General features: G+C 41.1%; 86 protein-coding genes, 5 tRNA genes, 1 other RNA gene and 1 riboswitch. Of the genes, 45 read left to right on the top strand and 47 right to left on the bottom strand.

The features are described from left to right. Positions 1 to 221: 221 nt before the first annotated feature. The gene (locus FTU79_RS01695; protein WP_180048766.1) at positions 222 to 710 is read left to right on the top strand and encodes a hypothetical protein; all 489 of its coding nucleotides are present in this window, start codon (positions 222 to 224) and stop codon (positions 708 to 710) included. On the opposite strand, the gene FTU79_RS01690 is transcribed toward FTU79_RS01695, so the two are convergent. Genes FTU79_RS01690 through FTU79_RS01680 form a run of 3 tightly spaced genes read right to left on the bottom strand, consistent with a single transcriptional unit; the run spans position 692 to position 3,036 of the window. Further along, entirely contained in the window at positions 692 to 1,255 is a 564-nt protein-coding gene (locus tag FTU79_RS01690) for a TetR/AcrR family transcriptional regulator (protein WP_180007549.1), read from the bottom strand. The genes FTU79_RS01695 and FTU79_RS01690 overlap by 19 nt on opposite strands. Before the next feature lie 50 nt (positions 1,256 to 1,305). Beyond that, a complete protein-coding gene (locus FTU79_RS01685) occupies positions 1,306 to 2,196 on the bottom strand; it encodes an alpha/beta fold hydrolase (RefSeq protein ID WP_180007550.1) in 891 nt (296 codons plus the stop codon). A 54-nt stretch (positions 2,197 to 2,250) separates the two neighbouring features. Beyond that, positions 2,251 to 3,036: a crotonase/enoyl-CoA hydratase family protein gene (locus tag FTU79_RS01680; protein ID WP_180007551.1), complete on the bottom strand. Its 786-nt coding sequence runs from the start codon at positions 3,034 to 3,036 to the stop codon at positions 2,251 to 2,253. 222 nt (positions 3,037 to 3,258) lie between these two features. Between FTU79_RS01680 and pnuC the strand changes: the two genes are divergently transcribed. From pnuC to FTU79_RS01660, 4 genes are all read left to right on the top strand, one after another. Then, positions 3,259 to 3,843, top strand: a complete 585-nt coding sequence (pnuC, locus tag FTU79_RS01675) for a nicotinamide riboside transporter PnuC (RefSeq protein WP_180005315.1) — start codon at positions 3,259 to 3,261, stop codon at positions 3,841 to 3,843. A gap of 77 nt (positions 3,844 to 3,920) precedes the next feature. Further along, on the top strand, positions 3,921 to 4,220 hold the full coding sequence (locus FTU79_RS01670) for a hypothetical protein (protein ID WP_180048765.1): 300 nt from the start codon (positions 3,921 to 3,923) through the stop codon (positions 4,218 to 4,220). Between the two features lie 95 nt (positions 4,221 to 4,315). Further along, positions 4,316 to 4,609 carry a hypothetical protein gene (locus tag FTU79_RS01665; RefSeq protein ID WP_180048764.1) on the top strand — a complete coding sequence of 98 codons (294 nt, stop codon included), beginning with the start codon at positions 4,316 to 4,318 and terminating at the stop codon, positions 4,607 to 4,609. A 166-nt stretch (positions 4,610 to 4,775) separates the two neighbouring features. Further along, positions 4,776 to 5,273, top strand: a complete 498-nt coding sequence (locus tag FTU79_RS01660) for a DUF2505 family protein (protein WP_180048763.1) — start codon at positions 4,776 to 4,778, stop codon at positions 5,271 to 5,273. Between the two features lie 53 nt (positions 5,274 to 5,326). On the opposite strand, the gene FTU79_RS01655 is transcribed toward FTU79_RS01660, so the two are convergent. Then, on the bottom strand, positions 5,327 to 6,607 hold the full coding sequence (locus FTU79_RS01655) for an MFS transporter (protein WP_180025817.1): 1,281 nt from the start codon (positions 6,605 to 6,607) through the stop codon (positions 5,327 to 5,329). A gap of 741 nt (positions 6,608 to 7,348) precedes the next feature. On the opposite strand from FTU79_RS01655, the gene def reads away from it, so the two are divergent. The 8 genes from def (at position 7,349) to FTU79_RS01615 (ending at position 13,475) form a co-directional block, all read left to right on the top strand. Continuing rightward, entirely contained in the window at positions 7,349 to 7,831 is a 483-nt protein-coding gene (def, locus tag FTU79_RS01650; RefSeq protein ID WP_180025816.1) for a peptide deformylase, read from the top strand. 190 nt (positions 7,832 to 8,021) lie between these two features. Next, positions 8,022 to 9,233 carry a GGDEF domain-containing protein gene (locus tag FTU79_RS01645; protein ID WP_180048762.1) on the top strand — a complete coding sequence of 404 codons (1,212 nt, stop codon included), beginning with the start codon at positions 8,022 to 8,024 and terminating at the stop codon, positions 9,231 to 9,233. A gap of 18 nt (positions 9,234 to 9,251) precedes the next feature. Beyond that, positions 9,252 to 9,404, top strand: coding sequence for a hypothetical protein (locus FTU79_RS01640; RefSeq protein WP_180007557.1), 153 nt, complete (start codon positions 9,252 to 9,254; stop codon positions 9,402 to 9,404). Next, positions 9,394 to 9,630 carry a hypothetical protein gene (locus FTU79_RS01635; protein WP_180007558.1) on the top strand — a complete coding sequence of 79 codons (237 nt, stop codon included), beginning with the start codon at positions 9,394 to 9,396 and terminating at the stop codon, positions 9,628 to 9,630. The genes FTU79_RS01640 and FTU79_RS01635 overlap by 11 nt, the downstream gene beginning before the upstream one ends. A 90-nt stretch (positions 9,631 to 9,720) precedes the next feature. After that, on the top strand, positions 9,721 to 10,761 hold the full coding sequence (locus tag FTU79_RS01630) for a molecular chaperone DnaJ (RefSeq protein WP_180007559.1): 1,041 nt from the start codon (positions 9,721 to 9,723) through the stop codon (positions 10,759 to 10,761). Positions 10,762 to 10,931: 170 nt separating this feature from the next. After that, positions 10,932 to 11,300, top strand: a complete 369-nt coding sequence (locus FTU79_RS01625; RefSeq protein ID WP_180007560.1) for an endonuclease domain-containing protein — start codon at positions 10,932 to 10,934, stop codon at positions 11,298 to 11,300. A 283-nt stretch (positions 11,301 to 11,583) separates the two neighbouring features. Next, positions 11,584 to 12,585, top strand: a complete 1,002-nt coding sequence (locus tag FTU79_RS01620; RefSeq protein WP_180007561.1) for a hypothetical protein — start codon at positions 11,584 to 11,586, stop codon at positions 12,583 to 12,585. 5 nt (positions 12,586 to 12,590) lie between these two features. Next, the gene (locus tag FTU79_RS01615; RefSeq protein WP_180007562.1) at positions 12,591 to 13,475 is read left to right on the top strand and encodes an S-4TM family putative pore-forming effector; all 885 of its coding nucleotides are present in this window, start codon (positions 12,591 to 12,593) and stop codon (positions 13,473 to 13,475) included. Between the two features lie 45 nt (positions 13,476 to 13,520). Here the strand turns inward: FTU79_RS01615 and FTU79_RS01610 are convergent, their stop codons facing one another. Then, entirely contained in the window at positions 13,521 to 16,415 is a 2,895-nt protein-coding gene (locus tag FTU79_RS01610) for a valine--tRNA ligase (protein WP_180048761.1), read from the bottom strand. A gap of 184 nt (positions 16,416 to 16,599) precedes the next feature. On the opposite strand from FTU79_RS01610, the gene FTU79_RS01605 reads away from it, so the two are divergent. The 3 genes from FTU79_RS01605 (at position 16,600) to FTU79_RS01595 (ending at position 19,213) form a co-directional block, all read left to right on the top strand. Continuing rightward, positions 16,600 to 17,271 carry a hypothetical protein gene (locus FTU79_RS01605; protein WP_180048760.1) on the top strand — a complete coding sequence of 224 codons (672 nt, stop codon included), beginning with the start codon at positions 16,600 to 16,602 and terminating at the stop codon, positions 17,269 to 17,271. Positions 17,272 to 17,315: 44 nt separating this feature from the next. Next, positions 17,316 to 18,122 (top strand): SDR family oxidoreductase, encoded by an 807-nt coding sequence (locus FTU79_RS01600; RefSeq protein WP_078191399.1) that lies wholly within the window; start codon positions 17,316 to 17,318, stop codon positions 18,120 to 18,122. 74 nt (positions 18,123 to 18,196) lie between these two features. After that, complete coding sequence (locus FTU79_RS01595; protein WP_180048759.1) at positions 18,197 to 19,213, top strand: hypothetical protein; 1,017 nt, start codon at positions 18,197 to 18,199, stop codon at positions 19,211 to 19,213. Positions 19,214 to 19,246: 33 nt separating this feature from the next. Here the strand turns inward: FTU79_RS01595 and FTU79_RS01590 are convergent, their stop codons facing one another. The 8 genes from FTU79_RS01590 to sdsA form a co-directional block, all read right to left on the bottom strand. Then, positions 19,247 to 19,690, bottom strand: a complete 444-nt coding sequence (locus FTU79_RS01590) for a YbjQ family protein (protein WP_078192213.1) — start codon at positions 19,688 to 19,690, stop codon at positions 19,247 to 19,249. 3 nt (positions 19,691 to 19,693) lie between these two features. Then, a complete protein-coding gene (locus FTU79_RS01585; protein WP_078192212.1) occupies positions 19,694 to 20,050 on the bottom strand; it encodes a YbjQ family protein in 357 nt (118 codons plus the stop codon). 147 nt (positions 20,051 to 20,197) lie between these two features. Beyond that, complete coding sequence (gene adeK / locus FTU79_RS01580) at positions 20,198 to 21,652, bottom strand: multidrug efflux RND transporter AdeIJK outer membrane channel subunit AdeK (protein WP_078191396.1); 1,455 nt, start codon at positions 21,650 to 21,652, stop codon at positions 20,198 to 20,200. Further along, a complete protein-coding gene (locus FTU79_RS01575; protein ID WP_180007567.1) occupies positions 21,652 to 24,831 on the bottom strand; it encodes an efflux RND transporter permease subunit in 3,180 nt (1,059 codons plus the stop codon). Before FTU79_RS01575 ends, adeK begins: the two co-directional genes overlap by 1 nt. 12 nt (positions 24,832 to 24,843) lie before the next feature. After that, positions 24,844 to 26,109: an efflux RND transporter periplasmic adaptor subunit gene (locus FTU79_RS01570; protein ID WP_168378125.1), complete on the bottom strand. Its 1,266-nt coding sequence runs from the start codon at positions 26,107 to 26,109 to the stop codon at positions 24,844 to 24,846. 42 nt (positions 26,110 to 26,151) lie between these two features. Continuing rightward, positions 26,152 to 26,748: a phosphatase PAP2 family protein gene (locus tag FTU79_RS01565; RefSeq protein WP_180025810.1), complete on the bottom strand. Its 597-nt coding sequence runs from the start codon at positions 26,746 to 26,748 to the stop codon at positions 26,152 to 26,154. Between the two features lie 152 nt (positions 26,749 to 26,900). Further along, positions 26,901 to 28,952, bottom strand: a complete 2,052-nt coding sequence (locus FTU79_RS01560) for a site-specific recombinase (protein ID WP_180025860.1) — start codon at positions 28,950 to 28,952, stop codon at positions 26,901 to 26,903. A gap of 31 nt (positions 28,953 to 28,983) precedes the next feature. Continuing rightward, the gene (gene sdsA / locus FTU79_RS01555; RefSeq protein ID WP_180005068.1) at positions 28,984 to 29,961 is read right to left on the bottom strand and encodes an All-trans-nonaprenyl-diphosphate synthase; all 978 of its coding nucleotides are present in this window, start codon (positions 29,959 to 29,961) and stop codon (positions 28,984 to 28,986) included. A gap of 459 nt (positions 29,962 to 30,420) precedes the next feature. On the opposite strand from sdsA, the gene rplU reads away from it, so the two are divergent. The 9 genes from rplU to FTU79_RS01510 all read left to right on the top strand — a co-directional run bounded on the left by rplU (position 30,421) and on the right by FTU79_RS01510 (position 38,991). Beyond that, a complete protein-coding gene (rplU, locus tag FTU79_RS01550) occupies positions 30,421 to 30,732 on the top strand; it encodes a 50S ribosomal protein L21 (protein WP_078191390.1) in 312 nt (103 codons plus the stop codon). A gap of 19 nt (positions 30,733 to 30,751) precedes the next feature. Further along, on the top strand, positions 30,752 to 31,006 hold the full coding sequence (gene rpmA / locus FTU79_RS01545; RefSeq protein ID WP_067764378.1) for a 50S ribosomal protein L27: 255 nt from the start codon (positions 30,752 to 30,754) through the stop codon (positions 31,004 to 31,006). Positions 31,007 to 31,187: 181 nt separating this feature from the next. Beyond that, positions 31,188 to 32,834 (top strand): YadA-like family protein, encoded by a 1,647-nt coding sequence (locus FTU79_RS01540; protein WP_180048758.1) that lies wholly within the window; start codon positions 31,188 to 31,190, stop codon positions 32,832 to 32,834. Positions 32,835 to 33,066: 232 nt separating this feature from the next. Next, on the top strand, positions 33,067 to 33,762 hold the full coding sequence (lolA, locus tag FTU79_RS01535) for an outer membrane lipoprotein chaperone LolA (protein ID WP_111885313.1): 696 nt from the start codon (positions 33,067 to 33,069) through the stop codon (positions 33,760 to 33,762). A 161-nt stretch (positions 33,763 to 33,923) separates the two neighbouring features. Beyond that, positions 33,924 to 34,715, top strand: a complete 792-nt coding sequence (locus FTU79_RS01530; protein WP_180048757.1) for an RsiV family protein — start codon at positions 33,924 to 33,926, stop codon at positions 34,713 to 34,715. Positions 34,716 to 34,832: 117 nt separating this feature from the next. Next, positions 34,833 to 36,104 carry a serine--tRNA ligase gene (gene serS / locus FTU79_RS01525; protein WP_180048756.1) on the top strand — a complete coding sequence of 424 codons (1,272 nt, stop codon included), beginning with the start codon at positions 34,833 to 34,835 and terminating at the stop codon, positions 36,102 to 36,104. A gap of 73 nt (positions 36,105 to 36,177) precedes the next feature. Continuing rightward, a complete protein-coding gene (gene cysG, locus FTU79_RS01520) occupies positions 36,178 to 37,578 on the top strand; it encodes a siroheme synthase CysG (protein ID WP_180048755.1) in 1,401 nt (466 codons plus the stop codon). A gap of 264 nt (positions 37,579 to 37,842) precedes the next feature. After that, entirely contained in the window at positions 37,843 to 38,322 is a 480-nt protein-coding gene (locus FTU79_RS01515; RefSeq protein WP_180048754.1) for a tRNA (cytidine(34)-2'-O)-methyltransferase, read from the top strand. A gap of 228 nt (positions 38,323 to 38,550) precedes the next feature. Then, positions 38,551 to 38,991: a hypothetical protein gene (locus tag FTU79_RS01510; protein WP_257224224.1), complete on the top strand. Its 441-nt coding sequence runs from the start codon at positions 38,551 to 38,553 to the stop codon at positions 38,989 to 38,991. 92 nt (positions 38,992 to 39,083) lie between these two features. On the opposite strand, the gene FTU79_RS01505 is transcribed toward FTU79_RS01510, so the two are convergent. Together FTU79_RS01505 and FTU79_RS01500 are read right to left on the bottom strand one after the other, a co-directional pair. Further along, positions 39,084 to 40,709, bottom strand: coding sequence for a PT dipeptide repeat lipoprotein (locus FTU79_RS01505; RefSeq protein ID WP_180048753.1), 1,626 nt, complete (start codon positions 40,707 to 40,709; stop codon positions 39,084 to 39,086). Between the two features lie 70 nt (positions 40,710 to 40,779). Beyond that, positions 40,780 to 41,175, bottom strand: coding sequence for a hypothetical protein (locus tag FTU79_RS01500; protein ID WP_180007577.1), 396 nt, complete (start codon positions 41,173 to 41,175; stop codon positions 40,780 to 40,782). A 152-nt stretch (positions 41,176 to 41,327) separates the two neighbouring features. On the opposite strand from FTU79_RS01500, the gene FTU79_RS01495 reads away from it, so the two are divergent. From FTU79_RS01495 to FTU79_RS01485, 3 genes are all read left to right on the top strand, one after another. Beyond that, complete coding sequence (locus FTU79_RS01495) at positions 41,328 to 42,524, top strand: cupin-like domain-containing protein (protein ID WP_180025804.1); 1,197 nt, start codon at positions 41,328 to 41,330, stop codon at positions 42,522 to 42,524. Between the two features lie 66 nt (positions 42,525 to 42,590). Continuing rightward, entirely contained in the window at positions 42,591 to 43,403 is an 813-nt protein-coding gene (locus FTU79_RS01490) for a DUF6502 family protein (protein WP_180007579.1), read from the top strand. Further along, a complete protein-coding gene (locus tag FTU79_RS01485; RefSeq protein ID WP_180025802.1) occupies positions 43,381 to 44,019 on the top strand; it encodes a hypothetical protein in 639 nt (212 codons plus the stop codon). Before FTU79_RS01490 ends, FTU79_RS01485 begins: the two co-directional genes overlap by 23 nt. A 61-nt stretch (positions 44,020 to 44,080) precedes the next feature. On the opposite strand, the gene FTU79_RS01480 is transcribed toward FTU79_RS01485, so the two are convergent. The 6 genes from FTU79_RS01480 to rpoD all read right to left on the bottom strand — a co-directional run bounded on the left by FTU79_RS01480 (position 44,081) and on the right by rpoD (position 50,662). Next, positions 44,081 to 45,478: an APC family permease gene (locus FTU79_RS01480; RefSeq protein WP_180007581.1), complete on the bottom strand. Its 1,398-nt coding sequence runs from the start codon at positions 45,476 to 45,478 to the stop codon at positions 44,081 to 44,083. Positions 45,479 to 45,743: 265 nt separating this feature from the next. Further along, positions 45,744 to 46,928 (bottom strand): iron-containing alcohol dehydrogenase, encoded by a 1,185-nt coding sequence (locus tag FTU79_RS01475; protein WP_111885299.1) that lies wholly within the window; start codon positions 46,926 to 46,928, stop codon positions 45,744 to 45,746. A gap of 3 nt (positions 46,929 to 46,931) precedes the next feature. Then, the gene (locus FTU79_RS01470) at positions 46,932 to 47,465 is read right to left on the bottom strand and encodes a hypothetical protein (RefSeq protein ID WP_180011534.1); all 534 of its coding nucleotides are present in this window, start codon (positions 47,463 to 47,465) and stop codon (positions 46,932 to 46,934) included. 75 nt (positions 47,466 to 47,540) lie between these two features. Beyond that, positions 47,541 to 48,200, bottom strand: a complete 660-nt coding sequence (gene lipB / locus FTU79_RS01465; protein ID WP_180048752.1) for a lipoyl(octanoyl) transferase LipB — start codon at positions 48,198 to 48,200, stop codon at positions 47,541 to 47,543. 157 nt (positions 48,201 to 48,357) lie between these two features. After that, the gene (locus tag FTU79_RS01460; protein WP_078191448.1) at positions 48,358 to 48,645 is read right to left on the bottom strand and encodes a YbeD family protein; all 288 of its coding nucleotides are present in this window, start codon (positions 48,643 to 48,645) and stop codon (positions 48,358 to 48,360) included. Positions 48,646 to 48,772: 127 nt separating this feature from the next. Next, positions 48,773 to 50,662 (bottom strand): RNA polymerase sigma factor RpoD, encoded by a 1,890-nt coding sequence (rpoD, locus tag FTU79_RS01455; protein WP_078192191.1) that lies wholly within the window; start codon positions 50,660 to 50,662, stop codon positions 48,773 to 48,775. A gap of 399 nt (positions 50,663 to 51,061) precedes the next feature. On the opposite strand from rpoD, the gene FTU79_RS01450 reads away from it, so the two are divergent. Beyond that, positions 51,062 to 51,271 (top strand): PA3496 family putative envelope integrity protein, encoded by a 210-nt coding sequence (locus FTU79_RS01450; protein ID WP_078191373.1) that lies wholly within the window; start codon positions 51,062 to 51,064, stop codon positions 51,269 to 51,271. Between the two features lie 67 nt (positions 51,272 to 51,338). Next, positions 51,339 to 51,863: a YecA family protein gene (locus tag FTU79_RS01445; RefSeq protein ID WP_078191372.1), complete on the top strand. Its 525-nt coding sequence runs from the start codon at positions 51,339 to 51,341 to the stop codon at positions 51,861 to 51,863. An 80-nt stretch (positions 51,864 to 51,943) separates the two neighbouring features. Here FTU79_RS01445 and FTU79_RS01440 read toward each other — a convergent pair whose 3' ends face one another. From FTU79_RS01440 to FTU79_RS01420, 5 genes are all read right to left on the bottom strand, one after another. Next, on the bottom strand, positions 51,944 to 52,360 hold the full coding sequence (locus FTU79_RS01440; protein ID WP_180048751.1) for an ABZJ_00895 family protein: 417 nt from the start codon (positions 52,358 to 52,360) through the stop codon (positions 51,944 to 51,946). Positions 52,361 to 52,483: 123 nt separating this feature from the next. After that, complete coding sequence (locus FTU79_RS01435) at positions 52,484 to 52,894, bottom strand: ABZJ_00895 family protein (RefSeq protein ID WP_111885304.1); 411 nt, start codon at positions 52,892 to 52,894, stop codon at positions 52,484 to 52,486. A 21-nt stretch (positions 52,895 to 52,915) separates the two neighbouring features. After that, on the bottom strand, positions 52,916 to 53,527 hold the full coding sequence (locus FTU79_RS01430) for a DedA family protein (protein WP_180048750.1): 612 nt from the start codon (positions 53,525 to 53,527) through the stop codon (positions 52,916 to 52,918). A gap of 364 nt (positions 53,528 to 53,891) precedes the next feature. Beyond that, a complete protein-coding gene (locus tag FTU79_RS01425; RefSeq protein ID WP_180023226.1) occupies positions 53,892 to 54,188 on the bottom strand; it encodes a hypothetical protein in 297 nt (98 codons plus the stop codon). A 195-nt stretch (positions 54,189 to 54,383) separates the two neighbouring features. Continuing rightward, complete coding sequence (locus FTU79_RS01420) at positions 54,384 to 55,316, bottom strand: rhodanese-related sulfurtransferase (RefSeq protein ID WP_180011542.1); 933 nt, start codon at positions 55,314 to 55,316, stop codon at positions 54,384 to 54,386. A 188-nt stretch (positions 55,317 to 55,504) separates the two neighbouring features. On the opposite strand from FTU79_RS01420, the gene FTU79_RS01415 reads away from it, so the two are divergent. Together FTU79_RS01415 and FTU79_RS01410 are read left to right on the top strand one after the other, a co-directional pair. Then, positions 55,505 to 55,993 carry a DUF1289 domain-containing protein gene (locus FTU79_RS01415; protein ID WP_078191447.1) on the top strand — a complete coding sequence of 163 codons (489 nt, stop codon included), beginning with the start codon at positions 55,505 to 55,507 and terminating at the stop codon, positions 55,991 to 55,993. Positions 55,994 to 56,054: 61 nt separating this feature from the next. Further along, complete coding sequence (locus FTU79_RS01410; RefSeq protein ID WP_180048749.1) at positions 56,055 to 56,666, top strand: LysE family translocator; 612 nt, start codon at positions 56,055 to 56,057, stop codon at positions 56,664 to 56,666. A gap of 88 nt (positions 56,667 to 56,754) precedes the next feature. Here FTU79_RS01410 and ribB read toward each other — a convergent pair whose 3' ends face one another. Next, entirely contained in the window at positions 56,755 to 57,414 is a 660-nt protein-coding gene (gene ribB / locus FTU79_RS01405; RefSeq protein ID WP_078191365.1) for a 3,4-dihydroxy-2-butanone-4-phosphate synthase, read from the bottom strand. 103 nt (positions 57,415 to 57,517) lie between these two features. After that, a riboswitch (FMN riboswitch) is annotated at positions 57,518 to 57,671 on the bottom strand. A 170-nt stretch (positions 57,672 to 57,841) separates the two neighbouring features. Here ribB and FTU79_RS01400 point away from each other — a divergent pair. Both FTU79_RS01400 and FTU79_RS01395 read left to right on the top strand, forming a co-directional pair. Beyond that, complete coding sequence (locus FTU79_RS01400; protein ID WP_180007588.1) at positions 57,842 to 59,683, top strand: DUF2157 domain-containing protein; 1,842 nt, start codon at positions 57,842 to 57,844, stop codon at positions 59,681 to 59,683. After that, positions 59,680 to 60,303, top strand: coding sequence for a GDYXXLXY domain-containing protein (locus FTU79_RS01395; RefSeq protein WP_257223195.1), 624 nt, complete (start codon positions 59,680 to 59,682; stop codon positions 60,301 to 60,303). Before FTU79_RS01400 ends, FTU79_RS01395 begins: the two co-directional genes overlap by 4 nt. Positions 60,304 to 60,425: 122 nt before the next feature. On the opposite strand, the gene panD is transcribed toward FTU79_RS01395, so the two are convergent. The 11 genes from panD to FTU79_RS01340 all read right to left on the bottom strand — a co-directional run bounded on the left by panD (position 60,426) and on the right by FTU79_RS01340 (position 66,567). After that, positions 60,426 to 60,806, bottom strand: a complete 381-nt coding sequence (gene panD, locus FTU79_RS01390) for an aspartate 1-decarboxylase (RefSeq protein WP_078191363.1) — start codon at positions 60,804 to 60,806, stop codon at positions 60,426 to 60,428. Between the two features lie 150 nt (positions 60,807 to 60,956). After that, on the bottom strand, positions 60,957 to 61,532 hold the full coding sequence (gene pth, locus FTU79_RS01385; RefSeq protein WP_168378106.1) for an aminoacyl-tRNA hydrolase: 576 nt from the start codon (positions 61,530 to 61,532) through the stop codon (positions 60,957 to 60,959). A gap of 20 nt (positions 61,533 to 61,552) precedes the next feature. After that, the gene (gene rplY, locus FTU79_RS01380; protein WP_078192179.1) at positions 61,553 to 61,849 is read right to left on the bottom strand and encodes a 50S ribosomal protein L25; all 297 of its coding nucleotides are present in this window, start codon (positions 61,847 to 61,849) and stop codon (positions 61,553 to 61,555) included. Between the two features lie 98 nt (positions 61,850 to 61,947). Then, the gene (locus FTU79_RS01375) at positions 61,948 to 62,901 is read right to left on the bottom strand and encodes a ribose-phosphate pyrophosphokinase (protein WP_078191360.1); all 954 of its coding nucleotides are present in this window, start codon (positions 62,899 to 62,901) and stop codon (positions 61,948 to 61,950) included. Positions 62,902 to 62,938: 37 nt separating this feature from the next. Continuing rightward, a tRNA-Gln gene (locus FTU79_RS01370) sits at positions 62,939 to 63,013 on the bottom strand. Between the two features lie 91 nt (positions 63,014 to 63,104). Then, positions 63,105 to 63,179 (bottom strand) — tRNA-Gln (locus FTU79_RS01365). 28 nt (positions 63,180 to 63,207) lie between these two features. Beyond that, positions 63,208 to 63,282: transfer RNA gene (locus FTU79_RS01360), tRNA-Gln, on the bottom strand. A 38-nt stretch (positions 63,283 to 63,320) separates the two neighbouring features. Next, positions 63,321 to 63,395: transfer RNA gene (locus FTU79_RS01355), tRNA-Gln, on the bottom strand. 3 nt (positions 63,396 to 63,398) lie between these two features. Further along, positions 63,399 to 64,238: a 4-(cytidine 5'-diphospho)-2-C-methyl-D-erythritol kinase gene (ispE, locus tag FTU79_RS01350; protein ID WP_180007606.1), complete on the bottom strand. Its 840-nt coding sequence runs from the start codon at positions 64,236 to 64,238 to the stop codon at positions 63,399 to 63,401. 28 nt (positions 64,239 to 64,266) lie between these two features. After that, the gene (gene lolB, locus FTU79_RS01345; protein WP_180007590.1) at positions 64,267 to 64,845 is read right to left on the bottom strand and encodes a lipoprotein insertase outer membrane protein LolB; all 579 of its coding nucleotides are present in this window, start codon (positions 64,843 to 64,845) and stop codon (positions 64,267 to 64,269) included. 9 nt (positions 64,846 to 64,854) lie between these two features. Next, entirely contained in the window at positions 64,855 to 66,567 is a 1,713-nt protein-coding gene (locus FTU79_RS01340) for a hypothetical protein (RefSeq protein WP_180007591.1), read from the bottom strand. 78 nt (positions 66,568 to 66,645) lie between these two features. Between FTU79_RS01340 and hemA the strand changes: the two genes are divergently transcribed. Beyond that, positions 66,646 to 67,929 (top strand): glutamyl-tRNA reductase, encoded by a 1,284-nt coding sequence (gene hemA, locus FTU79_RS01335; protein ID WP_180007592.1) that lies wholly within the window; start codon positions 66,646 to 66,648, stop codon positions 67,927 to 67,929. A 55-nt stretch (positions 67,930 to 67,984) separates the two neighbouring features. Here the strand turns inward: hemA and FTU79_RS01330 are convergent, their stop codons facing one another. Further along, positions 67,985 to 69,913, bottom strand: a complete 1,929-nt coding sequence (locus tag FTU79_RS01330) for a DNA primase (RefSeq protein ID WP_180048748.1) — start codon at positions 69,911 to 69,913, stop codon at positions 67,985 to 67,987. 211 nt (positions 69,914 to 70,124) lie between these two features. After that, a complete protein-coding gene (locus FTU79_RS01325) occupies positions 70,125 to 71,117 on the bottom strand; it encodes an outer membrane protein assembly factor BamD (protein WP_078191356.1) in 993 nt (330 codons plus the stop codon). Positions 71,118 to 71,188: 71 nt separating this feature from the next. Between FTU79_RS01325 and rluD the strand changes: the two genes are divergently transcribed. The 4 genes from rluD (at position 71,189) to FTU79_RS01305 (ending at position 74,987) form a co-directional block, all read left to right on the top strand. Continuing rightward, a complete protein-coding gene (gene rluD / locus FTU79_RS01320) occupies positions 71,189 to 72,241 on the top strand; it encodes a 23S rRNA pseudouridine(1911/1915/1917) synthase RluD (protein WP_078191355.1) in 1,053 nt (350 codons plus the stop codon). Between the two features lie 44 nt (positions 72,242 to 72,285). After that, the gene (pgeF, locus tag FTU79_RS01315; protein WP_180005456.1) at positions 72,286 to 73,026 is read left to right on the top strand and encodes a peptidoglycan editing factor PgeF; all 741 of its coding nucleotides are present in this window, start codon (positions 72,286 to 72,288) and stop codon (positions 73,024 to 73,026) included. A 40-nt stretch (positions 73,027 to 73,066) separates the two neighbouring features. Next, positions 73,067 to 73,618, top strand: coding sequence for a flavodoxin family protein (locus FTU79_RS01310; protein WP_180048747.1), 552 nt, complete (start codon positions 73,067 to 73,069; stop codon positions 73,616 to 73,618). Positions 73,619 to 73,850: 232 nt separating this feature from the next. Beyond that, entirely contained in the window at positions 73,851 to 74,987 is a 1,137-nt protein-coding gene (locus FTU79_RS01305) for a hypothetical protein (protein ID WP_257224223.1), read from the top strand. 244 nt (positions 74,988 to 75,231) lie between these two features. On the opposite strand, the gene smpB is transcribed toward FTU79_RS01305, so the two are convergent. After that, a complete protein-coding gene (gene smpB / locus FTU79_RS01300) occupies positions 75,232 to 75,705 on the bottom strand; it encodes an SsrA-binding protein SmpB (RefSeq protein WP_078191351.1) in 474 nt (157 codons plus the stop codon). A 137-nt stretch (positions 75,706 to 75,842) separates the two neighbouring features. Here smpB and coaD point away from each other — a divergent pair, with 137 nt between their 5' ends. The 4 genes from coaD (at position 75,843) to FTU79_RS01280 (ending at position 77,155) form a co-directional block, all read left to right on the top strand. Then, entirely contained in the window at positions 75,843 to 76,334 is a 492-nt protein-coding gene (coaD, locus tag FTU79_RS01295) for a pantetheine-phosphate adenylyltransferase (RefSeq protein WP_078191350.1), read from the top strand. 1 nt (position 76,335) lies between these two features. Further along, positions 76,336 to 76,599: a YfhL family 4Fe-4S dicluster ferredoxin gene (locus FTU79_RS01290; RefSeq protein WP_078191349.1), complete on the top strand. Its 264-nt coding sequence runs from the start codon at positions 76,336 to 76,338 to the stop codon at positions 76,597 to 76,599. Positions 76,600 to 76,625: 26 nt separating this feature from the next. After that, positions 76,626 to 77,005: RNase P RNA component class A (rnpB, locus tag FTU79_RS01285), an RNA gene on the top strand. Positions 77,006 to 77,078: 73 nt separating this feature from the next. Beyond that, a tRNA-Met gene (locus FTU79_RS01280) sits at positions 77,079 to 77,155 on the top strand. Between the two features lie 445 nt (positions 77,156 to 77,600). Here the strand turns inward: FTU79_RS01280 and FTU79_RS01275 are convergent. Beyond that, positions 77,601 to 78,182: a hypothetical protein gene (locus FTU79_RS01275; protein WP_257224222.1), complete on the bottom strand. Its 582-nt coding sequence runs from the start codon at positions 78,180 to 78,182 to the stop codon at positions 77,601 to 77,603. A gap of 158 nt (positions 78,183 to 78,340) precedes the next feature. Here FTU79_RS01275 and FTU79_RS01270 point away from each other — a divergent pair, with 158 nt between their 5' ends. Next, complete coding sequence (locus tag FTU79_RS01270; protein WP_180048746.1) at positions 78,341 to 79,762, top strand: P-loop NTPase fold protein; 1,422 nt, start codon at positions 78,341 to 78,343, stop codon at positions 79,760 to 79,762. Here FTU79_RS01270 and FTU79_RS01265 read toward each other — a convergent pair. Continuing rightward, on the bottom strand, positions 79,759 to 80,382 hold the full coding sequence (locus tag FTU79_RS01265; RefSeq protein WP_180009716.1) for a CatB-related O-acetyltransferase: 624 nt from the start codon (positions 80,380 to 80,382) through the stop codon (positions 79,759 to 79,761). The genes FTU79_RS01270 and FTU79_RS01265 overlap by 4 nt on opposite strands. 84 nt (positions 80,383 to 80,466) lie before the next feature. Next, the gene (locus FTU79_RS01260) at positions 80,467 to 80,877 is read right to left on the bottom strand and encodes a RidA family protein (protein ID WP_180005422.1); all 411 of its coding nucleotides are present in this window, start codon (positions 80,875 to 80,877) and stop codon (positions 80,467 to 80,469) included. Positions 80,878 to 81,016: 139 nt separating this feature from the next. Here FTU79_RS01260 and FTU79_RS01255 point away from each other — a divergent pair, with 139 nt between their 5' ends. Beyond that, complete coding sequence (locus tag FTU79_RS01255) at positions 81,017 to 81,604, top strand: TetR/AcrR family transcriptional regulator (RefSeq protein ID WP_180021942.1); 588 nt, start codon at positions 81,017 to 81,019, stop codon at positions 81,602 to 81,604. Between the two features lie 77 nt (positions 81,605 to 81,681). Here FTU79_RS01255 and greA read toward each other — a convergent pair whose 3' ends face one another. The 3 genes from greA to carA form a co-directional block, all read right to left on the bottom strand. Beyond that, entirely contained in the window at positions 81,682 to 82,158 is a 477-nt protein-coding gene (gene greA / locus FTU79_RS01250; RefSeq protein ID WP_078191345.1) for a transcription elongation factor GreA, read from the bottom strand. A gap of 107 nt (positions 82,159 to 82,265) precedes the next feature. After that, entirely contained in the window at positions 82,266 to 85,496 is a 3,231-nt protein-coding gene (gene carB / locus FTU79_RS01245) for a carbamoyl-phosphate synthase large subunit (protein WP_168378094.1), read from the bottom strand. A 13-nt stretch (positions 85,497 to 85,509) separates the two neighbouring features. Next, complete coding sequence (gene carA, locus FTU79_RS01240; protein ID WP_180048745.1) at positions 85,510 to 86,652, bottom strand: glutamine-hydrolyzing carbamoyl-phosphate synthase small subunit; 1,143 nt, start codon at positions 86,650 to 86,652, stop codon at positions 85,510 to 85,512. Between the last annotated feature and the right edge of the window lie 141 nt (positions 86,653 to 86,793).

The following is an 86,793-nucleotide window of genomic DNA, read 5'->3' as shown; positions in this document are numbered from 1 at the left end:
TGTTCAAATGGCGATTCAGCGTTTAATTGGTTTTGGGAAAAAAGAAGAGTTTAAGGAAATTTTGGCAATTTTAAGAAAGCAGAATCCTGATAGGATAAGGGTTCTGTGAAATTTGTCGTGTACAGAGATGAATTTTAAACGTTATTGTGCGTTATATTAGTCCATAAAAATATTCGATGATTCAAGATGTGCATGCGCGTCATCGGCAGTAGGTTGTTATTATGGTTAATTTTCTCATTGTGATGTGTATTCTGATTGCGTTGTCTGCAGCAGGAATCGTGGTCAAAAAAATAATAAAAACAGAAAAATATCGTCAAAAATATACGCGTTACCAAGCACCAAAAAAATCGAAAAGTATCTCTTTAGCATCGAATGATGATGCTATTCGTGACGTCGATCATGTCATTGAAGTAGATGAATATGAACAGCAACTTTTTGATGATATTGCGGAAATTTTCTTTCAACAACAATACAAATTAGATTCGCTACAGGTAGCCGAACAGTTACAAGAAGTTTTTTTACGTCGCATGCCAGTCAATTGTAAAACTCAAATTCGCCAATTAGATCTGAATGAATGGTCGATTTATTGGAGTTTTTACAATCAATCGCTCGAGTATTATTTAGGCCGATACGGTGAGTTTTATACACATGTCGACCGTTTTGGCGAAGAACATAAAATTGAATATCGCTATCAAGACTCCGCAAGTTGAAGCAAAATGCGATCTTGGACTAAATCGAGATAACTCAAATCATCGGTTATTCGGGCCATTAAAATTGCGCCTTCATAATCCGCCAAGCTGATTTTGGCAAGTTGCGCGGCATGTTCGATGCTCATGCATCGCTGAAAAAACACTTCAAAGGCGAGTTGCCACTCGTGAAAGATGGACTGTAATTTCGCAAAAATCTCGGTAGGCAAATGTTGACGTTCCATACTTAATATCCCGACTAAACAACCTAATCCACCTTGGCTAAAAAACTGGATGGCCAGTTGATGGATGTGCGGGTAAGTCTGTTGAGGTGATGCAGTGGATTGCTGTAATTGCTGAAAAATACTGTGCTTTAACTTCACGTGTGTCAGGTTTAAAATTTCCATCAGCAAAGCGTCTTTATTCGGATAGTCATAATAAAACGCAGCTTTTGAGAGTCCACAGGCTTCAGCCAATTTCCCCATGCTGCAGCCCATATAGCCATAGCGTTTAAAGGCGTGTGCTGACTGTAACAACAGATGTTCAGAGGTGTTTTTCCGTGGACGCATGTATCTCTCTATCCGAATAATTCAATGTGCAATGTATGAAGTAAATTGGTCTAGGCGACTAATAGCTCGTTAAACCTTCCAATCACTTCCTGCCATAAGGGTTCAGCACCTTTGCGGAAATATCCCATATGACCAATCTGTTTTAGACCATAATCTTGCGCTTCAATATTGATATAGTGCATTGACGCTTGCGCATAATGCTGCATAAAAGCGTGTCGTGAATTGGGTAATGCCCAGTCATCATCGAGTGCAGCGACCGCATAAATCGGCGTTTGAACAGCAGCATATTGTTGAGATAACTCACTCAGCTCAGGGTCGGCAAAGAAATAGGTTGGGTTTTTACACCAACGGCGCCATTGTTTATAGACATCGACAGGGAGGTCAGCGCCCATATTGAGTTTGCTCCAAGGCAAATATCCTTTGACGGCAACCATTGGCGGAAAAACGATATTCCACATCACATGAACCTTCATTTTTTCTTTAAAGGGCATATAGCCATGCCAACCTACGCCAGTGCCAAAACAATACATGGCACGTATCTGATCGTGATTTGAGGTGAGGCCTAATGCTTGACCGCCATAGGAGTGTCCCACTAGAAAAGTTTCCTGACCGTGTTGTTGCATATAAGCTATGGCACCAGAAAGGTCATAACGTCCCCAGTCGAGGTAGGACATCTTAAAGCCTTTAAGTTTTGACGGTGCAGAACGTCCAATACCACGATAATCAAAAGTCAGTACTTGATAACCGAGTTCTGCGGCATACTCGGCAAATCGACGGTAAAATTGTTGAGGTACACCTGTCGCACTTGAAATAATAATATTGGCCTTAGCGGCAGTATTAGGCCGATATTCAACGCCTGAAAGCGTATAACCATCGGTTGCAGGGAAACTCACGGGTGTACTATGTATTTCTTGCGCTGCTGGTTCTAAATCCGTTGACATAATTTTTCTCTGGATGGGCAGGACGGAAAGGGTTTACTCAGTTTAAATAAAGGCTTACTTGCCCTGAAAATTGGCTGCGCGACGTTGTAGCATGGCCATCACGCCTTCTTGTACATCTTGTGTTTTTAGTAATGGCTGTAAGTGCTGATCTAATTGAGCAAAGGCAGCATCGGCTCCCAAATGCACACCTTGCTGTGCTGCAGCGAGTGTTGCCTGAACCGCCAGTGGTGCAGCCTGCGCAATTTGTTCCGCAAGTTCAATGGCACGAGATAAGGGTGCTTGGTCAGTGATTTCAGTCACCAAGTTCATGTCATATGCCGTTTGCGCATTGAAACGTTCACCTGTGAGTAAATAGCGCATGGCTTTATTCCAACCCGCTGCTTGGACAAAACGAACTGTTGCACCACCAAAAGGAAGAATGCCACGTTGCACTTCCATTTGAGCAAACTCCGTGTGACGCTGTGCGATCACGATATCGGCATTCAGCATGAGTTCAATACCCGCTGTAAAACAGAACCCTTGTACCGCGACCACAACTGGTTTTTTTCGTTGTCGTGAGTTGGTTCCCCACGGATTAATTTGCTGATCAGGAAAATTAAACAGCCCGCTGCCAAGTTTGGGTTGTAGTTCGACCAGATCTAGACCCGCAGTAAAATGATCGCCATGAGCAAAAATCACCGCACAGCGTAAATTTGGATCATCTTCATATTCAGTGAGCGCCAGTGAAAGGTCATGAATTAAATGACTGTCAAACGCATTTCGTTTATCTGCACGGTCCAAACCGATTAAATAAAGATGACCACGAATTTCTCGACTTACACGACCTTGTTGTTCTGACATTTGGATAATTCCTTCTAATTATTCTTTATGCATAGCTAAGTTTTTAAAAGATTGTTAGAAAACTGTCAAAACTGATGCGTTCAAAACATCAAAATCATCGTCTGGTGGATGAGTGGTTTGATTTAAAATTTACAGAGTTGATATGAAATAGTGTGTGATATAGCTTGCCTTTGGGCTGATTTTTTCCATAATAGCTGCAGCTTTTTTAAGGCCCAATCAACCATGTCGAACTTAGAAATATTTGCAGTTATTATTAGCTTAATCGGGGTGAGTTTAACCATTAAGCGAAATATGTGGTGTTGGTGGTTTAACTTTGCAGCTTTTTTGCTGTATGCCTACTTGTTTTATACCTACAAACTTTATGGCGAAACCATTTTGCAGTTTTTCTTTGTGGTGGTGAACTTCTACGGTTTTTATCACTGGTTGAAGGGCAAACAACAAGATCATGACATCCGTATTGAACCGATTGCGACCAAACTCGTGATCTTTCAAATGCTCTTAGCAGCGGTGGGCGGTTTGATTTTTGGTTTAAGTTTGCACTATTTTACCGATGCAGCCGTACCGATTTTGGATGCACAATTGGCCGCGTTTAGCTTACTCGCAACGTATTGGACCAGCCGGAAACATATTGCTACTTGGGTGCTTTGGGTATTTGTCGATATTATCTATGTGGGTATGTTTATATACAAAGACCTGTATCTCACTGCGGCGTTGTATGCTGGTTTTGTGGGCTTGGCGGCATTTGGTTGGTGGCAATGGACACAAGTCAAAAATAAACAGCAGCAACAGGCGATGAAAGCTTTATAAGGATCATTGGGTGATGGCAAAGCTACTTTTAATAGCCGATTCCGAACCCGATGAATAAGTAAAGAGCGTGCAGAGTCATGATTATCGACTTTCAACTTGAGCAGCAACTGCGTTTTGATCGACAAGCTGGGTTTCTATTGCAGCAAAAAGCGAGCTTTTTTCAGTTTGAACAAATAGCAGATGTGTATAACGCTGAATGGCTCAATGCATTTCCACAAGGCACGCAATGTAGCATCAGCGGTTTGGATGATGGTGCAGATGAATACGGCATCCAAATCAGTTACAAACACCAAAGCGTTTTGATCGATTATTCACAAGTAATCAAATTGGTACACCGTGATCGGGATGGTGTGGTGCATAGCATGCTTTTAAATTAATAAAATTTTTAAAATCAGCTCTTTAAAGATTCGTTTTAAAAAAGAAAAAAATAAGCGTAAGAAGAAATGAAAAGATATGGAACGTTATTAAAGCAATGACGCAACTTGACCCAAAAGATTCAACATTTAAAATTTTTAATCAGCTATGTTTCGAACTTTTTCATGATTATGGCTCGCACTGCACGTCTTTTGAACCAAGCGCTTTGATACATGCAAAACCAATACAACAGCTTCCTGAACAAGCCAGCTTTGATATTTTTAGCCTCGACTTTGGTCATTGGTACGCAAAGTTGTCCTATGCAGGGATGTATTTAAAAATTGATGCGGGCTGGGAATTTCAGCTCGAGTTGAAAAATCAGCATGGGCAAATATTTCAAAAAAGCCTTTAAGGCAGAGTCCCTCTGAGTTGCAGTATGGCAATTCTGTTTTTCTAGCTTGGTTTCAGGTCAATGACAGCCACAGCGCTTTCCGATTTAATCCAAAGCACAGTTTTAGCAACTGTAGACTGGGCGAAATAAAACAATAAAACCAATATTGACCTGAAGGATTACGAGAATGGCACATCAATTTACCGTCAATGCCACTATTCATGGCGTTTCAATTGAAGATTTTAAACGACTAGCCGCAGATATCAGCTTGCATGAAGCGGTGTGCAAACGCATACCGGGTGAAAATCTAGAAATTTTAGAATCAAAAAAAACAGGTGATATGTATACCTTAAAACGTGCCTATAACCTTGATGTAAATATTCCAGATATTGCCAAGAAATTTTTAAAAGATGCGTTTCGCTTAAAACGTACGGATATTAGTAATTTGGCGGCATTAACCTCTGACGTCAAACTAGATCCGAACCTACCGCTCGAAGCCAATTGTAAAAGAAGTGTCAGTGGTGATGCAACACAAGTGAGTTTCAATTTGGACTGGACGGTGAAAGTCAAAGTTCCACTTATTGGTGGATTACTTGAAAAACATGCAGAAGGTGAAATTCGTCGTTTTAGTCAGCTTGAGATTGAAATTGTAGAAGATGAATTGCGTAAAAATTTAAAAGCCTGAATTGATTTGAAAGAGATTTAAAAAAAGCGGTCATTGACCGCTTTTTTATTATTTTAATGAGATGTTTTTTCAAAACGTTGACGATAAAGCATCGCAGTAAAGAAGGTCACCAAACAGACGGTCCAAATATAATACATAGCGCCAATGTTGCTGTATAAACTCAACCATTGAACCAACGGCAAGGTGATACCACCCGCGATGGCATAGGCCAAATTGTATGAAAATGAAATGCCCGAGAAACGAATCTGTGCAGGGAACATTTTCACCATACTATAAGACACCATACCAACCGTACCTGATGCCAAACCGAGCAACATATAGAGCGCAAACACGGTCGATGCTGCCACATGGCCCAAGCTGTTATAGAACACGCCCGCGATTATTGCGACAAGGAGTGAACCGAACAGCATCACTTTACCCGCACCGAAGCGATCTGCCAAAAGACCTGCCAAGATACAACCGACCATTTGCATCACAATAGCGGCACTTTGCATTTTAAAGGCATCGGCCCGTTCAAAACCAAAGGCGCCCGTGAGTAAATTTGGCATCGCTAAAATCAGCACAACAACACAGCCAGTTAAGAACCATGTAAACAGCATACCAATCACAACGCCTGTTTTGTGCTGTTGCAGCACTTGTTTCACAGGAAGCTCTTTAGCCAATTGTTTCTTTTCTTGCATAGCTTTAAATACAGGCGTTTCTTTTAAATAACTGCGGAGATAGAGCGCTACAAAACCAAAGATTCCGCCTAGAATAAATGGAATCCGCCATGCCCAGTCATGGATTTCTGCCTCTGTAAATTGTAATGAAATAAACAAAGACATTAGTGCGCCCAATAGGATACCCAAAGATAATCCGGCAGTAAGTAGGCCGTTGGCGATACCAATTTTTTGCTCAGGCACATGCTCTGAAACAAAAGTCCATGCCGCAGGGATTTCACCACCAATCGCGATGCCTTGAATCACGCGCATCAGTAGGAGCAGAAGCGGTGCTGCATAGCCAATACTTTCAAAAGTTGGCATCACACCGATCATCAGCGTAGGCAAAGCCATGAGTAAAATAGACAAACTAAATAAACGCTTACGACCAATCAAATCGCCAAAATGCGCCATTACCACACCACCCAATGGGCGGAAAAAATATCCTGCGGCAAAAATACCGTAGGTATTCAGCATCGCCCAAAATGGACTGAGGCCAGTGGGGAAAAACAGTTCCGAAATAATTTTGGCGTAAAATACATAAATAACGAAGTCATAAAACTCAAGTGCGCCACCGAGTGATGACAGTCCGAGGGTACGTTTATCTTGACGAGTCAGGCGTGGCTGAGCTTCCATGCAAATATTTTCCAGCAGCAAATAGCATTTGAGGATTTTAGTGATTCAAATTTTTATTGAATAATCAAACTTTGTTGCCTTATTAAAAACTTATAGTTATGAAAATATTATTAATTAAGAACAAAATAATATAGATAAAGTCGCATTAACTAAAAGAATGATTGCTAATAGATAATGGCACACCTTGATGTATAAATGATAAATATCAATGGTATAGGGTAGTATGATCTACTATTTTACTTTGTGCTCTATATAAACCACAAAAGATTCAAAGCCATAGCATGCTGTTGTTTTATACTCAGAACCGATAATAATGCATATTGCATGGTTGTTTTTTTTAAATAACTGATATTACGCAGTAACATCAGAAGCGTTATTTGATTCAAATGAAAGAATGATACGCGGTAACGTCATCCGCAAGTGTTTGAGACAGGACTCCTTCTAATCAAAAAAGTTTTTGCGATACTTTGAACAATTTGATACTAGTGAACGAGTTTTGTCGGTGAGGTGCATTGCACCGCAAGATGGTTTCCTTGCGAAGCTTTGCTTCTCATTTTGCCGAATGAGAAACAACGTTTCGTAAGAGTACCTCCAGCCGAAGGCTAATCCCTTTATTTAAATCCTAGATGTAAGACTCCGTCGAATAAACTTAAATATCATTTTAAAAATGCGTAATTACTTTTACGTGCGTAACATCAGTTAAATAATTTAAGCCCGCTAGACTTAAAAAAGGATAAATACATGAGTCATATTGCTGCTGTTGCACAGCGTGGAGAAGCGATTTTGACGCTCACTGCCGCAGAGGTACAAGCATCTGAAATAGGTTCTGCATGGTTAACTGCACTAAGTGAAACACTGCATGCCACTATGCTTGAGCGTCAAGGCGTAGGCATTGCCGCACCGCAAATTTATGTTTCAAAGCGGGTGATTATCGTGGCTTCACGTGCAAATTTACGCTATCCCGATGCGCCTGAAATGGAGGCGATCGTGATGGTCAATCCAGTGATTACATCTCGATCTACGACCACAGTTTTGGGTGAAGAAGGCTGCTTAAGTGTGCCGAATGCACGAGGACAAGTCCCGAGAGCCGAGCAAATTCACGTGCGATATTTGACCCTTCAAGGTGAAGTCAAAGAGAAAACCTTGAATGGCTTTCCCGCACGGATCGTACAACATGAGGTCGATCATCTGAATGGGATCTTATTCACCGAGCGTTTAGAATAAAAACCGTGCTATTCCAAAAATATAAAAGTGACCAATTGAGCTAAAAAAATAGCGGAAAAGTAATTTGAATAGTGGTGCAAGTGAAGTTTAAAGGCTTCAAAGATTGCATGCTTAACTGTGAAAATAGACTTTCTTTTTGAAGCTAAAACCTTGTATAACTAGCGAAATAATAAAATAAAAAAGTAGATTAATGGGGAAAAATTGGGGCAATGCTGTCTGTACGAAATGGGGCGTACAATGGCGTAAATTGAAGCATCTTTTGTTTGAGTCAGACTATCTCATCATCAATTGGTCTGACTACGATAAAGGGCGTTTACTCCTCATCTTTGGCATGCTGAGTCAAGTTAGCGTGTTGAAGTGGTGCATCATGAATTTTTATTATTCGACCAATCGGATTTGGTTTAATCCGAGTGAACTCAAGTTCAGGATCATCGTCGCTTGTATAGTCCTACTCAGTTATGGCGTATTGGCAGTACTCAGTCTTTATTTCAAAAAATATTTAAATTTTAGACTGTTTTTTAGCTATTTTGCGCCCGTCCTGTTTGGGATCGGCATGATCTATGGTGGCTATATGATCGGGATCTATAGTCCTGCCACTATGGCGGGGACGGTCAATCTGCTGATGGTCGGTTTGGTTTTTTATCGTCCTGCGATTATGCTCAGTATTACATTTCCGATCACACTGTTTATTGGCTACATTTGCTATCAAACTTCGATTGACCATCTAGAATATGCACCGATTTTCAGCCCAGCTTTAAAACAGAGTGAGTTTTACGACAACGCCTTTTGGCTCATGAGTATGGCGGAGTTGTATTTGCCCATATTGATCGTCAGTGCAGTATTTTTTCAGATTTTGCTTTTACAGTGGCGACACCGTGAACAAAAGATGGAAGTCCTCAGCCGTGTTGATGGCCTGACCAATGTGTTTAACCGTCGTTATGTCAGTCATGAACTTGATACGCTCAGCAAACAGACACGGCCTGAATTTGCAGTGGTTTTGCTTGATCTCGACCATTTTAAATTGATCAATGACCAATATGGACATGATGCAGGAGATGCCGTTTTACAACGTGTTGCTCAAATTTTAAATGACAATACTCGTGTACAAGATGTGGTTGGGCGTTATGGCGGTGAAGAATTCATTTTAATTCTAAAAAATCAGAGTTTAGAGCAGGCGATAGACGTGGCTGAACGCTGTCGATTGGCAATTTTTGAAGCTGAAACCATGATAGCCAACCATCAAATGTTGAAGATTAGTGCAAGTTTTGGTGTGGCAACAGCAATTGAGGGAACACCGTCTGCTGTGGTCACGCGTATGGCCGATCAAGCGCTGTACATGGCAAAGCAACAAGGTCGTAACCAAGTACGCAGCTTTCGTGAGTTAAACTTGGCAGAAGATTAAATAATTTAAATGATAGTTATGCAGCAATTACAATTTCAGCTCGGATTAGCGCAGCTCCACTTTCAGACCGAGCAAAAGAATATTCATTTTGATCATGGCTTAGCGGCGTGGGTACAAAAATGTGTTCAACAGCGCTTCATCTGTAATGAGGCAGCGACTATTGCAGAATGAACCTGTCGCGAATAACCATATTGTTTTAGATCTGACTAATATTTCTTTGATACACGATGTTGGTGTCCGAATGTTGTTTGAAGGTGTAGATCGTTTAATTGCGGATGGTCATCGCGTGGCAGTGATCGACTCTGAGCATCTTTTGGAACAAAGTCGAAGTCATGCAGGACATGAGGTGGTGGTTCGGGAAGAGTTGAGTCAATATTTGCATCGGTTTGAGCGTTAATTCATAAAACGTGATTTTTGATTTAGGCAAAGTGCTCAAAAGTTTAGTGCTTAGATCGGCTATAATTTTCTTTTTGCGTTAAATTTGCTTATGTCTTTTGAGTTAAAAGTCAGTTTACTCCCGAGTGTTGAAGCTTTATCCCCACAGCATAAAAAGCTGAACAAACTGATTGAGCAAATCGAACAGCAAAAGCAAGACTTACAGCTTTGGCAAAATGCCAAAAGTGAGATTCAGAGTTATATCCAACTGAAACTTGTGCCGATATATCGTGATTTGCATGCGGTGTACTACCGTCAGCTTGCACAGCTTTGGTTGCACATACAGCAAGAAGACTTTGCCAAAGCGGATTTAGCTCAGCTCGATGCCAAGCTTGCGAAATTGGCAAAGCAGTTGAAAAAATCCAATTACTTAAATACTGCCGAACTTGAAAAGGTTGCTGAGGTGGATGTTTTTTATCAGCAGCATCATGCACATAATCAAAAGCCGAATAAAAAAGCTAAGTTGACCCAAACTGAACAGAGCAAAGTAGAAGGTCATTTTGATGTTGAACAAGAAGCTACAGAACAACATGAGTCTTATGAAGAATGGGACAGTGAGCAATATCAACGTGAAAAAGAAGAGCATCAGCGTAAACGGTTAGAGCAAAAACGTGAGCAAACTGAAAAGTTAGTGAATCAATCACTGAAAACCGTGTATTTAAAAATCACCGCTATGATTCACCCAGACCGTGAACCTGATGAAGCTAAAAAAGCGGAAAAAACCGAGTTGCAGCAAGTGGTGAATCAAGCTCATGAAGCACAGGATTTGTTTTATTTATTAAAGCTGCAATTACAGCTTGAAACCAATAAAGGCAAAAGCCCTAAAGCTTTAACTGATGAACATTTAAAGTTTTATAAAACGGCTTTAGAGGCTCAAAGCCAACGCCTAGCCAGTCAGATAGATGACATTACGGATAGTTTTCACTGGAGCGAAAAGCCGAAGCCGAAAAATATGCAGGTGAAAGATGTGTATAAGGTGATTGATGGCGATGTTGCAGTGCTGAAAGAGCAAGTGAAGTGGGAAAAAGAACGGCTGAAATATATGGAGAAGGTGAAAGGGTTGGAAGTGTTGTTGGGGAATGGGGTTTTATAAAATCACCTCTCCCTAACCCTCTCCTGAAAGGAGAGGGGAAATCCATTACATATCAAATTTAAGTTATAAATTTGGATGTATTAGTGGGGCTGAAATTTCATAATAAAAATTAGATTCACAATGAATGTTCCCTCTCCCTATGGGAGAGGGCTAGGGAGAGGGAAATAAAAATGAAAATAGACCCTGTATTATTAGAGTTTGCCAAAAACATGCGCCACACAGCCACCGATGCTGAAAACCTCATGTGGCAAATTCTACGTGCCAAACGTTTTATGAACCTGAAATTCCGCCGTCAGCATGTGATCAAACTTTATATTGTGGATTTTTACTGTCATGAAATTGGTTTAGTGATTGAGTTGGATGGTAGTCAGCATGGAACGAATGATGCGATTGAATACGATGCTGAGCGAACTAAGTTTTTAGAGGCTTTGGGTTTAACTGTTGTACGATATTGGAATTATGATGTGTTGGGGAGGACGGATGTGGTGTTGGAGGATTTGTGGAATTTATGTCTTGAGCTGAAAGTAAATCAAGAATGAAAAATTCCCTCTCCCTCGGGGAGAGGGCTAGGGTGAGGGTAGAATTTATAATGGAAAAAACTAGAAGCACCTCTCCCTAACCCTCTCCTGAGAGGAGAGGGAACACCATTGTGAAATTCCTATACTCATTGAATCTAGCATTACTCACTCCCCCGTTATAGAAATTAAAAATAATAAAAACAATAATTTAATTAATATTGTAAAGAAATGATGATTTTTTGTTGAAAAAATGTATATAACCCATATTTATAAAAGAATGCATTTAGAAATAAGAGATATAAAAATGGCAAGAACGATTAATGGTGCACTTACTCGATTAGTTGAAGATAAAGTTAATTTGGTAAAAAGTCGCACTGATGCAGGTAGAAGAAGCAGAGATCACTTGCTAGAGCAAATTAAAAGACTTAATGACAATAGTTTGGAAAAGCTAGATTTTGCAGAAACCTATAATTTGCCATTTGGCTCATTTTCTAGAAGAACTAAAGTTAAACCACTTGATGATATCGATCAAATGATAGGTCTAAATGGTGGCAAACTAGTATGGAATGAAGCTACCAATTATGATGAAGCTATTATTTCAATTCTAAATCCATTGGATAAAGGGATTTGGTCTCAACTTCTGAATGATGATGATACTTTGAGTCCTATTAAGGTTCTGAATAGATTTAAGCGCATGTTGAGTGGAATGAGCGGGTATCAAAATCCACAATTAAACAGACGTCAGCAAGCTGTGACATTTCAAATGACCAGTAATGAATGGAACTTCGATTTAGTTCCATGTTTTTATACTCAAAGTGGAGTTTATTTAATCCCAAGTGGGAATGGTAATTATTGGATGCAAACTGATCCAAGGAAAGATCAGACTTTAGCAACGGAAGTTAATCGACAGCATAATGGAAAAGTATTAGAAATTATTCGTTTGATGAAATATTGGAACAAACAAGATAGAAAGCCGTCTATACCATCATCATATTTGTTGGAAGTTATGTTGTTATATTTTTATAAATCAAGATGGTTGACAACAGCAGGAACTTTGCAAGAAGAAGTTGAAAAAAGTCTAATTTATATACGTGATAATATTTACTCTTGGGTTGAAGATCCAAAAGGGATTGAAGGTAATATCAACAGATTAGATCATGATGTTCAAAATAAAATTCATGCACGTGTTACCAATGACTTGGAAAATATTAAATATGGTAATTACTATGAAAGTATTGGTGAAAAAGAAAGAGCCTTTGAATATTGGGAAAAAGTATTGGGTTCATTTTTTCCTGCTTATGGATGATTTAAGTGTCTAATATCTTACATAAGCAAAATCTAGACGAAAATTTAAGATTTTTAGCAGCTCAAAGACAAATAAATAGTGACCTTAAAGCAAAAAGGTCAATAGTAAGGCTGTTTAGTATTCTGATATTTGCCATAAGTGTCTTGGTCTTAAATAATTCTATACAGGCAGATGATACTTATTCTGTAATTAGAGAGTTATTTTGTATTGGTGTTGCTATTGTTTCTTATTTTTTAATATGGGGTTTTGAGTCTGATAGGGAGTCTGCATCTAAATTTCAAAAAAAATTTGATAGTAATTTATTCGATTTGAATTATGACATAACAACCCAAGATGAGATAAAAGCATCAAAATATGCTGAAAAACATAATTCAAAAGTAGGTAATCTAGAAAAGATTGAAGGCTGGTATACATCAGCAATTGGTAATAAAGCATTTCCAGAAGATATCATATCTTGTCAAAAGCAAAATCTTATGTGGACTAGAGAACTTAAAAAACATTATGTAATATTTTTATCTATTTTAAATTTTCTAATTTTAGGTGGTTCTTTATTCATTGTTTTTTCTTTCTGGTCTGATGGTTTCTATTCTAAACAAAAAATGATTTATGAAATTATCATTTTTTATTTATGTTATATGAGTGCTTTTTTGATGCCATTGATAAAACATATTTTGGACTTATATAAACTTAATAGGTGTATTTTTTTGTTTTGTGAATTAAAAGATTTAGTTGGGATGTCCTTCGCAAAAAAAATGAACATCGCTCTGATTTCAAAAATACAAAATTGTATTGATGACTACCGTAAGTCTAATTTATCTGTACCAGATTTTTTTGCTGAAGGTCGTAAGTATGTGTTGGAGGCTAAATCTAAAATATGGGTAAAAGATTAAAAAAACCCCTCACTAAGAGGGGATTTTTTGAATCAAACTACAGCATTAAAGCGCTGCAATCTGCTCCATATTCGCTTTAATCTTCGCTAACTGGTCAGCAAACTCAGCAAGTTTAACTTTCTCGCCTTCTACTACAGCAGCAGGCGCTTTCGCCACAAAACCTTCATTGCCAAGTTTAGTGGCAATTTGATCATGCTGTTTTTGCACTTTGTCTAAGTCTTTTTGCAGACGACCCAATTCCGCTTTAGGGTCAATTAAGCCCTTCATTGGAACGAATACAGACACATGACCTACAACAGATGAAGAAGACAATGGTGGTTGTTCAGCATCAGCCAAGAAGGTAATGCTTTCAACTTTAGCCAACGCTGTGAATAACGCTTCAATACGAGTGATCTGTGCTTTTTCAGCATCAGTCGTGTTTTGAAGAAGTACAGGCAACAAACGCGCATTACCTAAGCCCATTTCACCACGGATGTTACGTACAGCACCAATCAAACCTTGAAGCCATTGCATATCTGCTTCAGCTTGCTCATTCACTAACGCTTGGTCAGCAACAGGGTACTGTGCAAGCATAATCGTTTCGCCCGAAATGTTTAACTTCGGCGCAAGTGTTTGCCAGATTTCTTCGGTTAAGTAAGGCATTAATGGATGCGCTAAACGTAAAGATGCTTCCATCACAGAAAGAAGCACACGACGTACTTCAGCTTTACGCTCAGTTGATACGTTTTCGTCATTTAGAACAGGCTTAGTCAGCTCTACATACCAGTCACAGTATTCATTCCAAATGAACTCGTAAATCGCTTGTGCAGCCAAGTCTAAACGATACGTCGCGAATGCTGTTTGCACCGCTTGTTCTGCTTTTTGCAGACGGCTCACGATCCACTGTTCAGGCAATTCCCAAAGGTCTTGACGAGCATCGATACCAATCACTTGCTCTTCGCAGTTCATCATCACGAAACGGGTAGCGTTCCAGATTTTGTTGGCAAAGTTACGGTAACCTTCAACACGTTTCATGTCGAACTTAATGTCACGACCTGTGTTCGCAAGCGCACAGAAAGTGAAACGTACAGCGTCAGTACCGTAAGATTGAATACCTTCAGGGAATTCTTTACGTGTTGATTTTTCAATCTTCGCCGCTTGTTTCGGGTTCATGAGTCCTGTAGTACGTTTTTGTACTAAAGTTTCAAGATCAACACCATCAATCAAATCTAATGGGTCAAGCACGTTGCCCTTAGATTTAGACATTTTCTGACCTTCGCCATCACGTACCAAACCGTGTACATACACAGTTTTGAACGGCACTTGTGGCGTACCATCTTCATTCTTCATGAAGTGCATGGTCATCATGATCATACGCGCAACCCAGAAGAAGATGATGTCAAAACCTGTCACCAATACATCTGTTGGGTGGAATGTATTTAAGAAGTAGTTTTCTTTGTCTTTCGCCGCGTCGCCAGTCCAACCTAAAGTTGAGAATGTCCAAAGACCAGAAGAGAACCATGTATCAAGCACGTCTTCGTCTTGTTTCAATTCAACTTCAGGCGCAATGCCATTTTTCGCACGAACTTCAGCTTCGTCGCGACCGACAAATACGTTGCCTTCAGCATCGTACCAAGCAGGGATACGGTGACCCCACCACAATTGACGTGAAATACACCAGTCTTGAATGTTGTTCATCCACGCCATGTACATGTTGCTGTATTGCTCAGGTACAAATTTGATGTCGCCATCTTTAACCGCTTTAATTGCAGGCTCAGCAAGAGGAGCGATCTTCACATACCATTGGTCTGTTAGAAGTGGCTCAACGATCACGCCTGAACGGTCACCGCGAGGTGGCTTCAAGGTGTACGGTTGAATTTGATCTAACCAGCCTTCAGCTTCAGCTTGAGCAACCAATTTTTTACGTGCAGCAAAACGTTCTAAACCAATGTAGTCCGCAGGGGCAGGAATGGTTTTAGAAATTTGCTCGCCCGCTTTCGCGATGTATTCAAATTCAGCAAGAACTTCAGCATTTTTGTTGAAGATGTTGATGATTGGAAGTTCACAGCGTTTGCCCACTTCATAGTCATTGAAGTCGTGCGCAGGGGTGATTTTCACACAGCCTGTACCAAATTCTTTGTCTACATATTCGTCTTTAACGATTGGAACAGCACGGCCTGTAATTGGCAAGATAATGTTCTTGCCAACAAGCGCTGCATAGCGTTCATCATCAAGCGCAACCGCAACAGCTGTATCGCCAAGCAATGTTTCAGGACGAGTGGTCGCAACGACAATGTGATCTTTACCATCGTGGGTGCGGATTGATTTGTCTTCAAAGAAGTATTTGAAGTGCCACAGTGAACCTGCTTCTTCTTTATCAGACTCAACTTCCAAGTCAGAAAGGGCAGTTTGTAGTTTAGGGTCCCAGTTGACTAGGCGTTTACCGCGGTAAATTAAGCCTTCTTCATGTAGCTTAACAAATACTTCTTTAACGGCATTTGAAAGACCTTCATCCATGGTGAAGCGTTCACGTGACCAGTCTACAGATGAGCCTAGACGACGAATTTGACGGGTAATGTTCCCGCCAGATTGTTCTTTCCATTCCCACACTTTTTCGATGAACTTTTCACGGCCAAGGTCGTGACGGCTGATGCCTTCAGCACCCAATTGACGTTCAACAACCATTTGCGTTGCGATACCTGCATGGTCGGTACCCGGCTGCCAAAGGGTATTTTTGCCAGACATGCGGTTATAACGAGTCAACGCATCCATAATGGCATTGTTGAAACCATGACCCATATGCAAGCTACCAGTGACGTTTGGTGGCGGAATCATAATACAGAATGAATCACCTTTTTGAGATGGCTTGAAGTAGCCTCTCTCTTCCCAAGTCTTGTACCATTTTTTTTCGATCTCGGTCGGATCGTAGGTCGTAGCAATATTTTGCGCTGAATCAGTCATAGTCTAAACAGATCAAAAGTGGATAAAAAATTAGATCTATTGTAGCAAAAAAAATGTTGAATTAGGGATGTTGGGCGAATGTTAACTTTTAGGATTTGGCAGTAAATAAAAGAGTCCGTATGATAGGACCTAAGATAAGAAGTATCCATTGATCCCAAAACTAAGATAAAAGGAGCAATATCAAATGACTTATTCTATTTCTTTAAAGATTCAACCTACGACATATCAACGTTTTGAGACAATTCATCAAAAACTCAATGTAGGTGAAACAGAAAGTCAGTCCAAAGCCTTAGGGGATAATCTAGCGGATATTGCATGTGAAATTTTAGATCAAGTTTTTGGCCAAATGGCGCGCATGAATAAGTCTGGAGACAATGAATCCGAAAAAATTATTCAGCAAATACGTGAAACGACCCGTAAATATATGCCGTGGTCGGTGTCTTTTTTCAGCAATGACCGCCTTGTACCGATGGTAAATTATTTATATGGACGTTTTTACAGCGAAGATGGTCAGCATTATATGCATTATCCGATCGATGCCTCTTTAGCCACTGACTTGCTGGGCTATGTCAGTCAGATGAAAGATGGGCAAAATCAATACGTGCCGCTCGCGTTGAAAGCATTCACGCAAGTGGTCGATGCAGGGGTGACGCATTTGGTGCGTGAACCGAAAAAAATGCTGAAATTTAACATGGTGGTGGATAAAACTTTAACCGGTGTCATCAATCTCACCACGCAACTCGGTTATAAACGTTTTGATAAACTCGGCAAAATTTATGATGCACAATCGATGAGTCAGTACTTTGATCATTTTATGGTGTTTTTGAACAATGAGCCTGTACTACGTAAAGCATAAAATACATATAAATGAATAAATTAGTTATTTAAAAGGATGTCAAAATGGCAAAACGTGATGATTTGAACGGAAAAGTGGTATGGATTACTGGGGCATCGTCAGGTTTGGGTGAAGCTTTAGCAAAAGAATGTGCTTTGCAAGGGGCGCAGGTCATTTTGACCGCACGTCGTTTTGAAGAGTTGGAAAAAGTCCGTGTTTCATTATTACATCCAGATCAGCATCTTTCAGTGTGTGCAGATATTACCAATGAAGAACAAGTTCGCCATGCTTATGAACAAGTCCTTGCGCATAAAGGTCGAATTGACTGGCTAATCAATAATGCGGGATTGAGTCAGCGTGCATTGATTACGGATACGACTATGCAAACTGAACGTGCCATCATGGAAGTAGATTATTTTTCGCAAGTCTATTTAACCAAAACCGTTTTACCGACATTTTTAGCACAAAAGTCTGGTCGAATTGCTTTTGTTTCAAGTGTTGCAGGCTTATTAGGGACACAATACCGCGCGACCTATTCTGCTGCAAAAGCTGCCATTCATATGTGGGCAAACAGTCTACGTGCAGAAGTGGCGGATCAAGGGGTGGGCGTATCGGTGATATTCCCCGGATTTGTCAAAACCAATGTTTCATTTAATGCACTCAATGGTGCCGGCAAGCCACAAGGGCATCAGGATGAAGCCATTGAAAATGGTCTAGAAGCCAATGAGTTTGCCGAAACAGTAGTGCAATCTTTGCAACGAGGGGAAGAATACATCGTGGTGGGTGGTTCTAAAGAAAAGCTCGGTGTTTGGGTGTCACGTTTATCACCAACAACGTTGTATAAAATGATTCGTAAAACCAAAGTGAAGTAAATTTTATCAAGTTTAAATAGTTTAAAAGTCACTCTTAACAGTGACTTTTTTAATGAGTAACGAGATTATAAGAAATGAAAAAGAATAATTTTAACAAATGGGGAATAGCCATCATTTTGTGCGCAATCATTGGTGCAATCGGTACAGTGGCTTATTTTTATTTTAAACAGAAAACTCAAAAAATTGAGCACAACGCAATACTCGAAAAGCCTGAAAAAGAAATAGGAACTGTATTAGAACCAGTTATTCAATCTGTTGAGATTGAACCTAAAGTTGAAGCGGCGAGTGCAGAAGTTGTTATGCGAGGACCAAATGAGGGGTGGTTACCGATCGAAGAACTGTTTGATGAAAAAGGATTATTGAAGTCTGAGTATTACAGTCAAAATCCTCAAGATTCAGATGTTGATAAATTACCTTATAGCTCGAATAAAATTGGTGATTTTAAATGGCGAGCTGAATTTCATCCTGTTGATGATTTTAAAGGCGATCAAGCTAGACTCAAAGATCAATGTTTTGGATATTGTATTTTAGTGAAAGGTAAGTTGCTGACCAGTGTTGAATCGACTGTATTTACAGGAGCATTTATTGCGAAAGATCATTTGATCGAAGTGATTGCACATAAGGGGGGTGGTGCATATATGCCTGTCAACTATAACTTTATCAAAATCGACAAAGCTGGTAATGCAGAGTTAATCTTAGATGATCATAATTCTTACAAAGATCAGTTGGCTCGTATCAATCATTCGGGACTCGAGATTGACTTAAAACCATTTAGAAAACTTCAATATTTTCTTCTAATGAATGAAAATGGTTTAAATGTGTCGATGCAAAAACCCAATATGGTGGATGTCGAACCGACTCAGTGTAAAGAGTATTACGAAGGAACATTAGAGGCATGTCCAACTTTATATGGATGTAAAGCTGACATTGTGGTGCAAGATCTGGCACGTGCTTATGCTGGAGATGTTGTATTTAGTTATCATGATCCAAATATTGATGAAAAGAAATTTAATGAAGTTTGTTTTAAAGTTTGTCGCAATGAAAATGTGAGTTATGAAGAGTTTGAAAACACATTGTGTAAAGTAAATTAAATAGTAAAAATGAATTGGGGAGAAGTAGAGAGATCAGATGTCTCTCTTTTGAATTGCTGTTCCATACGCAAAGACTTCGACCATGCCGCCTTGCATACCCAACTCAGTGGTGCTTAAACGTAAGCCCATAATTTGGTTTGCGCCCATCTTTTCAGCTTCTTGCTTTAAACGCACCACGGCTTCACGACGTGCCCGATCGACGATGCTTTCATAACTGGTCAAACGTCCGCCAAAGAAGTTCTGAATATTGGCAATCACATATTTAAAATAATCATGCGAAATTACCACATTACTTGAAATCAGTTGTCCAAAATGTTCAGTAGTTTTAAAGCGGTTGTTGTCTATTCGTATATGTGCCAAACGCTTTTCTTGAGCTTCGAGTTCTTTGAGATGCTTTTGTTCGATATGGCGACCGAAGCCCCAACCAATACAAAAGAGCACCACAAAGATCAGGACTTTAAAAATAAAGGCATCCATGACTTAGTCCTGAGTTGGAAATGGGTCTGGTAGTTTTGCTGAGTTGGCTTCTACGCGAACTGCCGTGCCATACACAAATAATTCAGAGGCGCCTTGAGCAATATTTGAGGTTGAAAAACGGATACCGACGACCGCATTCGCGCCTAAGGCACGTGCTTTGTCAATCATACGGCTCATAGCTTCTTGACGGGATTCTTCGAGTAGTTCTGTATAACCTTTGAGTTCACCACCCACGATATTTTTTAGGCCAGCCATAAAGTCACGACCAACATGTTTACTGCGGACAGTACTGCCATAAACGACATCAAGTTGTTGTGTAATGGTATGACCCGGAACAGATTCAAGATTACTTAAAAGCATTTTTAGTTATCAATATAAAAAGGTGAATTGAAGATAGGAAACTCTTCAGCAAAAAGCAATATGTTCATTTTTATTTTGTAGCTCCGATCTAAAGAAAAAGCCCACCGAAGTGAGCTTTTCAAATATTACGGGCTAGGCTAACTCAAATTATTGTTTTGATGCAGCTTTACGCTCAGCAGTAGAAGGTTGGTATTGCACAGCATCAGAAGTGTTGGCTTTGATACCACCACCAAGTGTTTTATACAATTCAACTTGGTTGTTGAGATTTGCTTGTTCAAGCAACAACAAACCTTGTTCAGCTGCATAAGAAGCACGCTGTGCATCCAGTACAGTTAAGTAGCTATCAATACCAGCACGGAAGCGGGCATTTGATAGTTTGTAAGTTGTATTGGTTGCATCAACTAAACGGCGCTGTGCCGCAATACGGTCACCAATGTTTTGGCGAACTGCAAGCGCATCATTCACTTCACGGAAAGCTGACTGAACTGATTTTTCATAATCAGACAATGCAATTTTCTGGTCAGTTTCAGAAACTTTAATATTGGCCTGACGTGTACCCCAGTCGAAGATTGGAATATCTAGGCTAGGACCAGCAGACCATACAAAGTTGCCTGATTTAAATAGATCACCTAAGTCCGTTGAAGCATAACCCGCAGAACCTGTTAGACTAATCGTAGGGAACAGACGTGCTTTAGCTGCACCAATGTTCGCACCAGCAGCAGACAGTTTGTATTCAGCTGCACGGACATCTGGACGGTTGTTTAACAAGTCACTTGGAATACCTGAACCAATGGTATTGGTCGAAGTAATTCGATTGACACGTTGGTTCGGCAGCAAGTTCGCAGGCACTTGTTGACCCACTAATAGGTTCAATAAGTTTTGTGCTTGAGCAATTTGAGTCTTGTAGTTCGCAACATCATTACGTGCAGTTTCTACAGAAATTTGAGCCTGACGAACAGGAACTTCACTGTCGATACCGACATCAAAACGCTTTTTGTTGAGATTATAAGATTCAAGCTGAGCCTTTAAGGTTTGATCCGCAAGCTTCAAGTTTGAGTTGGCATACGCATAGTTTAACCATGCTTGAGCCACTTGACCCACGAGCGCAATTTGCGTTGCATCACGGGCACTTGCAGTTGCAAGGTAACTATCTAAGGCGTTGTCTTTTAAACTACGTACACGACCCCAAAAATCAAGTTCATAGGCAGTGACACCTAAACCGACATTGTAAGAAGTTACAGGCTTTTGCGTATTCAACGTGTCTTGACGAAGTACGCTACCACTTGCACCAATGGTTGGTAATTGACCATTGGCAGTGATTTGATACTGTTGTTGTGCACGTTCAATATTTAAAGCAGCCGTACGTAGGTCACGGTTATTGGCTAAAGCTAAGTCAAGAACTTGTACCAGACGTTGGTCAGCAAAGAAATCTTTATATCCTTGCTCAGCCACAGAAGTGCCAGAAGCACTTGCTGTGTAGCTTTCGGGGATATTGGTCTGAACAACCGGCTCTGGACCACGCATGCTTTGGCAGGCAGCCAAAGCAAGCGCAAGTGAAGAAACCGCAATGCTACGACCTGCAATAGACCATACATTTTGCATCACGATAAATGCTCCTGATTATTTTGTTGTTTTGGTTTGTACTTAAAGATACTTCGGATCCATACGTAGAACACAGGAATAAAGAAGATACCAAGTAGGGTAGAACTGATTACGCCACCCAATACACCATAACCTACAGAGTGCTGACTACCTGCACCTGCACCCGAAGAAAGGGCAAGCGGAAGTACACCAAAACCAAAGGCTAAAGTGGTCATGATAATTGGACGTAGACGCATTTTAGCGGCATGCAAAGTTGCGTCAAACAGATCTTCACCTTTTTCTTGAAGTTCTTTGGCGAATTCTACGATCAAGATCGCATTCTTCGCGGACAAACCAATGACGGCAATAATAGCCACCTGGAAGTAAATGTTATTCGCCAAGTTTGGATTTTTGAAGAACACCATTCCAAGGAAAGTCAGTAATAACGCACCCAATACACCTAATGGTACAACCAGTAATACTGAGAACGGAATAGACCAGCTTTCATACAAGGCAGCAAGACATAGGAAGACGATTAACAATGAAAGTGCGTATAGGAATGGTGCTTGTGCGCCAGACTCACGTTCTTCTAGAGATAAACCAGTCCATTCATAGTCAAAGCCTTGAACGCCCATCGAAGGAAGTTTTTGTACAATTTCTTCCATCGCTTTCATCGCGTCGCCCGAACTTACACCCACACCCGGTGAACCTTGAATGTTCACAGATGCGATACCGTTATAACGTTCAAGACGTGGTGAGCCATAAGTCCATTCGCCAGTAGCGAAGGTCGAGAATGGAACCATTGTGCCTTGGTTGTTACGAACATACCACTGGCTCAGGTCTTCAGGCATCATACGTGCCGCAGCTTCACCCTGTACATAGACTTTCTTCACACGACCACGGTCAACGAAGTCGTTGATGTAAGAACCACCCCATGCCATACCCATTGTGGTATTGATTTCAGAGATGCTGACACCCATAGCACCGGCTTGAGCTTGGTCAATCGTGATTTTGTACTGTGGCGTATCTTCTTGACCGTTAGGACGAACACCCATGAGGCGTTTATCTTGAGCAGCCATACCGAGCACCATATTACGGGCATCGATAAGTTGTTGATGGGTTTGACCTGCAGAAGCTTTTAACTGCAAGTTGAAGCCAGCAGTTACACCCAATTCTGGCATTGCTGGTAATTGGATTGGCATGATGTATGAAGCATCCTTCACGATCATGTTCAATGCCATACCACGTTGAATAATCGCACCTACTTGAGATTCAGGTGATGTACGGTCTTCCCAATCTTTTAACTTGACGAAAGCAAGACCTGCGTTTTGACCCACACCTGTGAACGAGAAGCCGGCAACACTGAATACAGACTCGACATATTTTTCTTCGTTTTTCAGGAAGTAATCGGTCATTGCAGTGACAGTTTTATCCGTACGCTCAAGTGAGGCATTCGGTGGTAACTGTACCAGTGTCATTACAACACCTTGGTCTTCTTCAGGTAAGAATGATGATGGTAACTTTTGGAATAAAAGCACTAATAAGCCGATTACAACTGCATAAATCACACCAGAGAAAATCTTGTGGTGTGTCATGAAGTTCACGCCGCCTTGGTATTTATGCGCAACTTTATCAAAAGAGCTGTTAAACCAACGGAAGAAACGGGCAAAGATATTGTTGCTTTCAGGTTTGTTTGGATCATGTTGTTTCAACATGGTCGCACATAGGGCAGGGGTAAAGGTCAATGCCACAATCAATGACAGAATCATTGCTGTTACCAGCGTGATTGAGAACTGACGATAAATTACACCTGTCGTACCACCGAAGAATGCCATCGGCACGAATACAGCGGTTAACACAGAGGTAATACCGATGAGGGCACCCGAGATCTGTTTCATTGAGATTTCAGTTGCAGTCACTGGGTCAAGATGATCTTCAACCATGACACGTTCAACGTTCTCTACGACAACAATTGCATCATCCACGAGGAGACCAATCGCCAGTACCATCGCGAACATGGTGAGAGTGTTGATAGAGAAACCAAACATGTTAATGACAGCAAAAGTACCCAATACCACTACAGGTACAGCCAATGTCGGAATAATCGTTGCGCGCCAGTTCTGTAAGAACAAGAACATCACAAAGAATACGAGAATCACGGCTTCTACAAGGGTATGTACAACACTTTCAATCGATAACTTAATGAATGGAGTCGTATCAAATGCAAGCGTGTCTTCTAAACCTTCAGGGTAGTTTGGACGTAGTTCTTTTAAACGTGCTTCAACAGCTTCGGCTGTGTCTAATGCGTTTGCACCAGTTGCTAGTTTGATCGCTACACCACCAGCAGGTTTGTTGTTGAACTTAGAGTCAAACTGATAGTTGTCTGCACCTAATTCAACACGTGCAACATCACCTAAACGTACTTGAGCACCATTGATACTATTACGCAGGAAAATATTTTTGAATTGATCAGGCGTTTGCAACAAACTTTGTGCTGTAACTGTCGCGTTCAGCACTTGACCTTCAGTTGCAGGCGCACCACCTAACTGACCAACAGCAACCTGAGCATTCTGTGTACGGATAGCCGCAGCCACATCACTCGGTGTAACTTGTAGGTTTGCCATTTTGGCTGGATCTAGCCAAATACGCATCGCATAAGAGCCACCAAATACTTGGACTTCACCTACACCTGCCACACGGCTGAGAGGTTCAGAAATATTCGAGTTTACATAGTCCTTAATGTCGTCCGCAGTCAACTTACCCGATGGTGAGTGGAATGCTACAACTTGTAGGAAGCTTGCGCCAGATTTGGTGACTTTTACACCTTGACGCTGTACATCTTCAGGTAATAACGCTGTCGCAGACTGGAGTTTGTTTTGGACTTGAACTTGGGCGATATCTGGATCGATCCCTTGTTCAAAGTTCAATGTAATAGATGCCTGACCGTTACCCGCACTGTTTGACGAAATATAACGTAAGCCATCCAAACCATTCATTTGTTGTTCAATGATTTGGGTTACGGTGTTTTCAACTGTTTCTGCAGACGCACCTGGGTAAGTCGCAGAGATTGAAACCGTTGGCGGCGCAATGGTCGGATACTGTGCAATTGGCATATTAGATAGCGTGAGTACACCCGCTAGCATAATTACCAATGCAATCACCCACGCAAAAATGGGGCGATGAATAAAGAATTGAGCCATTCAGTCTACTCCTTATGCGTTTGAAGTAGCTTTTTGTTCAGTTTTAGGCGCTGCTTGTTCTGTTGCTTTACCTTGTTCTTTTGCTGCAGCAGGTTGTTGAGCACCTTGAGGTGCAGCAGCCTGAGGTTGATACGGTTTGGCTACAACTTGTTGCTCTGGCTTAACTTTCGCAATACCGTCAACAATCACTTTATCGCCAGTATTCAAGCCTTGAGTCACGATCCAATTCGAACCTTGTGTACCAACAGTGGTTACAGGGCGAGATTCAACAGCACCTTTTGCATTCACAATCATTGCCATTGCTTGACCTGTAGGGGTACGTGTAATAGCAGCTTGTGGAATGAGGTAAGCGTTTGGAATCACACCCTGAACGATGCGAGCATTGGCAAACATACCCGGAAGCAATAAATGGTTCGGGTTAGAGAACACAGCACGAAGGGTAACCGTACCTGTATCAGGGTTCACACTTGCATCAGAGAATGCAAGACGACCTTCAATTGGGTATTCGCTACCATCTTCAAGACGTAATTTCACTTTGGTGTTATTACTGCTGTCTAAGTTGCCTTTGCTTAACTGTTGGCGTAGACGAAGAAGTTCAGCACTTGATTGGTTAATGTCAACGTACATTGGATCAAGACGTTGAATTGTTACCAATGGATCAGCCTGAGATGCAGTAACTAAAGCACCCGCTGTCACTGTTGAACGGTTGGTTTGACCTGAAATTGGCGCACGTACAGTTGAGTAACCTAAGTTAATTTCTGCATTTTTAAGTTCTGCCTGAGATGCAGCAACATCTGCTTCAGCCAGTTTAACTTGAGCAACAATATCGTCGTATTCTTGTTTAGAAATCGCATTTGAGCCAACAAGCTGACGGTAACGACCTTCTTTAACACGTAACACGTTTAGGTTTGCTTGTTGACGTGTTAAAGCAGCACGAGCACTGTCAGCTGAAGCACGGTTTGTACGCGAGTCGATCTCGTACAAGGCTTGTCCTTCGCGAACATAACTGCCTTCTGCAAATAGACGTTTCAGTACTACACCACTGGTTTGTGGACGTACTTCTGAAATTTCATAGGCAGATGTACGGCCGGAAAGTTCAACAGATTGTTCAACGCTTTGCGGTTGGGCAACAATGACACCGACTTCAGTTGGTGGCATTTGCTGTGCAGCAGCAGCTTGCTGTGCATCTTTAGGATCTTTGCTACAACCAACAAGTGCAATACTTGTTGCCAATGCGCAAGCAGTCAGGGCGGGAGCCCAAAGCTTTGCAGACATCATTGTTCCACCTCAATTAGATATTTATCTAAATTATTCATTTGTTTACGCTTTACTGATTTTGATGTAACTCAAATAAAGTAGCGCGATCCAAATAAAACTTATGCTCCAACCGGATAAGACATCTGTCGGAAAATGAACCCCAACATATACTCGCGAAACACCCATACACAGCATCCATAACAATGCCAAAATGGTGATCAAGCGATGTTGAGCATGTTGTCGGTAAATCAAGATCATAAGACACGCAAGCGATGCAGCATAACAACTGTGTGCGCTTGGGAATGAACTCCCGTAAGACGCTACAAGATAGTACATTTCTGGGGGACGCGGTCTGGTGAACGTAAATTTAAGCAACCATGCAAGGCCGATACTTCCAAAGATCCCTATACTGATAAAAACAATCTCTGTATATTTTTTATACCACGCAAAGTGTAAACACCATAGCGTGGTGAAAAATAATACAAAAGGCATGCCCCCTAGCGCGGAAAGTCCGATGGCAATTTGATTAAAAACAGCAATACGGTGCTGACTCATCCATTCCACGATACTTAAATCTAATAGATTTAAATAGCTAGAATAAAGCGACAACACACTGATAATTAATGCAAAAAAACCAACAAACAGTAGCGTTCGTGGCATATTTTATTCCTTGTCATTTTAACCGGTTTGAGCTCGGTTAATTAATGGACTAAAGTGTACTCATCAGTACACTTTATTTCAAGTCTGTGTAAATCATACTGATTTTATTTTTTGTGTTCATTTACATCTTACTAAAATAAAACACAAATCTGCTAATGATTGTTCTTACTGGCTTGTGTGCCATCTTCAACTTCAAGTGGGGTTTTCGGTGGCCAGAAAAAATCACTTGGTCGCGTTAGAAAATGAGTCATCACCAGTTTAGCCAGTGGTTTCCATTGTTCAAATCTTACGCGACGTGCCCGTAGTGCCACAATAATGGTTAACGTGAAACTGACGAATAAGTTAGTCAGACCGATCAGAATAACCCCTAAGAATGACACAATGATTAAGCCAATGTCTGGTGAACCATTAATATTGATGAGGCCTTGAATGAAGTTGGCCGAGGCGAAGGCGATATGGCGAATATCTAAAGGTAAACCAAAAATAAATCCAATCGTACCCATACTGCCCAGCATGATCCCGAATAAGAAGTTACCTGCCAAAGCACCTAAGTTTCGCTCAATGTAAGCGGCAAGCTTATCCAGTCTCTCTTGACCCATGATGCGTTTTAACTTTGGATGTGCTTGAATCCGTGGTCCAACTTTGCGATAGATCGCCATGTTGTCAAAGTACCCAGCAAGCAAACCTGATAAAAACAAACATACTCCAGCTATCGCAGCATGTGGCACAGCCAGTGAGGTAAATGGATTGAGGTCGTGTAAGGTTTTAGCTGCTTTTGCATGATTCATTAATGGCTCATGTAAAGCCATGTCCCAACTTAATGCGATCAATGCTGCAACAGGAATCGCAATACTGATGTTGCCTAAGATTGCAATAAACTGGGTTCGAATGATGTTAATAATTAGCGCGGCAAGTTCGGCAATCTGCGCCATTTTCGAGCCTTTACGATGCTGAACCGTCGAGGCAAGGGCGGCAGCTGTCATCGCAGGCTGTTTAGTGGCAACAGTAAAATGTAAGACATGAATCAGCATAAAGCCGAAAGAGTAGTTCAGACTATATGAAATGGCTTGCATGAGCGGTGCCATGCTGACACGGGCCATCAGCACTTTTAAAGTTGCCATACATGCAATGATCACACCGGCACCTGCCGCAGATCGGTACATGCTCATAAAGCCTTGTTTGTCCGTACTTACATAGTGTTCGCCAGTTTTACTTGCGTTTTCGGTGACTTGTAGGGCAACCAATTCACTATTGGTGGCGAGCAAATCGCGCACACTGCGCTCGCTATAAATCGCTGACGTCACATCACTGAGTAAACTACCCATAGATACATAGCGGACATCATCTTCTTCAACAATCAGGTTGAGTAAGATTTCTAAGCGATCTAAACACTGTTCTAAAAGCGACAATAAGTAAGTCAGGCTGACACTTACACCAATTCGTTTGGTCGCACGCCGAATTTTCAGCACCACATCACGACATTGTTCCAGCATTACCAACGCTTGAGAAGCATCTGGCGGTAGCACAGCACTCATTTCTTCAGCACTTTGATGCAGCTTTTTATACTGCTGAATAAAATCGTTTATTTCGCGGTTTTGCACCAAAAAAGGTGATTCATATTCGGTCAGTTCAGGTTGTGCATTAATAAATTCAGGATATAAGCCAATACCACTTACCCGATAGGACAAAACGGTAATGGCTTTAATTAACTCACGGCGAATTTTCTTTTTTTCTTCCTGATTGCTATGACCTTGATTAAATAGTCGAAAGAGCTGCATCCATTGCTGATCATCAATACTGTCCAGCCAATATTTGTCGCTATGACGATAAAAAACTCGACGGACTAAATCTTGTAATTGAGTTTCGTCATTGATCAGAGGAAGAAAATGTGCGCCAAGCCGTTGGAACAGTTGTCCCCAGAAACCATCGAGAGACAAAATACCCGTGTCCGCATATAAACTGGTTTGTTTATATCGGCTAATGAGCTTTAGGACAAAACTTTGCAGGGTAGAGGCTGCATCTGGCGTGATGAGTAAAGCTTGGATGAAAGCCTGAAATTTTTTCTTAATTTCGTCGGTATTTTTTGTATCTTCTGGTCGAATTCGGTTGATCAATTCGATCAGCAGGTTTTCATCCAGCACAGCCCGAGGGGTATCGAGCTGTTGCTGCATGGTCAAAAAGATATCATTGAGTTTTATATGCATAGGCAAGGGGAATTACGATGAATATTGTTAATTATTGAATTCGGTGTAATGCCAAGTTTGCGAGGTTGATTAAAGCTTGACGATATTCAGTATCTGGTAGCGCTGCTAAAGCGGCTAGTGCTGCCTCAGTTTCTTCAGTCGCTCGTTGGCTACAATAATCAAGTGCCCCAGAGCTTTGTACAATCTGAATAACACGCTCTAAATCTGCCGTACCACCTGTGGCAATACTGCGGCGAATAATGTCATGTTCTTCGCCAGTGGTATTCTTTAAGGCCGAGATTAAAGGTAAAGTTGGTTTACCTTCCATCAAATCATCACCAATATTTTTACCTAATGTTTCAGCATCTGAGGTGTAATCTAAAATATCGTCAATAATTTGAAAGGCATTTCCAAAGTGTCCGGCAAATTTTCTAAGCGGTTCACGGTACTCTTGTGTACCTGTCAAAATCGCTGCACCTTCGGTAGCGAGCTCAAATAAACGTGATGTTTTACCGTGAATAATATCTAAGTAGGTTTGTTCAGTGGTTTCAGGTTGGTGCTGTGATTGAAGTTGTAAAACTTCACCTTCAGCAATTTCACAGGTACCCGTTGAAAAGTCTTTGAGTAAAACTTTGCTGTCTAGATCCACCAATAAATCAAAAGCGCGAGAAATCAAAAAATCACCCACAAGTACGGCAGTTTGATTATTCCATGTCGCATTTGCTGTTGGGCGGCCACGGCGTAAACCCGATTCATCGACTACGTCGTCATGTACCAAGGTTGCGGTATGTAGCATTTCAATAATTGCTGCAAGTTTACGGTGTTTTTCTAAATCTTCTGCGCCACAAGCCTTTGCTGCAAGTAAGCACATAATGGGACGCATGCGTTTACCGCCTGCTTCGACTACATGTTTACTGACTGCCATGACCAAGGCAACTTTAGACGTGATCCCTTCATTAATAAATTTGTCCATCGCAGCAAAGTCAGTAGCAACAGGCGCGAGAATATCTTGCTTAAAGTCGATGGTCATATGAAGAGAAACCTCAATAATTTTTGAATTACAGACGTAGTGTAGCAATTTGTTATATGAATAACAGATAAGAACTTACTCAATTGACTTAATCTTAAGTGATTTTTTTCATCAAGCGGAAGTATTGTACTTATTTTTTAACAGACTTTTATCTTTAGCATGTTGTTTGAACAGCATGTTGTTGATGTCAGTCCAGTGTATATTAGCGAATTGTTGCTAAAAATCTATGTTAAACCTTGCCAAAAGCATGATAAGTGAAATAGAGCACTCATTTTAATGGTTTTAATGACACTGTTTATATAATAAACGCATACTCATCTAATATTTTACGGAAATGACTTGTTGTTTTTTGGGTTATCCCTTAAAATCTTTGCCTTTGCGAAACCCCAGTGACGATCGTTTTAAGATCGGTATATCCCTTTACCGGCACGACAACACGGGCATGTTTGGAGTACTTAAATGTACGCAGTAATCCAAAGCGGTGGTAAACAACACCGTGTAGTTGAGGGTGAAACCCTTAAAGTAGAATTATTGAAAGCTGAAACTGGCTCAACTGTTACTTTTGATGACGTGTTGATGCTTGTTAACGGTGACAGCATTCAAATTGGTGCACCAGTAGTAGCTGGCGCTAAAGTAACTGCTGAAGTAGTTAGCCATGGTCGTCACGACAAAATCCGCATCATCAAAATGCGTCGTCGTAAACACTATCGTAAACAACAAGGTCACCGTCAATGGTTCACTGAGTTGAAAATTACAGCTATTTCAGGCTAATTACGAGGAGTAAGTAGACATGGCAACTAAAAAAGCCGGTGGTTCGACTAAAAACGGTCGTGACTCGAACCCAAAAATGTTGGGTGTTAAAATCTACGGCGGTCAATCTGTGACTGCTGGTAACATCATCGTTCGTCAACGTGGTACTGAATTCCACGCTGGTGTAAATGTAGGTATGGGCCGTGACCATACTTTATTTGCAACTGCTGACGGCGTTGTAAAATTCGAAGTGAAAGGCCAATTCGGTCGTCGCTACGTATCTGTTGAAGCGTAAGCTTTAATAGAAAAAAACCCGTATTTTTTGCGGGTTTTTTTTCGTCCGAAGAATATGTGAAGTATTTTTTTAGATTGTTACAAACGATGTATAAATCAATAAATCACCATAAATAGTGACTTAAATCACAAAATATAAAGAGCGTAATAGAGGAGCATAAATACTAAAAAAGGATAAGGACATGAATAAAATCTTGAATACAGTTTTTATCAATGCTGACTATCAGAAAAGGAATTGTCCTGATAAAAGCCGACAAATTGCATTTGAAAAGACGCTAGGACTTGGTGAAACAACTTCAATCGCTATTAAAGCTATACCAAAATTACTTGCTGTGAGTATTTTACTTTCTCTAGGTTCAATTGCATGGGCTGGTGGTTCAGGAGAGCATACCTCAGGTGGTTTAACCTGTTCGAGTGGTTGTAATGATTCACATCAACATTCGGGCGGAAAAGGACACACAAGTCATGGGAACGGCAATGGTTATGGGCATGAGGGAGGAGGAAAACCTCATGGTGGGCAACAAGGTTTACCTGGCGCTAAAGGTGATAAAGGTGATACTGGCGCAACTGGCGCAACTGGCGCAACAGGCGCTACAGGTGCAACCGGAGCTAAAGGTGACAAAGGCGATACTGGAGCAACAGGCGCTACAGGTGCGACCGGAGCTAAAGGTGATAAAGGTGATAAAGGTGATAAAGGTGATACTGGAGCAACAGGTGCTACAGGTGCAACCGGAGCGAAGGGTGACAAAGGCGATACTGGTGCAACGGGAGCTACAGGTGCAACCGGAGCTAAGGGTGATACAGGTGCAACTGGTAAAGATGGACTCAATGGCCAAGACGGCATCGATGGTAAGGATGGTTTGAACGGTCTGAATGGCAGCAATGGTCTAGATGGTGCAAGTGCTTATCAAGTTGCGGTGAGCAATGGTTATGAAGGCAATGAAGACCAATGGTTAGAAAGTCTACGTGGTGCAGTTGGCGCACAAGGGCTAACAGGTGAAAATGGTTTCAGTGCGTATGAACTTGCGATAAAAAATGGATTTGTCGGTACTGAAGTGGACTGGTTATTGAGCTTAAAAGGAACAGATCCGTACATTAAAATCCAATCAAACGTTGCCAATACAGCACCTAAACCAACTGCGAATGGACAAGATGCGATTGCAGTCGGTGCAGGTAATAAGGCTGATGGTAATCAGTCTATTGCCCTCGGTGTAAACAATACAGTCAATGGTGATGGCTCTGGTGCAGTAGGTTCAAATAATACAGTCACAGGTAATAATACCTATGTGGTTGGTAACAATATCAACACATCGGCAAATAATGCTGTTGTACTTGGCAATGGTTCAAGCTCTAACCGCAATAATACGGTTTCCGTTGGCTCGGCTGGTGCAGAGCGGCAAATTATTCATGTGGCAGCTGGTACGGCAGACACCGATGCAGTGAATGTGAAACAAATGCGTCAAGCAGATCTAGAAGTGCTAAATAGTTCAAAAGCATATACAGATCAGCATGGGGCAAATGTACTCAATCAAGCCAATAGCTATACCAACCAACGTGTGAATGAATTGAACCATAATTTCAATAAATTTAAAGATAATGTTTATGGTGCTGTTGCTTCAAGTATTGCAATCGCCTCCTTACCACAACCCACAGATGCTGGATACAACATGTTTAGCGTAGGTATGGGGACTTGGGAAGGTTCACAAGGCTATGCAGTAGGTTTTAGTGGAGTAACTGAGAGCAATAAATATGTTTATAAATTGGCTGCAACAGGAAACTCTGAAGGTGACTTTGGCGCTGGTGCATCGATCGGTTGGCAATGGAAATAACTCAATATTGGAATGTTAAAATTGCTAAATCATAGTTTAATTATTTGAAAGGCATTTGAGTCAAATCAAGTGCCTTTTTACTTTATATTTCTCCATCATGATGAATAAAAAACAGCAATTTGCATTAATAACCATACAAAACTTCTTATTTTCTCTAAATTTAGTCAATGAAAGTGGTTTAAGATGGAGCCATCTAACAAATTGCGTTGATGCAAATATAAAAGGTGAATCTATGAAAATGCTTCGTAAAACCATCTGTGCTATGGCATTAGGTGCAGCGACACTGGCACCGGTTATGAGTACGACAGTATTCGCGGCACCAGTTGCAGCGTCGGAGCAGCAGGCAACTGCCAATTTGGTGAAACAATTATCGGGTATTAAAAGTTTTACTGCTAACTTTCAGCAAACTACAAAAGTGACCAACCCGAAAGCAACTCAAAAGAAAGGTTTAAGTGCTCAGCATATGAACCAGACTTTTACTGGGGTCATGAAAGTTCAGCGTCCGGGTAAATTCTATTGGGAAACAACCAGCCCATCTAAGCAAACCATTGCGACTACAGGTAAAACGGTTTGGATCTATGACCCAGACCTACAACAAGCGGTACGCCAAAGCTTAGATGACCAAGTTGCGAATACGCCTGCATTATTATTGTCAGGTAATACAGCTCAAATCATGAAGTCTTATCGTATTACACAGCCGAATAAGACCAAAACCTATTACACCTTATATCCAAAAAGTGATGATGGCGTGTTTCAAAGCTTAACCATTAGTTTTGGTGCGAAAAATGCGCCGACCTTAATGATTCTCCAAGACTCATTAGGTCAAACAACCCATGTACGTTTCAATAATGTGAAGGTCAATGCGTCTATTCCAGCATCAACTTTTAACTTTGTACCTCCAAAAGGTACGGACATTATTGATCAATAATTCTCATGAACGAAAAAAAGCAGACATCGGTCTGCTTTTTTTATGAAGAAATGTAAAGGACGCAAGCTGAATTTAAGTGAAATTTAGTAGTATGCTGATATTCACAGTTTGCTTAAATGAAGTAACTTGTGGTTTTGATTGTTGCTATAGGGAATTTTGGGATGAAAAAAAATCATATGAATAATATAGCTTGGGCTGTTTCAGCTGTGGTTTTAGTCGGGTCATTAACGGCCTGCCATCCTCGAAATGAACCTGTTGAAGGTGCAACGACGGAACAGAAGCCAGCGGTCGTCGCTGATGCGATTCCACTTATTCAATCTAAATCTGTTGAGATGCAATTACCAAAAGCTCAAGCTTGCGATGCGGAAGGTTGTACCCAATATAGGATTCAAACAGTTGAAACCAATGTTGATTGGATTAATCAATATTTTACTGATCGGATTAAAAAAGCAGACCCGATTGCATTTTCAACTGAGCCGAATCAAAAAATCGATTTATCAGACAAGACGGATGCAGGCCTAAGTCAAAGTACCACTTCTGTTCGATATATTAGTCAGTGGGGACATATCGCAACTTTTGCAATCGAAAGCTATACCTACGCAGCGCATGCGGCTCATGGCATGTCGCATGTTGAATATGTCAATTTTGATTTAAAAGCCAAAAAACGTTTGGCTTTACAAGATGTCTTAGTCAAAGGTGCAGATGCGAAAGTGATTAGCGCATTATTTGATGCCAACTATATGTGGTTAGATAGTCACGATATTGAACGTTCAAAACTACAGTTAAGCGATAATTTTTATTATGGCGCGAACGGGATCGTATTTGCTTATCCGCTGTATGAATTGGCGAGCTACGCAGAGGGCATGCCTGAGCTAAAACTTCCATATTTTATGGCTAAAGGGCTATTTAAACCTGAATATTTACCAAGTTTGCCAAATTACGAAACCAAATAAGACAATTTGCAGCAAGATTATTGGTCTAATAAGGGGCAGCTGTAAGCTCGGTCACTGTATTTTTGAGTGTTAAGAGCTTACACTATAGCCAGTTTTTTTCTTTACTTAAGATTGGCTATGATCGACCCGAAATTACTCAGAAATAATATTGAGGCTGTAAACTTAGCCTTAGCAAAACGTGGTGTTCAACTCAACGTAGCAGAGTGGGCAGACCTTGAAGCTCGCCGTAAGGAAATTCAGTCTAAAACTGAGTCGTTACAAGCTGAACGTAATGCTGGTGCAAAACAAGTTGGTCAAATTAAAAAAGCTGGCGGTGATGCATCTGAAATCATGGCACGTATGTCTGCCATTGGTGATGAAATTAAAGCGGCAGAACTCGCACTTTCTGACCTTCAGGCTGAACTCGAAGCCAAATCTTTATCGATTCCAAATTTACCTCATGAGTCTGTGCCAGAAGGTAAAGATGAAAATGACAATGTTGAAGTTTTAAAATGGGGTACACCACGTCAGTTTGATTTTGAGATCAAAGACCATACTGACTTGGGTGAAATGATGGGCGGTTTAGAATTTGAAACCGCAACCAAATTGACTGGTACTCGTTTTAGCGTACTCAAAGGCCCATTGGCGCGTTTACAACGTGCAATTACTCAATTTATGTTAAATAAACATACTTTGGAAAATGGCTATACCGAAGCTTATGTACCGTATTTGGTTAATGCAGATTCTTTACGTGGTACAGGCCAATTGCCTAAATTTGAAGAGGATTTATTCAAACTTCAAGGCGAAAAAGAATACTACCTGATCCCGACTGCAGAAGTGCCTGTAACCAACTTCGTGCGTGATGAAATCATTGATCCAGAACGTTTGCCATTAAAATATGCAGCGCATACGCCATGTTTCCGTAGTGAGGCGGGTTCGTATGGCCGTGATACACGTGGTTTGATCCGTCAACACCAATTTGACAAAGTAGAAATGGTTCAGATTGTAAAACCTGAAACTTCGATGGATGCTTTGGAAGAATTAACGGGTCATGCCGAAGGTATTCTTCAAGCATTAGGCTTACCATACCGTAAAGTCGTTCTGTGTGGCGGAGACATGGGCTTTGGTGCAATCAAAACTTATGATTTAGAAGTTTGGGTGCCAAGTCAAAATACCTACCGTGAAATTTCATCTTGCTCATGCATGGGTGACTTCCAAGCACGCCGTATGAAAGCGCGTTACCGTGCTGACCAAAAGAAAACTGAGTTTGTACACACGTTAAATGGTTCAGGTTTGGCAGTTGGCCGTACTTTACTTGCCGTGATGGAAAACTATCAACGTGCAGACGGTTCAATTGAAATTCCAGCAGTACTTCGTCCATATATGGGCGGTGCTGAATTTATCGATTAATAGTCGATAAAGTGCATACATTTGTGCACAAAAATTGCTTAAGACAATCAGATTTAAACTATTGAGGTCGTGTGTGGATATCTTTCCAATCTCTTTGAAGTTGCAGCAGCAACCTTGTCTGATTGTTGGTGGTGGTCGAATTGCATATAGAAAGGCTGTGCTGCTTGCAAAAGCGGGCGCTCAGCTGACAGTTTGCTCACCCGAAATTGAAGATGATTTATTGACCTTGGTTAATAAAACCCAAGGTCAATATCTCAACTCGATTTATCACGAATCGGTTTATCGAGAAAATGCCATTGCGCTGCGTCAGTTTCGTTTAGTGATTGCAGCAACCAATGACAAAGCGGTCAATCAGGCGGTTTTTGAAGCCTGCGAAGCTGAAAATGTCTTGGTTAATAGTGTCGATGATCCGCCGCATTGCCGTTTTATGGTTCCTGCGATCATTGACCGTTCTCCACTGGTCATCTCCGTTGCATCTAATGGCACATCGCCAGTACTCTCGCGCCAAATACGCACCCAGTTAGAAAGCTCGATTCCGCATGGCATGGGCAAACTGGCTGAGTTCTCAGGCCAATGGCGCGCAGCCGTTAAAGCCAAAATCGTCAATCCAGATGAACGCCGTATTTTTTGGGAAGACTTGTATGCAAGCCTGCTCAAAGAGCAGGTATTTAATGACAATTTGACTGAAGCCAATCGTTTGATTGAACAAGCCTTATTGGAATGGAAACAGCCGAAAGGTGAGGTGTATTTGGTAGGTGCAGGGCCGGGTGATCCTGAACTGCTGACCTTAAAAGCCCTGCGTTTAATGCAGCAAGCGGATGTGGTGATCTATGACCGTTTGGTTTCTCAGCCGATTATGGACCTCTGCCGCCGTGACGCTGAAAAAATCTATGTAGGTAAAGCACGATCCAATCATGCTGTTCCGCAAGAAGGCATTAATGCCTTACTGGTAAAATACGCAAGTGAAGGCAAACGCGTCTGCCGCTTAAAAGGTGGAGATCCGTTCATCTTTGGCCGCGGCGGTGAAGAAATTCAGGAACTCTTTGCGGCAGGCGTTGCCTTCCAAGTCGTTCCGGGAATTACTGCTGCCTCTGGATGTTCGGCTTATGCAGGGATTCCTTTAACGCATCGAGATTATGCGCAAAGTGTACGCTTCTTGACAGGGCATCTCAAAGAAGGCTCACCTGAGCTACCTTGGAATGAGTTGGTTTATCAAAATCAAACGCTCGTGCTGTATATGGGCTTGGTCGGTCTAGAAAAAATTTGTGAGAAACTCATTGCGCATGGGCAGCGTCCAGACATGCCTGTCGCATTGGTTTCTAAAGGGACGACACCTGAACAAAAAGTCGTGGTCGGGACATTGGCAGATATTGCATCTAAAGTCAGTGAATACCAAATTCAGGCGCCTACATTGACCATTATTGGTGATGTGGTGAGTCTGCGTGAACAACTTCAATGGCATGAGCGAGGATAAGCAACGCAACGCGTTGCCCGAGCGCAAGGCGAAGACTATGCCTGAGCAAAGAGGATAAGCAGGCTGCTGAATTGTCCACGTGCAAGGCGAAGGCTATGCCTGAGCAAAGAGGATAAGCAAGTTATGTATTGTCCAATTGCAAGGCGAAAGCTTAGCAATGTAGATAAGCAAGCGCTTGTTGTACCATCTAAACTTATGCTACAGCTATAGAAACTATAGCCTGAGCTTTAAGCCATTATTTAACTAAAGAGTAGAGAAAAAACTGTGATCCATGTTGTTTTATACGAGCCAGAAATTCCTGCAAATACAGGGAATATCATTCGTTTATGTGCCAATACTGGAGCGCAGTTGCATTTGGTCAAACCATTAGGTTTTGAGCTAGATGATAAAAAACTTCGCCGCGCTGGTTTGGATTATCATGAATGGGCACACATGAAAGTGTGGGAAAACTTTGAAGAATGCCTTGCTGGCTTAAAAGCACAAGGTATTGAGATGGATGCCATTTATCCATTAACCACCAAAGGTTTTGAAACACCGCATACCTCTGATTTAAACCGTCCTGTGGCGCTGTTGATGGGGCCAGAAACACGTGGTTTGCCGGAAGATGTCCGTATGATATTCCCGAAAGAACATTGGATTCGCCTGCCGATGGCACCAAATTCACGCAGTTTAAACTTGTCTAATGCTACTGCTGTGATTTTATATGAAGCTTGGCGTCAGCAAGACTTTAAAGAATTGGTCTAAGTGTGATCTGTTCAAAAAGCCGCTCTATCGAGCGGTTTTTTATTAGGAGTGATCACAGTGAACCGTTTACAGCAATGAAGTTTTGTAAAATAAGGGCTTAAAAACTTCAGCATCAATATAAAAATGTGTATAAGAACACTGTGAAGAAATAAAACGGGTACTTAAAACTTGAAATCTATAAATTTAAAAGCTTTTGGTGTCGTGTTTGCGACCGGATTCATTTCATCAATGAGTTGGGCTAATCCAACCGTATCAACCACAACGGAACAGATACCAGTCACCGTTACTGCAACTACAGAAAATGTTCCAGTTGTACCGAAGGCTGAGGTGATTAAGCCTTTTACTAAGGCTGAAATCCAGCAGGGCATGCTGGAAATGCAGCAAAGACAAAATCAGCGTATTGAGGAATGGGGGAAAACACTAAAAGCCGACGATTTTGAACGTTCATGGTATGGTGGTCGTCAATTGAAAAAAGCAAAGCGTCAGGAAGTATGCGGGATCTATCAGGGTTTAGTGAATGAAACCTATGGGTTGGCACAAAAAAATAAAGCAAGATTGAGTCAAGCGGATCAAAAACAAATATCAGACCGCAACCAATTTATTCAAAGCTTAGGTTATGAAAATAATATCGTTGATACCAAGATGGGTTTTAATTGCCGCTTAAAATAAGTGATTTTTATCACTGCTTTGATTTATGTGAATGATCCATGTCCTTGATGTAAAAAATAAAGGACATGGAAAAGCTCGAGATACCTCATGAATTAATCAATTAAATTAAAGTCACTCAGTTCTGTTTGTAGATGTTTTGGATTATTTGCAAACAGCAGTTGACCGCTGGTGTATAACCAACCCAATTGACCTTGCTGCTGAAGACGTTTCAGTAAGACGTCGTTAAATGTCGACGTTGCAAAGACAGTTTCACTAAAGACTTTAAACTCACCGACATTAGTGTTTTCACTGTCTTTCATAAACAGCATGCCGTTTTTGGTGGTTGAACTCATATCTAAAGCACGGCTGACTAAGCGGTAACCGTCTTTTGCTTGCTCATCGATCATCTCCTGTAATTTTATGCTGCGCTCTACACTATTGCTGCCGGTTGGGTAAGTTTTATAGCGATAGCTGTAAGTGCCATGGTGTGCGCTGCTATTTATACAGGTTGCAACTTTAGGACTATTTTGTTTGCCGTTCAGAACTTCAGGTCGTAAACCTGTGAAATAGCTTTTGAACTGAATAATACGGCAGCCTTGGGCACCCAGTGTATTGAGCATAGTTTCCAATTGCACTGGGTCTACGAGCGGGGAAACATAGCCGCTGTCGTAGGTATATGTCGCGGTATCGTTTTCCTTTTTAATGAAATAATCTTTGAAATTCAGGGCATTGGTCGGTCTGACGCTATGCAAGTATTGATAACCTGATTTGCCTTTTTCATTTAACTGATTACGCCATGTAAAATATATGTCAGCGGTAGAGGGTGCTGCACGGTCTGCAACAATATGATTGAAACGCGTATTTTCATTGGCAAGTTTCATGTAGCTATTAACATTACCATTGTCCAAAGTTTTAGTATCATAGCCAATTAACTTATAACCGCTTTGTCCCATTGTATTGAGCTGAGCCAAGAAGTTTACTGTGTCGGTGGTATTAATAAAATTCTCAGACTTAAAATCTGCAGTTGTGATTTTGGTTTTCGGTTTTAAATTGGTGAAGAATTCATTGGAATTTTTTGTATAGCAGCGGCTGTCCTTGAGTGGGGCGGTAATTAGACCTCGTTGCATGATGATATAGCTTGGATTTGAAATCGTCGCGTTAATTACACAGAAAGAATGATTATTTAAAAAAGTTAAAACGCGGTTGCTCGTCGCGCCACCTCTGACTGGTTGAAACTTAATGGCATGATATTCAAAGTTATTTAGAGTTGCAGCAGGCTGTATTTCACTCATGACCATGTCATGAAGTAATTGATAGCGTTTGGAAATAAATTCACCGCTGCAAGTTTTACTTGAACTATTGTGTACCGCATATTTTAGTTCTTCGTTCAGTGCACTGACTGAATTTTCACTGGTTTTATGAATTGAAATTTGTGGTAAATCGCAATTACTGTTACCGAGGGCAGAATTCCCTTGAATCCATTCACCTGTGAATTTATCCGCTACAGTTGTTGGCGTTGGCGTTGGCGTTGGCGTTGGCGTTGGCGTTGGCGTTGGCGTTGGCGTAGGTGTAGGTGTAGGTGTAGGTGTAGGTGTAGGTGTAGGTGTAGGTGTAGGTGTAGGTGTAGGTGTAGGTGTAGGTGTAGGTGTCGCGCCATCATCATTGGAGCTTGATCCACCACAGCCCACCAATGTCGTAAATACAGCAGCGATAATGCTGATTTTGTGATTATTATTCATGACTAGTGCTCAATAGAGTGAAGTTGTTATGTACGGCTGATGCGGTTGTATAAACATTTAAAATCAAGATTTATTGAACAAGGTGTGATTCAATCCAGCCATTGCCATGTTCTGTAGTGACTTCTATCAAACCTGTTTTAGTCATGTTTCCCGCAAAAATAATATCTGCATTTTTTGACAGTTTATTAATGACTTGGCTCGATTTATCGGCAGTTTTATAAAGCGGTAGATTATTAATTTTAGGTCTAAGTTGCTGTCCCATACTGAAACCATTTGCAGCATAATTTGAATTAGTCGTGGCCTGACTGCCTGTCCATTCTTTTGCGGTATTCGATACTTCTTTGGATGTTTCATTAAATTGATTCAGCGTATTTCTTAAATCACGCATGGTATCGGCAAAACCTGCATATACCGGTATTGAAGCTAAAGACAGACTGCTAACGATGACTAAATGACGAATTTTCATGAACTTTCTCCTTTACTTTGTTATGTCATTCCGCGTGATATTTGACGGATTCATAACATTCGCGGTGTTTAAATAATTATAAAATGCGAAAATTTAGCATTTTAAAAATAGATCATTTATACTTCACTTGTAAAGAGGGTGGAGTGGTGAAAATGAATGTAGAAAGCCAGAGTGAACATCTAAAGCAAAGTAAAAATTGGTATCAGTCCTTACCGACGGAATGGCAAAATTGGTTGAATGAAAATATTGAAAATGGTTGCGATGTACAGAAAATAAGTCTAATTTTACAATCACATGGATTAAGCCCAAGGGTGGATCAATACTTATTTTCTGAAGATGAACAACTTTCAGAACAGCTGCAAAATGAACTTTTGGACTACAGTCTTGAGGGCTTAGAGACAGTTGAAATTTTAGAAAAAATTAAGCAAAAAAATATTTCAAATCATTTGATCATTCAGTTTTTAAAGCATGTAAACAATAACGTAATTTTTAAAAAACTGAAGCAACTACAGCAACAGCAGAATAAACAGCGCTGGTTATTACAGGTGATGGGTCAATTGAATCAATTGAACGACCACAGTCCATCCACAATCGATTGCATAGAAACACCTGATTTTGCAACATTTCTAGAGCAGTATTATAGCCAGATGCGGCCGGTCATTTTAAAAGGTGGGATACAACATTGGCCTGCATTGCATAAATGGAGTCCTAAATATTTTGCACAGCATTTTGAAAATGAGTTGGTTGAAGTCCAGATGCATCGTGAGCAGTATCAAGATTTTGAAAAAAAATCGGTACAGTTGAAACGCATTATTTTGATGCAAGATTTTGTCGCACAAATCAAAGCCACTAAGCGTAGCAATGACATTTATTTAACTGCGAATAACGCCGCTCAAAATAAGCAGTTCATGCAAAAGATAAGTGAGGATCTAGGTGACTTCGCCAAAGGTTATTGTCAAAAAGAGATCAAAGATCGACATTTTTTATGGTTTGGCCCTGCAGGCACATTTACACCACTGCATTATGACTTAACCAATAATATGTTGGCACAAATCTATGGACGTAAAAAAGTGACTTTGATTCCTGCATGGCAAATGCCGTATATGTATAACGATCATTGGGTATTCAGTCAGGTTTCAGACGTCGCAAAGGCTGATCTAGTAGCCTATCCACTGTTAGAAAATGTGACACCGTTCGAGTGCATTTTGCAACCAGGGGAAACCTTATTTATCCCAATTGGTTGGTGGCATAGTGTTGAAAGTTTAGATATCTCGATCAGTGTTTCTTTTACGCATTTTAATGTAAATAATCATTTTTTTACTGAATATCCTCAAGATCTCATCAGATAAAAATTGTGAAGTAGATTAAACAATGCGAAAATTTCACTTATGCAGTCTAATTTTCATGGCAATTCAATGAGCAAACTTCTCACTAATGAGGCAGATCAAAATTTACAGCAAGTATTGGTGCTGATGAATGAGCTGAGCCAATGGCTGATTCGCTCAGGTGTGGGATATACCGAGTTTACTGCTGCATTGAAACCGGTTTTTTTCCAACAAGCTGTACAAGAGTTAGAGCGTATCGATCAAAAACCGACGATTTCCGCGATCAGTTTACTTTCTGGCCTGCACCGTAAAGACGTGACTGCTTATAAAGAAGTGATTTCTGAGGGTAAGGATCTGACTGAAGCAACTGTTTCGGAGCCAATTAGTGTGCCATCACGTGTGATTGGTTTGTGGCTTGCAGAAGGCTGGGGGGATTCATTGCCCTTTAGTAGTGAGTCGGAAAATAGTTTTGAAATGTTAGTGAAACGTATCTCCACCGAGCGCCATCCACGTTCGGTACTCAATGAGCTTGTTCGTTTGGAAATTGCCACTGAAAAAGATGGACAGGTGTATTTACAACAACGTCGTTTTATTCCAGATCCTTCGCAGTTAGAAGCACGTAAAATTTTAACACGAAATGTTCAAGCGCATTTAGAAGCGGGTTTGCATAATTTATTGAATCCTGATGAAATACCTTACTTAGAACAAGCCATTTGTGCTGACGAATTAACAGAAGAATCGATTAATAAATTACATGAAATGAGCTTAGAGCTTTGGCAGAAATACTCACTACAACTTTTAAAACTTGCCGCGGAGCGTTGCGCAATGGATGACGGGAATCCTGAAGCAAATCGTGCATTTCGCTTTGGAGTTTATCAACATGATGCGAAAATTAAATTTTAAAATACTGACACTTTGCAGCCTGATGTCCATATTGTCAGGCTGTGAAATTGATTTTTTTTCGAGCGGTGGGGTAACGATCGAAGGCACAGGTGATCCAATCATTGATATCGGTCATGCAGGGGATGGCCGCGGAACAATTATCTTGGGGACACGATATTTAGAGTTTTCAGCTTCCGTGCAGGATTCTTGTTATGGCGTGGAACGTAAATTAGCCTTCCTCAATCCATTTGATCGTCAGTCGATTGACACAAAAACGTATGTAGAAATACCTGCTGCCCAAGCGGATCTTAATTCGCAAAATGTTCAATTGATCTTAAAAAATACCAATAGCGTACCAGTCACCATTCATTTGCAATGTGATATGCCATTAACCATGCAATTATTCGAGCAGGTTAGACCATATTTTCCAAAACAAGTATGTGATACACCTATAGATATCAAACTCTATCCACAACAACAGCATATATTTGAAGCAGCTGTAAATTTAGAGACTGTTGAAGATGGTATATGGTCACACGGTGATGGAGCATCGGTTGAATTAAAAGGCAATACACCAGACAAGTGTGAAGAAATTTCAATTCAATTTCAGCAATCTAGAAAATTCATACAACCTTAATTGGTATATTTAAAACAAAAAAGGCGCTTTAAGCGCCTTTTTTGTTTAGAGATAAACTTGATTAGAATTTATCATCAAATTCGTTATGTTGTGGTGCTGGGTGTTTAAAACCTTTAGTTTTATAACCAAGGTATAAAATACCGAACATTGCCCACCATAAACCATATTTCAAAGCAGTTTCTTCAATTTCTAACCACATCGCAAAGATACTGATAAAGCCAAGCATTGGAATAACGACAAAGCTAAAAATATCTTTGGCTGTTTTTGTGCGGCCATCACGAAGTGCATAACGTGAAATCACAGATAAGTTCACGAAAGTAAAGGCTGTCAATGCACCAAAACTAATCATCGAAATGACAATATCAAGATCCATAAAGCCCGCAGTTAATGCAACCGCACCTACAATCATGATGTTGTACGATGGTGTGAAGTTTTTCGGACTAATATGACCAAAGATCTTCTTGTTAATGACGCCATCACGCCCCATTACGTACATCAGACGTGATACACCGGCATGTGCAGAAATACCTGATGCCATTACTGTCACAATCGCAAAAGTTAAAACATAGGATTGGAACAGTGAGCCGCCGACGAGCAAGAGTATCTCTGGCTGTGTTTCAGCAATATTCTTGAAATAGTTACCCGGCTCAGCAGGGAAGAACAGCTGCATGAAGTAGGTACTAATAATGAAGATAATCCCTGCGATTAAAGCAGTTAAGAAAATCGCTTTCGGCAGTGTTTTCTCAGTATCTTTTGTTTCTTCTGCCAATGAACTTAATGAGTCAAAACCAGTGAACGAGAAGCACAGTAATGTTGCACCTGTAATCAGCGCACCCACAGACGTCAGCTCATTCCAGAATGGCTCAAGGCTCCATAATTGGTAGCGTTCTGCCGCAGAAATCGGGCCATCAGCATTGAAGCCCATTTGAAGCTTGCTGTAGACCATCCACGTGAAAATACCAATTACTAATAACTGCACAAGTACAATCAGGCTGTTAAAGTTAGCAACAAAACGCGCGCCGCGTAAGTTAATTCCAGTCATGAATGCCGTTAGCACAATGACCCATACCCAGTGGTTTACTGTTGGAAATAGTGCTTCAAGGTAAATCACTGCAAGAATAATATTCACCATTGGAGACAGCAGGTAATCTAGCCATGATGACCAGCCCACCATGAAACCAACGTTCGGGTGAATGGATTTTTGAGCATAGGTATACGCCGAACCCGATGATGGATAGCGACGGATCATATGTCCATAACTGATAGAGGTAAACAAAATTGCAATCAGGGCAATAATGTAAGATGTCGGCACGTGTCGATGACTTTCTTCAGAAACTAGACCGAAGGTATCGAACAAGGTCATCGGCTGAATATAAGCCAAACCAATAATAATAATGTGCCAGAGTCCAAGCGTTTTTTGCAGTTTAGCTGCCGATTGAGTCCCAGAGATATTTGTCAACGGCGTTATCCTCTTATCGTTGATCAAGGATCAGTCATATTCTAAGGATCGTTTGAGACGAACGATCCCCCCTACGTTTTAAAACAAAAGTGCGCCAATCTACTCCAAATTGGTACATTTTGTCAGTAACTTTGAAATTATTTTTAGCAGAAATTATGCCAGTTTGATTAAAAAATAACTGATATTGTGTTCTGCAAGTGAAAAGCCCGATGTTTAAAAAAACATCAGGCTTAATTTTTCGCTATATTCGCTTATTTTTCAGCAATTACCAAGCTTTTTTTAGAATAGTTTTGAGGTCTTCTAAGCTGGCTTCTTTAGGATTATAAATAATCGATCCATCATTCAGTGCTTTCTCTGCCACTTCATCTAATTGAGCTTCTGTCACCTTGCCAGTTTCACTCAAAGTACGAGGTAATTTGGTCAAACTAAACAAGCGGTCACGCATGGCTAAAAGTGTTGAAATGGCTTTTTCAGCGCGGAGGTTGGCCGGCGTTTGTGCATAAATATCAGGGCCAGCCAGTGGTAATAGCAATTCAGCAATCTTATCGCCATTTACTTCTTTGTTGTATTCCAACACATACGGCAGGAATAAGTTCATGCATAAGCCGTGGGGCAGGTGAGCGACTGCACCCAGTGCATGACCTAATGAATGCACTAATCCAACCATCGAATTCGAAAATGCAATTCCTGCCATCGTAGAAGCTTGTGCAAGTTCTAAGCGACCATGTGCATCGCTGGTATTATCTAATACACCAAATAAGCTATTGCTAATTTTCTTGATTGCGGCAGTTGCATAGGCATCTGAAATCGGGTTCGCCGCCATGCACGTATAGGCTTCAATGGCATGCGTCATCGCATCCATCGCTGTCATCGCCGTAAGATGGGGTGGCAAAGTTTGCGTCATACGTGGGTCAAGAATTGCCGCATGTGGCATCAAATAATTCGATGCAAAGGCCATTTTTACATTCTTTTCAGGGTCAGAAACCACAGCGACCATAGTCACTTCTGAACCTGTACCCGAGGTTGTTGGAATCACAAAAAATGGTTTTAACGGTTTTGGTAAGTTGTGCGCACCTGAGTATTTCAGTAAGTCATCGCCACCTTCAGACACCAAGATATTGGTTGCCTTAGAGGTATCAATGACTGAACCGCCACCGACTGCAATAATGGCATCACATTGGTTGTCGCGGTAAAGTTGAGCCGCTTTACGTACGGTTTCTAAACTTGAGTCTGGCGGAACATCATCAAAAATATAGCCAATCACCGTCTCGGTACTTTCAAATGCCGCTTCAATCGGTGCAAGTAATTGATTACTGCGAACACCTTTGTCAGTAATGATCATGGGACGTTTAGCACCCAAAGTAGACAGTTCGAATGGGATGTGTTCTAAAGCAGCATGGCCAGCAATCACTTTTACAGGACAGAAAAATTCGTAATATGGTTTAGCCATGTGTTATGCGCTCCGTTTTAAATAAGACTGGGCTACTTTTAAATAAATATTTGCAGCACCGCTCAGTTTTTCTTTTAGGCTTAAATGTGTTGGATATTCTTTGACAGCCAATTCAGCCACCAATTTAGGTAAAATTAACGCTTCCATTTTGTTGAGACAACGCACCAGTCGGATGGCATAAGACAAATCACCATCGGCGATCATGCGGTCATTGGCAAAGGCTTGTGCGGTACTTTCTTGAAATGAGAAGACCAAAAAGGCATGATTCAAATGCTTAAACGTAATGGTTAAGTCAGGCTTTTGAGTGCCGGGTGTGAGGAGTTTGAGTTGATGGTCTTCCGTGACTTGCGCGACAAATGCAGCGCCATTAGGAAAAACATTCATAGATAAAATAAAATTAACTGGAAATTTAGCAACTTCTTGTTTAATTTCTTCATCGACCTGGCTCGCCATGACCAGACCTCTGCCAATCACATCCATCATGAGTTTGACATAGGCCTGCTGGAGCGCGGGTTTAACGGATTTAGTTGCAATCACGTGTACATCCCTTATCTATAATTATTAATTTAGAGCTTTTACTCTAAATTATTTTATTTGAGAAAGCAAAGTCTTTTATAGTTGTTTGATTGTTACGTCTTTAAAGTAACCACTGTTTTTCAAAGTATCAATGATATCGACGCATAAGTTTTCAAATTTAGGGTAATCCTGTACTAAATCTTGTATACGAACCATTTCTAATCCAGCATAGCCACATGGATTAATGGTATGAAAACCAAATAGATCACAATCGATATTCAGTGCCAAACCGTGATAACTGCGGCCTTTACGAATTTTAAAACCGAGAGAACCAATTTTGCGTTCTGCAACATAAACACCGGGTGCATCAGGCTTGGCATAAGCGTCGATGCCGTACTTTTTCAGCAGTTCGATCATCAAGTTTTCTGCATAGGAAACCAGCGTACGCACGTTCCAACCTAAGCGATTTAAGTCAAACATGAAATAAGCGACCAACTGACCCGGTCCATGCCAAGTGACTTGTCCACCACGGTCTGTTTGTACCACAGGGATGTTACTTTGCACCAAAATATGTTCAGGTTTGCCAGCTTGCCCCTGAGTTAATACATCGGGATGTTGCAATATCCACAGCTCATCAGGTGAGTTTTCATCTCGCTGTTCAGTGAGAGTTTTCATCTCTAAAAAGCGGTCTGCATAAGGGGTAAGGTGGTTATATTGACGAATGATTAATTCGGGTTTTTGAACAGTTTCAGTCACGTATTTCGTGTCCTTTTCTATCAAAGTCATGTATGGATTATAATGAATTAGACGTACAAAAGGGGGGTTAAATACTGAATTACTTGAGGGTATTACTATTATACTTAGACATAAAAAACACGCCCTAAAGCGTGCTTTTTTATTTAAATCAACAGAATTACAGTGCGGTACGAATGTGTTTACAAGCTGCTAAATCCGCATAGACCGCATGTACTTGTTCTAACTCTTCGAAACGTAATTGAGCAGTAATTGAATGATATTTACCTGTACGAGATGGAGTCACCGTCATTTTGCTGCCATCAAAATCAGGAAAATGTTTAACAAAAATTTCATTCACTGCTAGGCGAAGTTCTTCACCTGCATTACCAATCAATTTAATTGGGTAGTCCATAGGGAAGACCCAAAGATGCTCTTGCAATTCACGTGAAGGAGCGCGATTAGTCATATCAGTCATGGGACACCTCATTATTTAAAAATACCTGCAATGAGCAGGTATTTGGAATCATTTGCTACATGCTCATAATATGGGGCAGAAAACCCCATATTCAAGCCTGCATTGTCCTAGTTATAGGTTAGTCATTCTCAAGGAATGAACGCAAATGCTCTGAACGTGAAGGATGACGTAATTTACGCAATGCTTTCGCTTCAATCTGACGAATACGTTCACGTGTTACGTCAAACTGCTTACCAACTTCTTCTAGAGTATGGTCTGTTGGCATATCGATACCAAAACGCATTTTCAAGACTTTTGCTTCACGTTCAGTCAAGTTTTCAAGAACTTCACGTGTTGCTTCTTTTAAGCCTTCAGACGTTGCAGCATCAATCGGAGAGGTGATGTTGCCGTCTTCAATGAAGTCACCAAGATGCGAATCTTCATCATCACCAATTGGTGTTTCCATTGAAATTGGTTCTTTCGCGATTTTAAGCACTTTACGAACTTTCACTTCGTCCATTTCTAGACGTTCACCTAATTCTTCAGGTGTTGGTTCACGACCCATTTCTTGAAGAAGTTGGCGAGATACACGGTTGATCTTGTTAATGGTTTCGATCATGTGTACTGGAATACGAATCGTACGTGCTTGGTCGGCAATCGAACGTGTAATCGCCTGACGAATCCACCAAGTTGCATAAGTAGAGAACTTATAACCACGACGATATTCGAATTTATCCACCGCTTTCATCAAGCCAATGTTACCTTCTTGGATCAAGTCGAGGAATTGCAAACCACGGTTGGTGTACTTTTTCGCAATCGAAATTACCAAACGTAAGTTGGCTTCAACCATTTCCTTTTTCGCACGGCGAGCTTTCGCTTCACCAATCGACATACGTTTAGAAATGTCTTTGATGCCTTTAACATCTAAACCAAGTTCTTTCTCGATGTCAGCGATTTTTTGTTGGAATGCCAGAACGTCAGGGCGGACTTTTTCAAGATAGCCTTTCATTTCTGCAGGTGCTTTAGCAATTTGTTCATCTAACCAAGCAAAGTTAGATTCTTGACCTGGGAAAGACGTACGGAATTGAGTACGGTCCATACGACCACGACGTACTGCATAGCGCATAACTTCACGTTCAGAAGTACGGATTTGGTCATGGGTATTACGAATCAAATCAGAGATGATGTCGAATAAACGTGGTGTGAATTTGAACATCATGAACACAGTTGCAAGTGCTTCAAGTGCAGCAGCAGCTTCTTTACTGTTACGCCCATGTTTTTCAATTGCAGCTTTAGTGACTAACCATGCTTGTTCAAGCTCAGTGAAACGTGCTTTAGCAATTTCAGGATCTGGACCAGATTCGCCTTCAGAATCATCATCACCTTCAGACTCTTCTTCTTCATCGTCATCATCAAGTTTGACATCTTTAGTTGGCTTGTTGGTTGACGCTTCATCTTCATCGATCTCAGAATCATCTTCGTCGATCACTTCAGGGATGGCTTCGTCAGATTCTGGATCTAAATAACCAGAAAGAATATCAGCTAAACGGCGTTCACCCGCTTCATAATCTTTATATTCTTGCAATACAACTTCGACTGCATTTGGCCAATAAGCAATAGAATGTAAAACGTCACGAATACCTTCTTCGATGCGTTTTGCAATGCTAATTTCGCCTTCACGTGTCAAAAGCTCAACTGTACCCATTTCGCGCATATACATACGCACAGGGTCAGTGGTACGACCGGGTTCATTTTCAACAGATGCAAGTACAGCAGCGGCTTCTTCTTCAGCAACTTCGTCAGTCGCTTCGCTGCCACCTTCAAACATTGTATCGTCAGTTTCTGGTGCACGATCATGTACCGGAATACCCACGTCATTCAACATCTGAATGATGTCTTCAATCTGTTCACTTTCAGTGATTGAGTCCGGGAGATGATCGTTAACCTCGGCGAAAGTTAGGTAACCTTGCTCTTTGCCTCGGCTAATCAGAGCCGCTACTTGAGAAGTAGGGGAAGTCATATCGCTCATCTTTGCTTACTCTTCGTTGAATCTGTGGCAGTAAAAAACCGTGCATTTTAGCACGATCGTCTCATTAAATCTTGTTAATAGCTGGCTTATCCCATTAGGACGGTACAGCATCAAGCTGTCCAATGAGATATTAAAAATTTAAATTCAGTAATTTAGGTGGGGCTGAAATTGTTGTTTTCAAGTTCATCCCATGCATCGATTATTTTACGAGTCATCTTTGACTGTCATAAAAATGAAGGACGCAGGGTGGATTATATCATGCCACAGGTTTTGGTAAGAAAAAAAGACCTATTTTTAAAGTTTAGTTGTTAAAAAAACAAATAAAACTTGACAATATTTTATATCCCATATAAATAGCGGCTAGACCCCTTCAATTTTTTTCATTATGAGGTAGTTTTGGTGTCTTCTACAGATTTTGAACTAGATGATAACTACGGTGATGATGATGTGAATTTCGATGAGGCCAGTGCAAAAACTAGCGCGAAAGAATCGTTAGAAAAGCGCCGACTTATTGATGACCTTCTGGCTCAGCGCCGTCTTGAACGTGAGCTTAAAGATTTTGATTACGACATCGACGATGACGATGATTTTGATGACGAAGAAGACTAAATAGCGATTTAGCATAGCGCTTGAAAATGCTATGCTTACGCATTAAGTTTCTAACTCTGGATTTGAAATGAGTGCTTTAGATTTAGACCTTTTGAGTGACTATTTAGACGGCGATGACAACGAGCATGGTCTAGATTTTGCAGCGACTCATGGTTTTTTATGTGCAATTGCAGTAGGCCCAGCTTTTGATAAATGGCTAGACGAACTTTTTGATAACAATCAGAAAAAAGTACCTGCTGAAATTATTGCACAAGTAAAAGCATGGCTCGAATCGATTCGTCAGAATCTTGCCAATGAAGATGGTATTGAATTTCCATTTGAAATTGAAGAAGCCGATGTTGAATCAAGTCTTGGTGACTGGAGTGTTGGCTTCGTTGATGCCATGTTCCTAAACGAAGATGCATGGTTCACCGACGAGTTTGAAGAACAATTGGTTGATTTAACTTTGCCAATCATGGTGTTCAGCGGCATTGATGAAGAAGATCCACAAATGGAATCTTTCCGTCGCAATGGTCAGTTGATGGATGAACTTGCAGAAGAAATCCCAACCAATTTGAACGAATTATATTTGATGTATCACACACCAAATTAATTTCGACGAAATTTAAAAAAAGCACCTTGGGGTGCTTTTTTTAGCGCCGTACTTTTTTAATTCAAAATCAATCTTAATGCTTAACTGCGTTGGGCTTTTAAGAAGCTTTTCGCCATCCATCCAAAAGATAAAGCCAACACGAGATAATGGATAAGTAGCGTAAAGCTGATAGCAAGCAGCCAGACCCAAGCGGGTAATTGCGTTAGCACCATTTGAATAAAGGCTTGGGTTTCTGGGAAGATTAAGAGACAAATGACGGTCGCGACGACACTAATCAGTACCGAAGCCAAAATACAGCTCCAAATCAGGGTTTTCTTTTCAGCCTTATCTGGCACTCGCTTATGGTCTTTGACAAAGCTAGATGCCGCAGCAAAACCGCCCACAATGAGACAGGTAATAGATGAACCACCGGGTAAATCAAAGAAAGACTCGATGGCTGCGACAGCGACCAGGGCGAGGGCATAAGCAATGCTAAATGTGATGATGTATTTTTTCATTATTTAATGTTCATGTTTTCGTTTTATAAAGAGCGAGTATAGCTTGCCCGAAGTTTCTTCACTGAATTTTAAGTTTCAGTGAAGGGTATTGATTCAAATTCTAACGGAATAAGTTAAAAAAATTTATAATTTTTTAGCGCAGTAGTCTGCATACCAACCGTAGGCAATATGAAATATTGTGCCATGAATGGCGACCAAACAAAGCATAACCACAGCAGTTAGCCCGATGCCTGCATGATCTACAGACTTCATAATGCTTTCGGCATTGGGATTCATTAGCACCAAGAACAGCACAAAAAAGCTACCAATGATGATTGCAACGGCACTGGAGCCCCAAACCAGTTGGATCTTTTCATGGTTGCTAGGCACACGTTGTTCTTTCTTTACAAAATGCCCAACGCTGATTAATGCACATGCCACCAATGTAGGAATTAATGTAATACCACCAAGATTTAATCCAAAAATTAATACGGTAATCAAAAGCACCAAGGCGATGCTATAAACAGCAGCAAAGTGTAGGAGATAGTGTTTCATTTAAGCCCCAAAAACAAAAAATTAACGATGTCGACGTTGATGTCGGCGATACAAAATCCAAGCAATAATGATGACTGTGATCAGAATAATCACATGGCCAACTTTACTAAATATTTGCTGCATTAACTGCTGATTTTCACCTAAATAAAAACCCATACAAGCTAAAAAAGTGGTCCAAATAATCGTACCTAAACCACTATAAAACATAAACTTCCAAAATGGCATGCGGCTCATTCCCGCAGGAATACTAATGAGAGAACGCACAGCTGGAATCATCCGGCCGAAAAATACAATGCGGTGACCGTATTGCTCAAACCATGCTAGAGATTTTTTTACATCTGCCGATTTGATAAATAAATACTTTCCATAGCGATCGACGAAGCGGAAGATGGATTCATGCTTAAATTTATAGCCAATCCAATATAGCAATGCAGCCGCCAGTAAAGAACCGACACAACCTGAAATAATGACACCAATGAGGAGTAGTTGACCTTGGGAGGCAGAATAGCCAGCCGAGGGCATAATGATTTCAGAGGGGATTGGGGGGAAGACATTGTCAAGAAACATGAGTAGGGCAATACCGAGATAACCCAACTGTTCCATGATTGAAATGATCCATTCAGTTAAAGTCATGGTAGCTAAGGCAGAGAAAAGGTGTATTTATCCTATGTTGAAAAGCGCAGTGGGTAAAGTTCCGTTTTAAATATTCCTGAAACCACCTAAGCAAAAACAACAAATATTGAGTTCATCTTGTATTAAGTAGCATGTAGGCTTAATGAGAAGGAAAATGTATCAATGCGTGAGGGCATTAAGCAATGCTGAATGATATAAGGCTGAATAATTGAAAGGCTTGGATCATAGTTTTTATAGTATTGAGCGTACGCTGTTCAGTTTGGATTTTATTTTGATGTCGGAGCTTTAGCAGCTTTAAAAATCGTTTTATATACTGAACAGCGTAGGACTAGGTTGCAATAAGTAGCGTTGCAAGGTGCATAAATTAATCATCATGTTCCATATTTAATAGTGTGTGAATATAGACTTGGCGTAAGCTCAGAGATAAAGCAAATGGAATCACACAAAGTCCAAGAATGTTGAGCATAGTGGGTTGTAAGTGCAATGTATAAGCAATAAATAAGGCAAAAATTGCACCAATGCATGTAGCAACACTGACTATCAAAATATGCGACTGTTGGTTAAGCAGGTGTTTTAATTCTCCTACACTTTCTTTTACACGGGGAGCGGGTAAAGCAAGGCGCCTTGAGGTTGCAATTGGAGAGTTGATTAATTTTGGCATAATGCTTTCCTTTTTCAATTATCTATAATGATTTTCTCGGATCAATTGATCAGAATAAGCATAAATGCGCGAACTGATTCTCGTAAATAACCAGATATAGTTATTTTGTCAAAAAAATTAAGTCACTGTTGAGAATGCGTAAAAAAAACCCTAAAAATAGGGCTTTTATTTATATATCGTTACAACAAATTTTCCTTAGAGACGCTTACGTTTTGCTGCCACAATTTGTGATTGACGCATACGGAAGCCTGCTTTTTGCTGTTCAGTAGTTTTGTCGATACAGTATTTGCATGATACGCCGTGTTCGTAGCTCGGAAGTTCAACTTCAGCAGGAGCCAGTGGCCAACCGCATGCGTGACATTTGATATTTTCGCCTTCTTCCATACCGTGAGTGACAGCAGTACGACCGTCAAATACGAAACATTCACCTTCCCACATGCTTTCTTCAACAGGGGTTTCTTCTAAATATTTTAAGATACCGCCTTTAAGGTGATAAACCTCATTAAAGCCTTCTTGAAGTAAAAGTGAGGTTGATTTTTCACAGCGAATACCGCCTGTACAGAACATGGCAATTTTCTTATCTTTATGCTGCTCAAGCTCTTTTTTCACGTATTCAGGGAATTCACGGAAAGTCTCAGTTTTCGGGTCAATCGCACCCTTAAATGTACCTGCTTTGTATTCATAGTCGTTACGTGTATCAATTAGGATTACGTCATCACGTGCAATTAGTTCATTCCATTCTTTAGGATCAAGATAGTGACCGACTAAATCACGTGGTTTCACTTCCACACCTAACGTCACGATTTCTTTTTTCAGTTTGATCTTCATTTTACGGAATGGTTTATCCGCGCTATGCGATTCTTTGTATTCCATCGCATTGAAGCCTTCATTGAGAAGGAATTGATGGATGATATCTACAGATTTACGGTCACCGGCAACCGTACCGTTAATACCTTCACCTGCCACAATTAGAGTACCGCAAAGGTTGATGGTTTTTACCAAGTCTAAAAGACGTTGTTGAAGATCGGCAGGATCTTGAACTTCTTTGAATTGATAAAGTGCGGCAACAACCCAACCAGAGGTCGCTTGCTGTTCTACAGGTGCAAGCTGTTCTACAGTAGCGTTCATGGAGTACTCCAAGTGAATAAACAGGATAAAAATTAAGGCGCACATTCTACCGTGATTTGGATGAATAAGCGAGTAATGTGGTGGCTTTTAGCCACACATTTGATCATGGCTTCATTTCAGCAGTTTTAGCGTGTATAGTCATGCCGAGTTGTTTTTATCCCATAAATATTGATTGAATGGAGCCGGTTTTGAGTACTGATCGTCGAATTGCCTCGTTGACCCCATGTGCAGGGCGTTGTTCTACGGTATTTGGTGATTCAGTCTGTCGTGGTTGCCGCCGCTTTAACCATGAAGTCATAAAATGGAATACCTATACAGCAGAGCAACACACGGCCATTTGGTGTCGTTTAGATGCGCAGTTAGATCAAATTTTAATACCGATGTTGCCGCAAGCAGATATCGTCCATGTCGAAGGCTTTGTTTTGTCTAAGCGAGTTCGCTTACGTCCAGATGCAAGCAAAGGCCGAAAACTGTATCACGCACTCAAGCTCTGCGAAAAAAACCGTCATTTCACAGATGACAGTGGACTCGGGATACATTACAAACAGGTACGACCGTTGTGGGATGAATTTGAGCGTCGTGTTTTGGCACTCGCCACAGCCAGCTATGATTTGGCATTTTTAAGAGCGGATGCCATTCGCTTGCATTTATTGCAAAACATGGATGAAGAGGACTAAGTCCTCTTTTTTTATGTATGAAATTTATCGTGATCTAAAAAATAAGTGAAGGAATCTCAGCGTGAATTATTCGGAGTACTTTTTATATTGTGTGGCCGTCATCGTAATGATTGCAACGCCTGGACCTGTCATGCTGTTGGTCGCAAGTGCAGGCTTACAAGGCGGCTATAAAAAGGCATTTCAAACCATTGTCGGGACGAATTTTGCTTCACTGATTTTGATCGTACTGTCGGTGTGTATTTTAAAAGGCATTTTAAATGTGAATGCGCACTGGCTCGATGGCATCAAAATACTGGGTTGTTTATATATTGCTTATATTGGATTTGATATTTTAAAAGAAGTAACTATACAGCCCACTACACAATCTCTGCAGTTAAAAGCAGCACAAGGGGGTTTTAAGCAAGGACTAATTGTGGGGATTTCAAATCCTAAGGATATTATTTTCTTCGCGTCATTTTTTCCGCAGTTTGTAGGAATTACTCCTCATCTTAATCTGAGTTTAATTGTGTTGACCCTGAGTTGGATCGTTTTAGATTTCGCGACCTTGTCTTTGGTGTATTTGTCTTTTCATCGATTGTCGAAATCACGCTGGTATAAAAAATTGTTGGCACTGTGTGGGCTGATTTTAGTGGTGGTTGCCATCTATGGCATCTATAGCATATTCACGGTTTAATTCTTAACTTGAAATGTGCAGTAAAAAATAAAAAAGGCTGATTCAATCAGCCTTTTTTATGAACGTGTAGAGCTTTAATTAATTCGCACTAGAGATTGTGCTGTAAACGATATTGCACAATTTCTTCAATGGTGAGTACAGTCAAATGATGGGTTTGTGCATACGCTAAAACTTGTACGCCATTCGCCATTGTGCCGTCTGGGTTGGTTAATTCACACAAAACACCTGCGGGTTTTAAACCGGCCAGACGTGCCAAATCAATAGTCCCTTCAGTATGTCCACGACGGGTCAATACGCCGCCTTCACGCGCACGTAAAGGAAAAACATGACCCGGACGGTTTAAGTCACTAGCCACAGCACCATCTTTAATTGCGGCTTTGACTGTAGTTGTTCGGTCTTTTGCTGAAACGCCAGTAGTAACACCTTCCGCAGCTTCAATGGTTACGGTAAAGGCAGTTTTAAAATGGCTAGAGTTATCAGATACCATGGGTGGAAGTTCTAAATGATTAGCCTGAGCATCGGTTAAACACAAACAAACAATCCCTGAACCGTCACGAATCATACGTGCCATGGTTTCTACAGTCAGTGTTTCTGCTGCAACAATCAGGTCGGCTTCATTTTCACGGTCAAAATCGTCCATGACTAAAACAGGCTTGCCTTGACGAATGTCTTCTAAGGCTTGCAGCATGCGCTGTTCTGCAGGTGGAAGGGCAGAAAAGAAAATTTCGGGTTGAATTAAACTAGACATTGAAACGCTCGCGTAAATTTTAGATACGGTTGAACATTTCAGGACATGTGAAATAGTGGCGTTACGATATATATTGAAAATGATCAATGATATAGAGATGTGACGTCGTCTTCTTTCATCCGGACTATACCGTCGGCTCAGGTATTGCACCTGATCTGCGAATCGCGTTTAAACGATTGGCTCGTGGGCTTTTTGCAGGGCTTTCAACCCAGCAAATTTACCACCGGTGGGGAATTTCACCCCGCCCTGAAGCGATGTGTCTTGAGTATAGACCTGTTTGAGTGCTGATGGGGGATTATTGCTTAGAATCCTTTGCAAAATTTTAGATAAGTAATGTTATAAGATTGGATTTGTAAGCATTTTTATAAAGTGTGCCAAAGCATGCTATCGTGCCGATAAATCAACCATGATTGCATAATGATAAAAAATGACGCTTCCTCAGCATTCTCAGCAGCAGAATATAAAGCTGCATCGTTCACAGTTAGATCAAGAGTTTTCAACAGATTTGTTCCAAGCTGTACAGGTTATTCGGTATCTGCAAGTAATCGGTGTTGCACTGATAGCTGCCAGTTTCGTGTATTTGATCGCGGCAAACTGGTTGATGTTGCCAAAATTCATTCAATTGGCAATTCCAATGTTGCTGTTGCTACTTAGTGCTGTGACGAGTGTATATGTTGCAAGTCGTGTTTGGATTCAGCAAAGTTTAGATACTTTAAGCGGTTTGTTGCTTGGATTGAGTTTGGCTGTGATTGGGCAGGTCTATCAAACAGGTGCAGACAGTTATCTGTTATTTTTGGTCTGGGCTTTGCTGCTTTTACCTTGGTTATCTCGACCGAATATTGGAGTCTTTGCGTTACTGTGTTTGATCAGTCAATTGGCATTATTTTTATATTTTAAACAAAGCTATTTAATCGTTGATCATTCATGGTGGTATTTACTCTGCATGAATGTATTGACGGCAATTTGTGTGACCTTGTGTTTGAAATATTATGCTGCACTGCGCTTTGTATTTGTTGCATTTATTACACTAATGTCGATGTATTGCATGTTTTTATACTGCGGAAATGGGGCAGAGCAGTATCAATGGCAATATTTAATTTTTGCCTTGTTGCTTCCAATTTATCTGATTATCTATTTTTATCGACAACATCGTGCATTAGAAACCAGTTTACAAGCTGCAGGTCTCGCCGCGAGTTTCAGTATTTTGATTTTCCAATGGGCAGAACATATTTTATCTGACTCGAGTGCAGGATTGTTGGTTTTTGCCTTGCTGATATTTGCTTGGTTTGCGGTGATCAGTTGGGCACTGATGAAATTTCTGCCACAGACTAAATTTGCGGTTATTCCTTTAGCGATTGGGGCATGGTTCGCAGGCATTATTTTATCGAGCTTATTGCTGACCTATTGGAAGGCGTTTTCAATCGTCATGGGCTTAGTTTTTGTGGCTGTGGCTTGGTGGTTGATTCGACGAGCTAAAAGTATCTTTAGTCGCCAATTTGCTTACTGCTTATGGGTATGTGGCCAATCTGCGGTCTTCATACATACAGAGAGCTTGACCGATAGCATTGGGTTTATTTTAGTATTACAAATTGGCGTTATCTTGCTCTGTTTGTTTAGTCGAATGCATTGGTTTATTGTTTTTATTCAACTCATTGCAGGATATGGCCTTGCAGTGGCCACACTATTTGATGCCGATCTTTTTATGAGCGATGAACATGTCATCTTAGCTGTGATTGGATTGAATTATATTCTACTGATTTTCTTGCTCGGGAGTGCAACAGCTTGGTTGCACTCGATGTATCGAAAAAGTGTTGTGTTGTGGATGTTATGCATCGTATTGGCGGGTGTGGTGTTGCAGACCTTGTCAAATAACGTTCTACATTTTGAACAGACCCAACATGGTGTTCTTGACCTGTTTATCGTTTATCTACTGCCTGTGGTTTGGCTTGGCCTTTACATCGCAAATCAGCAAAAACAGACGGGGCGCGAAAAATGGCTGTTACTGCTATTGGGTCTTGTGCTGATTGCGATGGGCTATTTTGAAATTTTCTTGTTATTGGTTTTATTGGCATGGGCGCAGGTCTATCAGCAATCTTTGGTTAAAGCCCTTTGCATCGTGTTGATCATTTTTAGCTTATGGATGCTGTATTACAATTTAGGGTTGAGCTTTTTACTGAAAAGTTTAACGATTTTGATCTCTGGTCTTTTGCTGCTTGGCATCACCAAAATGTTAACTGCGATACAGCATAAACAAGGGGAAGGAGCATGATGAACATACTCAATAAAAAAATGCTTCCTATTGGTTTGGCTGTACTCAGTATTCTTTTATTTGTACTGATGATTGCACGGCATGAATGGCATCTGGCAAACAGTCAGAGTATTTATGTAAAGCTGCAACCGGTCGATCCTCGCTCTTTGATTCAAGGAGATTATATGGCCTTGAATTATCAGCTCTATTTTGGTGGTCAGCCTTCTGAAGAGCAATCTGCTAATGGGCAGGCTGCCAAAGCGAACAAAGAAGAAAATGTACACCGTGACTATTTTGTAGATCAAAAAAGTATTGTGAGTTATGTGCAGCTTGATGCACAGCGTAGGGTGATTCGAACCAGTTTCAACCCAGAGTTGTTAGCGCAGTATCCAAGCTCATCCACAAAACTGGTGCTCAAAAATCCTGACAATAGATTTGAGGGTTTATATCCCGCTGCGAGCAGCTTTTTATTTGCTGAAGGCTTGGAGTCGTGCTATCGCGATGCGCAATATGCAGAGCTAAAGGTACAAGAAAATGGTCAGCCTTTGTTGGTGGGTTTGGTCGGAGAGCATTTACAGCCCTTTGATTGTAAACAAAACCAAGCATGGTGGAAGGGCCCGAGAGCAGGGGAGATAAGTTGAGCTGTTGAGTTGTATGTAGTGATATGCGTCTAATACTGAATTTTTGCAGTCAATAATGCATAGTTCAGCCATAAAAAAGCCCGCAAATTTTGCGGGCTTTTTAGAATCTTTAAATGCTTGAATTAAGCGACTTGAACCGGAATACAGTTCGCTGTGTGGTTCACCGTGTTGTTTGGGTTCGCATAGACTAAGCGTGGCTTATGTGCATTTGCTTCAGCTTCTGTGAAATCACCAAAAGTTGCGATAATCAACAAGTCGCCAATATCTGCTTGGTGAGCAGCACCGCCATTTACAGAGATAATGCCAGAACCTTCTTCACCACGAATGGCATAAGTGGTAAAACGCTTACCATTAGTCACGTTCCACATATGAATTTCTTCATATTCACGGATACCGGCTAAATCTAGAAGAATACCGTCAATTGCACAAGAACCTTCATAATGTAATTCTGCTTGTGTAACGACGCAACGGTGGATTTTAGCTTTTAATAAACGAGATAGCATGGCTAGCGTCTCCTTGGTAGACCTAAGATCGTATCTTATGGTGGAACAATCTCTTGAATGCTGGGTGAGCAGTCAAATGCAAGCGCATTTTGCTCTGAAATCATTCAGATGGCAATAAGTATTGTTCAACAATTTGTGGAATTGTCAGTTCTATTTGTAAGCGTTGATCTGGTTCATGGCTTGCTGAATCTCACCACTTACCAACAATTTAGTACGTGATAAGGCATGTGCAATAGCATCATCCATTAAGCCTTGTTCACTACTTGGTGCTTTACCTAAGACATGGCCTGAGACACGTTCTTTAGAACCAGGATGACCAATACCAATACGTAAACGATGGAAATTTGGACCAATATGCGGGACGATATCGCGTAAACCATTATGACCACCATGACCACCGCCCGTTTTCAGGCGAATGACACCCGGGTTCATATCGAGTTCATCGTGTGCGATAAGCATTGCTTCAGGAGCAATTTGATAGAATTTAGCGAAGGGAACAACACTTTGACCAGAGAGGTTCATAAAGGTTGTGGGTAACAGCAGACGAACGTCTTGACCTTCGATATTACCACGACCACTGATGCCTTTATATTTAGGATCAGCTTTAAGTTGGATGCCATATTGTTCTGCAAGGCGTTCTACAAACCAGAAGCCTGCATTATGGCGGGTTTGGGCATACTCAGAACCTGGGTTACCCAAACCAACAATCAGTGAAAGTTTACTCACTCATTTACACCATTTAACACTTATGCGCGTTTGAAGTCAGCGTGCATAGGAGTGTTTTTAGCTGGGTGACGTTGTAAAGCTTGGATTTTAACGCTTTCAGCTTTACCGTCGATGTTGATTTCAACAACTTCTTCAAAGAATGCGTTGTTTTCTAAAGCTTTAACAAGTTCGCGAAGTTCCAAAGTAACTGCTACAGGTTCAGCTGCACCACCGTAGATGATTGCTGGTACTTTATTTTGAAGACGAAGGCGGCGGCTCGAACCTTTCCCTTGTACTGCTTCTTCACGTGCTACTGCATTTAATACGAAGTTTGCCATGATAGACATTCCTATTTAAGTTTAATTGACTAGACCTTCGACCAGTCTAGTGATAGAAAGCCCCACCAAAAGGCAGGGCTTTTAAATTTAGCGCTATATTATAGATAAGAATCGAACATTGCGCTAATAGATTCTTCGTTGTTAATACGACGAATTGTTTCAGCAACCATACTTGCAACTGAAACTTGGCGAATCTTACCAAGAGCTTGAGCTTCTTCTGAAAGCGGAATGGTGTCTGTTACAACCAATTCGTCAATCACAGAGTTTTTCAAGTTTTCTAAAGCTTTACCAGAAAGTACTGGGTGAGTTGCGTAAGCAACAACTTTTCGAGCACCAAAAGTTTTTAGTGCGTCAGCAGCTTTACACAATGTACCTGCTGTATCCACCATATCATCAACGATGACACAGTCACGGCCTTTAACGTCACCGATCAAGTGCATTACTTGAGATTCATTCGCTTTTTGACGGCGTTTGTCGATGATCGCAAGATCGATATCACCCATTTGCTTAGCTACAGCACGCGCACGTACTACACCACCAACGTCAGGAGAAACAACCATTAAGTTGTCGTGTGACTGTTGACGAAGATCTGCTAAAAGTGCAGGAGTACCGTAGATGTTGTCTACAGGAATATCGAAGAAACCTTGGATTTGGTCAGCATGAAGGTCGATCATGACAACGCGGTCAATACCAACAGTTGTGAGCATATCTGCAACAACTTTTGCTGTAATTGGCACACGGCTTGAACGTGGACGACGGTCTTGACGAGCATAACCAAAATAAGGAATGACAGCAGTGATACGACCAGCACTTGCTCGACGCAAAGCATCAGCCATAACTAAGATTTCCATAAGGTTATCGTTAGTTGGAGCACAAGTTGGTTGTACGATGAATACGTCTTTACCACGAACATTTTCAGTAATTTCGACAGCGATTTCACCGTCAGAAAATTGACCTACAGATGCAGCACCTAGAGGGATGTGAAGGTGGCTAACGACTTTTTGGGCGAATTGTGGATGTGCAGATCCACTAAAAACGACAAGATTGGGCATGAAGCACCCTTGGCGGTTGGCAAATTGGAGAATTAGATGGCAGGGGCGGCTGGATTCGAACCAACGGATGCCGAGATCAAAACCCGGTGCCTTACCACTTGGCGACGCCCCTAATGCGGCAGAACTTTAATATTTTTACAGTATTTTGTCAAGTTGAAACAACAAAGATACTGCAAATTATGCTCTGTCTTTTTTGAAGTAAATGGCAGGGGCGGCTGGATTCGAACCAACGGATGCCGAGATCAAAACCCGGTGCCTTACCACTTGGCGACGCCCCTAAATTGATGAAATAGCGAATAAAGTAAATGGCAGGGGCGGCTGGATTCGAACCAACGGATGCCGAGATCAAAACCCGGTGCCTTACCACTTGGCGACGCCCCTAATACTTTACAGCAATTACATCTACAGGTGAAAAATGATGGCAGGGGCGGCTGGATTCGAACCAACGGATGCCGAGATCAAAACCCGGTGCCTTACCACTTGGCGACGCCCCTATATCAAACTTCAAAATGACGTAATGGTGATTCTTGCAAACTGCGAACCAAGTAAGATTTACATGGTGCATTTTTCAATATGTCATCAATATTCATATTTTCAGTCACTTCAGTAAATACACAAGCACCTGTACCTGTAAGCTTTGCTGTACCGAACTGATCTAAGTACCGCATTGCTTCATCGACTTCGGGATATAAGCTTCGTGCCACAGGCTCAAAGTTATTTCCAAAATCAGATGGCGTTTCCTGATAGCCGCAAAATTTAGTGGGCTTTGAGTCTCTTGTCAACGTTTTTTGTGAAAAAAGCAGTTGAGTGCTGATAAAACAGTCAGGTTTTAATACAATGTACTGTTTTTGAGCTAAATCTATGAATGTTAAGTGTTCACCGATACCTTCTGCCCATGCATTTAGACCATGTACAAACACGGGAACATCTGCCCCAAGTTGTAAGCCGAGTTCTGCAAGTTGTTCGGTATTTAGACCACATTTCCACAGTTGATTGAGCACAATAAGGGTTGTTGCTGCATTGGATGAACCACCACCGAGCCCTGCACCCATCGGAATATTTTTTTCGATGTGGATTTTTTGTGCAGTCAGTGCTTTAGCAAACGGTTTGAGTATTTGAGCAGCACGATAAATTAAATTTTGCTCTAGATTGACGCTGTTTAAGCCCTCAATTTGAATAAAATTTTCATCAGCAGAATTTGCAAGTGGGTGAAATTCCATCCAATCAGATAAATCGATGAGCTGAAAAATCGTCTGCAATTCGTGATATCCATTAGGACGTCGGCCAGTAATGTGCAAAAACAAATTGAGTTTTGCAGGAGAAGGTACACGAATCATGGAAGTCATAGCTCAGCTTTTAGGCAAATTAACGATTTTGAATCACCATTGTAATACGGTTTTCCTGACCGGATTCAAGTGCTTGTTTTAAAATTAACTTGTTCGGTACCGTCGCAGTCTCGTTATAGCTTAGGTCAACCGTCCAACCATCTTCAATAATCTGTTGTGGGCGCTGTGCAGTATCGCGTTGAATTTTTGCTTGTGTGGTTGCAGGGCGCGCCTGTACCCAGTCGACGAGGTGGGTAATGGGAGCTTGCCAACCAGTAGCACGTTCCAGTAATTCTTCAGGTGTTTCTGCTTCAATTAAACCGGTTTTTGCACTGTTTAACTGAACTTGACCGGGTTTACCGCTGATTTGAGTTTTTCCAACACCTAATATGCCACTCAGTTCGATATCATATTCATTGCGGTCTTGAACCCAAGTAAAAAAAGCACTTCCTGACTGTTGTGGCGTGCGCACACCAATCTTACCTTGTAAGTTGAATTGATTTGCAGCGACTTCTTCAGGGCTGGGTTGATCGGGTGTTTTAATATATTGCTGACAACCGGTAAAAAATAAAGCGCAGCAGGTCAGGGCAGATACCCCAAATTTTGAAGATACTTGCATAAAGTCTTTTTAACTCTTTTTCATGGGTTGGGGTAACAATAACGAATGTAGTTGCTCTAATTGCGGATCATTCGGATGTTTTTGTTGGAGTTGTTGTAACAACGCGTCAAATTTATTCATATCACCTTGCATGAAGACTGATCGTGCGTAGCGAATGCCAATTTTTAAACTATTACTCAGTTCATACGCTTTGGCCAAAACAGATGCAGATGTACTAAAATCATTTTGCAAATAACAAATATAACCGAATGTATCTAAAATTGAGGCTTGCTCAGGAGCATATTCTAAGGCATGTTCGACGTATTTTCGGGCTTCATCTAAGCGTCTATTTTGTACCGCCAAGGTATAGGCATATGCATTTAAATAGGTCGGGCTATTGGGTTCAATTTCAAGTAATTGTTTTAGTAATTGGTCGAGTCTATCTTTATCTTGATGGGCGTCGAGCAGTAGAACTTCGGCATAAATGAGCTCAGGATCTTCGGGTAAGTTTTTTACCGCTTCATCAAGCAAACGGACTGCTGCTTTTTTATTGTTCATGCGTTTTAAAATATCTGCCTGAGCAAGATATAAGAAACTGGCATGTTGAGGATAATTAACCCGCTCTTGGGTTAAAAAGCGCAGTGCATCATGCAGCTTATTTTGCTGGCTAAAAATGCTGATCATATTGCGCCGTGAAACTGTATAAAGACTGCCATCAACAAGGCGATAATAGGCTTTTGCCGTTTCATAATGCTGTTTGCGTTCAGCATTTACTGCGAGATAGTAATACGCTTCATTTTGGTATTTGCTCGAATAACGTAACTCCACCAAATACTTTTCGGCTTTTTCATAAAGCTCTAAGTCAATACTGGTTAAACCTGCCATAAATAGCGGTTCTTCAGCAGATGGCCATTTCTTTAGTATATCTTCGAGTTTTTCTAGACCTAATTCTGACTGATTGATTTTAATTAAATATTTTGCTTCTGCTAAGCGAACTTCCATATTGTTGCGGTGTTTACGGCTGGATTTTTCGAACCATTTTAAGGTTTCGTCTTCATCACCTAACGACATAAGTAAATTGGCTTTCATTAAAATATAGCCAGTCACTTTCGGGCGTTTTTTCAGTGCTAAATTAATGGTGTCTAAGGCATCAGCAAAGGCACCATTTTGAGCTTGTAAACCTGCGACTAAGACCAAAATAGAAGGGTTGGTTTTTTCCTTGCTAGCGGTCAGTGCTTGAATCAGATAAGCGCGATCTTCCTCTGATTCAGGGGAAATACCCGCCAAAATTTGTTCTAAATCTGCATTTGGGTCAATGGTTAAAATTTTATCAAGTGTTTCGGCGGCAAGCTCATATTCATGGGCTTTCAAAGCAATATGTGATAAATAAAATAATGCTGGTACATCTTCAGGTTCTTGCACAACCCAATGTGTAGCAATATCTAAGGCTGCTTGTAAATCATTTTGCTCGATAGCAACGTTTAAAGCACGCTGTTTGACCATGGTGGATTTACTTTTGATTGCAAGCACGGTGTAATTATGAAGCGCGGTTGGAATGTCGTTATAAGCTAAGGCAAATTCTGCAATCATACTTTGTTTAATTGCATCATATCCTGAATTTGCATGGTAAACTTCTCCCACGGCCCGAATTGGGACAGTAGAAGCCATGCTACCAACAAGTAAGAATGTGGTAGAATACTGCTTTATTGTCTGGCCGTTCAGTCGGCTATTTGTTAGACGCAATTTTTCTTGATCCAAGTAATGCTTTTTATGACGCCGATAATGCACAATAGCATAAATTTAGCGAAATGATGATCTGATATGTCTTTCTTTGCATTGGGTGTCAACCATCAAACCGCTTCTGTAGAGCTGCGTGAACAGGTTGCATTTAACCCTGAAAAGTTAACTGCACTGCTTGAACAGCAAAGCCATACGCCTGAACTCAATGACATGGTGGTGGTGTCTACATGTAATCGTACCGAAGTCTATGCGATGTCTGAAAATGCAGACGTGGTATTGAATTGGCTCGCCCAATCAAATGGTATCGATGTAAAGCAATTGTCAAATCATGTGTATCGTTATGAAAATGCACAAGCGGTGACACACCTCATGCGTGTGGCTAGCGGCTTGGATTCGCTCATGCTTGGTGAGCCTCAAATTTTAGGTCAAGTCAAAACGGCTTTGTCCTTAGCCAAAGATGCCGAAACCGTTTCCCCAAATTTAAACCGTATTTTTGAATATGCCTTTTATGCGGCAAAACGTGTGCGTTCTGAAACAGCCGTTGGAAGTCATGCGGTGTCGATGGGCTATGCTGTTGCTCAGCTCGCTTTACAGGTCTTTAGTCAGCCTGAAAAATTGACGGTGATGATTGTTGCTGCTGGTGAAATGAATAGCTTGGTTGCAAAGCATTTGGCCGAAATGGGTGTGGGCAGAATTATTATCTGTAACCGTACACGTGCCCGTGCCGAAGCTTTATCGCAAGAGATTGCTCATCGTGTAGAAGTTGAAATTATTGATTTTGCAGATTTGGCAGACAATTTACATCGTGCAGATGTAATTTCAAGTTGTACCGGAAGCTTGCATCAAGTGATTTATTTTGCGGATGTCAAAGCAGCACTGAAAAAACGTCGTTATAAACAAATGCTATTGGTTGATTTGGCTGTACCACGAGATATTGAAGCCAAAGTTGAAAGTCTAGATGGCGTTTATTTATATGGTGTCGATGACCTGCAAACTGTCATTGAAGAAAATTTGGCTCAGCGTCGTCAGGCGGCAGTTGAAGCCGAAGTCATGGTCAATCAGCTTGCGACAGATTTAATCACGCAGCAAAAAGTGAATTTGGCTGGCTCGACGATTCATGCATACCGTGAACATGGTGAGTCATTGCGTCAAGAAGAACTGGCTTTGGCGCTGAATCGTCTACAAAAGGGCGAAGATGCTGCGAAGATTATGCAAGAAATGTCACATCGTTTAACCCAAAAGTTGCTGCATCCAACTTCTATCGTGCTGCGAAATGCAGCAATGGCGGAAGACCCTGCTTATTTTGAAATGTTAGAACAAAATTTAGTTAATGTGGCTGAAAATCGCCGTAAACCAAAAAAATAAATAAGCTGATTCATTGAATAGCATGTCGTTCACAGCTTGAACTTGAAGTTAAAACTTAATCTTCAAGGAGGGTGAGCGATCTTTTTTTATCAATATCATAAATACGTTGTTTTAAATTACGCATTTCAGCAAGGCTAGAAAACTTATTCGACTTGATCTTGAGTTGTAAGAATTGATATTGCAATTTTGTCGATAAATCTGCTGCAAGTTTATCTGCCTGTTCAGGTGATGACGTATAGTCACTGATATTGGCATGCTCTAAAATATGTTGTAATTCATGATGATGCGCTGCACATGCACCGAGTACATAATAGGTCGATAACTCTGGGTCATCAGGCAATTCATCAAAAATCACATTGAAAATATTTAAAACGTGATAAAGCAAGAGATCTTGTGAAACTAAGGCGCGTAAAGGCTCAAAATGAATGTAGAGATAAGGATGATTGATTAAAATCGCAATCACATATTCTTCGGCATCAATTTTTGTACTAAAGCTCAATGATGCATCATTATTGACTTGAGGCTGCCACTTTCGGCTAAACCCTAATTTTTCACGGAAATATTGCTGTAGCAAATAACGATATGAACCACCTTTCGGCAACAGTTCAGTCAGTTGTCTCAGTTCGCCCATCACCTGACTTTTACCTTCAGGCGAAGCAACATTATGATTTTGCGTTAAATGTGCAAAAACAAACTCAGAAAGTAGCGGTGAGGTGTCCAGTAAACGTCGAAAATTTTCAATACCTTCACGGCGGATCAGTGAATCTGGGTCGTGGTCATTTGGCAAAACAAAGAATTTAAGTTCACGTCCATCATTCAGTAATGGCAGTGCAATTTCGAGCGTACGACGAGCTGCTTTTTGACCTGCGGCATCACCATCAAATGCAATAGTAATACGGCTATTTTGCTTAAATAAAATGTTTAAATGTTCAGTATTACTGGCAGTCCCTAAAGTCGCTACAGCGCCATGAATGCCATATTGCTGTAGGGCAATGACATCCATATAACCTTCGACCATTAACCAATCTTGGGCTTTTTGTTTACGGCCTTCATATAAACCATAAAGTAACTGGTTTTTATGGAAAACTTCAGAGTCAGGGGAGTTGATGTACTTCGGTTTGATTTCATCATTTAGGGCACGACCACCAAAACCGACCACGCGACCTTTCGCATCTCGAATCGGGAAAATCACTCGCTCACGCAGTAAGTCAAAGTCACGACCACTATCACTGGTGCGAATCAAACCGAGAAGTTTGAGTCCTTCGATATCTTGTGGAAAGGCTTTTTCCAGATGTTGCCAATCTTCAGGGGCATAGCCTAAACGCCAATAGGCGATGGTGTCTGCACTGAGACCCCGTTGTTTAAAATAAGCTTGCCCAATTGGACTGAGCGGAAGTTGTTGCTCATAAAACTGTGCGACATTTTCCAGCAAGTCATATAAGTTTCCGTCTTGCGGCACATCTTCAAAACCATTGGCAACTTGGTCAAAGTGAGCAAACGGATCGTTCCCATAAAAGGCATCTTCGTTATTTTGAAACTCAGCAAATGGGTCGTGTTCGAAATTTACTGCAGCAGGATTTGTGTCGGTTTCGCCTGTTTTGGGTGGCAGAGCTTTTGCTTCGATTGGAGGTTTTTGTACAGGTTTGGGTTTAGATTCGCGTTTATATTTGAGTTTATTGGAATCGTTATTGTCTTTCGGTAGTTCAATACCCGTTTGGCTAGATAAATCCTTCATTACTTCGATGAAGTTACGGCTACCAATATCCATTAAAAAACGGATGGCATTACCATTGGCCTGACAACCAAAGCAGTGAAAATATTGTTTATCGCGATAGACATGGAAAGATGGCGATTTTTCCTGATGGAATGGGCAGCATCCTGAGTAGGTGCGTCCAGTCTTTTTCAATTTCACAAATTGACCAATCACATCGACAATATCGGTGCGATCTAAAATTTGATCAATTGTATGTTGAGGAATGGCCATGCTGTTTTATCTGTCTATCTATTGAATTTGGGCAGTTCGTGAAATATGTTGAAATCAGCAATGCTGTACGTTCAGGGGAGATGCAGTACAGCATCGTCCATCGAACTATTGTATACCTTTTAATCTAACCGAATCTGTAGATCCTGAAAAGATAAAAGGGCAAGTATTCTAACTTGCCCTTTGTGAAAAATCGACCTTCGTTGCGACTATATTATTCAGCTGATTCTGACGACTCAGTTTTTTCGCTATGAGGACGATCCAATAAGCCAAAGCTTAAACGATTGGTTAAACTACGCTTTTCTTCATCAGTTTCAACTGCGTCTGTAGAGGTTTGCTCAGACATCGTTTGTGCTTCTTTACCGAAAATACCCAAAGTTGCACGGTTAAGGAAGCTGCCTTCACTACGTGCAGCACGCATATTGACTGTACCGTCTGACTTCACAAGTTTTGGATAGTTCAGTTTAAGCACGTCTATGTATTGCTGAGACGTGGTTTTATCACCAAGTTTGTCATAACCATAGGCTACAGTCGCTAGAGCTTCTGGAACTTGTGGTGCTTGAGGATAATGTTCGATCACCCAAAGTGAACGTTCAACAGCAGCTAACCATGCTTTACGTTTTACATTAAAACGCGCCGCATTCATTTCGCTTTCAGCCAATTCTTGACTGATGAACTTCATACGTTGTGCGGCATCGACTGCATATTCGCTTGATGGATAGCGACGAATAAAGTCGACAAAGTTTTGATAAGCCACTTTGAGATAGCTCACATCACGATGTGATTGCTTTAAAGAGGTATAGCGAAGCAAACCATTGTAGTTTTGCTCCATATTTGAAACACCACGCACGTAGTACGCATAATCAACTTGCGGATGCTGCGGGTTCATACGAATAAAACGGTCTGCAAGTGCAATCGCCCCTTCATAGTCTTTTTGCTGAAACTTTACATACAATAGTTCAAGTTGTGCTTGCTGCGCATAGTTACCTGTAGGGTAATAGGTCTCTAGAGCTTCAAGGTGTTTTGCTGCATCTGTATATTGGTTACGTTCAAGCGCTTTTTGTGCTTTTTCGATATAAATCTGTTCGCTTGATTGTGGACCTGTGTCGACCACTTCTTTCTTTGGATTACTGCTACAGCCTACCATTGCCGATGCAATGCCTATTGTTAGAGCAAGCATTGTCATTTTATATTTTGGTAGCGACATAAAAATTCCTCTGTTAATACGGGCAATGAGCTACAATTGAACTATTAAACCACTTTTGTCTGAATGAGCAAATGAGTCAAGCACAATCTTCCAATTCTAATTTCCCTGAAACTGATTTCAATTTACTTGAAGATTCTGAGGATGCAGATAACCATACTTCAGACTCAACTGCAACACGTTTATCGTTGCAATTTCAATTGGATGAAAGCTATTTAGGACAACGTATTGATCAGGTTTCAGCACTGGTTTGGACTGATTTTTCTCGTGAAAAGCTAAAACAGTGGCTCAAAGAGGGCCATTTGTTGGTCAATGGTAACACTGTGAAACCAAAGTACAAATGCGAAGGAACAGAGTTACTGACTTTAGACGTCGAGTTAGAAGCACAAACCCGTAGCTTACCTGAAGATATTCCACTTAATATTGTCTATGAAGATGACGATATTATGGTGATTAATAAACCTGTCGGTATGGTTGTTCATCCGGGCGCTGGAAACAGTACAGGAACATTGGTGAATGCAATTTTGCATCACTACCCAAAATCTTCAGAGTTGACCCGTGCAGGTTTGGTGCATCGTATCGATAAAGACACCTCAGGTCTGTTGGTTGTTGCGAAAAACCTCGAATCCCAATTTTCTTTAAGTAAGCAATTGGCGAAGAAATCGGTTTACCGTATTTACGATTTGATCGTATATGGCAACATTATTGCAGGCGGTACAGTGGATGAACCAATTAAACGTCATCCTGTTGATCGCATTAAAATGGCTGTCTTGCCGGGCGGTAAAGATGCGGTAACTCACTATAATGTGAAAGAACGTTTCCAAAACTTTACCCGTGTTCAAGCACGTCTAGAAACGGGTCGTACCCATCAAATTCGTGTGCATTTTACTTATATCGGTCATGGTCTCGTTGGCGATCAAGTGTATGTACCACGTGTACGTATGCCTGCAGGCGCGTCGATGTTATTAGATGACACTTTACGTGGCTTTAAACGTCAGGCTTTACATGCGGTTAAATTGGGTCTCGTTCATCCACGTACAGGTGAAGACATGATGTTTGAAGCACCATGGCCTGAAGACTTTAACCAATTGGTTGAAGTTTTACGTAGCGAAAACAAAGCTTATTAAGTTTTAAACTGATTTACACGCCATAGATAGAAAAGGACGGCAACATGCAATTTGTTCAGGGACTTCCACAGGGTGTTTTTGTGGGACAAACTCGAGTTCATCATGATCAGACGCAACCCGCTGAACAACCTGAACTGGCAGGATTTAATCTGGCATTGCATGTGGGAGATGATGCAGCGCGTGTGCAAAAGCACCGGATGCAATTGCTCAAAGACTTTGCTAAATATGGCGTGAATAAAATCAGCTGGATGAACCAAACGCACAGTACGCTATGCCATCGCATTGATGAACAGATCAACTTTGTTGCACCCGAAGGCGATGGTATGGTCACGCAGTCTAAACACCATGCCCTGATGATGATGACCGCAGATTGCTTACCCGTGGTTTTGGGTAATGCTGACGGGACTGAAGTTGCCAATCTGCATGCAGGTTGGAAGGGCTTGGCAAATGGTATTGTGGAAAACACCATTGCAGCCATGCACACTCAGCCAACATGGGCTTGGTTGGGGGCAGCCATTTGCCAAGAGAGTTTTGAAATTGGCGCAGAAGTCAAAGCTGCCTTTTGTTCCAAATACCCAGAACTTGAAAGTGCATTTAAAGCTGGTGTAAAGGAAGGCAAATATTATGCTGATCTTTATGCGATAGCGCGTTATATTCTTGCATTACATGGGGTTAAAGCTGTAACCGGTGGCGACCAATGTACCTTTTTGCAAGCTGAAGAATATTTTTCTTATCGCCGAGAAGCGAAAACAGGACGTATGGCAACATTCGTCTTTATGCTTTGAAAATGCTAAACTTGACTGAATCTATCGACTTTTAAATGTTATGTCTTTGACTGCTAAATCTCTTGCTGTTGTTTACCACAGTCCCTATGGGCACACTGCCAAAGTGGCGAATTTCATTGTACAAGGTGCAGAAAAAGCCGGTGTAAAAGTCCATCTCATGAATGTAGAACATGTGGATTGGGATGTGTTGGACAGTGCAGATGCCATCGTTTTTGGATGCCCAACCTATATGGGCAGTATGAGTGCGGCAATGAAATTATTCATGGAGCAATCATCTAAACGCTGGTTAGCACGGACATGGCAAGGCAAGTTAGCCGCTGGTTTTACCAATGGTGGCGGCTTAAGTGGAGATAAATTGGCAGTATTGCAGCAAATCAATTTATTCGCCATGCAGCACGGCATGTTGTGGAGCGGTCTTCCATTGATGCCAACTGGACGAAGCACAACAGATTTAAATCGGATGTCGAGCTTTTTAGGTTTAATGACACAATCGGATAATGCGCCTGTTGAAGTCACGCCACCTGCGGGTGATTTAGAAACCGCTATTTGGTTTGGTGAATATCTGGGACTGTTGTTAAATAAAGTTAATTAATTTGTAAATAAATCGTTTGAACTATCATTTATAAATCTTTGAAAACCCTAGTGATGGAAATGTTACTGGGGTTTTTATTGGCCTAAAATTCGTGAAAATTGGCATTTTGTATAATTGAGTTGTGATGCGTGTCACAAATTGCTATTCATTTACGCCAAAGCTATTGATTTAATCTTCTCATAAATTTCACTCTGGATGAGTGGTAAATATTAAAAAGGATTAAACAATAGTAATGGCATTGACCTTATGTGTTTCTGACGTTGTTTTTGCAGCAGAAGGCTTGGTGGGATTAGCCGATGAAGAATTATCTGCCATCAATGGTGCTGCATTGATGAATATGTCCTATACCGATCCTATTTTAGTCAACCAACAAATGGTTGATGAAAATATTGGTTTCTACAAACTCAGTTTAGATGCGGTCGTGGATTTAAACGTCAATGTCAAAAGTCTGCAACTCGGCTGTGGTGGGGTAAACGGGTCAAATGGCTGTGATATTGATATTCGTCATCTTGCGCTGAGTGGTAATGCAACGTCGACCGATGCCAATGGTAATCCCGTCTTTAATGGTGATCGAGCGTCAACAAGTGCCGAACTGAAAAATCCGTTTATTGAATTTGCAATTAAAAACCCAAAACAAGCGGCTTTACGTGAAGTTAAAGGCTTCCGTGTCAGTGCTGAATCAATTACAGGTTTATTGACCACAGGTATTCAAAACACGGGTGCGCCGACAGACGGGATTAAGTCACTGAGCGGTTATATGAAAATTGCACCGACTACAGGGACAGCAAAGACCCAAGCAGCGATCTTTGGGGATAGCAGTAGCGAGACTTTATCCGGTAACTTGGTGATTAATACGATTTGGAACAATGATCGTAGCTTTGTCAGCCAACCTGAAAATAGTAAGGGTTTAAAAATTCCTTCAATGAATGTGCCGTTTACCGTTCCTGAAATTACGATTAATGGAAAACGACAAACTCAAGCCATTGCCAAAAATATCAGTGCGACTGTGCCATCGATTCAGCTCAATCGAGATAGCGGTAGCATGCAGGTCAAACTTGACCGCAATTTGTTATGGGTTGAAGGGGCGCAGTTCTTTATGGATTCAGGTTCGTCAATTGATGGTTTGAAAATGAACATTACCTTTGAGCAAGCCTTAAATATGATTCATAACATTCCATTAAATGGCACAGCAGGTTATTTATCGCTTCAATCTCAAGATATCAGCTGGCCAGATGCCAATGCAGATGATATTGCACGTACAGGTTGGTGGATGTCATTTAAAGACCCGATTAATATTGGCAAATTAAATCCAACATCTGAAGTAGATATTTCAGGCGTCTTGCCACAAGTTGCAGAAAAAGTATCGTAAATTTTAACCAATGAACCGATTTATATTCCCTTAGGTTCTGCTGTTGGTGCTGCATTTGGTTTACCGATTTATAAAAATGTCGGTTCAATTAACCTCAGCAATGCTGGTGCGGCCAATTTAACTTTAAAAAATCAAGTCTTGGGGAACCAGGAAGTTCGGACCAACTGTTTTGGTGGGTTGAAATTCTGCTAAATGTGCAATGTATCAATAAAAAAACCTCCAAAATGGAGGTTTTTTATTGAACTTATTTATGAAAAATACGGGCTTTATCACGCTGCCAATCACGGTCTTTTTCCGTTGCACGCTTGTCGTGAAGCTGCTTACCTTTTACTAGGGCGATTTCAAGTTTGGCATGAGGACCTTTCCAGTAACATGCCAAAGGCACACATGAATAACCTTTTTGGTTAATCGCACCTTGTAGTTTTTCAATTTCACGGCGGTTCAGCAATAATTTACGAGTACGAGTCGCTTCAGGCACCACATGCGTTGAAGCACTCAGTAAAGGTTGCACTTGAGCGCCGAATAAAAATGCTTCGCCATTTTTAAACGTAATATAGCTTTCTACGATGGTCATACGACCTGCACGCATTGATTTGACTTCCCAGCCTTGTAATGAAAGACCCGCTTCAAATTTTTCTTCAATGAAATAATCGTGACGCGCACGTTTATTGAGGGCAATCGTACTGCTACTATTTTTTTTAACTACTGCTTTCGTCATAATCAAAAACTTCCAAACTTAGCACTATTGTACCCGAACTTTGAATAAGATGAAGTTTTTAAATTTACAAGCTGACTTCACCTATAAATCAAGATTTTGTTAAAATACCCATCTACAAAATAACAGAGTACAACTGGATGTCTAAAACTCGTGTAATTTATCCGGGCACATTCGATCCAATTACTAATGGTCATATCGACTTAGTGACACGTGCATCACGCATGTTTGACGAAGTTGTCGTGGCAATTGCAATTGGACATCACAAAAACCCTGTGTTTAGTCTGGAAGAGCGTGTTGCACTAGCGCAAGAGTCTTTAAGTCATTTGTCAAATGTTGAGTTTGTAGGTTTTGATGGGCTGTTGGTCAATTTCTTTAACGAGCAAAAAGCAACAGCCGTATTACGTGGGTTACGTGCAGTTTCAGATTTTGAATATGAATTTCAATTGGCAAATATGAATCGCCGTTTGGACAGTAAATTTGAAGCGGTGTTCTTAACCCCATCAGAGCAATATTCGTTTATTTCATCTACGCTCGTGCGTGAAATTGCACGTTTAAATGGTGATGTCACTCAGTTTGTACCACAAGCTGTCGTGGAAGCCTTTAAGCGTAAACAACAGCAAGGTTGGTAGAGTGTCTTTATATATCACTGATGAATGCATCAACTGCGATGTCTGTGAACCTGTATGCCCCAATGAGGCGATTTTCATGGGGGAACTCATTTATGAGATTAACCCTGATTTGTGTACGGAATGCGTTGGGCATCACGATAAACCGCAATGTCAGTTGTTCTGTCCAGTGGATTGTATTCCATTGGATCCGGCACATCCTGAAACTCAGGAACAGCTTCAACAAAAGTACGAAAAACTAACTGCTCAAAAAACATCAAGCAATTAGTTGTCAGATTTGTTAGAATGCGCCCCGAAGTGAACCAGACGATCGCTGCTGTGTATAGGTCTCCGTGACTAAAGCAGGGGAGGAAAGTCCGGGCTTCATAGGGCAAGGTGCCAGGTAACGCCTGGGCGGTGTGAGCCGACGGAAAGTGCAGCAGAGAGTAGACCGCCTTCATTATGGTTTCGAGTAATCGAAATCGGAGGTAAGGGTGAAAGGGTGCGGTAAGAGCGCACCGCGTGTCTGGTAACAGTTCACGGCATGGTAAACCCCACCGGAAGCAAGACCAAATAGGGACCCTTTAGGCATGGCCCATGCTGGATCCGGGTAGGTCGCTTGAGCGTATGAGTGATTGTACGCCTAGAGGAATGATCGTCCTCGACAGAACCCGGCTTATCGGTTCACTTCAACAAATTTTGATCAAATACGCGCATTATGGGCTTGACGATATTTAAATATCCCTCCATAATGCGCGCACAGTTTAAGGCTATGTAGCTCAGTTGGTTAGAGCACCGCACTCATAATGCGGGGGTCACAAGTTCAAGTCTCGTCATAGCCACCATATTCAAAAAAAGACCACTCCGATTGAGTGGTCTTTTTTTGTTTCGACGTTTTAAAATCGAAAGTTTTATCATCATAACTGATGTTAAGCAGTAATATCAGAAGCGCTATTTGATTCAAATAAAAGAACGATACGCGGTAAGGTCATCCGCAAGTGTTTGAGACAAGACTATATCTATTCAAAAATATTTTTTGCGATACTTTGAATAATTTGACGCTAGTGAACGAGTTTTGTCGGTGAGGTGCATTGCACCGCAATATGGTTTCCTTGCGAAGCACGCTTCTCATTTTGCCGAATGAGAAACAACGTTTCGTAAGAGTACCTCCAGCTGAAGGCTAATCCCTTTATTTAAACCCTAGATGTAAGACTCCGTCGAATAGGCTTAAAAATCATTTTTTAAAAAAATACGTCATTATTTTAAAGGCGTAACATCAGATCTTAAATATCATCGATAGACAAAACGACGCATACCTGCACGTAAGGCAAATGCGCCATGCATATATACGCCACCGAGCCAATACGGCACATTGTAAATATCTTCATGGCGATATTTAACTAAAGTAAACTCAGCCAATAGTCCTTCAAAGAACATGCCACCAATGGCAAGCATGATGGCCAATATCAGTAGCCATGTACGCTCATAGCTAAATAGCCAGCGAATAAAAAAGCTCAGGTAAAAAATCCAACAAAGTGCTTCGGGATGAAAATTACCAAATCCGCTGAGTATGTAGACGATGGCAAATAGTATTAGGCTCTCGACGAGGGGCGCAGTGCCGTCATGATGACAACTGAGCTGAGTCATCACATAGTGTTTAAGTAGTTGTGTAAGTTGAATATAGCTAAATGCCATGAAAGCAAAGGCAATAAAAAAGCCGGGGAATACCCACCAAGCCTGATGGAAAAATAATGGGTTGGGATAACTAAGTGTTTTTGTATAGACATGAATCGCATCGCAAAAAGTTGCGACGACTGCTGCCAGCAGGGCAAGTATAAATATGCCTGAGAATTGAGTGGTTCTCGTCATCATTCATCCTGAAAAGTGGGTCTTTTTATTTTATGAGTTCTTTATAGTCTGAATTTGAGGAAAAGGCTATGACAAGTTACGAGATGCTCATGGGTTAAATGTTAATTTATAGCGCTACTGCTATACTCAATACATAGTTAACTTGATGAATATAAATAGAAATGATGGATAACCAATTAAACTGGCCTAAAGATAATTTTGAGAATATTGAAACTGCATGGGAAGGTGATCTTTGGCATCGCCGTCGTTTAGGAGAGCAGCTTACAAGTTATGTTGATCGCTTAAACTGCGGTGCTGTTCTTGCTTTGGATGCACGATGGGGTGAGGGTAAAACGTGGTTTGTTCGTAACTGGGCGAAACATTTAGATGATACTCAGCATAACGTGATTTATTTGGATGCGTTTGCAAATGATTATTTGGAAGATCCTTTTTTGGTTATTGCATCTGAAATTGCTTCAAAGTTAGATAAAACAGCCGAAAATAAGCCCTTAGTGCATAAATTTAAGAAAGCAGCAGCAGTTATGCAACAAGGACTTTTAACCTTAGCTCCAACACTCATTGCTTCAATGATTAGCTGTGCTTTAACTGGTGGGCTAATTCCACTGATTAAAATTGATAGCGAGAAAATTACAGATAAACTTGATGATGCAATTGATAAAGTAACAGAAAATATTGGAGAAAAAGTTACTGAGGCAATTCAAGCTAAGATTGATAGTTATGAAGAAGAGAAAAACTCCATAATTGCTTTTAAAGCAACATTGGCACAGTTAGCAGAAAATTTAGATAAGCCTTTAGTCTTTATTATTGATGAATTGGATCGATGCCGCCCTGATTTTGCAATACGTTTAATTGAGAGGATCAAACACTTTTTTGATATTAGAAAAATAGTTTTTGTATTGGTAATGAATAAAAACCAACTTATAAATGGTATTCAGCATATTTATGGATATGACAATGAGAGTTCGAAAATATATTTAGAAAAATTTATCGACTTTGAGATTCCCTTGAGAAATCAAGTAAATATTCTGGATAAAAATAAATCTAATTTAGAAGTAATTTCAAAATTATTAAAATTGGTGGGAGAAGAGTCCGTAGATATTGCTTTAGTCGTGCTACTTAGTATTAGTAAAGATATATCCACACGGGAACTTAAGAGGAAAATTAATCTTTATGCTTTATTAAAAAAAGAAAAATTAGAAAATAATATTTTTATCGCTTTGGGAGTAATTAAAGGGGCAAGGGATTTATTGCATGATATGGAACGCATTGCTGTGTTAATAATGAAAATGAAGCAAGGTAATGAAAATGTTTCTGGTCTAAATATGGCTCATTTTAATATAGAAAACTTTAAAGAAATAGTTGAGAAAGAGTTTAATGTTGAGTTATTGATAATTAATGATTATCTTGAACACGTAAGTGCGATGGAAGACTTACGTACCCGCTATCAGCATAATACTTATGAAATAGAATATACTAAGTTTTTAAATAAATATGCATTTAAGCCGTCAGAAGAAATGCAATATCATTTATTCCAGCAGCAATACTTTAACTATATCGAAAACAGTGTATGGCTAGAGGATTAATCAATCTTAAAATAATTTATCAATAGTTCTACATCATCAGTCTGCAACTGTTCCCGCATATTTAAAAACTGCTTTTCATCTAAGTCATAGAGCTTAAGGGAAAGTAGTTTTTTGATATCTTCTTCAGGAAAGCGATATTTAATTACTTTAGCAGGGACTCCGCCGACAACAGCATAAGGTGGCACATCTTTAGTCACCACCGCACCAGTAGCTACTACAGCACCTTCACCGAGTGTAACACCTTGCATAATCATCGCACGTGAGCCGATCCAGCAGCCATCACCAATGATTGTGTCACCCGCAGGGACAAAACTCCGTGTATCAAACGGAAATGCCGAAATCCAGTCTGTGCGGTGGAGTTGGTTACCGCCCATCATAATCACGCATTCTGCGCCAAAACAGACAAAATTACCGATATGTAACTGGTCTATCGGCTTTTCAGCTGTTGCAGGTTTATCGTGCAAATAACGCACCACACAGCGCTCAAAACCTTGATCCCAATATGCAGAATAATATGAATAATTACCTTTGATGTGAATATTAGGGTTCTTCACTGTTTTAGAGATGAACTCAAATTCACACCAATGATTTACAGGTGAATTAATCAATTTTTCAGACATAAACAGTACAACTTAAAAAGGGTAAACCATTATAACCAATTGAACTGATGTCATGCGTCGTTCATTCCTATTAAAAATCAATCGCTAGACCGAAGTGTTTGTAGGGAGGTTTGGGATCCGAGCAATGACTTTAATTTCAAAATCAAAACCTGCAAGCCAATTAACACCTATTGCTGTCCAGTTTGGATAAGGCTTTTGTGTAAACACCTCATTTTTAACTTTCATGATGACTTCAAATTGCTGTTCAGGGTTTGTATGGAAGGTGGTGACATCGACAATTTCATCGAAAGTACAGCCTGCCGCAGCGAGAGTATGGCTAAGATTCTGGAATGCTAGTTTTACCTGTTTCTCAAAATCAGGTTCAGGACTGCCATCTTCACGGCTACCGACCTGGCCTGATACAAAGAGTAAATTTTCCGATTTAATAGCAGCAGAGTAACCATGCTGTTCATACAAGGCATGGCGATCTTGGGGAAATATTGCAATTCTAGTCATGTTTATTCTCATTCAATATCTGGTTTTAAAAGTGGGGGGAAAGCAGCTTTATTTTTGACATACGTATCGTATGTCAACATAATTGACATACGCCTGGTATGTCAATTAAAATTTTTGTGATGATGAGGTAATCAAAGCAATGTCTGTTCGTGAAAAAAAAATGGCGGCAACCCGCAAGAAACTGATTGAAGTGGCACGCCGTACGTTTGCTGAGTATGGCTATGCAGACACCTCAATGGATAAACTCACGGCAGAAGCAGGGCTGACCCGTGGTGCGCTGTACCATCATTTTGGCGATAAAAAGGGCTTATTTGCTGCTGTGGTTAATCAAATTGATTCAGAAATGGCTTTATCTGCCCAGAAGTATCTGGAGCAACCCGAAGATCTTTGGGAGGGGTTGATGCTTGAGGGGAAAACCTATATTGAAAATGCCTTGAATCCTGAGTTTCAGCGAATTGTATTACGCGACGGACCTGCGGTATTGGGTGATCCTGCGCATTGGCCGAGTCAAAACAAATGCTTGAAGTCTACACGTGAATGCGTAGAACAGTTATTGGCAGCAGACCGAATTAAAGCAGTGAATTCTGAAGCGGCAGCCATATTTTTAAATGGAGCAGCCATGAATGCGGCGCTTTGGGTGGCTTCTAGCAAGAATCCTGAGCAGGTGTTGTCAGAAGCATTACATGCCTTTCAACTTTTTGCATCAGGATTATTAAAAGAAGGATAGAGCAGGGGTATAATAATTATTTGTCTGATTATAAAAAACCCCTCAAAAGAGGGGCTTAAAATTGCTATCTTAATGAATTAAAGATATTCAACTTTAGAAACTTCGTACTCAACTTCACCTTGTGGTGTGTTGATTTTTACATCGTCGCCTTCATTTTTACCCAAAAGACCACGAGCAATTGGAGAGTTCACAGAGATCTTGTTGATCTTAAAGTCTGCTTCATCATCACCTACGATTTTATAAGTCTTTTGTTCTTCAGTATCTAAGTTTTCAATGGTCACAGTCACACCGAAAACCACACGGCCATTTTGCTCAAGTGATTTAACATCAATCACTTGGCAAGCACCCAGTTTACCTTCGATATCTTGGATACGGCCTTCACAGAAACCTTGTTGCTCGCGAGCAGCGTGGTATTCTGCGTTTTCTTTCAAATCCCCATGTTCACGCGCTTCAGCAATTGCTGCAGTAATACGTGGACGATCAACACTTTTAAGTTGCTGTAATTCTTTCTCTAGGGCAATTTTGCCTTCGGGAGTCATAGGATAACGTTGCATTGTTGTCCCTCATGTTTGTAAAAAGAAAAAATCAGTAAAATTTTTACTGACCTAGAAATGAAAAAAAGCCCGCCACCGAGAGGTGGCGGGACTTCTCGGTAACTTAATTAACCTTTAGTAAGGTCTTGTAAGCGGTATACATCCATTGGCAATTTGATTGCTAAAGCTTGGCATACTGCATCAGCACCGTTAAGGGTAGTTGTGTAATACACTTTACCTTGTAATGCAGAGCGGCGGATCGAGAATGAATCTTCTTGAGCCTGTTTGCCTTCAGTTGTATTGATAATGAGGTGAACTTCGCCATTTTTCAAGCGGTCTACGATATTAGGACGGCCTTCAGTCACTTTGTTCACACGTTCACATTCAATACCTGCATCTTTAATCACATCATAAGTACCGCCAGTAGCGATCACTTTGAAGCCAAGATCTGTCAACTGTTTCGCAATACCAACAGCACGAGGCTTGTCAGAATGACGAACAGATAAGAATGCATGTTTTACTTCACCTTCCGTTGGTAGGCCTGGTAAACGGTCATTAGAGCCTAACACAGCTTTATAGAACGCTTCACCAAATGTTTTACCTACACCCATCACTTCGCCTGTAGATTTCATCTCAGGGCCAAGAATTGGGTCAACACCAGGGAATTTATTGAATGGGAACACCGCTTCTTTTACAGAGAAGTGTTCAGGAATAATCTCTGTAGTGAATCCTTGAGATTCTAGAGATTGACCTGCCATACAACGCGCAGCCACTTTCGCTAAAGATTCGCCGATACACTTAGATACGAATGGAACAGTACGTGATGCACGTGGGTTCACTTCTAAGATGTATACGTCAGTACCTTTAACCGCAAACTGTACGTTCATCAAACCGATTACGCCAAGCTCTTTTGCCATAGCGATGGTTTGACGGCGCATTTCGTCCTGAACTTCTTTAGATAAAGAGTAAGGAGGAATAGAACATGCTGAGTCACCTGAGTGAATACCCGCTTGTTCGATGTGCTGCATGATACCGCCGATCACAACGTCTTTACCGTCAGATACGCAGTCCACGTCAACTTCAATCGCATCGTCTAGGAAGTGGTCAAGAAGTACTGGCGCTTCGTTAGATGCTTGAACCGCATCACGTAAGTAGCGTTTCAATTCGTCGTCGTTGTACACGATTTCCATCGCACGGCCACCAAGGACATACGAAGGACGTACTACAAGTGGGTAGCCAACTTTTGCTGCTTCAGCCATACCTTCTTCAGCAGATTTTACAATGCTGTTGTTTGGTTGACGAAGTTGCAGACGTTGAATCATTTGTTGGAAACGTTCACGGTCTTCTGCACGGTCAATTGCGTCTGGTGATGTACCGATGATTGGTGCACCAGCTTCTTCTAAAGCACGAGCCAATTTAAGCGGAGTTTGACCGCCGTACTGAACGATAATGCCTTTAGGTTTCTCGATACGCACGATTTCAAGTACATCTTCCAAAGTGATTGGTTCGAAGTACAAACGATCTGATGTGTCGTAATCCGTAGAAACAGTTTCAGGGTTACAGTTCACCATGATGGTTTCATAGCCGTCATCACGCATTGCAAGAGCCGCGTGTACACAGCAATAATCGAACTCGATACCTTGACCAATACGGTTAGGACCGCCACCAATGACCATGATTTTGTCACGGTTCGATGGGTTCGCTTCACATTCTTCATCGTAAGTTGAGTACATGTAAGCTGTGTCAGATTCGAATTCTGCAGCACATGTATCTACACGTTTGTAAACTGGAGTTACGCCCAAGTTCCAACGGTGTTTACGGAATTGTTTTTGTGAAATGCCCATCAAGTCTGCAATGCGAAGATCTGATAAACCTTTGCGTTTGAACGAACGGATGTTGTCAGCGTTCAAATCACCAAAACCTAAAGTTTTGATTTGATTTTCAGTTTTGATGATGTCTTCGATTTGAATCAAGAACCAACGATCAATTTTGGTTGCTTCAAATACTTCATCAAGAGTGAAACCGTGACGGAATGCATCGCCTACGTACCAAATACGCTCTGGACCAGGCACTTTCAATTCAACAAGAATTTTCTCACGTGCGCCTTCAGTGCCCACAGCGATTTTTTCGTCAAAACCACATGCGCCAACTTCAAGGCCGCGAAGAGCCTTAGACACAGATTCTTGGAAGTTACGGCCAATCGCCATTACTTCACCTACAGATTTCATCTGAGTCGTCAAAGTTGCGTCAGCTTGCGGGAATTTCTCGAAGTTGAAACGAGGAATTTTCGTTACAACATAGTCGATCGCAGGTTCGAAAGATGCAGGGGTTGTACCGCCAGTGATGTCATTTTTCAACTCATCAAGGGTATAACCTACAGCCAATTTCGCCGCGATTTTTGCAATTGGGAAACCAGTTGCTTTAGAAGCAAGGGCAGATGAACGAGAAACACGTGGGTTCATCTCGATCACAACCATACGGCCGTCTTTCGGGTTGATACCGAACTGAACGTTCGAACCGCCAGTTTCTACACCAATTTCACGAAGTACAGCTAAAGATGCATTACGTAAAAGTTGGAATTCTTTGTCAGTCAATGTTTGTGCAGGAGCAACAGTGATTGAGTCACCTGTGTGCACGCCCATTGGGTCAAAGTTTTCGATTGTACATACAATGATACAGTTGTCGTTTTTGTCACGAACAACTTCCATTTCGTACTCTTTCCAACCAATTAAAGATTCATCGATCAATAATTGTTTAGTTGGAGAAAGATCGAAACCGCGTTCACAGATTTCAATGAATTCTTCACGGTTGTATGCGATACCGCCGCCTGAACCACCCATAGTGAATGATGGACGGATAATGACAGGGAAGCCGAAACGCGCTTGAATTTCAAGTGCGTGTTCCATGCTTTCTGCAACGTCAGCGCGAGGGCATTCCAAACCAATTTTGCGCATTGCGATATCGAAAAGTTTACGGTCTTCCGCTTTTTCGATTGCTTCTTTCGTCGCGCCAATCAATTCAACATTGTATTTTTCTAAAATACCGTTGGCATCGAGTGCAAGGGCACAGTTCAATGCTGTTTGACCACCCATTGTAGGAAGAACTGCGTCTGGGCGTTCTTTCTCAATGATTGCAGCTACAGTTTGCCAAGTAATCGGCTCGATGTAAGTTGCGTCTGCCATCGCAGGGTCTGTCATAATGGTCGCTGGGTTAGAGTTCACCAAAATAACACGGTAGCCTTCTTCACGAAGGGCTTTACATGCTTGCGCACCTGAGTAGTCAAACTCACATGCCTGACCGATCACAATCGGACCAGCACCGATAATTAAGATGCTTTTAATGTCTGTACGTTTAGCCATGATGCTTCCTTAATTACTTCTTAGATGCTTCGATAAGTTCGATGAAATGATCGAACAGTGGTGCGCAGTCATGTGGACCAGGGCTTGCTTCTGGGTGACCTTGGAAACTGAACGCAGGTTTATCTGTACGGTGAATCCCTTGTAGGGTTTGGTCGAACAATGATTTGTGCGTAGCTTTCAAGTTTGCAGGTAATGTTTCTGCATCCACTGCGAAGCCATGGTTTTGCGAAGTAATCATCACAATACCAGTTTCCATGTTTTGAACAGGGTGGTTGGCACCGTGGTGGCCGTGAGGCATTTTCACAGTTTTTGCACCTGAAGCAAGTGCAAGAATTTGGTGACCCAAGCAAATACCAAATACTGGTACATTGCGAGCATCTTCTACAATTGTTTTTACAGCTTCAATTGCGTAGTCACATGCAGCTGGATCGCCGGGGCCGTTCGATAAGAACACGCCATCTGGATTCAATGCAAGTACGTCAGCAGCAGGAGTTTGCGCAGGCACGACAGTCAATTTACAACCGCGGTCTGCGAGCATACGTAAGATGTTGGTTTTGACACCGTAATCGTATGCAACAACATGGAATTTAGCTTCAGGCTGAGCGAAACCTTTACCAAGCGCCCAAGAGCCTTCAGTCCACTCGAAACCGGTCGGATCACAGCATTCTTTTGCAAGGTCTAAACCATTAAGACCACCAAAAGCACGTGCTTTAGCTAACGCTTCTTCTTCAGTCGCGTTTTCACCAGCAAGGATACAACCGTTTTGCGCACCTTTTGATCGCAGAATACGCGTTAATTTACGAGTATCAATATCTGCGATAGCAACAACATTGTGTTGTTTAAGGTAATCACTTAGTGATTGCTCAGCACGGAAGTTGCTATGCAATAAAGGTAGGTCACGAATGATCAATCCGTTGGCCCATACTTTATGAATTCGACCTGACTCAGCGTCTTCATCATTACAACCTGTGTTACCGATATGTGGGTAAGTTAGGGTCACAAGTTGTTGTGCATAACTTGGGTCAGTCAAAATTTCTTGATAGCCAGTCATGGCAGTGTTGAAAACGACTTCACCAGTCGTACTACCCGATGCGCCAATTGAAGTACCTTTAAAAATAGTACCATCGGCAAGGGCTAAAATTGCTGGGGTGCTCAAACCAAAGCTCCTGAAATTTAGGCTGTAAAAAAGCGAGAAGACGAAAAAAAAGGAAGGCTGCTTAAAAACCTACCCTCCTTACATCTGCTCGCTTGAACTTAACACGGCATTATACGCAGAAAGCCACAGAAAGTCCATTGC

Origin of the sequence: Acinetobacter sp. YH12144 (assembly GCF_013418345.1) — a bacterium.
Lineage (GTDB): Bacteria > Pseudomonadota > Gammaproteobacteria > Pseudomonadales > Moraxellaceae > Acinetobacter > Acinetobacter amyesii.
Note: the sequence above shows the minus strand (reverse complement) of the source record. Positions and strands in the feature narration are given on the sequence as shown.

Coding starts and splice junctions, on each gene's coding strand:
- FTU79_RS01695 (WP_180048766.1), top strand. CDS start 222: ATGGTTAATTTTCTCATTGTGATGTGTATTCTGATTGCGTTGTCTGCA.
- FTU79_RS01690 (WP_180007549.1), bottom strand. CDS start 1,255: ATGCGTCCACGGAAAAACACCTCTGAACATCTGTTGTTACAGTCAGCA.
- FTU79_RS01685 (WP_180007550.1), bottom strand. CDS start 2,196: ATGTCAACGGATTTAGAACCAGCAGCGCAAGAAATACATAGTACACCC.
- FTU79_RS01680 (WP_180007551.1), bottom strand. CDS start 3,036: ATGTCAGAACAACAAGGTCGTGTAAGTCGAGAAATTCGTGGTCATCTT.
- pnuC (WP_180005315.1), top strand. CDS start 3,259: ATGTCGAACTTAGAAATATTTGCAGTTATTATTAGCTTAATCGGGGTG.
- FTU79_RS01670 (WP_180048765.1), top strand. CDS start 3,921: ATGATTATCGACTTTCAACTTGAGCAGCAACTGCGTTTTGATCGACAA.
- FTU79_RS01665 (WP_180048764.1), top strand. CDS start 4,316: ATGACGCAACTTGACCCAAAAGATTCAACATTTAAAATTTTTAATCAG.
- FTU79_RS01660 (WP_180048763.1), top strand. CDS start 4,776: ATGGCACATCAATTTACCGTCAATGCCACTATTCATGGCGTTTCAATT.
- FTU79_RS01655 (WP_180025817.1), bottom strand. CDS start 6,607: ATGGAAGCTCAGCCACGCCTGACTCGTCAAGATAAACGTACCCTCGGA.
- def (WP_180025816.1), top strand. CDS start 7,349: ATGAGTCATATTGCTGCTGTTGCACAGCGTGGAGAAGCGATTTTGACG.
- FTU79_RS01645 (WP_180048762.1), top strand. CDS start 8,022: ATGGGGAAAAATTGGGGCAATGCTGTCTGTACGAAATGGGGCGTACAA.
- FTU79_RS01640 (WP_180007557.1), top strand. CDS start 9,252: ATGCAGCAATTACAATTTCAGCTCGGATTAGCGCAGCTCCACTTTCAG.
- FTU79_RS01630 (WP_180007559.1), top strand. CDS start 9,721: ATGTCTTTTGAGTTAAAAGTCAGTTTACTCCCGAGTGTTGAAGCTTTA.
- FTU79_RS01625 (WP_180007560.1), top strand. CDS start 10,932: ATGAAAATAGACCCTGTATTATTAGAGTTTGCCAAAAACATGCGCCAC.
- FTU79_RS01620 (WP_180007561.1), top strand. CDS start 11,584: ATGGCAAGAACGATTAATGGTGCACTTACTCGATTAGTTGAAGATAAA.
- FTU79_RS01610 (WP_180048761.1), bottom strand. CDS start 16,415: ATGACTGATTCAGCGCAAAATATTGCTACGACCTACGATCCGACCGAG.
- FTU79_RS01605 (WP_180048760.1), top strand. CDS start 16,600: ATGACTTATTCTATTTCTTTAAAGATTCAACCTACGACATATCAACGT.
- FTU79_RS01600 (WP_078191399.1), top strand. CDS start 17,316: ATGGCAAAACGTGATGATTTGAACGGAAAAGTGGTATGGATTACTGGG.
- FTU79_RS01595 (WP_180048759.1), top strand. CDS start 18,197: ATGAAAAAGAATAATTTTAACAAATGGGGAATAGCCATCATTTTGTGC.
- FTU79_RS01590 (WP_078192213.1), bottom strand. CDS start 19,690: ATGGATGCCTTTATTTTTAAAGTCCTGATCTTTGTGGTGCTCTTTTGT.
- FTU79_RS01585 (WP_078192212.1), bottom strand. CDS start 20,050: ATGCTTTTAAGTAATCTTGAATCTGTTCCGGGTCATACCATTACACAA.
- adeK (WP_078191396.1), bottom strand. CDS start 21,652: ATGCAAAATGTATGGTCTATTGCAGGTCGTAGCATTGCGGTTTCTTCA.
- FTU79_RS01575 (WP_180007567.1), bottom strand. CDS start 24,831: ATGGCTCAATTCTTTATTCATCGCCCCATTTTTGCGTGGGTGATTGCA.
- FTU79_RS01570 (WP_168378125.1), bottom strand. CDS start 26,109: ATGATGTCTGCAAAGCTTTGGGCTCCCGCCCTGACTGCTTGCGCATTG.
- FTU79_RS01565 (WP_180025810.1), bottom strand. CDS start 26,748: ATGCCACGAACGCTACTGTTTGTTGGTTTTTTTGCATTAATTATCAGT.
- FTU79_RS01560 (WP_180025860.1), bottom strand. CDS start 28,952: ATGCATATAAAACTCAATGATATCTTTTTGACCATGCAGCAACAGCTC.
- sdsA (WP_180005068.1), bottom strand. CDS start 29,961: ATGACCATCGACTTTAAGCAAGATATTCTCGCGCCTGTTGCTACTGAC.
- rplU (WP_078191390.1), top strand. CDS start 30,421: ATGTACGCAGTAATCCAAAGCGGTGGTAAACAACACCGTGTAGTTGAG.
- rpmA (WP_067764378.1), top strand. CDS start 30,752: ATGGCAACTAAAAAAGCCGGTGGTTCGACTAAAAACGGTCGTGACTCG.
- FTU79_RS01540 (WP_180048758.1), top strand. CDS start 31,188: ATGAATAAAATCTTGAATACAGTTTTTATCAATGCTGACTATCAGAAA.
- lolA (WP_111885313.1), top strand. CDS start 33,067: ATGAAAATGCTTCGTAAAACCATCTGTGCTATGGCATTAGGTGCAGCG.
- FTU79_RS01530 (WP_180048757.1), top strand. CDS start 33,924: ATGAAAAAAAATCATATGAATAATATAGCTTGGGCTGTTTCAGCTGTG.
- serS (WP_180048756.1), top strand. CDS start 34,833: ATGATCGACCCGAAATTACTCAGAAATAATATTGAGGCTGTAAACTTA.
- FTU79_RS01510 (WP_257224224.1), top strand. CDS start 38,551: ATGAGTTGGGCTAATCCAACCGTATCAACCACAACGGAACAGATACCA.
- FTU79_RS01505 (WP_180048753.1), bottom strand. CDS start 40,709: ATGAATAATAATCACAAAATCAGCATTATCGCTGCTGTATTTACGACA.
- FTU79_RS01500 (WP_180007577.1), bottom strand. CDS start 41,175: ATGAAAATTCGTCATTTAGTCATCGTTAGCAGTCTGTCTTTAGCTTCA.
- FTU79_RS01495 (WP_180025804.1), top strand. CDS start 41,328: ATGAATGTAGAAAGCCAGAGTGAACATCTAAAGCAAAGTAAAAATTGG.
- FTU79_RS01490 (WP_180007579.1), top strand. CDS start 42,591: ATGAGCAAACTTCTCACTAATGAGGCAGATCAAAATTTACAGCAAGTA.
- FTU79_RS01485 (WP_180025802.1), top strand. CDS start 43,381: ATGATGCGAAAATTAAATTTTAAAATACTGACACTTTGCAGCCTGATG.
- FTU79_RS01475 (WP_111885299.1), bottom strand. CDS start 46,928: ATGGCTAAACCATATTACGAATTTTTCTGTCCTGTAAAAGTGATTGCT.
- FTU79_RS01460 (WP_078191448.1), bottom strand. CDS start 48,645: ATGACTAATCGCGCTCCTTCACGTGAATTGCAAGAGCATCTTTGGGTC.
- rpoD (WP_078192191.1), bottom strand. CDS start 50,662: ATGAGCGATATGACTTCCCCTACTTCTCAAGTAGCGGCTCTGATTAGC.
- FTU79_RS01445 (WP_078191372.1), top strand. CDS start 51,339: ATGAGTGCTTTAGATTTAGACCTTTTGAGTGACTATTTAGACGGCGAT.
- FTU79_RS01440 (WP_180048751.1), bottom strand. CDS start 52,360: ATGAAAAAATACATCATCACATTTAGCATTGCTTATGCCCTCGCCCTG.
- FTU79_RS01435 (WP_111885304.1), bottom strand. CDS start 52,894: ATGAAACACTATCTCCTACACTTTGCTGCTGTTTATAGCATCGCCTTG.
- FTU79_RS01430 (WP_180048750.1), bottom strand. CDS start 53,527: ATGACTTTAACTGAATGGATCATTTCAATCATGGAACAGTTGGGTTAT.
- FTU79_RS01425 (WP_180023226.1), bottom strand. CDS start 54,188: ATGCCAAAATTAATCAACTCTCCAATTGCAACCTCAAGGCGCCTTGCT.
- FTU79_RS01420 (WP_180011542.1), bottom strand. CDS start 55,316: ATGAACGCTACTGTAGAACAGCTTGCACCTGTAGAACAGCAAGCGACC.
- ribB (WP_078191365.1), bottom strand. CDS start 57,414: ATGTCTAGTTTAATTCAACCCGAAATTTTCTTTTCTGCCCTTCCACCT.
- FTU79_RS01400 (WP_180007588.1), top strand. CDS start 57,842: ATGACGCTTCCTCAGCATTCTCAGCAGCAGAATATAAAGCTGCATCGT.
- FTU79_RS01395 (WP_257223195.1), top strand. CDS start 59,680: ATGATGAACATACTCAATAAAAAAATGCTTCCTATTGGTTTGGCTGTA.
- panD (WP_078191363.1), bottom strand. CDS start 60,806: ATGCTATCTCGTTTATTAAAAGCTAAAATCCACCGTTGCGTCGTTACA.
- rplY (WP_078192179.1), bottom strand. CDS start 61,849: ATGGCAAACTTCGTATTAAATGCAGTAGCACGTGAAGAAGCAGTACAA.
- FTU79_RS01375 (WP_078191360.1), bottom strand. CDS start 62,901: ATGCCCAATCTTGTCGTTTTTAGTGGATCTGCACATCCACAATTCGCC.
- ispE (WP_180007606.1), bottom strand. CDS start 64,238: ATGATTCGTGTACCTTCTCCTGCAAAACTCAATTTGTTTTTGCACATT.
- lolB (WP_180007590.1), bottom strand. CDS start 64,845: ATGCAAGTATCTTCAAAATTTGGGGTATCTGCCCTGACCTGCTGCGCT.
- hemA (WP_180007592.1), top strand. CDS start 66,646: ATGTCTTTCTTTGCATTGGGTGTCAACCATCAAACCGCTTCTGTAGAG.
- FTU79_RS01330 (WP_180048748.1), bottom strand. CDS start 69,913: ATGGCCATTCCTCAACATACAATTGATCAAATTTTAGATCGCACCGAT.
- FTU79_RS01325 (WP_078191356.1), bottom strand. CDS start 71,117: ATGTCGCTACCAAAATATAAAATGACAATGCTTGCTCTAACAATAGGC.
- rluD (WP_078191355.1), top strand. CDS start 71,189: ATGAGTCAAGCACAATCTTCCAATTCTAATTTCCCTGAAACTGATTTC.
- pgeF (WP_180005456.1), top strand. CDS start 72,286: ATGCAATTTGTTCAGGGACTTCCACAGGGTGTTTTTGTGGGACAAACT.
- FTU79_RS01310 (WP_180048747.1), top strand. CDS start 73,067: ATGTCTTTGACTGCTAAATCTCTTGCTGTTGTTTACCACAGTCCCTAT.
- FTU79_RS01305 (WP_257224223.1), top strand. CDS start 73,851: ATGGCATTGACCTTATGTGTTTCTGACGTTGTTTTTGCAGCAGAAGGC.
- smpB (WP_078191351.1), bottom strand. CDS start 75,705: ATGACGAAAGCAGTAGTTAAAAAAAATAGTAGCAGTACGATTGCCCTC.
- coaD (WP_078191350.1), top strand. CDS start 75,843: ATGTCTAAAACTCGTGTAATTTATCCGGGCACATTCGATCCAATTACT.
- FTU79_RS01275 (WP_257224222.1), bottom strand. CDS start 78,182: ATGATGACGAGAACCACTCAATTCTCAGGCATATTTATACTTGCCCTG.
- FTU79_RS01270 (WP_180048746.1), top strand. CDS start 78,341: ATGATGGATAACCAATTAAACTGGCCTAAAGATAATTTTGAGAATATT.
- FTU79_RS01265 (WP_180009716.1), bottom strand. CDS start 80,382: ATGTCTGAAAAATTGATTAATTCACCTGTAAATCATTGGTGTGAATTT.
- FTU79_RS01260 (WP_180005422.1), bottom strand. CDS start 80,877: ATGACTAGAATTGCAATATTTCCCCAAGATCGCCATGCCTTGTATGAA.
- FTU79_RS01255 (WP_180021942.1), top strand. CDS start 81,017: ATGTCTGTTCGTGAAAAAAAAATGGCGGCAACCCGCAAGAAACTGATT.
- greA (WP_078191345.1), bottom strand. CDS start 82,158: ATGCAACGTTATCCTATGACTCCCGAAGGCAAAATTGCCCTAGAGAAA.
- carB (WP_168378094.1), bottom strand. CDS start 85,496: ATGGCTAAACGTACAGACATTAAAAGCATCTTAATTATCGGTGCTGGT.